This window comes from Brevibacillus sp. LEMMJ03 (assembly GCF_007197875.1).
Lineage (GTDB): Bacteria > Bacillota > Bacilli > Brevibacillales > Brevibacillaceae > Brevibacillus > Brevibacillus thermoruber.
Genome location: NZ_VKJN01000010.1, coordinates 1 through 112,272, shown reverse-complemented (window position 1 = coordinate 112,272; position 112,272 = coordinate 1). Strand labels below are relative to the sequence as shown.

The 112,272-nt window shown below is 57.5% G+C and carries 120 protein-coding genes, 4 tRNA genes, 5 pseudogenes and 2 riboswitches (1 of these 131 only partly in view); of the genes and pseudogenes, 99 read left to right on the top strand and 30 right to left on the bottom strand.

The window, feature by feature from the left end; all coding sequences use genetic code 11:
* From FOI68_RS14270 to FOI68_RS14195, 16 genes are all read left to right on the top strand, one after another.
* On the top strand, positions 1-465 hold the 3' portion of the coding sequence (locus tag FOI68_RS14270; protein ID WP_143863556.1) for an ATP-binding protein. It extends 1,155 nt beyond the left edge of the window; 465 of the gene's 1,620 nt are visible here — the last part of the coding sequence; its start codon lies beyond the left edge, outside the window; its stop codon occupies positions 463-465.
* Positions 452-1,138, top strand: a complete 687-nt coding sequence (locus tag FOI68_RS14265) for a response regulator (protein WP_035297501.1) — start codon at positions 452-454, stop codon at positions 1,136-1,138. The genes FOI68_RS14270 and FOI68_RS14265 overlap by 14 nt, the downstream gene beginning before the upstream one ends.
* Positions 1,139-1,305: 167 nt before the next feature.
* Positions 1,306-2,340, top strand: coding sequence for a tripartite tricarboxylate transporter substrate binding protein (locus FOI68_RS14260; RefSeq protein WP_044898078.1), 1,035 nt, complete (start codon positions 1,306-1,308; stop codon positions 2,338-2,340).
* A 63-nt stretch (positions 2,341-2,403) separates the two neighbouring features.
* A complete protein-coding gene (locus FOI68_RS14255) occupies positions 2,404-2,862 on the top strand; it encodes a tripartite tricarboxylate transporter TctB family protein (protein WP_029099126.1) in 459 nt (152 codons plus the stop codon).
* A 12-nt stretch (positions 2,863-2,874) separates the two neighbouring features.
* Positions 2,875-4,401 (top strand): tripartite tricarboxylate transporter permease, encoded by a 1,527-nt coding sequence (locus FOI68_RS14250; RefSeq protein WP_044898079.1) that lies wholly within the window; start codon positions 2,875-2,877, stop codon positions 4,399-4,401.
* 132 nt (positions 4,402-4,533) lie between these two features.
* Entirely contained in the window at positions 4,534-5,124 is a 591-nt protein-coding gene (locus FOI68_RS14245) for a GNAT family N-acetyltransferase (protein WP_029099128.1), read from the top strand.
* Between the two features lie 80 nt (positions 5,125-5,204).
* Positions 5,205-5,615 carry a DUF3054 domain-containing protein gene (locus FOI68_RS14240; protein ID WP_143863555.1) on the top strand — a complete coding sequence of 137 codons (411 nt, stop codon included), beginning with the start codon at positions 5,205-5,207 and terminating at the stop codon, positions 5,613-5,615.
* A 353-nt stretch (positions 5,616-5,968) separates the two neighbouring features.
* Positions 5,969-6,331 (top strand): hypothetical protein, encoded by a 363-nt coding sequence (locus FOI68_RS14235; protein WP_143863554.1) that lies wholly within the window; start codon positions 5,969-5,971, stop codon positions 6,329-6,331.
* Positions 6,312-6,944, top strand: a complete 633-nt coding sequence (gene thiE, locus FOI68_RS14230) for a thiamine phosphate synthase (protein ID WP_035297509.1) — start codon at positions 6,312-6,314, stop codon at positions 6,942-6,944. The genes FOI68_RS14235 and thiE (FOI68_RS14230) overlap by 20 nt, the downstream gene beginning before the upstream one ends.
* Positions 6,941-7,621, top strand: coding sequence for a thiamine phosphate synthase (gene thiE, locus FOI68_RS14225; protein ID WP_044898082.1), 681 nt, complete (start codon positions 6,941-6,943; stop codon positions 7,619-7,621). Before thiE (FOI68_RS14230) ends, thiE (FOI68_RS14225) begins: the two co-directional genes overlap by 4 nt.
* A 62-nt stretch (positions 7,622-7,683) precedes the next feature.
* Positions 7,684-8,592, top strand: coding sequence for a hypothetical protein (locus FOI68_RS14220; RefSeq protein ID WP_029099133.1), 909 nt, complete (start codon positions 7,684-7,686; stop codon positions 8,590-8,592).
* A 75-nt stretch (positions 8,593-8,667) separates the two neighbouring features.
* Positions 8,668-8,958: an antibiotic biosynthesis monooxygenase family protein gene (locus FOI68_RS14215; protein WP_143863553.1), complete on the top strand. Its 291-nt coding sequence runs from the start codon at positions 8,668-8,670 to the stop codon at positions 8,956-8,958.
* Between the two features lie 218 nt (positions 8,959-9,176).
* The gene (locus FOI68_RS14210) at positions 9,177-10,940 is read left to right on the top strand and encodes an aromatic amino acid hydroxylase (RefSeq protein WP_143863552.1); all 1,764 of its coding nucleotides are present in this window, start codon (positions 9,177-9,179) and stop codon (positions 10,938-10,940) included.
* Positions 10,941-11,076: 136 nt separating this feature from the next.
* Positions 11,077-12,594 carry a two-component system sensor histidine kinase NtrB gene (locus FOI68_RS14205; protein WP_255433486.1) on the top strand — a complete coding sequence of 506 codons (1,518 nt, stop codon included), beginning with the start codon at positions 11,077-11,079 and terminating at the stop codon, positions 12,592-12,594.
* A 256-nt stretch (positions 12,595-12,850) separates the two neighbouring features.
* The gene (locus FOI68_RS14200; RefSeq protein WP_029099137.1) at positions 12,851-13,561 is read left to right on the top strand and encodes a cytochrome c biogenesis CcdA family protein; all 711 of its coding nucleotides are present in this window, start codon (positions 12,851-12,853) and stop codon (positions 13,559-13,561) included.
* A 13-nt stretch (positions 13,562-13,574) separates the two neighbouring features.
* On the top strand, positions 13,575-14,117 hold the full coding sequence (locus FOI68_RS14195; RefSeq protein WP_143863551.1) for a TlpA family protein disulfide reductase: 543 nt from the start codon (positions 13,575-13,577) through the stop codon (positions 14,115-14,117).
* Between the two features lie 154 nt (positions 14,118-14,271).
* Here FOI68_RS14195 and FOI68_RS14190 read toward each other — a convergent pair whose 3' ends face one another.
* Positions 14,272-15,018 (bottom strand): YwaF family protein, encoded by a 747-nt coding sequence (locus FOI68_RS14190; RefSeq protein ID WP_143863550.1) that lies wholly within the window; start codon positions 15,016-15,018, stop codon positions 14,272-14,274.
* A 130-nt stretch (positions 15,019-15,148) separates the two neighbouring features.
* Here FOI68_RS14190 and FOI68_RS14185 point away from each other — a divergent pair.
* Both FOI68_RS14185 and FOI68_RS14180 read left to right on the top strand, forming a co-directional pair.
* Positions 15,149-15,406, top strand: a pseudogene (locus tag FOI68_RS14185) (PadR family transcriptional regulator); the annotation flags it as partial.
* Positions 15,403-16,251 (top strand): permease prefix domain 1-containing protein, encoded by an 849-nt coding sequence (locus FOI68_RS14180; protein WP_143863549.1) that lies wholly within the window; start codon positions 15,403-15,405, stop codon positions 16,249-16,251. The pseudogene FOI68_RS14185 and the gene FOI68_RS14180, both read left to right, overlap by 4 nt.
* A gap of 221 nt (positions 16,252-16,472) precedes the next feature.
* Here FOI68_RS14180 and FOI68_RS14175 read toward each other — a convergent pair whose 3' ends face one another.
* Complete coding sequence (locus FOI68_RS14175) at positions 16,473-17,651, bottom strand: CapA family protein (RefSeq protein WP_143863548.1); 1,179 nt, start codon at positions 17,649-17,651, stop codon at positions 16,473-16,475.
* A gap of 314 nt (positions 17,652-17,965) precedes the next feature.
* Here FOI68_RS14175 and FOI68_RS14170 point away from each other — a divergent pair, with 314 nt between their 5' ends.
* The 8 genes from FOI68_RS14170 to FOI68_RS14135 all read left to right on the top strand — a co-directional run bounded on the left by FOI68_RS14170 (position 17,966) and on the right by FOI68_RS14135 (position 20,747).
* On the top strand, positions 17,966-18,259 hold the full coding sequence (locus tag FOI68_RS14170) for an Mpo1-like protein (protein WP_029099143.1): 294 nt from the start codon (positions 17,966-17,968) through the stop codon (positions 18,257-18,259).
* 272 nt (positions 18,260-18,531) lie between these two features.
* Positions 18,532-18,732, top strand: coding sequence for a hypothetical protein (locus FOI68_RS14165; protein ID WP_029099144.1), 201 nt, complete (start codon positions 18,532-18,534; stop codon positions 18,730-18,732).
* Between the two features lie 337 nt (positions 18,733-19,069).
* Positions 19,070-19,636, top strand: a complete 567-nt coding sequence (locus FOI68_RS14160; protein ID WP_143863547.1) for a thioredoxin family protein — start codon at positions 19,070-19,072, stop codon at positions 19,634-19,636.
* A gap of 286 nt (positions 19,637-19,922) precedes the next feature.
* Positions 19,923-20,231 (top strand): hypothetical protein, encoded by a 309-nt coding sequence (locus tag FOI68_RS14155; protein ID WP_029099146.1) that lies wholly within the window; start codon positions 19,923-19,925, stop codon positions 20,229-20,231.
* A 113-nt stretch (positions 20,232-20,344) separates the two neighbouring features.
* Positions 20,345-20,420, top strand: a tRNA-Thr gene (locus FOI68_RS14150).
* Positions 20,421-20,433: 13 nt separating this feature from the next.
* Positions 20,434-20,518, top strand: a tRNA-Tyr gene (locus FOI68_RS14145).
* A 42-nt stretch (positions 20,519-20,560) separates the two neighbouring features.
* Positions 20,561-20,646: transfer RNA gene (locus FOI68_RS14140), tRNA-Leu, on the top strand.
* Between the two features lie 27 nt (positions 20,647-20,673).
* Positions 20,674-20,747: transfer RNA gene (locus FOI68_RS14135), tRNA-Gly, on the top strand.
* 89 nt (positions 20,748-20,836) lie between these two features.
* Here the strand turns inward: FOI68_RS14135 and FOI68_RS24260 are convergent.
* On the bottom strand, positions 20,837-21,022 hold the full coding sequence (locus FOI68_RS24260; protein ID WP_035289444.1) for a DUF6199 family natural product biosynthesis protein: 186 nt from the start codon (positions 21,020-21,022) through the stop codon (positions 20,837-20,839).
* 184 nt (positions 21,023-21,206) lie between these two features.
* On the bottom strand, positions 21,207-21,473 hold the full coding sequence (locus FOI68_RS14130; protein ID WP_143863546.1) for a hypothetical protein: 267 nt from the start codon (positions 21,471-21,473) through the stop codon (positions 21,207-21,209).
* A gap of 112 nt (positions 21,474-21,585) precedes the next feature.
* Between FOI68_RS14130 and FOI68_RS23990 the strand changes: the two genes are divergently transcribed.
* The 4 genes from FOI68_RS23990 (at position 21,586) to FOI68_RS14115 (ending at position 24,601) form a co-directional block, all read left to right on the top strand.
* Positions 21,586-21,708, top strand: coding sequence for a hypothetical protein (locus FOI68_RS23990; protein WP_255433485.1), 123 nt, complete (start codon positions 21,586-21,588; stop codon positions 21,706-21,708).
* Between the two features lie 623 nt (positions 21,709-22,331).
* Complete coding sequence (locus tag FOI68_RS14125; protein WP_143863545.1) at positions 22,332-22,619, top strand: hypothetical protein; 288 nt, start codon at positions 22,332-22,334, stop codon at positions 22,617-22,619.
* Entirely contained in the window at positions 22,616-23,410 is a 795-nt protein-coding gene (locus FOI68_RS14120; protein ID WP_143863544.1) for a DUF817 domain-containing protein, read from the top strand. The genes FOI68_RS14125 and FOI68_RS14120 overlap by 4 nt, the downstream gene beginning before the upstream one ends.
* Positions 23,411-23,614: 204 nt before the next feature.
* Positions 23,615-24,601 (top strand): NADPH:quinone oxidoreductase family protein, encoded by a 987-nt coding sequence (locus FOI68_RS14115; protein WP_035297541.1) that lies wholly within the window; start codon positions 23,615-23,617, stop codon positions 24,599-24,601.
* Between the two features lie 112 nt (positions 24,602-24,713).
* Here FOI68_RS14115 and FOI68_RS14110 read toward each other — a convergent pair whose 3' ends face one another.
* Positions 24,714-25,160, bottom strand: coding sequence for a hypothetical protein (locus tag FOI68_RS14110; protein WP_143863543.1), 447 nt, complete (start codon positions 25,158-25,160; stop codon positions 24,714-24,716).
* A gap of 398 nt (positions 25,161-25,558) precedes the next feature.
* Between FOI68_RS14110 and FOI68_RS14105 the strand changes: the two genes are divergently transcribed.
* From FOI68_RS14105 to FOI68_RS14090, 4 genes are all read left to right on the top strand, one after another.
* Positions 25,559-26,719, top strand: a complete 1,161-nt coding sequence (locus FOI68_RS14105) for an iron-containing alcohol dehydrogenase (RefSeq protein ID WP_143863542.1) — start codon at positions 25,559-25,561, stop codon at positions 26,717-26,719.
* A gap of 218 nt (positions 26,720-26,937) precedes the next feature.
* On the top strand, positions 26,938-27,222 hold the full coding sequence (locus FOI68_RS24360) for a WYL domain-containing protein (protein WP_483296170.1): 285 nt from the start codon (positions 26,938-26,940) through the stop codon (positions 27,220-27,222).
* A complete protein-coding gene (locus tag FOI68_RS14095) occupies positions 27,206-27,448 on the top strand; it encodes a LexA family transcriptional regulator (RefSeq protein ID WP_143863541.1) in 243 nt (80 codons plus the stop codon). The genes FOI68_RS24360 and FOI68_RS14095 overlap by 17 nt, the downstream gene beginning before the upstream one ends.
* Positions 27,433-27,786: a YolD-like family protein gene (locus FOI68_RS14090; RefSeq protein WP_029099154.1), complete on the top strand. Its 354-nt coding sequence runs from the start codon at positions 27,433-27,435 to the stop codon at positions 27,784-27,786. Before FOI68_RS14095 ends, FOI68_RS14090 begins: the two co-directional genes overlap by 16 nt.
* A gap of 93 nt (positions 27,787-27,879) precedes the next feature.
* Here FOI68_RS14090 and FOI68_RS23520 read toward each other — a convergent pair whose 3' ends face one another.
* Both FOI68_RS23520 and FOI68_RS14085 read right to left on the bottom strand, forming a co-directional pair.
* The gene (locus FOI68_RS23520; RefSeq protein ID WP_162836722.1) at positions 27,880-28,050 is read right to left on the bottom strand and encodes a hypothetical protein; all 171 of its coding nucleotides are present in this window, start codon (positions 28,048-28,050) and stop codon (positions 27,880-27,882) included.
* 469 nt (positions 28,051-28,519) lie between these two features.
* Complete coding sequence (locus tag FOI68_RS14085; RefSeq protein ID WP_143863540.1) at positions 28,520-29,311, bottom strand: DUF2935 domain-containing protein; 792 nt, start codon at positions 29,309-29,311, stop codon at positions 28,520-28,522.
* Between the two features lie 452 nt (positions 29,312-29,763).
* Between FOI68_RS14085 and desA the strand changes: the two genes are divergently transcribed.
* The gene (gene desA / locus FOI68_RS14080; RefSeq protein WP_143863539.1) at positions 29,764-30,786 is read left to right on the top strand and encodes a Delta(5) desaturase DesA; all 1,023 of its coding nucleotides are present in this window, start codon (positions 29,764-29,766) and stop codon (positions 30,784-30,786) included.
* Between the two features lie 267 nt (positions 30,787-31,053).
* On the opposite strand, the gene FOI68_RS14075 is transcribed toward desA, so the two are convergent.
* A complete protein-coding gene (locus tag FOI68_RS14075; protein WP_035297550.1) occupies positions 31,054-31,278 on the bottom strand; it encodes a hypothetical protein in 225 nt (74 codons plus the stop codon).
* Between the two features lie 202 nt (positions 31,279-31,480).
* Here FOI68_RS14075 and FOI68_RS14070 point away from each other — a divergent pair, with 202 nt between their 5' ends.
* The 5 genes from FOI68_RS14070 to FOI68_RS14045 all read left to right on the top strand — a co-directional run bounded on the left by FOI68_RS14070 (position 31,481) and on the right by FOI68_RS14045 (position 36,146).
* Positions 31,481-31,693: a hypothetical protein gene (locus FOI68_RS14070; RefSeq protein WP_143863538.1), complete on the top strand. Its 213-nt coding sequence runs from the start codon at positions 31,481-31,483 to the stop codon at positions 31,691-31,693.
* A 120-nt stretch (positions 31,694-31,813) separates the two neighbouring features.
* A complete protein-coding gene (locus FOI68_RS14065; RefSeq protein ID WP_143863537.1) occupies positions 31,814-33,511 on the top strand; it encodes a WG repeat-containing protein in 1,698 nt (565 codons plus the stop codon).
* Positions 33,512-34,084: 573 nt separating this feature from the next.
* Positions 34,085-34,330 carry a hypothetical protein gene (locus tag FOI68_RS14055; protein ID WP_143863536.1) on the top strand — a complete coding sequence of 82 codons (246 nt, stop codon included), beginning with the start codon at positions 34,085-34,087 and terminating at the stop codon, positions 34,328-34,330.
* Positions 34,331-34,404: 74 nt separating this feature from the next.
* Positions 34,405-35,772: an FAD-binding oxidoreductase gene (locus FOI68_RS14050; protein ID WP_143863535.1), complete on the top strand. Its 1,368-nt coding sequence runs from the start codon at positions 34,405-34,407 to the stop codon at positions 35,770-35,772.
* 23 nt (positions 35,773-35,795) lie between these two features.
* Entirely contained in the window at positions 35,796-36,146 is a 351-nt protein-coding gene (locus FOI68_RS14045) for a DUF952 domain-containing protein (RefSeq protein ID WP_035297558.1), read from the top strand.
* Here the strand turns inward: FOI68_RS14045 and FOI68_RS14040 are convergent.
* Complete coding sequence (locus FOI68_RS14040) at positions 36,143-36,355, bottom strand: hypothetical protein (RefSeq protein ID WP_143863534.1); 213 nt, start codon at positions 36,353-36,355, stop codon at positions 36,143-36,145. The genes FOI68_RS14045 and FOI68_RS14040 overlap by 4 nt on opposite strands.
* A 161-nt stretch (positions 36,356-36,516) precedes the next feature.
* Between FOI68_RS14040 and tlp the strand changes: the two genes are divergently transcribed.
* From tlp to FOI68_RS14010, 6 genes are all read left to right on the top strand, one after another.
* Entirely contained in the window at positions 36,517-36,738 is a 222-nt protein-coding gene (gene tlp / locus FOI68_RS14035; protein WP_029099163.1) for a small acid-soluble spore protein Tlp, read from the top strand.
* A 127-nt stretch (positions 36,739-36,865) separates the two neighbouring features.
* On the top strand, positions 36,866-37,978 hold the full coding sequence (gene mnmA, locus FOI68_RS14030) for a tRNA 2-thiouridine(34) synthase MnmA (protein WP_035297560.1): 1,113 nt from the start codon (positions 36,866-36,868) through the stop codon (positions 37,976-37,978).
* Between the two features lie 21 nt (positions 37,979-37,999).
* A complete protein-coding gene (locus tag FOI68_RS14025; protein ID WP_029099165.1) occupies positions 38,000-38,326 on the top strand; it encodes a hypothetical protein in 327 nt (108 codons plus the stop codon).
* Between the two features lie 39 nt (positions 38,327-38,365).
* Positions 38,366-38,878, top strand: a complete 513-nt coding sequence (locus tag FOI68_RS14020; protein WP_035298325.1) for an ACT domain-containing protein — start codon at positions 38,366-38,368, stop codon at positions 38,876-38,878.
* Between the two features lie 209 nt (positions 38,879-39,087).
* Positions 39,088-40,608, top strand: a complete 1,521-nt coding sequence (gene adh / locus FOI68_RS14015) for an aldehyde dehydrogenase (protein WP_035297561.1) — start codon at positions 39,088-39,090, stop codon at positions 40,606-40,608.
* 33 nt (positions 40,609-40,641) lie between these two features.
* Complete coding sequence (locus tag FOI68_RS14010; protein WP_143863533.1) at positions 40,642-41,016, top strand: DUF779 domain-containing protein; 375 nt, start codon at positions 40,642-40,644, stop codon at positions 41,014-41,016.
* A gap of 88 nt (positions 41,017-41,104) precedes the next feature.
* Here FOI68_RS14010 and FOI68_RS14005 read toward each other — a convergent pair whose 3' ends face one another.
* Positions 41,105-41,602 (bottom strand): GNAT family N-acetyltransferase, encoded by a 498-nt coding sequence (locus FOI68_RS14005; RefSeq protein WP_143863532.1) that lies wholly within the window; start codon positions 41,600-41,602, stop codon positions 41,105-41,107.
* Between the two features lie 175 nt (positions 41,603-41,777).
* On the opposite strand from FOI68_RS14005, the gene FOI68_RS14000 reads away from it, so the two are divergent.
* From FOI68_RS14000 to FOI68_RS13990, 3 genes are all read left to right on the top strand, one after another.
* The gene (locus FOI68_RS14000) at positions 41,778-42,116 is read left to right on the top strand and encodes a thioredoxin family protein (RefSeq protein ID WP_255433482.1); all 339 of its coding nucleotides are present in this window, start codon (positions 41,778-41,780) and stop codon (positions 42,114-42,116) included.
* Positions 42,117-42,182: 66 nt separating this feature from the next.
* Positions 42,183-43,466, top strand: a complete 1,284-nt coding sequence (locus FOI68_RS13995) for a glycoside hydrolase family 18 protein (RefSeq protein WP_143863531.1) — start codon at positions 42,183-42,185, stop codon at positions 43,464-43,466.
* Between the two features lie 104 nt (positions 43,467-43,570).
* Complete coding sequence (locus FOI68_RS13990) at positions 43,571-43,798, top strand: hypothetical protein (protein ID WP_044898111.1); 228 nt, start codon at positions 43,571-43,573, stop codon at positions 43,796-43,798.
* Between the two features lie 42 nt (positions 43,799-43,840).
* Here FOI68_RS13990 and FOI68_RS13985 read toward each other — a convergent pair whose 3' ends face one another.
* Positions 43,841-44,230 carry a DUF2203 domain-containing protein gene (locus tag FOI68_RS13985; protein ID WP_044898112.1) on the bottom strand — a complete coding sequence of 130 codons (390 nt, stop codon included), beginning with the start codon at positions 44,228-44,230 and terminating at the stop codon, positions 43,841-43,843.
* A gap of 97 nt (positions 44,231-44,327) precedes the next feature.
* Here FOI68_RS13985 and FOI68_RS13980 point away from each other — a divergent pair, with 97 nt between their 5' ends.
* From FOI68_RS13980 to FOI68_RS13940, 9 genes are all read left to right on the top strand, one after another.
* Entirely contained in the window at positions 44,328-45,548 is a 1,221-nt protein-coding gene (locus FOI68_RS13980) for an alanyl-tRNA editing protein (protein WP_143863530.1), read from the top strand.
* A gap of 27 nt (positions 45,549-45,575) precedes the next feature.
* Entirely contained in the window at positions 45,576-45,962 is a 387-nt protein-coding gene (gene kapB / locus FOI68_RS13975; protein ID WP_143863529.1) for a kinase-associated lipoprotein KapB, read from the top strand.
* A 39-nt stretch (positions 45,963-46,001) separates the two neighbouring features.
* Positions 46,002-46,112, top strand: a riboswitch (TPP riboswitch).
* 231 nt (positions 46,113-46,343) lie between these two features.
* Positions 46,344-46,547, top strand: coding sequence for a sulfur carrier protein ThiS (gene thiS / locus FOI68_RS13970; protein WP_029099176.1), 204 nt, complete (start codon positions 46,344-46,346; stop codon positions 46,545-46,547).
* A gap of 1 nt (position 46,548) precedes the next feature.
* On the top strand, positions 46,549-47,322 hold the full coding sequence (locus FOI68_RS13965; protein WP_029099177.1) for a thiazole synthase: 774 nt from the start codon (positions 46,549-46,551) through the stop codon (positions 47,320-47,322).
* Position 47,323: 1 nt separating this feature from the next.
* Positions 47,324-48,592, top strand: coding sequence for an acetylornithine deacetylase (locus tag FOI68_RS13960; protein ID WP_370512131.1), 1,269 nt, complete (start codon positions 47,324-47,326; stop codon positions 48,590-48,592).
* An 8-nt stretch (positions 48,593-48,600) separates the two neighbouring features.
* A complete protein-coding gene (tenA, locus tag FOI68_RS13955) occupies positions 48,601-49,281 on the top strand; it encodes a thiaminase II (RefSeq protein ID WP_035297577.1) in 681 nt (226 codons plus the stop codon).
* Entirely contained in the window at positions 49,266-50,042 is a 777-nt protein-coding gene (locus tag FOI68_RS13950) for an ABC transporter ATP-binding protein (protein WP_035298328.1), read from the top strand. The genes tenA and FOI68_RS13950 overlap by 16 nt, the downstream gene beginning before the upstream one ends.
* Entirely contained in the window at positions 50,042-50,821 is a 780-nt protein-coding gene (locus FOI68_RS13945; protein WP_143863527.1) for an ABC transporter permease, read from the top strand. Before FOI68_RS13950 ends, FOI68_RS13945 begins: the two co-directional genes overlap by 1 nt.
* 15 nt (positions 50,822-50,836) lie before the next feature.
* Positions 50,837-51,871: an ABC transporter substrate-binding protein gene (locus FOI68_RS13940; protein WP_143863526.1), complete on the top strand. Its 1,035-nt coding sequence runs from the start codon at positions 50,837-50,839 to the stop codon at positions 51,869-51,871.
* A gap of 56 nt (positions 51,872-51,927) precedes the next feature.
* On the opposite strand, the gene FOI68_RS13935 is transcribed toward FOI68_RS13940, so the two are convergent.
* Positions 51,928-52,377, bottom strand: coding sequence for a MarR family winged helix-turn-helix transcriptional regulator (locus FOI68_RS13935; RefSeq protein WP_255433480.1), 450 nt, complete (start codon positions 52,375-52,377; stop codon positions 51,928-51,930).
* 290 nt (positions 52,378-52,667) lie between these two features.
* On the opposite strand from FOI68_RS13935, the pseudogene FOI68_RS13930 reads away from it, so the two are divergent.
* Positions 52,668-52,805: pseudogene (locus FOI68_RS13930) on the top strand (UDP-glucosyltransferase); the annotation flags it as partial.
* Positions 52,806-53,227: 422 nt separating this feature from the next.
* Here FOI68_RS13930 and FOI68_RS13925 read toward each other — a convergent pair.
* Positions 53,228-54,364 carry a glycosyltransferase family 4 protein gene (locus tag FOI68_RS13925; RefSeq protein WP_143863524.1) on the bottom strand — a complete coding sequence of 379 codons (1,137 nt, stop codon included), beginning with the start codon at positions 54,362-54,364 and terminating at the stop codon, positions 53,228-53,230.
* A 139-nt stretch (positions 54,365-54,503) separates the two neighbouring features.
* Positions 54,504-55,046, bottom strand: a complete 543-nt coding sequence (locus tag FOI68_RS13920) for a hypothetical protein (protein WP_029099184.1) — start codon at positions 55,044-55,046, stop codon at positions 54,504-54,506.
* A 199-nt stretch (positions 55,047-55,245) separates the two neighbouring features.
* On the opposite strand from FOI68_RS13920, the gene dacB reads away from it, so the two are divergent.
* The 14 genes from dacB (at position 55,246) to FOI68_RS13855 (ending at position 70,858) form a co-directional block, all read left to right on the top strand.
* Positions 55,246-58,140 carry a D-alanyl-D-alanine carboxypeptidase/D-alanyl-D-alanine endopeptidase gene (dacB, locus tag FOI68_RS13915; protein WP_143863523.1) on the top strand — a complete coding sequence of 965 codons (2,895 nt, stop codon included), beginning with the start codon at positions 55,246-55,248 and terminating at the stop codon, positions 58,138-58,140.
* Positions 58,141-58,311: 171 nt separating this feature from the next.
* Complete coding sequence (locus tag FOI68_RS23515) at positions 58,312-58,476, top strand: hypothetical protein (RefSeq protein WP_185973952.1); 165 nt, start codon at positions 58,312-58,314, stop codon at positions 58,474-58,476.
* Positions 58,473-59,216, top strand: coding sequence for a 5-oxoprolinase subunit PxpB (gene pxpB, locus FOI68_RS13910; RefSeq protein WP_143863522.1), 744 nt, complete (start codon positions 58,473-58,475; stop codon positions 59,214-59,216). Before FOI68_RS23515 ends, pxpB begins: the two co-directional genes overlap by 4 nt.
* Positions 59,213-60,217, top strand: a complete 1,005-nt coding sequence (locus tag FOI68_RS13905) for a 5-oxoprolinase subunit C family protein (RefSeq protein WP_143863521.1) — start codon at positions 59,213-59,215, stop codon at positions 60,215-60,217. The genes pxpB and FOI68_RS13905 overlap by 4 nt, the downstream gene beginning before the upstream one ends.
* 11 nt (positions 60,218-60,228) lie before the next feature.
* Positions 60,229-60,996, top strand: a complete 768-nt coding sequence (locus FOI68_RS13900; RefSeq protein ID WP_044898126.1) for a LamB/YcsF family protein — start codon at positions 60,229-60,231, stop codon at positions 60,994-60,996.
* A gap of 21 nt (positions 60,997-61,017) precedes the next feature.
* Complete coding sequence (locus FOI68_RS13895) at positions 61,018-62,205, top strand: NRAMP family divalent metal transporter (RefSeq protein WP_065066404.1); 1,188 nt, start codon at positions 61,018-61,020, stop codon at positions 62,203-62,205.
* A gap of 87 nt (positions 62,206-62,292) precedes the next feature.
* Entirely contained in the window at positions 62,293-63,084 is a 792-nt protein-coding gene (locus tag FOI68_RS13890; protein WP_044898127.1) for a putative hydro-lyase, read from the top strand.
* A gap of 1 nt (position 63,085) precedes the next feature.
* Entirely contained in the window at positions 63,086-64,366 is a 1,281-nt protein-coding gene (locus tag FOI68_RS13885) for a purine/pyrimidine permease (RefSeq protein ID WP_143863520.1), read from the top strand.
* 71 nt (positions 64,367-64,437) lie between these two features.
* Positions 64,438-65,274, top strand: a complete 837-nt coding sequence (locus FOI68_RS13880) for an alpha/beta fold hydrolase (protein ID WP_044898129.1) — start codon at positions 64,438-64,440, stop codon at positions 65,272-65,274.
* 282 nt (positions 65,275-65,556) lie between these two features.
* Positions 65,557-66,867, top strand: a complete 1,311-nt coding sequence (gene brnQ, locus FOI68_RS13875; RefSeq protein WP_255433497.1) for a branched-chain amino acid transport system II carrier protein — start codon at positions 65,557-65,559, stop codon at positions 66,865-66,867.
* 214 nt (positions 66,868-67,081) lie between these two features.
* Positions 67,082-68,275: a DUF418 domain-containing protein gene (locus FOI68_RS13870; protein WP_255433479.1), complete on the top strand. Its 1,194-nt coding sequence runs from the start codon at positions 67,082-67,084 to the stop codon at positions 68,273-68,275.
* A 112-nt stretch (positions 68,276-68,387) separates the two neighbouring features.
* Positions 68,388-69,566, top strand: a complete 1,179-nt coding sequence (locus FOI68_RS13865; RefSeq protein ID WP_143863517.1) for an acyltransferase — start codon at positions 68,388-68,390, stop codon at positions 69,564-69,566.
* Positions 69,567-69,702: 136 nt separating this feature from the next.
* Positions 69,703-70,107, top strand: a complete 405-nt coding sequence (locus FOI68_RS13860) for a MarR family winged helix-turn-helix transcriptional regulator (RefSeq protein ID WP_255433478.1) — start codon at positions 69,703-69,705, stop codon at positions 70,105-70,107.
* A 46-nt stretch (positions 70,108-70,153) separates the two neighbouring features.
* On the top strand, positions 70,154-70,858 hold the full coding sequence (locus tag FOI68_RS13855) for a YczE/YyaS/YitT family protein (RefSeq protein ID WP_185973951.1): 705 nt from the start codon (positions 70,154-70,156) through the stop codon (positions 70,856-70,858).
* A 77-nt stretch (positions 70,859-70,935) separates the two neighbouring features.
* On the opposite strand, the gene FOI68_RS13850 is transcribed toward FOI68_RS13855, so the two are convergent.
* Positions 70,936-72,237 (bottom strand): aminotransferase class I/II-fold pyridoxal phosphate-dependent enzyme, encoded by a 1,302-nt coding sequence (locus FOI68_RS13850; protein ID WP_143863515.1) that lies wholly within the window; start codon positions 72,235-72,237, stop codon positions 70,936-70,938.
* Between the two features lie 173 nt (positions 72,238-72,410).
* Here FOI68_RS13850 and def point away from each other — a divergent pair, with 173 nt between their 5' ends.
* The 3 genes and pseudogenes from def to FOI68_RS13835 all read left to right on the top strand — a co-directional run bounded on the left by def (position 72,411) and on the right by FOI68_RS13835 (position 74,883).
* Positions 72,411-72,935, top strand: coding sequence for a peptide deformylase (gene def, locus FOI68_RS13845; RefSeq protein WP_035297612.1), 525 nt, complete (start codon positions 72,411-72,413; stop codon positions 72,933-72,935).
* Positions 72,936-72,989: 54 nt separating this feature from the next.
* Positions 72,990-74,006: a homoserine dehydrogenase gene (locus tag FOI68_RS13840; RefSeq protein ID WP_143863514.1), complete on the top strand. Its 1,017-nt coding sequence runs from the start codon at positions 72,990-72,992 to the stop codon at positions 74,004-74,006.
* A 143-nt stretch (positions 74,007-74,149) separates the two neighbouring features.
* Positions 74,150-74,883, top strand: a pseudogene (locus tag FOI68_RS13835) (PhzF family phenazine biosynthesis isomerase).
* Positions 74,884-74,949: 66 nt separating this feature from the next.
* On the opposite strand, the gene FOI68_RS13830 reads toward FOI68_RS13835, so the two are convergent.
* Positions 74,950-75,648 (bottom strand): CAP domain-containing protein, encoded by a 699-nt coding sequence (locus tag FOI68_RS13830; protein WP_035297616.1) that lies wholly within the window; start codon positions 75,646-75,648, stop codon positions 74,950-74,952.
* Between the two features lie 7 nt (positions 75,649-75,655).
* Positions 75,656-75,806: riboswitch (cyclic di-AMP (ydaO/yuaA leader) on the bottom strand.
* A gap of 178 nt (positions 75,807-75,984) precedes the next feature.
* Here FOI68_RS13830 and FOI68_RS23510 point away from each other — a divergent pair.
* From FOI68_RS23510 to FOI68_RS23505, 4 genes are all read left to right on the top strand, one after another.
* Positions 75,985-76,140, top strand: coding sequence for a hypothetical protein (locus FOI68_RS23510; protein ID WP_162836723.1), 156 nt, complete (start codon positions 75,985-75,987; stop codon positions 76,138-76,140).
* A gap of 237 nt (positions 76,141-76,377) precedes the next feature.
* Positions 76,378-77,343: an aminoglycoside phosphotransferase family protein gene (locus FOI68_RS13825; protein WP_143863513.1), complete on the top strand. Its 966-nt coding sequence runs from the start codon at positions 76,378-76,380 to the stop codon at positions 77,341-77,343.
* 37 nt (positions 77,344-77,380) lie between these two features.
* Positions 77,381-78,115, top strand: a complete 735-nt coding sequence (locus FOI68_RS13820; protein ID WP_143863512.1) for a 2-phosphosulfolactate phosphatase — start codon at positions 77,381-77,383, stop codon at positions 78,113-78,115.
* Between the two features lie 14 nt (positions 78,116-78,129).
* The gene (locus FOI68_RS23505; RefSeq protein ID WP_185973950.1) at positions 78,130-78,303 is read left to right on the top strand and encodes a hypothetical protein; all 174 of its coding nucleotides are present in this window, start codon (positions 78,130-78,132) and stop codon (positions 78,301-78,303) included.
* On the opposite strand, the pseudogene FOI68_RS23985 reads toward FOI68_RS23505, so the two are convergent.
* Positions 78,296-78,475, bottom strand: a pseudogene (locus tag FOI68_RS23985) (TrmB family transcriptional regulator); the annotation flags it as partial. The gene FOI68_RS23505 and the pseudogene FOI68_RS23985 overlap by 8 nt on opposite strands.
* 401 nt (positions 78,476-78,876) lie before the next feature.
* On the opposite strand from FOI68_RS23985, the gene FOI68_RS13810 reads away from it, so the two are divergent.
* The 4 genes from FOI68_RS13810 (at position 78,877) to FOI68_RS13795 (ending at position 85,920) form a co-directional block, all read left to right on the top strand.
* Entirely contained in the window at positions 78,877-81,168 is a 2,292-nt protein-coding gene (locus FOI68_RS13810; RefSeq protein WP_143863511.1) for a bacteriocin-associated integral membrane family protein, read from the top strand.
* A 5-nt stretch (positions 81,169-81,173) separates the two neighbouring features.
* Positions 81,174-81,815 (top strand): ABC transporter ATP-binding protein, encoded by a 642-nt coding sequence (locus tag FOI68_RS13805; RefSeq protein WP_143863510.1) that lies wholly within the window; start codon positions 81,174-81,176, stop codon positions 81,813-81,815.
* Positions 81,816-82,253: 438 nt separating this feature from the next.
* A complete protein-coding gene (locus tag FOI68_RS13800) occupies positions 82,254-83,657 on the top strand; it encodes an amino acid permease (RefSeq protein WP_143863600.1) in 1,404 nt (467 codons plus the stop codon).
* 184 nt (positions 83,658-83,841) lie between these two features.
* Entirely contained in the window at positions 83,842-85,920 is a 2,079-nt protein-coding gene (locus FOI68_RS13795) for a thioredoxin domain-containing protein (protein WP_143863509.1), read from the top strand.
* Between the two features lie 10 nt (positions 85,921-85,930).
* Here FOI68_RS13795 and FOI68_RS13790 read toward each other — a convergent pair whose 3' ends face one another.
* A complete protein-coding gene (locus FOI68_RS13790; protein WP_143863508.1) occupies positions 85,931-86,965 on the bottom strand; it encodes a YkvI family membrane protein in 1,035 nt (344 codons plus the stop codon).
* A gap of 147 nt (positions 86,966-87,112) precedes the next feature.
* On the opposite strand from FOI68_RS13790, the gene FOI68_RS13785 reads away from it, so the two are divergent.
* On the top strand, positions 87,113-87,994 hold the full coding sequence (locus FOI68_RS13785) for an RNA polymerase sigma-70 factor (protein WP_255433476.1): 882 nt from the start codon (positions 87,113-87,115) through the stop codon (positions 87,992-87,994).
* Between the two features lie 48 nt (positions 87,995-88,042).
* On the opposite strand, the gene FOI68_RS13780 is transcribed toward FOI68_RS13785, so the two are convergent.
* Together FOI68_RS13780 and FOI68_RS23500 are read right to left on the bottom strand one after the other, a co-directional pair.
* On the bottom strand, positions 88,043-89,440 hold the full coding sequence (locus FOI68_RS13780) for a hypothetical protein (protein WP_143863506.1): 1,398 nt from the start codon (positions 89,438-89,440) through the stop codon (positions 88,043-88,045).
* Positions 89,441-89,529: 89 nt separating this feature from the next.
* On the bottom strand, positions 89,530-89,676 hold the full coding sequence (locus FOI68_RS23500; protein ID WP_162836714.1) for a hypothetical protein: 147 nt from the start codon (positions 89,674-89,676) through the stop codon (positions 89,530-89,532).
* Between the two features lie 245 nt (positions 89,677-89,921).
* On the opposite strand from FOI68_RS23500, the gene FOI68_RS13775 reads away from it, so the two are divergent.
* Entirely contained in the window at positions 89,922-91,223 is a 1,302-nt protein-coding gene (locus FOI68_RS13775) for an AAA family ATPase (protein ID WP_143863505.1), read from the top strand.
* Positions 91,224-91,242: 19 nt separating this feature from the next.
* Positions 91,243-92,967 carry a hypothetical protein gene (locus tag FOI68_RS13770; RefSeq protein WP_143863504.1) on the top strand — a complete coding sequence of 575 codons (1,725 nt, stop codon included), beginning with the start codon at positions 91,243-91,245 and terminating at the stop codon, positions 92,965-92,967.
* Between the two features lie 156 nt (positions 92,968-93,123).
* On the opposite strand, the gene FOI68_RS13765 is transcribed toward FOI68_RS13770, so the two are convergent.
* Entirely contained in the window at positions 93,124-94,002 is an 879-nt protein-coding gene (locus tag FOI68_RS13765) for a 5'-3' exonuclease (protein ID WP_143863503.1), read from the bottom strand.
* A gap of 243 nt (positions 94,003-94,245) precedes the next feature.
* On the opposite strand from FOI68_RS13765, the gene FOI68_RS13760 reads away from it, so the two are divergent.
* The 11 genes from FOI68_RS13760 (at position 94,246) to FOI68_RS13710 (ending at position 103,920) form a co-directional block, all read left to right on the top strand.
* Complete coding sequence (locus tag FOI68_RS13760; protein ID WP_029099213.1) at positions 94,246-94,449, top strand: alpha/beta-type small acid-soluble spore protein; 204 nt, start codon at positions 94,246-94,248, stop codon at positions 94,447-94,449.
* Between the two features lie 188 nt (positions 94,450-94,637).
* Positions 94,638-94,910: a hypothetical protein gene (locus FOI68_RS13755; RefSeq protein WP_029099214.1), complete on the top strand. Its 273-nt coding sequence runs from the start codon at positions 94,638-94,640 to the stop codon at positions 94,908-94,910.
* A gap of 82 nt (positions 94,911-94,992) precedes the next feature.
* Entirely contained in the window at positions 94,993-95,865 is an 873-nt protein-coding gene (locus tag FOI68_RS13750; protein ID WP_143863599.1) for a M23 family metallopeptidase, read from the top strand.
* A 17-nt stretch (positions 95,866-95,882) separates the two neighbouring features.
* The gene (locus tag FOI68_RS13745; protein WP_029099216.1) at positions 95,883-96,698 is read left to right on the top strand and encodes a GTP pyrophosphokinase; all 816 of its coding nucleotides are present in this window, start codon (positions 95,883-95,885) and stop codon (positions 96,696-96,698) included.
* Between the two features lie 52 nt (positions 96,699-96,750).
* Positions 96,751-97,980 carry a D-alanyl-D-alanine carboxypeptidase family protein gene (locus FOI68_RS13740; protein WP_044897627.1) on the top strand — a complete coding sequence of 410 codons (1,230 nt, stop codon included), beginning with the start codon at positions 96,751-96,753 and terminating at the stop codon, positions 97,978-97,980.
* Between the two features lie 103 nt (positions 97,981-98,083).
* Positions 98,084-99,154: a pyruvate kinase gene (gene pyk / locus FOI68_RS13735; protein WP_255433475.1), complete on the top strand. Its 1,071-nt coding sequence runs from the start codon at positions 98,084-98,086 to the stop codon at positions 99,152-99,154.
* A 76-nt stretch (positions 99,155-99,230) separates the two neighbouring features.
* Positions 99,231-100,109 (top strand): glycosyltransferase family 2 protein, encoded by an 879-nt coding sequence (locus FOI68_RS13730; RefSeq protein ID WP_143863502.1) that lies wholly within the window; start codon positions 99,231-99,233, stop codon positions 100,107-100,109.
* Positions 100,110-100,161: 52 nt separating this feature from the next.
* Positions 100,162-100,923, top strand: coding sequence for a glycosyltransferase (locus tag FOI68_RS13725; RefSeq protein ID WP_185973949.1), 762 nt, complete (start codon positions 100,162-100,164; stop codon positions 100,921-100,923).
* A 186-nt stretch (positions 100,924-101,109) separates the two neighbouring features.
* Positions 101,110-101,817, top strand: coding sequence for a purine-nucleoside phosphorylase (gene deoD, locus FOI68_RS13720; RefSeq protein ID WP_029099219.1), 708 nt, complete (start codon positions 101,110-101,112; stop codon positions 101,815-101,817).
* Positions 101,818-102,685: 868 nt separating this feature from the next.
* On the top strand, positions 102,686-102,910 hold the full coding sequence (locus FOI68_RS13715) for a YuzF family protein (RefSeq protein ID WP_370512129.1): 225 nt from the start codon (positions 102,686-102,688) through the stop codon (positions 102,908-102,910).
* 116 nt (positions 102,911-103,026) lie between these two features.
* Positions 103,027-103,920 carry a manganese catalase family protein gene (locus tag FOI68_RS13710; protein ID WP_044898425.1) on the top strand — a complete coding sequence of 298 codons (894 nt, stop codon included), beginning with the start codon at positions 103,027-103,029 and terminating at the stop codon, positions 103,918-103,920.
* Positions 103,921-103,960: 40 nt separating this feature from the next.
* Here FOI68_RS13710 and FOI68_RS13705 read toward each other — a convergent pair whose 3' ends face one another.
* The 9 genes and pseudogenes from FOI68_RS13705 to hypF all read right to left on the bottom strand — a co-directional run.
* Positions 103,961-104,428, bottom strand: a complete 468-nt coding sequence (locus tag FOI68_RS13705) for a hydrogenase maturation protease (protein ID WP_143863500.1) — start codon at positions 104,426-104,428, stop codon at positions 103,961-103,963.
* Entirely contained in the window at positions 104,425-105,834 is a 1,410-nt protein-coding gene (locus FOI68_RS13700) for a nickel-dependent hydrogenase large subunit (protein WP_044898427.1), read from the bottom strand. The genes FOI68_RS13705 and FOI68_RS13700 overlap by 4 nt, the downstream gene beginning before the upstream one ends.
* Positions 105,835-105,839: 5 nt before the next feature.
* Positions 105,840-106,730 (bottom strand): hydrogenase small subunit, encoded by an 891-nt coding sequence (locus FOI68_RS13695; RefSeq protein ID WP_044898428.1) that lies wholly within the window; start codon positions 106,728-106,730, stop codon positions 105,840-105,842.
* The gene (locus tag FOI68_RS13690; protein WP_255433474.1) at positions 106,730-107,230 is read right to left on the bottom strand and encodes a cytochrome b5 domain-containing protein; all 501 of its coding nucleotides are present in this window, start codon (positions 107,228-107,230) and stop codon (positions 106,730-106,732) included. Before FOI68_RS13690 ends, FOI68_RS13695 begins: the two co-directional genes overlap by 1 nt.
* A gap of 74 nt (positions 107,231-107,304) precedes the next feature.
* A complete protein-coding gene (locus tag FOI68_RS13685; RefSeq protein WP_143863499.1) occupies positions 107,305-107,520 on the bottom strand; it encodes a hypothetical protein in 216 nt (71 codons plus the stop codon).
* Positions 107,521-107,536: 16 nt separating this feature from the next.
* Entirely contained in the window at positions 107,537-108,541 is a 1,005-nt protein-coding gene (gene hypE, locus FOI68_RS13680) for a hydrogenase expression/formation protein HypE (protein ID WP_143863498.1), read from the bottom strand.
* Positions 108,542-109,657: a hydrogenase formation protein HypD gene (gene hypD / locus FOI68_RS13675; RefSeq protein ID WP_082059621.1), complete on the bottom strand. Its 1,116-nt coding sequence runs from the start codon at positions 109,655-109,657 to the stop codon at positions 108,542-108,544.
* Entirely contained in the window at positions 109,654-109,878 is a 225-nt protein-coding gene (locus tag FOI68_RS13670) for a HypC/HybG/HupF family hydrogenase formation chaperone (protein WP_044899152.1), read from the bottom strand. The genes hypD and FOI68_RS13670 overlap by 4 nt, the downstream gene beginning before the upstream one ends.
* Positions 109,856-111,910: pseudogene (gene hypF / locus FOI68_RS13665) on the bottom strand (carbamoyltransferase HypF); the annotation flags it as partial. The gene FOI68_RS13670 and the pseudogene hypF, both read right to left, overlap by 23 nt.
* Before the next feature lie 99 nt (positions 111,911-112,009).
* Between hypF and FOI68_RS13660 the strand changes: the two are divergent.
* The coding region (locus tag FOI68_RS13660) for a transposase (RefSeq protein ID WP_185973948.1) at positions 112,010-112,272 on the top strand (263 nt) is incomplete at its 3' end.

Below are 112,272 nucleotides of genomic sequence, written 5' to 3'. Positions count from 1 at the left end.
CCGCTGATCGGGGCGCTGCTTTTGGGCATGCACAATCGGGCCAAGGAACTGAAGATTCAGTTTTCCGTCAATCGCGACAGCCGGTTGAAGGAACTGCCGGCCGACGTCAATCGGCAGCAGGTGGTCGTGATGCTGGGCAACCTGATTCAAAACGCCTTGGAAGCGGTCGGGGAGAGCAGATCCGGCCCCAAAGTGGTGGAATGCTATCTGTCGGACGCCGGCAGCGAGATTTTGTTTGAAGTGGAAGACTCCGGACCGGGCGTGGACGACTCGATTCGCGAGAAGATTTTTGAACACGGCTTTTCGACCAAACCGGGCGAGCGGCGCGGCATCGGGCTGGCCAAGGTGAAAGGCATCGTCGAAGAGATGGGCGGGTATATCCTGGTCGGAAAAAGCGAGTGGGGCGGCGCGCTGTTTACGGTGTCGCTGGCAAAAGAACGGAGGGGAACACATGAAGCCGGTTGAGGTATTGATCGTGGAAGATGACATTCGCATCATCGACATTAATCGGCGGTTTGTGGAAAAGATCGCGGGATTTCGCGTCATCGCCACCGCGACCAGCGGGGAGGAGGCCAGGGAACTGATCGCTAGTGCCAAGCCGCACCTGGTCCTCTTGGACGTCTATCTGCCGGACACGCTGGGGACCGAGCTGGTCTGGCAGATGCGGCAGCAGCACCGCGACGTGGACATCATCATGATCACCGCCGCCAAGGAAATCGAGATGGTGCAGCACGCCCTGCGCGGCGGGGTGTACGACTACATCGTCAAACCGCTGGTGTTTGAGCGCTTCCGCGAGCGGCTGGAGAGCTACCGGGAGCACTTCTGGCGCACCCGGGAAGCGGGCGAAGTGGACCAGGAGGAGATCGACCGGATGCTGACCCGGCAGCTTGCGACAGCAAAGCCGCGCGATTCGCTCATCCCCAAGGGAATCGACGCGCTCACGCTGGACAAGGTGGTCAGCGCCATCAAACGGGCGGACAGGTCGGGCCTCTCCGCCGAAGAGGTGGGCAGGGAGATCGGCACCAGCCGCACCACGGCGCGGCGCTACCTGGAATACCTGGTGGCGGAAGGGAAGGCGCAGGCCGATCTGGTGTACGGCACAGTGGGACGGCCGGAGCGAAAATACAGGCTGCTGTGAGAGGGATTCCCGAATGCGGGAAACAAGCGGTGCACATTATGAACAATATGGACGCAATATTCAAAATCTTTCTTATGAACAAAAACTGTTCAGCCTCCCCCCCGGCGTGCTACGTTTATCTCAGGTTGAATGCGCTTACAAAAAACGTTAGACAAGGGGGCTGCGGTATGAAAAAACGAATGGGTCTGATCGCGCTGTCCGTGGTGATGAGCCTGGCGCTCGCCGCGTGCGGCGGGGGGAACGGCACAGGAAGCTCCGCCTCCGGGCAGGGGAGCTCGGCCGGTTCCGGCTATCCGGACAAGCCGATCATCGTCGTCGCTCCGTCCGGCGCGGGAGGGGGCTGGGACAAGACCGCCCGCTCCGTCGCCAAGGTGCTGGGCGAGAGCAGGCTGGTCAGCCAGGCGATCACGGTGGAAAACAAGCCGGGCGGCGGGGGTGTGGTGTTCCTCGCCGAATACGTCAGCAAGGAAAAAGGAAACGCATACAAGCTGTTTGTCAGCTCGCCGCCGATCTTGATCAACCACAACAAAAAAGAGGGCAACAGTCCGTTCGGCTTCCGCGACGTCACACCGCTGGCGCAGCTGACCAAGGACTACGGAGCTCTCGTGGTCAAGGCGGACTCGCCGTATCAGGACGTAAAGAGCTTGCTTGCGGCCATCAAGGAAAACCCGTCCGCCGTCACGGTGGCGGGCGGCTCGGCACCCGGCTCGATGGACCACCTGATCGCCGTTTTGCCGGCAGCCAAATACGGCATCGATCCGAAAGCGGTCAAATACGTCTCCTACGACGGCGGCGGCGAAGCGATGGCGGCGCTGCTCGGCGGCAACGCGGACATGATCGCGACAGACGCATCCAGCGTGGGCGAGTACCTGAAAGCGGGCAAAATCCGCGTGCTGGGCGTCACGTCCCCGGAACGGCTGGGCGGTGATCTGAAGGACGTACCGACGTTGAAAGAGCAGGGGATTGACGCGGAATTTAACATCTGGCGCGGCGTCTTTGGCCCGGCCCAGATGCCGGCTGACGCCAAGGCCTATTGGGATGCCAAATTGAAGGAGCTGTCCGAGAGCGAAGCCTGGAAAAAAGAGCTGGCCGCCAACGGCTGGGAGAGCGAATACCGGGATTCCGCCAGCTTTACCGCTTTCCTCGAAGCGCAGGACAAATTGGTCAAGGAGCTGCTAACCTCTCTGGGCATGTCGAAGTAAGGGAGAGGGGCTCCCTCTCCTTCCTGTGGTCTTCCGTTTGTCATTCATCGCGAGGAGGTAACCATGAACAAGACATTTGACCGCGCAAGCAGCATCCTCTTTGCCTTGATCGGGGCGCTGTTTGTCGTGGAAAGCCGCAGCATTTCCACCAGCGCCTACGGCAGCGAAGTGGGCCCCAACCTCTTTCCGATGGGGCTGGGCATCCTTCTGATCCTGCTCGGTCTTCGCCTGTTTTGGGAGACGTTCCGCTACCGGGGGGCAGTCCCGTCCGCCGTTCCGCTCCGGCACAAGCGCTTTTTGCTGATGCTTTTGGCCACCGTTTTGTACGCCTGGTTCCTCGAAGAGATCGGATACGTCATCGGCACGTTTCTCTTTTTGCTGGCCGGGTTCCGGCTGATGGGCAGCGCCAGTTGGTGGAAGTCGGCCGCCGTCGCGCTCGCCTTTTCCGTCGGGGTCTACGCCGTCTACGTGCACATCTTGAAAGGGACGCTGCCAGGATTTCCGTCCTGGCTTGGCTTGTAGGGAGGGAGACGCATGGAGGCTTTGCAGTATCTGGCGGACGGCTTCACCATCGCCCTGCAGTGGCACAATCTCGTCTACGCCTTTGTCGGTGTGCTGATCGGGACGGCGGTCGGCGTGCTGCCCGGCATCGGCCCGATGAGCGGGGTGGCGCTGCTGCTGCCGGTCACCGCGTCGCTGACCAACGGGCTCACTCCCGAACAGGCCGCGGCGAGTGCGCTGATTCTCCTGGCGGGAGTCTACTACGGCGCGATGTACGGCGGTTCCACCACGTCGATCCTGCTCAATACGCCCGGCGAGTCGTCCTCCGTCGTCACGACGCTGGACGGCTATCAGATGGCGAGGCAGGGACGCGCGGGAGCGGCCCTGGCGATTGCGGCGATCGGCTCGTTCGTCGCCGGGCTGGTGGCGCTGGTGGCACTGGTGTTTTTGGCGCAGCCGCTGTCCGAAGTGGCCCTCACGTTCGGCCCGGCCGAATACTTTTCGCTGATGATTCTGGGGCTGTGCGCCGTCAGCGGCCTAGGCGGGAAGTCGATGACCAAGGCGCTGATCATGACCGTCTTCGGCCTGTTGCTGGCGACGATCGGGATCGACAACGTGTCCGGCGTGGCGCGGTTTACCTACGACATCCCCGACCTGTACCAGGGGTTGGAATTCCTGACGATTGCCGTCGGGCTGTTCGCGCTCGGCGAAGTGTTCAAGACCATTCTCGAGTCGGACGGAACGGAAGCCGAGATGATCAAGGTGGACCGCATCCTGCCGACCAAAGCCGATTTGAAACAGAGTGCCGCTCCGATCGCGCGGGGGTCCCTGTTGGGCTTTTTCATCGGCATCCTGCCGGGCGCGGGCGCGACGCTGGCGTCGTTTTTTTCCTACATCGTGGAGAAAAAGGTGAGCAGACAGCCGGAACGGTTCGGCAAAGGGGCGATCGAAGGCGTGGCCGCTCCGGAGTCGGCCAACAACGCGGCGTCCGGCGGAGCGATGATTCCGCTGTTGACGTTGGGGATTCCCGGCTCCGGGACGACGGCGATCCTCATGGGAGCGCTCCTGATGTACAACGTCCAGCCCGGTCCGCTGCTCTTTTCCGATCACCCGCAGGTGGCCTGGGGGCTGATCGCCAGCATGTTCATCGGCAACGTGATGCTGCTGGTGCTCAACATGCCGCTGGTCAAAGTCTTTGCCAAAATAATCGAGACGCCCCCGCAGTACCTGATCCCGCTGATCATCGCGATTTCCGTGTTCGGCGTCTACGCGGTGCAGGTCAGCACGTTTGACCTGATGCTGCTGATCGCCTGCGGGGTGGCGGGGTACGTACTGGCGAAAAACGATTTCCCGCTTGCGCCATTGGTGCTGGGCCTGGTGCTGGGGCCGATGATCGAAAACAACATGCGGCGCGCCCTCACGACATCCAACGGCGACTATCTGATTTTCCTGCAAAAGCCGCTTTCCGCCGTCTTTCTCGCCTGCGCGCTGTTGTGGCTGGTCGTGCCGATGCTGCTGAAGCTGCGCGGCCGTCAGGTAGTCGTCAACGAAGAAGCGTAACCCGCGCCGTTTCCCCCTGTTGGAAAAAACAGCTTGACAGGCGGCTCCCGGCACTCTATCCTTGGAAAAATTCCGCAGATCTGTTCTGTTTGCTGCAGCGAGCAGAACAGTTGAAGGAGGAGTGCTGCAGTCATGCTGGAGATTGATCCTGTCACGCTGGAAGGGGAGCGGGTGCGGCTGGAACCGCTCGGCCGCCATCATGTGGACGGCTTGTGGGAAGCGGGACGATACGAGCAGATTTGGACGTACATGTCGGTTGTGTTCCGGCAGCCGGCCGACGCGGAACAATTTGTGAACCAGGCGCTGCTGGCGCAGGAGGCGGGAACCGAGCTGCCGTTTGCGATCGTGGATCGCCGGGACGAAAACGTGATCGGAAGTACCCGCTTTCTCAACATCTCCCGCAAGGACCGGGGGCTGGAGATCGGCTTTACCTGGCTGACGCCGTCCGTGTGGAAGACGCCGGTCAATACGGAGTGCAAGTGGCTGCTCCTGCGCCACTGCTTTGAAACCTTGGGCTGCATCCGCGTCCAGTTGAAGACGGACGCCCGCAACCTCAACTCGCAGCGGGCGATCCAGCGCATCGGCGGCGTCCGCGAAGGCGTGCTGCGCAATCACATGATTGTCCGAGACGGGTACATCCGCGATTCCGTCTACTTCAGCATCCTCGACAGGGAGTGGCCGGCGGTGAAGAAGAACCTGCAAATGTTGCTGTTTGGTGAATAACGGGCCATCCCGATTGTGGCCGTCCCGTAAAGGTGTGTACAATAAGCGTGTGCGACACTGCAACGGGAATGAGGGTTACCATGAAACGGATACACGCTCCGGCCGGATACGCGCTGTTTGCCGGCGATCTGGCCGCCTTTCTGCTCTTTACCTACTACGGCAAACGGGCCCACGGGCTGCCAGCCGACGCCCCGGGCATTCTGGAAACGGCTGCTCCGTTTTTGCTCGGCTGGCTGGCCGCCGCGCTGCTGCTGAGGCTCTACCGCCCCAACGCGTACGAGCGGCCGGGAAGACTGATCCTGATCACCGTGGCGGCGTGGACGGTGGCAGCGCCGATCGGCCTCATCATCCGCGCGCTGTGGCTGGGCACGCCCATCACCCTGATGTTCGCGGCGGTCGCGTATGGGATCATGCTCGTTTTCCTCCTCGGCTGGCGCATCCCCTTTGGGATCGTTCACGCGCTGATTCGCCGCCGGACCGCGCCGCGCTGATAAAAGCCCGGACCTCTGGAGACGCTAGCCAGTGACGACAATCCAGGGGAGGTGGGCGCATGGGCAAGAACAACAACAGCAAGGACCTCGGGAAGAATCGCGGGAAGACGCTGGATGAGCACGATCAGAACACCAACCTGCGGCAGTCCCAACACAACGATCGGAACAAGTAGGAGAAACACGAAACCGCCGGTGAATCCGGCGGTTTTTCCTTGCGCGGATGTCTTTACTCTTTCCCACTTCACTCCTGTACGACCCGCAGCCGGGTGTCGAATGCGATTTGCGGACTTGGCGGAGCCGCATCGGCTAGTGATATAATAATGGGAGTTTCTCAACAAGTGGAGGGAGCGACCGTGACCGAACCGATGCAGGACGTACAGCCGGTGACGCTGTCGACACAGGCGTTTTTGATTTTGTGCCGGCTGTTCGACGGCTGCTACGACGATATGAAGCAGCAGGAACCGATGCGAAATCTGGTGGAATCCATTGCCGATATCCTGTTGGCCGGGGTGCAGAAGCTGGAGGGGCGAGAGACGAAGCCGAAAACGGTCACGTTTCCGCTGACGCTGCCGCAATCGTTTTTGCTCCGTCGGCTGGTTGGAGAGATGCTGGCCCGCGTGCCGGAGGGCCAGGAGGACAAAACGGCGGGCTGGCTGCGGGAGTGCTTGACGGCGCTGACAGAAGGGGCAGGGGCATATGGAACCCCGGCATCCTGAACTGCACGTCATCACCAGCGGCAGGCAGTCCCTCGATGAGGTGCTGAGGGTGGCGGAGGCCGCCTTTTTGGGCGGGATGGACTGCCTGCACATCCGCGAAAAGCAGCGGACCGCCCGGGAGTGCATGGAGTGGGTGGAAGCGCTGGCCCGGGTCATGCCCCGAGAGCGGATTCTGGTCAACGACCGGGTGGACGTGGCGGCGGCGGCCGGGTGCAGGGGGGCCCATCTCGCGTACCACAGCTTGACTCCGGCGGAAGCCCGCCGGGTGTTGAAGCCGGGGCAGCGGATCGGCAGGTCGGTTCATTCGCTGGACGAAGCGCGGCAGGCGGCTGCGGAGGGAGCGGATTACCTCTTGTACGGTCACGTTTTTCCCAGTACGTCCAAACCCGGCTTGGCGCCGCGCGGAACGGACGAACTGCGGGAGATCGCTGCACAGGTGAGGATTCCCGTCATCGGCATCGGCGGGGTCACGCCGGAGAACGCCGGTCAGGTGCTGGCGGCGGGCTGCGCGGGGGTCGCCGTGCTGTCCGGCATTACGGCGGCGAGCGACCCGGCGGCGGCGGCGCGCGCGTACCGGGAGGCGCTGGATCGATGGAAGGAGAGTCAGGTATGAGAGACCGTGAACACTTGCGGAAAAGCATGCAGGTCTATTTTGTGGTGGGCACGCAGGATTGCGGCTATTCGGCCGAGCGCACGCTGGCCATTGTCCGGGAGGCGCTGGCCGGAGGCGTCGGGACGCTGCAGCTGCGGGACAAGGGGAGCCGCCTGACGGACGAAGAGCGGTTCCGTCTGGGCCAGGAGATGAAGGCCCTGTGCCGGCAGTACGGGGCGCTGTTTGTCGTCAATGACGACGTGGAATTGGCCTTGAGGCTGGAAGCGGACGGCGTCCACGTCGGGCAGGACGACATGCCGCTCGCCCAGGTGCGGGAGCTGGTCGGCGAGCACATGTACATAGGCGTATCTGCCGGGACGGTGGAGGAAGCACTGGCTGCCCAGGCAGGCGGAGCCGACTGCCTGGGGGTCGGAGCGATGTACGCGACCGCATCCAAACCGGACGCCGGGGAGCCGATTGGACCCGCGGGACTGCGGGCCATCCGGGAGGCGGTCGGAAGCGGACTGCCGATCGTCGGCATCGGCGGCATCACGCTGGACAATGCGCGGGACGTGCTGGCGGCGGGAGCGGATGGCGTCGCCGTCATCAGCGCGATCACCCGGGCCCCATCGCCCGCGGAAGCGGCCAGAGAACTGAAGCGCATCGCGGAAGATTTGGCGAACGGGCAGCCAAGCTGACCGCATAACGTACGGTAACGAACAAAACAGTGCCCTCCGAAGTGGCGAGGGAGGTGGAGAAGATGAAACATCGCATATACCGCATCGGATACGAATGGGTCAGCAAGCGAGAGCTTTTGGAAAGGCTGCAGTTGACCGATTGCGTGTTGATCGAACACAGGAAGCTGTCCCCCGCGGCTGACGGCCTGACGGGAGAGACGGCCCCGGAGGATGAGCGGCACGCCGTGCTGATCCGCAGCCAGCGCCGTCCGGGGGAATGGATCACCTTCAACGGACTCTACGAAATCCAGTCCCGTGAGCCGATCCCCTGGATTGATTCGCCGCTGGAGTACCATCAGTTCGGCACCGAACTGATTCCGGGCAACATCCGCCGGGAAAAGGCTCCTCAGGCGCGCATTCCGGCGCGGACCAAACTGCAGATCGCGGCCATCCGTCAGGAGACGGTGTTTGTCACGGTTCCCGGCCACCCGTCCCGCCGTTACGAAATGTCGCTGGCGCACGCCCGGTTCGCCAAAGACTTTCCCACGGAGCTGGAGCTGAAACTGCAGGTGTATGCGTTTCCGCCCCGCCATGACATCTTTGTCGACTGGCTCCTGAAAGAAGGGCGAAAGACGGGGATCATCATCCGGCCCAATCAGGAACGGGTGGAGCGCTCAGCGTTTCAGGTGTGGGACGAACTGCGCCAGGAATACGGGATCAGCGTCAGCGCCGCGCTGATCGCCATCAAACAGGCCTTGATCGTGCTGGACAGGGCCGGACTGGAGAGCGACTTTCCCTATCCGGTTCAGGATTTGTCCGACCTGTCGCTGTCCAACGACGCGGAGCGGGACGCCTTTTACTCGTATCATGCCGTCCGCTGCGCCATGGCGGCAGTCTCGGCGCTGTTGACGACCGATCCCAAGGACCCACTGCAGGATTTGCTGCTGATGGACATCATGCTGGAACAGCAGATCAACCGCAGACGCGATTGAGCGTGTCTGCGGTTTTTTCGTTTCCCGCTTTTGCTGTATAATGGAAGAAAACAACAGGCAAAGGACGTGACGATCGTGTACGTATCGATGAACCGACTGAAAGTCCCGGACGATTACCGGGCCCATTTGGAAAAGGCGTTCAGCGAGAGCGGCGAACGCATGAAAAACGTGCCCGGCTTCCTGGAGTTTCTCTTCCTGGCGCCGACAGAGGGAGACGAGTACATCGTCTTTACCAAATGGACAAGCGAGCAGGACTTCCTCAACTGGATCCAGAGCGAGGCCTTCAAGCGGGCGCATGCGAACAGCAACCCGAACAGCCCGGTGCGCTCCGACCTGCGCACCTATCAAGTAAAAGCCCATTCGTAGCGCGGCAAAAGCATGACAGCAATAGCATAACAGCGGACAAGGCATTCGTCAGCCAAAACAGCAGGCGGGTGCCTTGCGTGGGTTCCTCCTTTCAACAGGTGTATATCCAGATAAGTTGAACAATAAACATTTTTTGCACAATTTTCGTCCGGATCGTGATATGATAGAGCGAGAGGAGAAAGCGTTTTCATGTATACCCTGTTGAGGAGGCAGTGAGAATGAATCGTGTGGAATCCGATTTTTCTCTGGTGCAGGTGCCCGTTCATCTCAGAGAGTTTGTTGTGGAACAGGATTACGAGCGGTACACGCCCGTCGACCATGCCGTCTGGCGTTACGTGATGCGGCAAAATCTCAGCTTTCTCAGCAAGACGGCCCACGCCGCTTACGTGGACGGGCTGCGTACGTCCGGTATCAGCGTGGAGCGCATCCCCAACATCCGGGAGATGAACGAAAGCCTGGCCCAAATCGGCTGGGGGGCCGTCACCATCAACGGCTTTATTCCGGCCGTGGCGTTTTTTGACTTCCAGGCGCACGGCATCCTGCCCATCGCCTGCGACATCCGCCAGTACGAGCACATCGCGTACACGCCGGCGCCCGACATCATCCACGAGGCGGCGGGACACGCGCCGATCATCAAAGACGAAAAGTACCGTTCTTACCTCAAATGCTTCGGTGAAATCGGCTCCCGCGCGCTTTCCTCCCGCGAGGATTACGAATTGTACGAGGCGATCCGGCTGCTGTCGATCGTCAAGGAAGATCCCCATTCCACCGAAGCGGAGATCCGGGCGGCGGAGTTGGAACTGGAGCAAAAAGCGCAGGCGGTACAGGAAGTATCCGAGGCCAACCAACTTGCCCGCCTCTACTGGTGGACGGTGGAATACGGGCTGATCGGCGACCTGGAGAATCCGCAGATTTACGGCGCCGGCCTGCTGTCATCGGTGGGGGAAAGCATGAGCTGCCTGAAAGACGACGTGCGGAAAATTCCCTTTTCCCTCCAGGCGTGCATCGAAACGGATTACGACATCACCAAACCGCAGCCGCAGTTGTTCGTCTGCAGGGATTTTGACGAGCTGATCGAAGCCGTGCAGGAATTTGCCAAAACCATGGCCATGTCCGTCGGCGGCACGGAGAGCCTGATCAAGGCGAGCAAAATGCCGCAGACGTCCACCTCGGTGTACAGTTCCGGTCTGCAGGTGAGCGGTGTGCTGAGCGAGCTGGAATTTGACGACAGGGGCGAAGCGGTCTACCTGAAGACGGCGGGACCGACTGCGCTGGCCGTGGGCGGCAAGGAACTTCCCGGTCACGGCAAGACCTGTCACGCGGAAGGCTTCGGCTCTCCGATCGGCCTGCTTGCCGGAGAACCCACCCCGCTGGAGGCGTTTACCGACGAGCAGCTTGAAGTGTACGGGATCGTTGCGGACCGGACAGCCACACTGACCTTTGCCTCCGGTGTACAGGTGGTCGGCAGGGTGGCGTACATTCGACGGGAAAACGGAAAGATCGTATTGATCGGATTTGACAACTGCACCGTCACCTACCGGGGAAAAACGCTGTTCCGGGCCGAGTGGGGGACGTACGATATGGCGGTCGGCGAAAAAATCGTCTCCGTCTTTGCGGGAGCGGCAGACCGCGAAGCGTTTGCCACCGGCACGCACAAGCCCTCAGCCGTCAACGCCAGACGCCCCGTGTACAGTCCGGAGCAAAAACGGCTGCACCGGTTGTATCAACGGGTGCGCGACATCCGCGAACAGGCCCCCGCGGCTGAGACGGCGCAGCGCGTACTGGCGGAGGTGGTGCGGGAAGCAGACGAGGCGTTTCCGGACGACTGGCTGATTCGTCTGGAAATCCTGGAAATTCTCCACGAACGCTGCCTGCTCCCGGACAAACAGGCACATCTTCGCCGCGCGTTGGAAGCGCTGCGTGAGAAAGACGGGGAACAGGCACAGTTGATCGATAACGGACTGTTGTTGATCGGAAAGTGATTCTCCGGCGGTAAAAGCGGCGTGAAACGTCCGAGCCGATCATCACGCCGCTTTACATGGCGACAAACTTTTGGCGATAATAGAAAATGAAGGACGAAATCCAAAATGGAAACAAGCATGAAGGAGCCAGTGGGAAGTGAAAAAACGTGTCTGTATGCGCGTAACCAGTCTGGCCCCTGATCTGGCGGCCAAAGCGTATTCGTTTTTGTCGAACCACGACCAAATCCCCGATCTGCTCACGGCAGACGACCCGCACACCCTGTCTCTTCTGGAACAGTTGATCAAGGGATTGGCGGATTTCCTGGAAACGGGGAACGGTTTCATGCTGGAACAGCAGATGCGGGAGTTCGCGTTGAATCGGGTCAAGCAGGGCATGCCTCTCGCCAGCGTCCTGGAAATGATCCGGCTGGGACGTGACGTGATCGTGGAGCAGTTGCAGGCGGATGCGGAGCAGTTGATTCAAACGCCCGCGGAATGGCCCACATTTTCTTCCATGCAGATGGACGTGATTCGTTTTGTCGACAAGCTGATGGACGCAGTGGTACAAACCTGTCAAATGAACGAGCGCGAGGACAAGCACCGGCCCGAGAACGCTCTCTCCGCCGGTGAACCGTTTACGGAAGTGGCGGAACAGGAACTCGTCCAGCTCGTCTTGAAGTCGACGGACATCGCCGTGCTGATGATCGACAAGGACTTGCGGATCGTGGAGGCCAACTACGCCCTGGCCGACCTGCTCCAGGTGGAGCGGGAGCAAATCATCGGCAAGCAGATCGACGAGACGTTTCGCCCGCGGGAATGCGAGCGCTTTCTGCAGTGGGTGGTGGAGCGCGGCCAGTCCGGCCATTATGTGGCGGAGTACAATGGCAAGTGGACAACGGTCAGCACCAGCCCGATCTATCACAAGGGGGAGCTGTGGGGAGCCATCGCCGTGCTGCGCAACATTACCGAGAGCAAGCGGTACGATGAGGAGCTGACCAAGCGGGAAGCGCTCGCCGCCGTGGGTCAACTGGCGGCCGGCATGGCTCATGAAATCCGCAACCCGCTGACCTCGATCAAAGGCTTTATTCAACTGCTGCGGGAACAGATGGAGACGGAGGGAAACCGATCGTATTTTTCCGTCATCCTGACCGAGATCGAGCGGATCGACGGGCTGCTGAACGACGTGCTCGTCCTGGCCCGCTACCGGGACGACAAGATCGTGGCCGAACGGTTTTTGGTGATGGAGGAAGTGCTGGGCGTGATTCGCCTGCTGGAGCCGGAGTCAAACAGACGGGGCATCCGGCTGGAACTGAACTGGTCCGGCGAACAGTGGCATGTCTACGGCTACCGCGCGCGAATTAAACAGGCGATTTTGAATATCCTGAAAAATGCACTGGAGGCACTGGCTGCCAAAGGGTCGGTCGTTCAGGTGTCGGCGTACGCGTCGATCAATCAGGTCGTCATCACCGTGGAGGATGACGGCATGGGCTTGTCCGACAGCGTCAAGCAAAATCTGTTCGTGCCGTTTTACACGACCAAACCGGATGGAACGGGGCTGGGGCTGTCCACGACGCAGCGGATCATCGTCGATCACGGCGGCGAGATCTTCGCGGACAATTCGCCGCAGTTGGGCGGGGCGCGGTTTGAGGTTCGGCTGCCGATTTCCGTGCGGTAAAACGGGCGGCAGAGAAAGCAGGCACAGACCTCGTCCTGACTGACCCGCGGTGGGACGGATACATATCAACGAGAAAAAGACGGATGACTGCTTCATTCGTCTCTTTTGCATGGGAACGATCGGTCGAGAAAAGTTACCATAATGTATGTTATGTAAATAAAAATTCCAACGTTTTTGAGGCAAAGTGTCCGAGCCACTTTTGGGACAAGGACCGCTTCCGTTACAATAGTACAAAACGCTGCCCTCGGAGGTATTTATGAGTGGAAATCTTTCCGTACTGCTGGCCTTTGGCGCGGGTTTTCTTTCCTTCATTTCCCCGTGCTGTCTGCCGCTCTACCCTTCGTTTTTGTCCTATGTGACCGGCATCACCATGGACGAGGTGAAGAAGGGGAGGGCGGTCTTTCAACGGCAGGCTTTGCTGCATACCCTGTTTTTCATTCTCGGTTTTTCCATCGTCTTTGTCGCGCTGGGACTGTCCACGTCCTGGCTGGGCAGTCTGTTCGCCGAGAAAAAAGACCTGATCCGCCAACTGGGCGGCATTCTCCTGGCGGTGATCGGCCTGATCCTGCTCGGTGTGTTCCAAATGGACTGGATGATGCGGACGTGGAAGGTTGATTTAAAATCCCGCCCGTTGGGGTATACTGGGTCCATACTGGTCGGCATCACCTATGCGGCGGGGTGGACGCCGTGTGTGGGTCCGATCCTCTCCGGCATCATCGTGCTGGGCGTGACCGATCCGACCCGTGCGCTGACCTACACGCTGGCCTACACCCTGGGGTTTGCCATCCCGTTCTTCCTCATGACGTTTTTCATCAGCAAGGTCGGAGCGATTGTCAAGTACTCGGACCGGCTGATGAAACTGGGCGGTGCAGTCATGGTCCTGTTCGGCATCTTGTTGTATACCGATAAGCTGACGGAAATCACCCGCGTCCTGATTCAACTGTACGGAGGCTTTACCGGATTCTAAACGAGGTGAAGAGATGAAAAGACTGCTGCTCGCAATGTTTGTAGCCCTCTCTGTCGGACTGGTCGTCTGGCCGCAAACGGGACAAAGCCCGACGGTCATGGCGGAACCGAAAGCGGAACAAAAGCCGGTAGAGGGTTACGAAGCCCCCCATTTCACCCTGACCGGGATGGACAAGCAGACGTACCAGCTCAACGGCAAGCGCAGCAAGCCGCTCATCCTGAATTTCTGGGCCTCCTGGTGCGGTCCGTGCCGGATGGAAGCCCCGGAACTGCGCAAGTTCTACCAGAAATTCGGACAGCAGGTGGATCTGTACGCCATCAACGTGACCAGTGACGACAGCGCGGACAGCGCGAAAACCTTTGTGCAGACGTACGAGCTGCCGTTTCCCGTGCCGATGGACATGACCGGCGAAGTCGCCAACCGCTACCGGATTCAGGCGTTTCCCACCACGTATCTGATCGATCGGCAGGGAATCGTCCGCAAAACCATCATCGGCATGATCGACGCGTCCGTTCTGGAGCAGGAAGTACGCAAACTGCTGGCCGAGAAGCCCTGACCGCTGCACATCGCGGCGGTTTTTCTTTTGGGCGACCCGGTCCTGCCGGAGCAGCCATTCACAGCCGCTCCTCCTTCCATTTGAAAGGCTGAACCTGGTGATACGTGCGGAGCCGATGGCGGTATCATGTCGGGGCGGTACGCGGCGCTTTTGTTCAGTCGGTCAGCCCGGCAGCGGCGGATGGTTTTGCCCGTCTGCCCAGGGGGAACGGGAGGTAAAGCAGGTAAAACAACACGAGAGCCACCGCTTCAAGCGAGAGGATGTACCACGGATACGGTCCCAAATAGTCAAGCAGGCTGGGGTTGGCCGGTTTTTGGGAGAGAAACATGTAGTTGCCTCCCGTCACATGGTTGACTACCACAACGACGGGCAGGAGCAGGTTGAGAAAGCCCATCGCTTTCCACAGGGAGCGGTGGGTGGGCCGATACTGTTCCACCCAGGTCATGTGAAGACACGCCAGGATGATGGCCGCATGGGCGATAAAAAAGTGGAAAAAGCGAAAATGGGGAAAGGGATAAAACAGGTCGGGAGTAAGAAGCGCCTGCCCGGCTCCGCCCAGCCCCGTGAAATAGGTGATTTCGTACAGCCGGTAACTCTTTCTCACGAGCATCAGCACCGACAGCAGCAGCGACACGCTGCACAACTGCAGCGGCAGGGTATAGGCAGCCGACCAGCTCCCGGTCAGCACGTGCCACCACTGAAAGGAAAGTTCCGTCGCCAGGAGAAGGGCCGCGAGCGACAAACGGAGAACGCGGTTCGCCGCGCGTTTCCTCCACCTGGCTCGGGAAAGGTACAGGATCAGCGCGGCACAGCACAAGAGTCCCAGTGCGGCCAGATGGGGAACGGAAAACAGGCGAAACGGTTCCCCGGTAATGGTGTAGGAAAGAAAAGGTGAAGTCATCGCGCATCCTCCCTGAAGGTGCCGGTTGGCCAATGTGACGGTCGGGTTCCTTTCATGGTGTCGGCTAACCAGATTGTAAAACATTCCGATTCATTCGACAAATCGGAGTGCCGGAGCCGTAACGATTCCCGAACAGGCGAAATGCGTTCGGGAAAAAAGCGGCGGACAATTCGAGATAAAGGAGGGAACACTGTATCTGTCGTTGAAGCGGCTGGAAAAACATAAATGGATTGAATCGTACTGGGGAGACGAGCAAGGTCCAGGCGGAAGACGAAAATATTATACCCTTACGTCGCTTGGGAAAGAGGCGTTCGAAGAAAAACGTGCGGAGTGGCAGTTTGTGAAAACCATGATGGATTCGTTTTTGGGAGGGGGAGAAAACAAATGAAGCAAATTGAAGCATTTGTCGATTCGGTGTATCAACATGTAGGGGGGAATGAACAGGAAATACAAGAATTAAAGGATGAAATGAAAAGTCATTTGTTGGAAGCCGTTGACGAATTAAAACGAGAGGGAAAATCAGAGCAGGAAGCCATTGCGATTGCCATTGACCGATTTGGCGTGGAGAAAGAAATGCGTGCTGTAGTTGGCCAATTGTTTACCACACAGAAAATATTTGCAAAACGGGTGCTTTCGATCGCAGTCACCATCTTTGTCCTTACTTCCATTGCATGTGGAGTGTTATGGGCAGTTGACGACGGACATCGGAAGGAAAACCTCGCTGTCGCGGAACAAATAGTCGGAATGTTAGGAAAGAAAGAAGCGATTTCCGACGACATGAAACAGGACATAAAAACTTTGGTACATGAGAAAGAACAGATTGTCCACGTTCAAATCTATCACATGGATGATGTGAAAAGGGAAACCGAAACGGGCATCCACTCCTACCATCGAAATGAAGCGATACCCGCCTACCAGTACGAAAAATCGGTATCGGCTCCTGATTGGATGCTGATGGACCTGGGGTATGATATAGGCGGTGCCGACTGGTACGTGCATATGGAATCAAAGCGGATTTTTCCGGTGATCCCCTTTGTGTTCTTCGTAGGTGCTGCGATTTACGCGACATTGTTCACGATTTGGGCATCGATCAATGCGTATCATCATGGCCGGTTGCACATGGGGTGGATCCTTGTCTTTGCCTTCTGTAACGTGTTGGGGTATTCGGTTTACGAGTGGATGGGGAAACGGGCAGCCAGAAACGAATGGAGATGGCGTCCCCTGCATGAATGAAAGGTGCTTCGATACGTACATGAAAAGGAGCCTGGATTCCCGGCTCCTTTTTTGTGATCCATACGTCGGCGCGGGGCGTAAACGGGGCCGCCCCGAACGCGCGCCTTGGCTTGTGTCCGGTGGGGAAAGACCGAGCGGATGCCGGAAACCCGCTGCACGATTCGGGGATGCTTGCGTTCCGGAGAGGTTTGCGTGCGGGCGGGGGGTTTCCTGCCGCGTGTTCATTGCGCCGTCTGGGCAGTCCCGTCATGCACGCTGCCGTCCGGGTCGATCCTGACATGGGTCGAGATGGATTCGATCCGCTTGAGCAGGTGGGCGCCATCCGCCTCGTTCATCGGCACCGCCTGTCCCAACTCCGCGTGGTACGGCAGCATCTTCAGGGTGCAGGCTCCCTGTTTCGTGCACGTCGCCTGCAGCACCATGGTCTCCCAGGTTTTCGGCTCCGCGGCACGCGTAAAAATGAAATTGCCCAAACTGTACGCAATCCACTTGTCGCGGTACGATTCGAACCCCTGCAGCACGTGCGGATGACCGCCGACGACAAGATCGGCGCCGGCGTCGATGTAGGCGCGGGCCAGCTCCTTTTGGTGATCGACGGGGACATCCACTTTCTCCTTGCCCCAATGAGCGATCACGACGACGAGGTCGGCCTCGGGTCGTGCCGTGCGAATCGCCTCCACAGCGCGGGTCGGGTCGTACGAGACGGCGAGCCCCGGCTTGTTTTTGCCGGCGTACCAACTGACTTCCGGAACAACCCGGCTGAAGCCGAAGAACGCGATGGTGATGCCGTTTCGTTCGACAAACACCGGAGCGTACGCGCGGGCTGCATCTGCGCCGGCACCGACATAGGCGATCCCGTTTTCATCCAGTACGCGAAACGTGTCAAGCAGGCCTTGTACGCCCTGGTCCATGGAATGGTTGTTCGCCAGATTGACCAGGTCAATCCCGGCCGCTTTCATCGCCGGAACCGCTTCCGGCGGCGACTTGTACACAAAGGTCTTGGCAGCGGGCGTACCGCGCGTGGTCACGGGTGTTTCCAAATTGGCGACGGTAAAATCATCCTGCTGAAACAGCGATGTTACGTGCACAAACGGAAAATCGAAGCCGTTCTCCCTCAACCTCGTTTCCACGCGGCCGGACATCATGGTGTCTCCCGCAAAGCTGAGCGTGACGGTCGGCTCGCCGCCGCTGTTGTCTCCTGTCGGCGCCTCGCCGGCTTGTTCCGATTGACCGCTTCCGCTCTGTTGGGGAGTCTCCCTCTGCGGATTCTCCATCCGATACAACCCGAAGAACAGAAGGAACAGCACGCCGAGCATGACGCCGTTGAGCATCATGTACAAGCGTCTGCGCCGTCTTTTCCTCTGTTCGGCCTTGACCCGTTCCGTTCTGGTCCGATCCATCGCTCTCCCACCTGTAACATCACGGTTTTTCTCTGACAGCACACGCTTCCTCATTATACCATCCTTTGCCGGGATCCCCAATGAAAAGCGGCCCATGACGGCCAATATGATGCGCAAGTCCTCCGTTCACGAGCGACCCTATGGTTCCACCCGGCCGTCTTTCCCGTTACCAAAGAATCGTCCATCCGGTCATGAGGCCCAGATGGAGACGAATGGGCGATCCGTCGTGGGAAAGCAGCGAAAATACGGCAGTGAACGGCTTCCAAGGCAGCACTCCAAAGTATTAGAATATTGTAAAAAAGGAGGTCTTTCACATGGAGGAAAAGGTGTCCTTTTTGGAACGGTACAAGCGCGACCACCAGCATCCCGTCAACAAGCTGACCCACGCGTTCGGCATTCCCATGATCGTCATTTCCCTGCCGCTCTTTTTCTGGAGCTGGAAGTGGGCGCTCGGCCTGTTCATCGTCGGGTGGATCTTCCAATTTGTCGGCCACTACGTTGAGGGGAATCCTCCCTCCTTTCTGAAAAATCCCGTCTTTCTGCTGATCGGACCGTGGTGGATACTGAAGCGGCTGTGGGGGTTTCTCACCGGCCAGCCGTACCGGTGAGGAGGTAATCCACAGCGGACCGGGGCCATGACGAACGGCCGGAGGCGCTTGCTGCGCGCCGGCTGTTTTGTGCCGACACCGTCATGGCGAGACACCGGGCGAACCAAAACCGTGCCGCATCTATTCCGCTCCGGGCGAACCGAAACCGGGCGCATCTTTTCCGCTCCCGGCCCAATTTCCGGCGGGTCTCTCCGTTTTGTGTCCTTGCCTAAAGAACAGGGTTGTTCTCCTTCATACAATAAACCGATCCAGGGGTGGAGGGGGGAGAACGGATGGCAAAACCGAAAAAGGCAAAGACGAATCGGGAATCCCGGCAGCATCCCAACCAGTTGAATCTGAAAATCGTCACGTCCGAGACCTGTAAAGTGTGCAAGCAGCCGTGCGCTCGAGGCATGGCGTACGTCGACAAGATGTCGCGCCCGGGGGCGATCGGCTGCGGTGTGCCCTGCATTCTTACGGCTCCCCGGTCTTGATGGAAACGACAGCGCTAGCCCGCGCTGTTTGTTTTTTTGGGGGATGGTCTGGAATGAAGGCGACGGCAGGAAAACCTCGCACGGGACGAGCCCTGGTGCCGGTGCCGCCATCCGCGCAGGCGAAAGGCCGATGCAATCGGGGGCGAACAGTTGCAGACGGAGAGCGATGGTCCCTGCGCTGGCTCTGCAGGCCGGGGCAGGACTTGTTTTGGGGAGATGAGAGCTTTCCTGGCCGCAAAAGCCGCGGGGATCTTCGCTGCGTGCGGGGAGAAAGAGGATTTTCGTTCGGCCGCGTGGAAAGCTAGAATGGTACAGTGGAAATCGAGGAGGGGAACCCATGTCGGTCAATGTGGCCCACAAGTTTGGAAACGGATTGAAGCCCCAGGCGTTCATGGACACCATGAGCAAAAACAAGGAAGCCTTTGCGGGGTGGTATCAGGCATTTTCCTGGCCGAGTGAAGAGGAGCGGCAGTTTTTCGCCTCGCTGCGCCACCGTGACGACCTGCGCTGTCTGATTTTGGCCGCCGATTGGTGCGGAGACGTCGTGCGCAATGTGCCCGTCTTGTTCCGCGCGTTGGAAGAGACGGAAATGCCTGTGGAAGTACTGGTGATGGAAGAACATCTCGATCTGATGGACCAGTTTCTCACCATGGGCGGCAGAGCGATTCCCATCGCCATCTTTGCCGACACGGGCGGCCATGTGCTGGGGAAATGGGGACCGCGCCCGCAGCACGTCCAAGCCGTAATGGTTGCCTTCAAACAGCAAAATCCGGACCGCAGCGCGCCGGATTACGAGGAAAAGATCAAGGCTGCCCGCGCAGAGATGCTGGAGAAGTACGGCGAGGGAACGGGGTACCAGGCGGTGATTGTCAAAGAACTGAAAGAACTGCTTTCCTCGATCTAGGTGAAAGATGGGCTTCCGGCCGCAACGTGGGGAGGTTCTCTTTCTCTTGCAAGTCCGGTATCGGAACGTATCTGATTTGCGTGCCGGCTGCCCGATGCAGCAAAGAACAACTTCCCCCAAGCCCCGGTCGTTCATCTGGGGACAATAGAGCGACAGAGGGGTTCTTGCGACGGAAGAGCAAAACGGGACGGGAGACGCGGCGATCCCGTCTTTCTTTGCGGAAATGAAAGGGCACAGGCGCGAAACGCGAAACACGACCGGAGGTGCAGCAGAAGGGATGACGATCATGCATTACTACGGAAATGAGACGATTATGTCCCTGGAACAAGTGCTCCGCCTGAAACCAGGGGAAATTCGCATTCTGGAATGGGTGCGTACCTATGAGTTCGTGGAGAATCAATGGGGCGTGGACGAGCCGGTCCCGCACTTTCTGGAGATCAAGTGCGAATCGGACGGCGTCCGCATCCGCAAGAACCGCATCACCGATTTTCCCGACTTCGTCTGCGAAGCAGAGCAGGTGTTCCCCGACGTGGAGCAGGCGCTGCCGGTTTTTCACGAGTGGGCGGGACGCATTCTCGAAGAACAGGGGAAGTGAAATTTTCTCGGAAATTTTCTATTGACATGCGATAGTTTAATATGATAGATTTAAAAGCGTCTCCTCCTTTTTCACTGAGGATAAAAATGGGAAATGGGAGAGGACGCTTACCTGCCGGTGTAGCTCAATTGGTAGAGCACCTGACTTGTAATCAGGGGGTTGTGGGTTCGATTCCTATCGCCGGCACCACGGGCATTCATACGGGGAGATAGCGAAGTGGCTAAACGCGGCAGACTGTAAATCTGCTCCCTCTGGGTTCGGCGGTTCGAATCCGTCTCTCCCCACCATTGACTATTTCTCACCAATCTGCTATAACAATATACAGACGTGCCGGTGTGGCGGAATGGCAGACGCGACGGACTCAAAATCCGTTTCCAGCAATGGAGTGGGGGTTCAAGTCCCTTCACCGGCACCATCTTCCCAGCCCAATCCTCTCGCCGATGCGGGTGTAGTTCAATGGTAGAACTCCAGCTTCCCAAGCTGGCGGCGTGGGTTCGATTCCCATCACCCGCTCCATACGAAAAGCCTTGAGAAATCAAGGCTGTTTCTTATTTTCTAGGGGGGCTTTCGAGGGTGGATAAACGGGCGCAATGCTCAACGTGTAATCAACGGGAGACGAGGTATATTCCAACAACAAGAGTAAATACCCCGAAGATTCTGCCAAATATGGTGACGGCATCTGACGGCTCTGCATCTTTGAATGTCCATCCTTCCGTTAGAAACCACAAGATTTGCGGTGAGATTATGGACAACAGGCCATGCAGAATGAGAAGTACACCAAAAAGGAACATGTTGGCCTCCTTTGGATCATGATAACTACTTTCATGTTACGTTTTTTGGCATAAAACGTTTCGATAGGTTTCGGGTTCTGCTACTTCCAAATACACAGAGGAATGCAAAGAGCCGGACTAACCAGTATAGTCCGGCATTCCTTTCTAAATCTGCTCCATTACTGGAAGGAAGAACATGATTGCGTTATGCTTTCTTTTTAAACGCTCGTATAACAGAACGAATTGCAGTATAGAAAAGCAGGACCCAGCCGATCAATATGCCGTAACCGATAATCAATATCAGGATTGGCACGTATTTTGGAGTACTTGGCGAATCAGTAGAAAAACCTGCCATTAGCAGCGGAATGGCAAAAAGCGCCCACGCTGAAGAACCAAGTAGAATCAGGCATCCCCCTGTTAAAACAATCACGATCCAAGCCCATATGGGTTGTTTTGTCTTATGTTTATTCATGTTGAAACCTCTCTCCACCTGCGTATTAAAAAATTGGTAGTGCATGTAAAAGATAGTGTAAATGATCAAGTTACGTAACACAACACACGATAGGATGGATGGAGGTACGAGAATGGGGATGAAAGTCGGAACGTACGATTCGGACAGTCAGGAGAAGCGGATCAAAGCCGTCCATATCCCGATTTCTCAACAGACCAAGAAGGTGCAAAAAGGCGGTGTGCCATCGCAATCATGAAGCGTTGAGCCAAGCGGGAGGACGAACCGGATGCATTTCACTGGACCATCAAGAACGCGGGCTGATTTCCCACAACAGTACCTGAGGCCATCAGAAGATTGTTTCGACAACGACGCTGCTCCAAATGTCTGCAAGGCAATGGCCGTCAATCCTCCCATGTTCAAGCAGCTCGTTATACGTGGTGAACGTTTGATATGATCCCTGGAATTCGGACAAAACCCAACCCGTTTGAGCCTGCGTAATGGAAAATCTACGGCTCTTGTACACAAACTCGATCTCATGGCCGATCTGCACATCACGTCTCAGGTCATCATACGAATCATCCACAATCATCACCTCGTGTTTGAAGATACCATGGTTCACAAGGTTTCACCATTCATTCCGGGGACGTTTATTTCCTGCCTGCGGTGTGAGCTGGCTCAGATCGGCAGCATCATATCCAATGACAATCACGGTTCCGGCAAGAAATGAGCCGGCCATGATCCTGGGGGACACGGGAAATATGGGAAAGTCGGGAAAGAACGTTCGCGCCACTGGTACCACACGGCGAAACCATGGTAAAATCAACTTGGAAAAATAGAAACCATCTGCTATGAGGAAGAAAACAGAAAAGAGGAAAAAGGATGCAAGCACTCGAATCGCCGCAATGGTTGCATGAATACTTGCCAGACGACCTGCCGGTTAGCGAAAGCCGTTTCGCCGTCAATCATGCTGTTCACGGGGTGGAACAGAATTGCAAGGAGCAAATCCCCAAGGCGCAGGATCTTCCTTTGCAACGGGATCTGTCCAATGAAACAAACGTACACGCCGGTTCCCCCGATGCCCGACTGTACGCCGGATGTGGGAGAGTCGGGTACCCCGATGACCTTCCGGCAGCAGCACACACATCTGCGGGTGAGGTTATCACATGAGACGGTTTGTTCGGCTTCTTCTGCACTTTACCTATCAGGAGGCGATGTCCTGCCTCTTTCCGGTTTTCATTTTTGCTGCCCTGGCATTGTCCAAGCTCGTCGCCATACCGGGTCTTCCCCGATACGACCTGCTGCTCCTGCTTTGCCTGGCATTTCAGGTGCTGATGGTGAAAAGCGGGTTGGAAACAAAGGACGAGCTCAAGGTCATTACCGTGTTTCACTTGATCGGCCTGATACTGGAGATGTTCAAGGTGCACATGGGGTCCTGGTCGTATCCGGAAGAGGCCTACACGAAGATATTTGGCGTGCCTCTCTACAGCGGTTTTATGTACGCAAGCGTGGCCAGCTATCTGTGCCAGGCGTGGCGCCGTCTGGAGGTCGATATCATGGGCTGGCCGCATCATTTGTTCGTCGTGACGCTCGGGGCTGCCATCTATCTAAACTTTTTTACCCATCATTATGTTTGGGACATGCGCTGGGTGCTGACCGCCGCCATCTTCGTGGTGTTCTGGCGTACCCGCGTCACCTTTCGCGTGGCCGAAGAACGCCTGTGGATGCCGCTGCCCCTGTCGTTTGTCTTGATCGGCTTTTTTATCTGGATTGCCGAAAACATCGCGACGTTTTTCGGTGCCTGGCGTTATCCGCATCAGCGGGAAGGATGGGAGCTGGTGCACCTGAGCAAGATCAGCTCCTGGTTTTTGCTTGTGATCGTCAGCTTTATCATCGTGGCTGAACTAAAGTACGTCAAGCAGCAGCTCGTGCAGCACTCCTCTCAGGACAAGCCGGTGTAGACTCCCCGGTAAAACCTCCAGCCGGTAACGAAATGGACGATGATCAAGGCGTGCGCAACCGGTGCTGTCGGCACAAATGTGTTGCCGAACCAGACATGCTGCAATGCGCACGCCTTTCCGTCCACATTTCATTTCATGAAGGGAACTGTTTCGTTTGGTAGAATAAGACCATCGTAGACGATATGTTCTGGCGGGGTGAGACCATTGACGACTCATTTTCGTGCATTGGTGGTTGAAAAGACGGAAGATTCATTATCCTTGAACGTAAAAGAATTGACCTTCGACGATTTGCCGCACGGTGACGTCACCATTCGGGTCGCGTATTCAAGCGTCAACTATAAAGACGGTCTTGCGTGCACTCCGAATGGCCGGATCGTCAAATCATACCCGTTTGTTCCGGGCATCGATTTGGCCGGCACGGTTGCGGCATCGCGCGATCCCCGTTTCCGCGAAGGGGACGACGTGATTGTCACGGGTTACGAACTGGGGGTGTCCCATTTTGGCGGATTCAGTGAATACGCCCGCGTGCCGGCCGACTGGGTTGTGAAACTGCCGCAGGGGCTGACCTTGAAAGAAGCGATGGCACTCGGTACGGCGGGCTTTACGGCGGGACTGTCCATCCAACGGTTGGAAGAACACGGGGTGAATCCGGATCGGGGACCTGTTCTTGTAACGGGTGCGACTGGCGGGGTTGGCAGCACAGCAGTGGCGATGCTGGCCAAGAACGGCTATCATGTGGCAGCAAGCACGGGAAAAGCGTCTGAACATGAGTATTTACATAAGATTGGGGCAGCGGAAATCCTCAGTCGTGACGAGCTGACCGACACCCGTCCATTGCAAAAAGAGCGGTGGGCGGCTGCTGTGGATCCGGTTGGCGGAAAGACCCTGGCCTCTGTCGTAAGCTCCATCAAATACGGGGGATCTGTCGCGCTCAGCGGACTGGCAGGCGGATCGGAATTTGCCGGTACGGTATTTCCCTTTATCCTGAGGGGCGTCAATCTGCTGGGAATCGATTCGGTCTACTGCCCGATGGACGTCCGTGTGAAGCTGTGGGAGCGATTGGCGGGGGATCTCAAGCCGGAGAACCTGTTGGACAGCATCGGATACGAAATCGCACTGGATGAGATTCCCTTGGCCGTCTCCGCCATCCTAAAAGGGGACGTGCGCGGAAGAACCATTGTTCGCTTGTAAGCGAATCACATGCCTTGACACCTAACGCTGTCGGGCAGTTCGTCAGGAAAACCTGCCTCCTGCGCGGAGGCGGGTTTTTTTGCCAACACATCCGTTCCGTTTGAAGCATCGTTTATTCCTTCGATCCGGTTCGGACATGGATGCACGCTGCTGCCGCAACACTTACCAGAACAGACAAGGGGAATGTCAAAAGGTACGCATTTGTAAAATAGGGAACGGCTTCGGTGCTGACGAACATCATGACATTTTCCCACGTGACACGGTTCCCTTCCACCACGACAAAGCAGGTGCCAATCAGAAAAATCAGAACCTTTTCCGAGATGGCGGGGACCATACTGATCCACACGGCTGCTCTTGCTGCTCCTCGTTTATGAGAGATCCCTGCGTAAAGACCACCAACAAGATACGGGATGACCACCATAACAGAGCCTAAGACCAGTCCCGAAATGTCTCGATACCGGTCAATCGGCAGCTTCGTGATAGCGGTGTACATCCATGACGTAAGGAATAGGGTAACAAAATAGGAACCTGTAATGACATACCAGCCATTTTTTATCACCGCGAGCCCCCCTTGGAACTGGAGTTCATACCGTATGACGAACGGATCGTCTATTTGGTTACGTGAACAACGAGGCGGTTCGGGAGAGAAATGGAAGGGATACGCTTGACGAAAGGAAAAGGTGCATCTACGGAAACCTCATCCCCCGCGAAGAAAGAAGTCCATGCGAAAAACCTTTCGAACGCCTGAAGCAAGAGAACGAGACGTTTCCAAACATTTGTTACGAATAGGGAACGAGTGTTTTCCCAAGGAAAGGAGTTTTCGTATGGCGTTTTCTGTTCGTTTCACATTTTTGTTCCCTTCAATAAGTGGAATATTTCAAATTTTTTATGGAAACCCTCTTTCCCAGCCTGTATGATGGTACTGACACGAGCTTGTAGAAATCGGGAGGAAACCGGATGAATGCCTTTCACTACTATTGCTCCACGCGTATTGAAATGGGGATGGGCAGGGCTCTCCACCTGCCGGAACTGCTGCATTCCCTGCAGGTCGGCTCGTCCATTTTGCTGGTCAGCGACCCCGGCGTGATCCGCGCGGGCCTGGTCGAACCGATCCAGACAGCTTTGGAGGAAGCGGGCTTTGCCGTGTCGCTGTTTGCGTCGCTCAGCCAAAATCCGCGGGATACGGAATGCTTGGCGGGAGCGGAACAATTCCGTGACAGCGGCGCCGACATGGTTGTGGCCATCGGCGGGGGAAGCGCCATGGACACGGGGAAAACGATCGCGCTGTGCGGACCAAATGGCGGAGCGCCAGCCGATTACGCGGACGGACGGCTTCCCTACGCGAACATTGCCCCGATCATTTGCGTCCCCACCACAGCCGGGACGGGATCGGAAGTGACCCGCTCCGCAGTCATCACCGAGTCGTCCACCCACCGGAAAATGACGCTCAAACACGCTGCCTTGCGCCCAACGCTCGCCGTGCTTGATCCCGCCCTGACGCTCAGCGTTCCGCCCGCCGTCACCGCTGCCACCGGCGTCGACGCCTTGGTTCACGCCATCGAGGGGTATACCTGCAAAGTGACCAATCCGATCTCGCAAGCCCTCGGCGCCCGCGCGATGCAGACGATTGTCTCCGCACTGCCGGCTGCTTATGCCGATGGTCGGAACGAAGAGGCCCGTGCCGCCATGCTGGAGGGCAGTCTGCTGGCGGGGCTCTGTTTTGGCTCGGCGGATGTCGCGGCTGTGCACTGTCTGGCGGAAGCGCTCGGCGGGCTATACGACACGCCCCACGGCGTCGCGAATGCGGTATTTTTGCCTCATGTGCTTCGGTTCAACGCTGCGGAAAACAAGCCGATGCACGCCAGACTGGCGCGTTACATGGGGTTTGCCGCCGATGCCGACGCGGACGAGCTCGCCGTCGAAAAGCTGATTGACGGCATCGAGGCCTTTACGCACGGCCTGGGCATTCCAAAGCTGAAGGACTTGCCGGGTGTCCGCAAAGAGGACTTCCCGCGGATCGTGGAGCTGTCGGTGCAAAACGGCTCCACGCCAAGCAATGTGCGGACGATTACGGCGAATGATTACCTGCGCATTCTGGAGGAGGCGTATCGGTCGTAAGAAGGACGGAAACTATTTCCGGTAAAAGTCCCCGGGTGCTTCAAAAATACAGTACCGCGGAAAAAGGGGAAGGGGAGTTCCTCGAGGGAATACCGGAGCCCCAATGGTTCCAGGCCAACAGCGATTCTAAAGCGCTGCATATCTGACGCAATCAACACGATCGGCCGAAGATTGTTTTCCATCACTTGCTCCACTGGTAGTGGGGCATTTTTTCTTGCATGTTCGCCTCATGTTCGCATATAATACAAACAAACGTTCGCATTCACGAGGGGGGAACGACTATGCTCGGGAACTTGCAGCGCTATATGAACAGCGGTCAGCTTGTCGAGATCATCTATGTGGATCGCCACGGGCGAACGTCGAAGCGAACCGTCCGGATCCATGAGATCAGCAGGGGGAATGTGAAAGCCTACTGTTTTGCGCGTCGGGCGTTTCGCGTATTTTCCGTTGACAACATCCTTGCCGCTGTGCCAGTGGTGAAACATCGTGCTGCAGGATATTGAACGGAAGGTGCTCCGCATCATCGCCAACTTTTCCGTTGGTCGTCGGCGCACCCCGACGGTGGATGAACTGTGCGTGAAAACCAGCCGCAGCCGCGGCGGCGTCATGGAAGTACTGGCCGCGTTGGCACGGGAAGCGTACATCGAATGGGATCGATCACGCCCGGACGACATCAAGCTGCTGGAAGCGTGGGAACGAAAGGAGACATCAAGATGGAGCGGAAGATAGAGGATTGGTTCGGATCCATGCGGATGGTACAGCCGGAACAGAAAACAGAAAGCCGGCGTGTGAACGCGGATGAGGGGCTCGCAGGGAGACCGGTTGTCGATGAGATCGACTATGATGAGAACTGTTTTCGTATCTATGACTCAACGCAGTACGATTACGCGATCAACGTTACATGGTTCCGGGAAATGTACGGAGGACGCGGCGTGTTTGAAACGGCATGGGGGATCGTAAAGCAGATTGACCCGGACGAACGTCGGTTCCTGCTGGTCAGTGATTGGGATTCTGTGTGGATTCGGGTAGAGGATGTCGTGCGCGTGACGAAATCGTTCACCGGTTAAGCTGGCCGCATCATGGAAGAAAGCCGCGGAGGCGGCGCAGATCGTCCGGACGATTCGGTTTTGTCCGTCTCTTCGCAGACCGGGTGATTTCGATCAATGTTCATCTTTCGGAACCTTCACCAAAACAACAATCATAAAGGTTGCGATGGGGCCGAGTAACAGGGAGAGGAAAAACCATAAAAGGCCGCTTTGATTTTTTGTCTGGGCCAATCCGGCATTGATCAGTGCCAAGGTTCCCCAGCCAACCGCATACTCTTTCGCCATAAAAGCACACACCTTTTTTTGATCATTCCCATTCACCTTACAACAAATCTCTCAATTGGTCAAATGTTGCAAATTGTGGAAGGGAACGAAGTGATAAACGTCCGAATATAACTATCCGGACGTTAGGTGATCAGAAGCAGCGGCGGCGGCGACGTCTGAAACAGAATGACATAATACCACCTCTTTCGTGTTTGATACTTTATTGTATGAATAATCGCTAGAAATGATTGGACGGACCATGAAGACAAAATGTCCATTTTGTTGTTGAAGGAACTTTCCCCTCAACCTAATCTGGTTTTCACGCTGGAACGAAACCGACTTTTTCCATAATGTGTAATCGGAGAGGGCAAAAATTGCAGCAAGAAAGTGGAAAGGAGGATCATCAAGGCTGCCCTTTTTGAAAAAGTAAAACCCCCAATGTGGGGGCATATCGTGAATGTTTACAGACGGATAAGACGAGACGATCTATTTATTTCGAGGAGGACAAAGCCAACTCAAATGAATCCAATATTTCGAGGAAGTGTGATGCTTCTCTGAATACATGATCAGCGAGCAGCGGCGGGATAATGCTTTTTATTCTGCATGCCTCAATCAGATCACGAGCTGTCTTCTTGAAGTCACGTAATTGACGAACAGAAACCCGATTTTGATCTACAAATTGATCAAGGAGAGGAAGGGTTTGGGACTGAGGTCGCATGGAGTTGAGGTCAATCGCTTGAAAAAGGAGTTGATCAAAGTCGTGGCTAAACTCACGAGCCTGTTCTACAAGTTTTCTTTCGGAAGGATCAAGTAAGTGGTTGATAAATTTGGCGTGGTCGGCCATGATTCTTAGGAAGAATACATTTTCATTAATGATGGCATCGGGTAAGGGATCAAGGGTTCCCGTATTTAATTGCTCTAATCGCTTCATGAAATATGCAGCTTCCCTGCTTACATGATCGACCAACAACGGAAAATTGTTCCCTCCAATCCTGCAGCGAATAATCAAGTCAAGTACTTTTCGTTTGAACTTCCAAATGTGACAAACCGCATTGTGAACGATATTGTTAAAATCGAAAATTCTTTGCGGGTCTACATCCGGTGAGAGGGAAAGGGCCTGATTTTCAATGTCTTCAAAAATGGTGTAAAACCGGTTTGCTTCGTCGATTAATTTGGTATCGTCACAATGAAACCCTAATTTAAGGAAAAGAGAATGTTCTTTCATGATTCTCGACCAAAATCTGATTTCATCTAACGACCTACCAACAAATGCATCTGCCATACGGCGCCTCCCCCATGCATTTTTGTGTCGCATAGCGCAAACGCGGCACACTAAGAATGGACAGACTTTCCAAACCTCGATTTCGCATCTGCAGACGACTCCTCCTGTATTTGTAAGTACGATGTATCTCTATGTATGTACCCAGATCATGGATTGGGCTCACGCCTACATCAACGTAAGGGATATAAGCCCAATTCGTAAAAGAAAGCCCCAGGAAATGGCTGCGGATGATGAGACGGTTTGGCGGTACGAACTGCCTTCGATAAGTGGAAAAAGCTGTGTTTTTAAGGAATTCTATGATATGATTCAAACATGCTTTGAGAAGGGTACAGGTTGGTTCATTGGGGATGCGTAACAGACATCGTGGAAATTTCAGGACGTGATGGAAACTTGAACGATTTTCAGCATACGATACCTACAGAATGGATTCGGAGAGGGGAAGATCTATACGAATGTCTCATGAGGAACAAGCCGGATGGCGAAAAGACATCGCACCTTACGAAAGACCATGTGTGAAGTACAGTGTGTGGCAGATCATCAATACCCTGTTGCCTTTTTTTCTGCTCTGGTACGCCGCCTATCTGAGTCTGTCGGTTTCCTATTGGCTTACCCTTGCACTGGCCATTCTTGCCGGTGGATTTCTGATACGGATTTTCATCATTTTTCATGATTGCTGTCATCAATCGTACTTCAAAAATCGGGCGGCAAATAAGATTGTCGGGACGTTCACCGGCATTCTGACCTGCTGCCCTTATTCCCAATGGCAGCACAGCCACGCCGTTCATCACGCCACCAACGGCAACTTGGATCGGCGGGGGACGGGGGATATTTGGACGCTTACGGTAGAGGAATATGTGTCGTCGCCTCTGCTGCGACGCTTGGCATACCGGCTATACCGTAATCCGCTCATCATGTTTGGCGTAGGCCCGATCTACATTTTTCTGATCGCTTATCGGTTTAACCGAAAACGAGCCGGGTTGAAGGAACGCATCAACACCTACGTGACAAACCTTGGCATCGCTGCGGTGGCTGGATTGCTTTGCTGGACAGTAGGATGGCAAGCGTTTCTCCTGGTTCAGGGCCCGATTTTTTTCCTTTCCGGTATGGCCGGCATCTGGCTCTTTTACGTCCAGCACCAGTTTGAGCAGTCGTATTTTGAAGAGGAAGAAAATTGGGACTACGTGAAGGCAGCCCTGCAGGGGAGTTCTTTCTACAAGCTGCCGAAGGTCCTGCGCTGGTTCACCGGAAATATCGGCTTTCACCATATTCACCACTTGAGCGCGCGGATCCCCAACTATTACCTGGAAGCGGTTCACAGGAATCACCCGCGTTTTCAGGAAGTACATACCCTGACGCTGCTGTCCAGCCTGCGATCGCTCCGTTTCCGATTATGGAACGAGTGCAGCAAGACATTTGTGGGATTCAAGGATTTGAAGCAAATTTCGGCCAAGCGCAACGAATCGGATTCCATTTGAAAAAGCAGCACATGAGTAACGGCCGTCTCGTCACATTATCCCTTCGATGCAGACCGTACGGGAAAAGCCCCTTTATCGTTTGACGCGGCCCCTGTTAAGCAGGCATGCCCCCTGGAGTTATCCGTTTCCGCTGTGGAAAGGGCTCCGTTCGATCCCCGGCCTGACAAAGACAAGTCTTGCCGCCGGTCCATTTTTCGTCCATGCGAGGCTTTGGATGGGACCCGGCAGACGGCAGGTTGCCAAAACATGGTTGGCAAGGGGGCCGCGCTAATCCGGATACCGTTCTCCGTCACCGCCAAAGAGGGTCCGCACCTTCGCGTACGTTCTCATGGTCAGGTGGGGAAACACAATGGCCAGTTCCCCCTCGTTCAGGTGGAGGGGAGAGCCCGGCGATTCGACGACGTACGGGATGTTCATCGCCTCCAGTGCCCGCGTATACTCCCACGCGTCGTCCCAGTTTGTAACGTAGTACGTCGATTTGTTATCCAACATGGTCCACGCTCCTTTACGCGTTAGTATGCCCCAACGGGGATGGAAGCAAGCAGAAAGAGCCCTTCTGATGAAACGGAGAGGATCGTGATTTCCCGGAAATAATTCTCGTGCTGACCGCGCATAGTAAGAGTGTGTCTGTCCGATCCATCCCCGGCTGCGGACGACCGCCTTCCCCTCAATTCTGACCACAAGGAGCATGATCATGGAGACGGATGCCAGGAACAACATCCCGAACATCAACCTGTTTACCACGAAACAAAACATGGACACCCCGCTGATCACCGAACAGGCGGAGGACACGTCGGCAATCAACGGTGGAGAGCTTGAGGTTGACAGCGACGCAAATGAGGATCCGAACCGGGAAAAGCTGTTGGACGACGCTGCGGAGTCCTTTTTGGATTCCCTCTCTCGATAAGGTTGTGCCACTTTCTTAAGCGCAGGCTGGCAGTCTCATACCTTACTGGTATTCGGAACTTTTCCTTCCCTTTCGCGTCTTTACAATTGCAGCACATTTCACGAAAGAGGGAAAAGTCACATGAAGAAGTACAGGAAGAACTGCTTGAACATGGTGGCCGCCGGCGTTTTGGCGTGGAGCAGCGTCGGTTTGACGGCCGCGGCGGAATCCGTTTCGTTTCAGGACGTCTCCCCGGCCTACTGGGGATACGATACGATCAGATGGGGTGTGGAGCAGCGTTTGATTTCCGGTTTCCCGGACCACACCTTCAAGCCGGATCAGTTCGTCAAGGAAAGCGAGTTTTTGGCGATGCTGCTCCGTTATTACGCAAACCGCGGAAACGCGCTGACGCTTCAGCCTGCGGGTACATACTGGGCTGACGTTTATTACCGGCAGGCCGAAGCGTATCATTGGCCGGTGTCCCGGGAGCAGTCGGACCGTCCGATCAAACGGGGTAGCGTAGCCAAACTGATTGCTGCCTCGCAGGGCTTCCGTTACGACACGAACAACGCGGTCCAGTATTTGTACAACCAGGGGCTGGTAAAAGGGCGGGGGGAAACGGCCAGCTTGACCGGCTTCGCCAAGGAATCGTACCTCACCCGGACGGAAGCGGTTCAATTCATCAAGAATTTGGCGGACAAATCCATCGTCCAGGCCAAACAGGCGCCCGATCAGCCGTCTGCTCCGCTCATTCCGCCGAGTGCGAAATTGTACCCGTTTACCCAAAACGGCAAATGGGGATACATGGATGCGGCGGGCCGGGTCCTGGTCGATCCGCAGTACAGCAATGCCAGACCGTTTCGGGAAGGATTGGGGGCTGTATACCTCAACGGCAAATGGGGATTTGTCGGAGCCAATGGCGAACTGGCGATTCCCCTGCAGTTTGATGATGTGAAAGATTTCAGTGAGGGACTGGCTGCCGTGCGGGTCGGTTACAAGTACGGGTACATCAATCAAAAAGGGCAGTGGGTCATCAACCCCATCTATCCACTGGGGTCCCTCTACGAGTATGACAGAGGCGTCAATTTTCAAGAGGGGTTTGCCGTCGTCGCACAAGGGAACAAATATGCCTTCATCAACAAAAGCGGAAAGGTCGTCTCGGCAGCGTATGACGAGGTCATGCCGTTTCGGGAAGGACTGGCCGCCGTGCGGGTCGGCAACCTGTGGGGATATATCGACAAGACCGGAAAACTGGCCGTCAAACCGCAATTCGACATCGCCAACGACTTTCATGAAGGCCTGGCCGCGGTAGCGCGAAACGGTCGGTACGGCTACATCGGCAAAACCGGTGCCTACGTCATCAAGCCTCAATTTTCGGTGGAGGGGCTCAATTACAATTACAGCGGCGCGCCGCGGTTGTTTGACTTTCACGAGGGACTGGCCCTGGTCATGATCAACGGGAAGTACGGGTATATCGATAAAACCGGAAAGACCGTCATTCCGCCCGCTTTTGACACCCGTAACCAAACGGGCGATTATGCCACCGATTTTTCTGACGGCCTGGCTTTGGTGAGGGTCGGCTACCGATTCGGCTATATCGACAAGACGGGAAAATTGGTGATCCCCGCGCAATTTGATGCAGCAGACCCATTCTCCGAGGGGCTCGCGCGCGTCCGGATCAAGGGAAAAGACGGATTTATCGACAAAACCGGAACATTCGTGATTCCGCCGCAATTTTCGAATGCGCGCAGTTTTCTAGACGGATTGGCGCTGGTGACGGCGGACGGGTCGAACGATCAAATCTATATCGATAAAAGAGGGAACCGCGTAACGGAATAAGCGGATGGATCCGGCCCGATCGCATCGACGCGAGGGACGAATGACAGGTGGACAACCGGTTTCGCGATCCCAGGCGGGTGTTACGTTTCGCTTAGCGCTTGGGGTCGCAGATGCTGTTGCGAAAATACAGATACATTAGATAGGCTTTTCTCCCCTTCTCCGTCGTGCGATCAATGTGCTTTTTCAGGCACTTCACTAGCTTTTTGTCGCAGCTGCAGGCAAAATAGCCGCGTTTTCGGTAGCACTTGTCGTGCATCATGCAGCACCGGTCTATCTCGTCAATGGGCGGTTCCGGCCCCGAGCAGCCGGGACCGCACCAGTTGCCGTGAAAACAGGGAATCGATCCAAAACGCCGCTTGCGGCTTGGCATCTCGCATCACCGCCGTGGATGGTGTTACTACTACCATATCGGGTTTCGCCAAAAGTGATTGGACGCATACCTGATCGACTGACGCAACTTTCTCACCATCACCCGTTCGGGGATTGGCAGCCGGCGTCAAGACTGGCAGAATGAAAAAGGACAAGCCGGGTCCCCTGTACAGGGCCGAAGCGTTTCACGAAGGAGAGAGTTCCATGAAGACGGCATTATACCAGATCGCCTATCAAATCGGCATCCATCCCACGAAAATGGCCAAGCTGGTGCGGGAAGGCGAAATCACCGGCGAGGTGCCGGGAGACAACCCGCAGTCCAAGGAGGCTTGGGTCGACCTCCTTTCCCTGCGCAATTACATCGAGTGGCAGCGTGAGCAGGGGCGGCTGGACGAAGCGGCCTATTGGAAGGCGATCCGCCACATTGAACGAACGCTTACCAGCCGGTAACCCGTAGACAGGGCTGCCAAAAGCGGATAAAATTGGGCGAAAAAGCAGCGAGTCATGTTGGGGGAGGGAAGCACATGAATCTGACGGAAGCGCTTCGTCAACTGGTCGGCCACGAGCAGGTGAGCGTCAATCCGACCATGCTGGAACAGCACAGCCGCGATGAATCCTATCATCGGCCGCACACGCCCGACGTCGTCGTTTTTCCGCGAAACGCCGCCGAGGTCAGCGAAGTTGTCAAGTTTGCGAACAGCCACCGCATTCCTGTCGTGCCGTTTGGCATGGGCACAAGCCTGGAGGGACACGTCATCCCCTACCAGGGCGGGATTACGCTCGATTTTCAACGGATGAACCAGATTGTGGAGATTCGCCCGGAGGACCAACTGGTGCGGGTGCAGCCAGGGGTGACGCGTTTCCAGCTCAACAAGGAGCTGAAAAAATACGGCCTCTTCTTCTCGGTCGATCCGGGAGCCGATGCCACCCTGGGCGGAATGGCGGCCACCAACGCCAGCGGCACGACGGCCGTCCGCTACGGCGTGATGCGGGACCAGGTACGGGATCTGGAAGTGGTGCTCGCCAACGGTCAGATCATCCGTACGGGCGGATTGGCGGTCAAGTCGTCTGCCGGCTACAACCTGACCGGCCTGTTTGTCGGCTCGGAAGGGACGTTGGGAATCTTTACGGAGCTGACGCTCAGGGTCTACGGCATTCCCGAGTCCATCCTGGCGGCGCGGGCCAGCTTTCCCAGCGTCGAAAGCGCGGTCCGCACGGCGGTTTCCCTCTTGGCCGTGGGCATTCCGATCGCGCGGGTGGAACTGGTCGACCGGGTGTCGATGGAAAAGCTGAACCGGCACAGCGGTACGCATTATGAGGAAGCGCCGACGCTTTTTCTGGAGTTTCACGGCAATGAAGCCGGGCTGCAGCAGGACGTGCAGTTCGCCAAGGACCTCGCTGCCGATCACGGGTGCAGCGGCTTCGCGTTTGAAACGGATGCCAAAGGGAGGAACACCCTCTGGGAAGCGCGGCACAACCTCGCCTACGCGTTTGTCCACGGCTCGAAAGGCAAGAAGATCATGGTCACCGACGTCTGCGTGCCGCTGAGCGAACTGGCCGGGGCCATCACCTACGCCCGCGAGCAGATCGAGGCGGCCGGAGTGGAGGGCGGCCTGCTTGGCCATGTCGGCGACGGGAACTTCCACGCCCTGCTGTTGGTCGATCCGACCAACCGGGACGATCTGGACAAAGCGGAGCGGGTCAATGCCAATCTCGTCGACTACGCCTTGCGCTGCGGCGGCACCTGCACCGGCGAGCACGGGGTCGGGGTCGGCAAGCTGAAATACCTCCGCCGCGAACACGGAGAGGCGCTCGATCTGATGAGACAAGTAAAACAGTTGTTTGATCCCCACAACATCCTCAACCCGGGGAAAAAGCTGCCGCTCGATTGACACCAAAGGAGACAAGCAGGCACATGCACATCATCTACTGTCTGGTACCGAAGGCGTATTGGGAGCAGTGGGCGGAACGGGACGTCTATCTGCCCCGCGATTACGAGGAAGAAGGCTTTATTCACGCGACAAAAGGGGAGGAGCTGCTGGGCCGGGTGGCCGATCGGGTCTATGCCGATTTTACCGGCGACCTGCTGGTGCTGGTGGTGGATGAGGAGCGCGTCACGTCACCGGTCACATACGAACAGGCGAAGGACGGGCGGCTGTACCCGCACATCTACGGTCCGCTCAACCAGGACGCCATCGTCGAGGTGCGGCGGATGGAAAAACGGGAAGGGCACTGGGGCATCGGCGCCTCCTGCCCGTCCCGTTAACCGTTGTACCATTTCAAAAGCGCCCTCACTTCCTGCCGCTTGGCTTCCGGCAGCGAGTCCAGACGGCGCAGGAGCAGGCTGATCCGCTGCCGCTGCTCTTCTTCCGAAACGGGCGCACCGCTTTGAATCCAGCGCCGTTTCAGCCGGACCGGCTCCGTCTCTGCCAGGATGCGCAGGAGTTTTCGTTCCAGCAAATCCAACGAAGACATGTCATTCCCTCCGGTTCTCACACTCTCCTGTTTGCATTATACCACAGCCGTTTTGGTGTCCTCGCCGGTTTGTCGGCTGATTCCGGCGTACATAATCCCGCCGCCGCGGGCGCAAAATGGTAAGGTACGTCCAAACTTACCCATGCAAAGGAGTGTCCCCGATGGCGAAGCCGGATGATCGTTCGGACAACGTGGAGAAACTGCAGGAGATGATCCAGAACACGATGGAAAACATCCGCGAATCGCGCGATTACGTGAAGGCGCACGCGGACGAGCTGACGCCCGAAGAACGGGCGAACATCGAACAGAAAAACCAGCGCCGCGAAGAGAGCATCGAGGGGTTCCGCTCGGAGATCCAGGACGAGAACGCTCGGCTGCAATGACGGCGAGAAGCGCCTGCCGGACCAACGGCAGGTGCTTTTTTCGCACTCCACAGCATATCCACACATGAATTGTCGACCGAAACGTGGTATGCTGATAGGGAACCTTAGTGAAAAGAGGAGAAAGACCATGAAGCGACCAGAAGACACACGCGTCGTCGTCGGCATGTCCGGAGGGGTCGACTCCTCCGTGACGGCTTACCTGCTGAAACAACAGGGATACGACGTCATCGGCATCTTTATGAAAAACTGGGACGATACCGATGAATTCGGCCACTGCACGGCGGAAGACGACTTCCAGGACGTCCGGCGCGTCTGCGAACAAATTGGCATCCCGTACTACACGGTAAACTTTGAAAAAGAATACATGGAGAAAGTGTTCCAGTATTTTTTGGATGAATATAAACGGGGGCGCACGCCCAATCCGGATGTCATGTGCAACCGGGAAATCAAGTTTGGCGAACTGCTGGACAAGGTGATGGACCTCGGCGCCGATTACATCGCGACCGGCCACTATGCCCGGGTGGAGTTCCGGGACGGCGCGTACCGGCTGCTCCGCGGTGTCGACTCCAACAAGGATCAGTCCTACTTTCTCAACGCCCTCGATCAGCACCAACTGTCCAAAACGATGTTCCCGCTTGGTTCCCTGACCAAGCCGCAGGTGCGGGAGATCGCGGAAAAAGCAGGTCTGGCTACCGCTAAAAAGAAGGACAGCACCGGGATCTGCTTCATCGGGGAACGCAACTTCCGCGAGTTTCTGCAAAACTACCTGCCCGCCAAGCCGGGGGACATCGAAACGGTGGACGGTGAAGTGATCGGCCGCCACGACGGCTTGATGTATTACACCCTGGGGCAGCGGCAGGGTCTGGGCATCGGCGGCGGACACGGAAAGACCGGTGAGCCGTGGTTCGTGGTCGACAAGGATTTGGAGCGCAACGTGCTGATCGTCGCCGAAGGGGCCGGCCATCCCCGCCTTTACTCCACCCGTCTGATCGCCACCGATGTGAACTGGATCAGCGGCAAGGAGCCGGCGTCTTCCTTTACCTGTACAGCCAAGTTTCGGTACCGGCAGCCGGATCAGGGCGTGACGGTGCATCTGCGCGAAGGCAACACGGTGGAGGTCGTCTTCGATCAGCCGCAAAAAGCGGTTACGCCGGGACAAGCCGTTGTCTTCTACAACGGGGAGGAGTGCCTCGGCGGCGGAATCATCGACCGGGTGACGCTGCTGGATGCCGAGAAATAGCGCGGATGGGAGAATCGGAGCGTGGAAGCGACACAGAAATCAAAGCTGATTATCGTTTTGTTTTTGCTGGGGGCGCTTCTCGTCGGGGGACTGGCCTACATGGGCATGTACGCCACGGGGCAGGAGCACGTGTCGATCATTAACGAGAAGATCGCCAGCCAAGGGGGAAGGGTCACAACCATTACCGTCGTCCCCGTGGATGAGAGCCCGTTTGAGAAGAGCGGCAAGGGAAACACGATCTACAAAATCACGTACGAAAAGGACGGGAAAACCTTGACGGCGTGGTATCGCTCCATCAATCATTCCTCGATCATCAAGGAGGAAGAAGCGTGGATTCTCCCCAGGTAAAACCCGAAACAAAGAGACAGGGGACGTGAGTGCATGACCATGACCAATGCGGAAAAACTGCGCGACCTGGCACGCCTGATCCGCAGGCTGGAGCCGAATCTGGCGGGAGCGTCGCTGACGATCCTGGCATACGATCAGCGCGATGACATTGCCAAGGCGTTGGTGGAAGGGCTGGGTGCGGACGTACCGGTACAGACCAGCTCGGGAGAGTACGCCAACCACCTGGCCGTTTTCCGGGTGGGCGGCAGCAAGTACACGATCGCCCAGGACTGGCGGGAGGTGTACATCGCCGAGATCAATTACTGTCCGTGCCGGATTCCGCCGCAATCGCACGGACTGCTCGTCTATCACATCGATTATCCCGGCGTGATTTACGACGTGTCCCGCATTTTGGCCGATAATCGAATCAACATCTCCAAACTGAATGTCTCCCGAGAGCAAAAAGGGAAAAACGCGCTGCTCGTTTCCATTACCGACGAAGCCATCACGCCGGACGTGATCGCCGCCATCGAGAAGCTGCCGCAGATCACCCGCGTGTTTTCCCTGCAATGAAGACACGGCCGTCCGCAACCGCGGGCGGCTGTTTTGCGTGCATGGGCAGAGGGGTGAGGGGGAATTTCGCTGTATTTGGCCTGATGGCCGGAATCGGGCGGCCCAAATATTGTACGAGACCCGGGCAGAGAAACGCTTCTGATTTGTCCGCCGACCTCATATGAATGGAAAGGTGTGGAAAACAATTCGATGAGGAGGCATGTCCGTCGATGATCTACGCGCAGCCGGGACAATCAGGTGCAAAGGTTTCGTTCAAAAAGCGGTACGAAAATTTTATCGGGGGAAAATGGGTTCCGCCGGTGAAAGGGGAGTACTTTGAAAATGTCACACCCGTGACGGGACGGGCATTTTGCGAAGTGCCCCGCTCCACGGCGGATGACATCGAGCTGGCGCTGGATGCGGCTTACGAGGCAAAAGAGGCGTGGGGGCGCACATCGCCGGCGGAGCGGGCGGCCCTCTTGAACAAAATCGCCGACCGCATGGAAGCCAATCTGGAAATGCTGGCTGTAGCGGAAACGTGGGACAACGGCAAGCCGATTCGCGAGGCGCTGGCAGCCGATCTGCCGCTGGCGATCGACCATTTCCGCTACTTTGCCGGCTGCATCCGGGCCCAGGAGGGAAGCATCAGCCAGATCGACGACCACACGGTGGCCTACCATTTCCACGAGCCGCTCGGCGTCGTCGGCCAAATCATCCCGTGGAACTTCCCGCTGCTGATGGCCGTATGGAAACTGGCTCCGGCGCTCGCGGCGGGCAACTGCGTCGTGTTGAAGCCGGCCGAACAGACGCCCGCGTCCGTCCTGGTCTTCCTCGAACTGGTGCAGGACCTCATCCCGCCCGGTGTCGTCAACGTGGTCAACGGATTTGGACTGGAAGCCGGCAAACCGCTGGCCACCAGCAGCCGGATCGCCAAAATCGCCTTTACGGGTGAGACGACAACCGGCCGCCTGATCATGCAGTACGCGTCGCAAAACATCATCCCGGTGACGCTGGAGTTGGGCGGCAAGTCGCCGAACATCTTCTTCGAGGACGTCTGCGCCAAGGATGACGCGTTTTTCAACAAGGCGGTGGAAGGGTTCGTCATGTTTGCGCTCAACCAGGGCGAGGTCTGCACCTGCCCGTCTCGCGCCTTCATCCAGGAATCGGTGTACGACCAGTTCATGGAAAAAGCGCTGGCCCGCGTCGCTGCGATCAAGCAGGGCAACCCGCTCGACACGGAGACGATGATCGGCGCCCAGGCGTCGGCGGAACAGTTGGAAAAGATCCTCTCCTACCTCGACATCGGCAGACAGGAAGGGGCTCAGTGCCTGATTGGCGGTGAACGCAACATCCTCTCCGGCGACCTGAAAGACGGATATTACGTCAAGCCGACCGTGTTCAAAGGACAAAACAAGATGCGCATCTTCCAGGAAGAGATCTTCGGCCCGGTCGTCTCCGTGGCCACCTTCCGGAACCAGGCGGAAGCGCTGGAACTGGCCAATGACACGCTGTACGGCCTCGGCGCGGGCGTCTGGACCCGCGACGTGAATCTGGCCTACCGGATGGGGCGCGAGATCCAGGCCGGCCGCGTCTGGACCAACTGCTACCACGCCTATCCGGCGCACGCCGCGTTTGGCGGGTACAAGGTATCCGGCATCGGCCGCGAGACGCACAAGATGATGCTCGATCACTATCAGCAGACGAAAAACCTGCTGGTCAGCTACAGCCCGGATGCGCTCGGTTTCTTCTGATCGGGACAAAGCCCCGGCGAAAGGAGGAAGCGCATGGGCACAGTGCCGAAAGTGCTGGCTACGGAAGCGGCGCTGCGGTTGATCGAGCGGCTGAAGGGCAGGTACGGGCCGCTGTTGTTCCACCAGTCGGGTGGATGCTGCGACGGCAGCTCGCCGATGTGCTATCCGCGCGGAGAATTCCTCATCGGCGAGAACGACGTCCTGCTGGGCGAAATCGGCGAGACGCCCTTTTACATGAGCGCCGCCCAGTACGCCTACTGGAAGCACACGCAGCTCATCATCGACGTGGTGCCAGGGAGAGGGGGCATGTTTTCCCTGGAAGGGCCGGAGGGCGTCCGGTTCCTCACCCGCTCGCGGGTGTTTACCGACGAGGAGTACCGCACCTTGAAAGAAACCGGCGCGCTGTGACAAGCGTCGGCGCGGCGCCATTCCATCAGGAAACGGGGCATCCCGGAGGATCATCTTCGGGATGCCTCTGTTTTTACGACGAAAACACTCAGCGCAGAAAGAGCTGGTAGAAAGTGACGTCGTGATAGCGGCCAAATTTGAAGCCGACTTCGCGAAAAACGCCGATCGGCTGAAATCCGAGCTGTACGTGGAGGTTCACGCTGGCTTCGTTGCCGCTGGTAATGCCGGCCACGATGGTATGATACCCCAGCGTTTGTGCCAGACCGATGAGTTCGGTCATCAACCGTTTGCCGATTCCTTTCCCTTGATGATCCTGGTGCACATAGACGGATGATTCCGCTGTTTGGCGATAGGCAGGCCTGTCGCGAAATTTGCTCAAACAAGCGTAGCCAACAACGGTCCCATCCTCATCGGCGACGAGCAAAGGGTATTGGTCATCAAATTTCGCAAACCATTTCCGCCGCTGCTCCAAGGTCTGCTCCTCCAGGTCAAACGTGGCAGCGGAAGTGCGCACAACGTAATTGTAGATGTCCAAAAGGGCGGGAAGGTCACATTCGGCTGCCTTTCGTACACGAATCCTTGACATATGGTTCACCACCTGCACATTTGAGGTAATTATATGTGAGGTTTTCTTACATGATCAAGGGGTCGCTTCCATTTTTTTGTGATCACAAGCACAGGGCCGTTTTCCGTGAACCATTCGTGAAGACGACGTCCTTGACACCGGCTCCCCCTGCGGCTAGCATGAGAAGACGATTGACTTGACTGTAGAAACGGAGAGAACACCTGTGCGGGAATGGACGAAGACGGAAATGGAATCGCTCGCCAGCCAAACGGACAAACCGGCAGCCGTGTTCGTTTACACGCCGCTGTGCGGCACCTGCAAGCTGGCCGAGCGCATGCTGACGGTGGTGCAGGAGGCGCTGCCCGGCTTGACGCTGTACCGGGCCAATCTGAACCTCCTGCCCGAACTGGCGGAGATGTGGCGGGTGACCAGCGTGCCGGCGCTCCTCATCCTCGAGCGGGGGGCCGTCGCCGAACGGCACTACGCGCTTCGCTCGGTCGATTTTTTGTATCATGTGCTCAAGCGTTTTGCCTAGACAAACACCTATCTCCCGCGCGTTGAATACATGGAAGAGAGAGACAAAACGCGAAGGAGGAGGCGCATGCAAATTCATGTGGTACAGCAGGGGCAGACACTGTCAGGCATCGCCCAGGCGTACGACTCATCGGTCGAGGCGATTGCGCGGGCAAACGAGCTCCCCGAGTCCGGCAGGCTTGTCATCGGACAGGCGCTGGTGATCCCCATTCGGGGCAGCTATTACTGGGTGAGGCAGGGGGATACGCTCTACACCATCGGCCGGCGTTTCGGGATCAGTGCCGCGGAGCTGGCCCGGGTCAACCAAATCTCACAATTCCGTCCTCTACAGGTGGGGATGCGGCTGTACATTCCGCCGCGCCCGAGACCGGCAGCCGACTTCAATGCCTATGCCGAGCCGCGCCGGACGGTGCCGCCGGCGTTGGAGGCGGACGTTCGCCGAGCGTCGCCGCATCTCACGTACCTGGCTCCGTTCAGCTTTCGGATCAGGCGGGACGGCACATTGTCTACCCCGCCGCTGAACGACTTTCCGGAGATTGCCCGGGCGAATCGGAACGTCCTGATGCTGGTGGTCACCAATCTGGAGGGGGAACGGTTCAGCTCGGAACTGGGCAGCCTGGTGCTGAACGACATGACGGTGCAAAACCGCCTGCTGGACAACATCATCAGCACGTCACAGCGGCTTGGTTTTGGAGACATTCACTTCGACATGGAAGCCCTGCCCGCCACCGACCGGGATGCCTATGTCCGCTTTTTGCGACGCGCCCGCCAGCGGGCGAGCGAAGTGGGGAAAATGGTCTCCGCCGCCCTGGCGCCCAAGACCAGAGCCGATCAGCCGGGGCTGTGGTACCCCGCCCACGACTACCGGGCGATCGGAGAGATCGTCGACTTTGTCGTGATCATGACGTACGAATGGGGATACAGCGGCGGTCCGCCCATGCCGGTTTCGCCCATCGGTCCCGTTCGCCGGGTTCTGCAGTACGCCTTGACGGAAATGCCCGCCAACAAGATCTTGATGGGCCAAAACTTGTACGGGTACGACTGGAGGCTGCCCTTCCGGCCCGGTACGACGGCCCGCTCCCTCAGTCCGCAGGCGGCGGTCGCGCTGGCGCTGGAGAGGAATGTCAACATCCAGTACGATTATCGGGCGCAGGCGCCGTTTTTCGAGTATTCGGACGACGAGCAGAACCGCCATCGCGTCTGGTTCGAAGACGCCCGTTCGATCCAGGCCAAATTCAACCTGGTCAAGGAACTGGGACTGCGCGGCGTCAGCTACTGGAAGCTGGGGCTGCCGTTTCCGCAGAACTGGCTGTTGATCGAAGACAATTTTCGCGTGCGCAAGCGGGCGTGAACGAAGCGGCGAAACAAAAGGCGTACCTCCGAACGGGGTGTACGCCTTTTTCTCCGCCTGCCAATCATGGTATGATGGTGCAAAACGGAAGAAGGAGAGAGCCTATGGGAGAATGCAGATTGAATCACAGCGCGGAAGACGTGCGGGCGAAGCTGGCGGAGCAGACGCCCTACCTGCCCGGAGCGCTGGTGGACCGCCTGGAAGGGCTGCTCGCAACGCCGCTGTCCCAGGAGACGTTGAACGAACTGTTCCATCTGTTGAAAAAATACGATCTCGCTTCGCCGGAGGAACGGGCGGAACGGGAGCAAAAGCTGGCACGTCTGGCCGGCTGAAAGCAGTCCATCCATGAGCGCCGCTTGTCCGCGACCGGCCCGCTATTCGCCGATCGGCCTGCGGCCGGCGTACCCTTCGTGAATGCCGTGGTAATGGCTGACTGTCGGCTCGCCCTGACGCCAGCAGAGCAGCACCTCCTGCCCGTTCAGCACCGCAGGAAAGTCGAACAGGCCGATATCGATATCCTTTACCTGAACGCCTTGTTCGTGGAGCCGGTTGATGCGCATCTGCGCCTCCAGTTCCATGAATTCCAGGCGGCATTCCAGCGTAAAGACCGTGCCGTCGTCCGGGGGCTGCTGTTTCTTTGCCTGCTGCAGCTCCTGATAGGTTGCAGCGAATTGGCGCTTGGCCTCCTGCAAAAAGGAAAGCTCTTGGCGTACATACGGCAGCATCCGGTTGGCTTCTTCCACCGTGAAATACTTTTTTGCCAAGCATCCCACCTCCTGGTTCTATTATAGGGAGAACCGCGAGCGGAGGAAATGGACAGAACGCCGGCAGGAAGACAGGAACCGGCAGTAAGGAGTGGCTATGAACAACCGATTGTACTATGACGATCCGTATTTGCACACGTTTGAAGCGTGCGTGCTGAAACAGGGGACGGAACCCGACGGGACCCCGTACGTGGTGCTGGACCGCACCGCCTTTTACCCGACAGGGGGAGGGCAGCCCTGCGACTGGGGCGAACTGGACGGCATCCGCGTCATCGACGTGGAGGAAGTGGACGGTGACATCCGCCATCGGCTGGAAGCTCCGCTGTCTCAGGAGCGGCAGCGGATCACGGGACAGATCGATTGGCCCAGGCGGTTTGACCACATGCAGCAGCACGCCGGGCAGCACATTCTCTCGGCGTCGTTCGTCGAGGCGCTGGGGGCGGAGACCGTCGCCTTTCACCTCGGCAGGGATCACGTCACCATCGACGTCCGGCTGGACGAACTGTCCGTCGAGCAGGCGGAGCGGGTAGAGGCCCTGGCCAACCGCATCGTGCTGGAAAACCGGCCCATCGAGGCCCGGTTTGTCACGGAAGCCGAACTGGCCGTCATGCCTCTCCGCAAGCAGCCGACCGTCAGCGAGAACATCCGTGTGGTGATCATCCCCGACTTTGACTACAACCCCTGCGGCGGCACCCATCCGGCCCGGACCGGCGAAGTGGGGCCAATCAAAATCACGGGCTGGGAGCGCCACCGCGGCAATATCCGGGTAACGTTCCTCTGCGGCTGGCGGGCGCTCTCCGACTATTCCCGCAAGCATCTGCTGCTGCGCGAGTTGACCCGCACGCTGAACGCCGGCGAGGCGGAGCTGGCCGAGCAGGCGCAGCGGCTCGTGGCGGAACGGGAGCAGTTGAAAGAGACGCTGGAGGAGAAAGAAAAACGTTTGCTCGAAGGCGAGGCGCAGTCCCTGCTGGCGCAGGCGGCCCGTCTGTCCGACATGCGGCTGGTCCAGGCCGTTTTGGCCGGTCGAAGCATGCAGCAATTGCAGCAGCTCGCCAGACTGGTAACGACACAGGCAGCGGACGCGGTCTGTCTGTTCGCAGCGGAGGGAGAAAAGCTGCAGCTCGTGTTCGCCCGCGGCGAGCAGGTGGCGCTGCCGATGAACCAACTGCTGAAGGATACGCTGCCCTTGATCGACGGCAAGGGGGGCGGCAATCCGGCGATGGCCCAGGGAGGGGGCGCGCCGGTCCGTCCTGCGGAAGCGGTGCTGGCCCACGCCCGCCGGCTGCTGGAGGAATCGATCAGGGTCCAACAGGACTGACGCTTTTTCAGGAAAGGAGAGAAAGGCATGTCGATCTGGAAAACGGGAGACCTGGTCCGCGTCTCCTACAAGACGGGTGAATACGTAACGGAAGTGCTGGAAGATCACGGGGACAAACTGCTGGTCAAGGTGCTTGCGGTGCTGAAATACCCGACGCAGGGGGACCTGCACAACCCGTACGAGGTGGATGTGCCGCTGTTTCATCAGCGTCCCGCCCTGTCCTATCAGGAAAAGATCATGGTGCCCAGTCAGACCGTGATCCGTTACGGCGGAGCGGTGCCCGACTACAAGGAATCGGTCCAGACCGCATTGGAGCGGGAGATGGACAAACTGCGCAAGATGGTCACGTGGGCCCAGCGCTGTCTCGACGAGCTGGAGGCACTGCGCAAGGAGACCTTTACAAACAACGGATAGCGTGCTACTGTAGTAGTCAAGCAAGCAAAACAGCATAGCGCAATACCAAACGGGAGCCGAGCATAGTCGGCTGAGATTGTAACGAATGTGTTACTGACCGTTGAACCTGACCTGGGTCATGCCAGCGGAGGAAGAGGTATCGGCTGCATCAACGCACTGTCGTGATTCCGTGCCGCGTCACGCGCGCCGGAGTGCGACCACTGCACATGCGCAACCAAAACCATCCGTGGCGGATGGTTTTTTTGTTTGCCGTCCGCCCGATATCCGTGCGAACGGCTTCTTCTGTCTGGGGTTCGGTCAGGCAGGGAAGCCGTTTTTTTACGGCAGGAAGGCGACAGGCGGCCGGCCATTCCCGACGGCGCTGACAAAAGGAGGGGGAACATGCTGGTACAGTTGAACGGCAAACGCGTGGAGCTGGACGACGAGGTCAATACCGTCCGGGCCCTGCTTCTGTCCTACCAACTGCAGGAGAAAATCGTGGTCGTCGAGCGCAACGGCGAGATTGTCGACCGCGCCCGTTACGAATCCACGCCGGTCGCGGACGGCGATCGGATCGAAATCGTTCACTTTGTCGGAGGAGGCTGACATGATGGATACATTAAAAATTGGACCGTATGAGTTTCGTTCCCGCCTCTTGCTGGGAACCGGCAAATTTCCCGATCTGGACACGCAGAGCCAGGCGGTGGCCGTATCGGAAGCGGAGATTCTCACCTTTGCCGTGCGCCGGCTCAATTTGGAAAATCCGCACGAGCCCAATTTTTTGGAACGTTTGGATTTGAAAAAATTCACCCTGCTGCCCAACACGGCCGGCGCTTACACGGCCGAGGAGGCGGTGCGGATCGCCCGGCTGGCCAAGGCGTCGGGGCTGTGCGACATGATCAAGGTGGAAGTGATCGGCGATCCCAAGACGCTTCTGCCCGATCCAATCGGCACGTTGGAGGCCTCCCGCATCCTGGTGGAAGAAGGCTTTATCGTGCTGACCTACACCAACGACGACCCGATTCTCGCCAAACGGCTGCAGGAAGTGGGCGTGCACGCGGTCATGCCGGGGGCGTCGCCGATCGGTTCCGGCCAAGGGATACTCAATGAGCACAACCTGCGCTTCATCATCGAAGACGCCAAGGTTCCAGTGATCGTGGACGCGGGCATCGGGTCACCGGCCGACTGCGCTAAGGCGATGGAGTTGGGCGCGGACGGCGTCCTGCTGAACACGGCGGTGGCGCTGGCGGACAACCCGGTGCTGATGGCCGAAGCGATGAAACTGGCCGTGGAAGCGGGGCGCAAGGGCTTCCTCGCCGGGCGCATCCCGAAAAAGCGCTACGCCTCGGCCAGCAGTCCGACAGAAGGGATGATTGAATAACGTGGAACGCGTCACGGCAGCCATTGCCGAGCGGAGAGAAGAGCTGTTCGCCCTGCTGGCCGAGCTCATCGCCCATCCCACGGTCAGCCCGCCCGCCCGCAACAGCGGCGGCGCGCAGAGCCTGATCGCCCGAAAGCTGCGCGAGCTGGGCTTTGACGTGGACCGCTGGACGGTCTTTCCCGGCGATGACAACGTGGTGGGCCGCCTGAGGGGCACCGCACCGGAGCGGGCGAACAGCCTGATTGTCAACGGACATATCGACGTGGCGGAAGTGGGCGACGACAGCGGCTGGACGTATCCGCCGTTCGCCCTCACCCGCGGCCGGGACGGACGCCTGTACGGACGCGGCGTCGCCGACATGAAAGGCGGCCTGGCAGCCAGCCTGTTTGCCATTCAGATGCTGCGCGAGCACGGAATCGAGCTGAAAGGCGACCTGATCTTCCAGTCCGTGATCGGCGAAGAAGCGGGCGAAGCAGGCACGCTCGCCGCCATCGAACGGGGCTATACCGCCGATTACGCCGTCGTCGTGGACACCAGCCACCTGCACATGCAGGGACAGGGCGGCGTGATTACCGGCTGGATCACGGTAGAGAGCCCCGTCACCCTGCACGACGGGATGCGGGCCAGAACCATCCACGCCGGCGGACGGGTGCACGGCGCCTCCGCGATCGAGAAGATGATGAAGATCATCGCGTCGCTGCAGGAACTGGAACGCCACTGGGCGGTGATGAAGACGTACCCCGGATTTCCGCCGGGCAGCAACACGATCAATCCCGCGGTCATCGAAGGCGGCCGGCATGCGGCGTTTATCGCCGACCGCTGCGCGCTGTGGATTACCGTCCATTTTTACCCGAACGAATCGCATGAAGCGATCATTCGCGAGATCGAAGACCATGTGTTGGCGGCGGCCGCGGCCGACCCGTGGCTGCGGGACCACCCGCCCGCATTCCGCTGGGGAGGCCGGTCGATGATCGAAGAGCGGGGCGAGATTTTCCCCTCGCTGGAACTGGATCTCGGCCATCCGGCGCTGTCCAGGCTGAAGCGGGCCTATGAGGCAGAGATGCAGTGTCCGCCTGTGGTGGACATGTCCGGAACCGTGACGGATGCGGGCTGGTTTGCCCACGCCGGAATTCCGGCGGTGATATTCGGTCCCGGCGAGCTGTCCCAGGCCCATGCCGTCGACGAGTCGATCGATCCGGACGAACTGGTCCGCTTTGCGCAAATCATGGCCCGGTTTCTCGCAGACTGGTGCAACACGGAGAAGGAGTGAATATCGTCGTGGCGACTTTTACACAGCGCCTGTTGAACAGCGTGGCCCCGATCTGGGAGCGCACGCATCGCCATCCGTTCGTAACCGGCTTGGGCGACGGCAGTTTACCGGTTGAATCGTTCAAGTTTTACCTGAAGCAGGATTACGTCTACCTGATCGACTACGCCAAACTCTTCGCGATCGCCAGCACCAAGGCGGACGATCTGGCCACCAGCGCCAAGTTTGCCGCCCTGCAGGAGGCGACGCTCCATCACGAGATGGAACTGCACCGGCAGTACGCCGCCCGCTTCGGGATTTCCCGCGAAGAACTGGAGGCGACCCAGCCGTCGTTTGTAATGCTGGCCTACACCAGCTACATGCTGAAAGTGGCCCACCAAGGCACGCTCGCCGAACTGGTCAGCGCCGTTCTGCCCTGCATGTGGAGCTATTGGGAGATCGGCAAACAACTGGCGCAGGTGGACGGCGCGCTGGATCACGAGCTCTACGGCGAGTGGGTGCGCACCTACAGCTCGGACGAGTTCGGCCAACTGGCGCAGTGGCTGATCGGGTTGATGGATCAACTGGCGGAAGGCAAAAGCGAGCGGGAGCTGGCCCGTCTGGAAGAGCATTTTCTCAATACGTCGCGCATGGAGTACCTGTTCTGGGAGATGGCGTACCGGAGGGAAATGTGGCCGTGCGAGAAAAACTAGCCTTCGCGGGCGTCCGTTTCTCCTACGGGGAGAAAGCCATTCTCGACGGTTTTCAGCTCGCGGTTGGGCGCGGCGAACTGGTCAGCCTGATCGGACCGAGCGGGATTGGCAAAAGCACGCTGTTTCAGTTGGCGGCGGGCCTGCTGCAGCCGCAGGACGGGGAGATCAGGCTGGACGGCGAACCGGCGGCCCGTCGGCTGGGTCAGGTCGCCTATATGCCGCAGCGCGATCTGCTGATGCCGTGGCGGACGGTGGTGGAAAACGCGGCGCTGCCGCTGGAGATCCAGGGAATGCCGCGCAAAGAAGCGCAGGCCCGGGTGCGGCAGGAGCTGCCCCGCTTCGGTCTGGGCGGCTGGGCGGACGCTTATCCCGCGCAGCTCTCCGGCGGCATGCGGCAGCGCGTCTCGTTTTTGCGCGCGCTGATGACGGGCAGCGACCTCCTGCTCCTGGATGAACCGTTCAGCGCCTTGGACGGCATTACCCGGATGGAGATGCAGGAGTGGCTGCTTGCGATGTGGCAGCAGACGGGCAGCACGATGCTGTTGATCACCCACGACATCGACGAGGCGATCCTTCTGGCGGACCGGATCGTCGTGCTGCTCGGCAGCCCGATCAGCCGCCCGGTGGAACTGGCCGTCCCGGTGCCGCGGCCGCGCTCGCTGTCGAGCCGCAGTCACCCGGCGTTTCAGGCGCTGCGTGAGCAGATTTGGGAGCTGCTGCGCCAATCGGCGGCGGCACAGCCGGTCGGGAGGTATGCGTGATGAGGACGGTTCACCGGGGAATCTGGTTTGGCGTCTCGCTCGTGCTGCTCCTGGCCGGCTGGGAGGCGGTCTGCCGCCTGTTTGCCATCCCGCCGTTTATTCTCCCGCCGCCAAGCGCCGTGCTGCTGGCCGTATGGGATTTGCGCGAGCAGCTATTCGGCCTGCACCTGTGGGCGACGCTGCGGGAAGTGCTGATGGGATTGGCGGCGTCGATCGTGTTCGGCATTGCGCTCGCCCTGGCGATGAATCTCAGCCGCACCGTGGAACGGCTGGTCTATCCCTATATCGTTATTTCGCAGACGATTCCCATCATCGCCCTGTCGCCCGTCTTCATTCTCTGGTTCGGCTACGAGCTGTCGGGAAAAATCGCCGTGACGATCTTGTTCACGTTTTTTCCCATCGTCGTCAGTACCTATGACGGCCTGCGCGCGGCCGACCCCGAGATGGTCAACCTGCTGAGGACGATGGGTGCGACGCGCTGGCAGATTTTCGCCAAACTGCAGCTTCCGGCCAGCCTGCCGCATTTTTTCAGCGGCCTGAAGGTGGCGGCCACGTACAGCGTGGGGGGGGCGACCATCGGGGAGTGGCTGGGCGCGAGCGAGGGATTGGGCTATTTCGGCCGGCGGGCATCGGGCAATTTCCAGGCGCCCGCCCTGTTTGCCTCCGTGCTGCTGCTCTCCGTCCTCGGCATGCTGCTCTTCTGGCTGGCCGGCACGATCGAGCGGCGGTTCGCACCGCATACGCGCACGAACACACCGAAACAGATGAAATCACAGTAAGGAGACTGTTGAACCATGAAACGTTTTTCCAGATGGGCCAAGACACTGATGACCCTGTCGCTGGCGGCAGGGCTGGCGGCGTGCGGCAGCCAGACGGGAAGCGAAACGGCACCGCAGGGCAGACAGCCTGCGGCGGGCGGCGGCGAGCCGACCGAACTGACCATCGCGCTCGACTGGTATCCGAACGCCGTGCACTCGTTCCTCTACGCGGCGGAAGAACAAGGCTATTTTCGCGAGGAAAACCTGAACGTCCACCTGCAAATGCCGTCGGACACCAACGACCCGCTGAAAATGGTGGCGGTCGGCAAGGTGGACATGGCCATCAGCTACCAGCCGCAGGTGGTGCAGGCGCGTTCCGAAGGCATTCCGGTCGTCTCCATCGCGGCGCTCGTGCGCCAGCCGCTGAACGTGATCATGACGCGCAAGGACAGCGGTCTGGACACGCCGGAAAAGCTGGCCGGCAAGAACATCGGCTACCCGTCCATTCCGCTGGACGAGTCGATCGTCCGCACTGTGCTGAAGCATGCGGGCGCGGATGATTCCGGCCTTAGCTTTACCAACATCGGCTTTGACATCATCCCGGCGCTCACGGCGAAACAAGTGGATGCGGTCGTGGGCGGCTACATCAACCACGAACAGTTGATTCTGGAGAAAAACGGCGTGCCCGTCAACGTGATCAAGCCCAGCGACTTTGGCGTGCCTTCCTACTACGAGCTGGTCATCGCCACCAGCGACGAGACCCTGGGCAAAAAGCAGCAGGCGCTGGAGGCGTTCCTGCGCGCGGCCGCCAAAGGGCAGGAATACGTGGCGAAACACAAGGAAACAGCGCTCCAGCTCCTCTTGGACAAACAGGCCAAAGAGTTCCCGCTGGATAAAGACGTGGAGACGAAGAGCCTGGACATCCTGCTGCCGCTGATGGACGCGGGCGACCAGCCGTTCGGCAGCCAGACGGCCGAATCCTGGCAGAAGCTGATCGACTGGATGAAACAGGAGAAGCTGATCACAAAAGACGTCAACGTGGACGAAGTCATGCGCAATCTGGTGAAGTAAACGCGAAGCCCAAACACGGACCAACGTGTTTGGGCTTTGTTGTCTGCCGCTGGTTGTCACAGCTTTCCCAGGATCCGAATGATTTTATGGATGGCGTAGTCCAGGTCAAACAGATCATCCTCGCCGAGCTGGCTGATCCGGTCGCAGAACAAGCGATAAAATTCCTCCCAGCGCTGATAAACCGTGCGTTTTCCCTTTTCGGTCAGCATCAGCTTGACGAACCGTCGATCATTCGCGTCCTGTACTTTTTTCACGTACTCCTTTTCCTCCAATTTTTTGATCAGAGGAGTCAACTGCTGTTTGGAGATGCTGATGCTTTGGGCCAGGTGGGTCATGGCGATTCCTTCCTGGGCGTGGAACAGTTCCTCCAGGATATGAAACTGCAGATGGGTCAGGTCAGATGGTTTGGGTACAGGTGTATGCTTCGTGACGGGCTTGTTCATCTTGTTGTACACCAGCGGAAGCAGACGGATAAAGTTTTCGGCAATTTGCTTCGTTTGCGGCATCAATCCCATTCATCCTTTACCAATTTCTGGAATCGAATTGACATGAAGTAAACAATTATTTATTATTAAACCGTTCAATCGTTGATATGTCAACTAATTTACCTGGATTTATACATGAATGAATGAAAGAATGGTAAATAAAAATGAACCAATGTGTACATGGTCGTACATGGTTTTACTCCGCTGCCGGGTCGATTTCATGAAGCGCCCTTTTGGGGTTCACGAGTAAGAACGAACGCACCTGATGGACATGTTCCCGAACTCCCTTGTTGAAACTGGAGGAAAATAGGATGAAGAAGCATATTGCAGTCATAAATATTCCCGCCTACGGTCACGTAAACCCGACTCTTGCTGTGGTAAGGGAACTCGTCAATCGAGGACACCGGGTAACGTATGTAACGACAGAAGAATTTGTGCCGGCGATCGAAACGTTGCGGGAAGCGGTTCAGCACGCTGCGCATGACGAGGAGTTGTTCACCCGCGTAACAGACATGCAGCAAAAAGTGCGCGAAGCAGGCGGCGCCGTTACAGCCGCCCGGGCGATTGAAGCATGCTTGCGGGACAGCTAAAGCTAAGGATTTCGGCGTTTTTGTGGTTGCCCCCCACAAACGCTTTTCTTTTTGCCGGCAGCCGTCTTATAATGGAAAGGGGAATTCAAGACAAGGAGACGTTTTGATGAACGACAATCGCGAAGATCGCTACAACAAGCTGATTATCTGGACGTTTGTCGGCAGCGTGTTGATTTGTACGTTGTCCGTCGCCATTTACATGTACCTGATCTTGTTTTGAATAAGCGGGAACAACGATGAAGCCACTGACGCCGGTCAGTGGCTTTTTTTGGCCGGTTGGCCTATGATCGGACAGCCCGGTAATGCGTCTTTAGTCTGCGGACCGTGCCGTGCCAGTTGAAGGCGGAGCGGACCCTTGCCCTGCCGTTGGCGACCAGCCGTCTCCGCAGCGCTGGATTGCTGCGGATGCGGGCGATGGCGCGGGCAAAAGCGGCCGGGCTGCCGGCCTGGTTGACCAGCAAGCCGCTGCGTCCGTGTACGACCACTTCCCGTATCCCGCCGCGATTGGAGGCGACAACGGGGATGCCGGACGCCATCGCCTCGGAGTTGACGGTGGCCAGGCCTTCGCGAAACAGGGTAGGGCAGACGAAGACGTCCCCGAGCTGAAACATCTGGTGCACGCGGGAAGGCGGCACGTAGCCCGTGAAGCGGACGGGGACGCGCAAGCGCTTGGACAGACTGCGGACGTACCGCATGTACGCCGTCTGCCGCCTCACACCAGGCCAGGAGGCGCCGACGGCCACCAAGCGGATGTTGGGAATGCGCCGTTTCAACAGGGCGACGGAGCGGATCAGGGTATGCAGCCCCTTGCCTCTGACCATTCGTCCGACGAACAGGACGTTGAAACTCCCGGCCAATCCCATGCGTCTCCGCAGACGCAGTTTCGACGCGGCCGACCAAGGGCGGAATTTTGCCGCATCCACCCCGGGGATGGCGGTGCGGAATTTGCGGGCGTGGGCGGGATAGCGCCGTCTCATCGTGTTGGTGACAAACGAAGAGACGGAAGTGACGCCGTTCACCTGACGGAGAATGGCATTGGCCCGCGGTTGGGACAGGCGGGACATGAAGGTGAGCGAGTGGAGCGACAGCATGATCGGCGTCCGGGGGAACACCTTTCGCACGTACGGAACAAATCGCGGCCGATTCTCAATCTGGATGATGTGAAACGACCGTCCCGCCACTTTGCCCAATGCGGAGCGCAGGTAGGCGAACGGCTTGCGGCTGGGGACGCGGATCACCAGCAAGTTGCCGCCGACGTACCGGCTGACGCGCGGCAAGCGGGGATGGCTGCGGCTGAGCAGCACGACCTTCTCGCTTTGCGCCATGCGCTTGAAAATGTTGTACGTGACGGATTCGACGGAGCCGCCTTTGATCGGGGGGACCGGCAGCTGCTCTGGACAGATAACCAGGATGCGCACCTCTTCACCCCTCCACGTGTACGAGTGTTGAGCTTATGCCCGTATATCCTATGTAGGGAAGGGGTGCGATCTCCTAGACGACTACCTGTTTTCGCAAAATAGGCCGCCCGTGCGGGGACACAAACGGCCTTGCGGGGCCCTAGCGGCCGGCCGCCCTCAGTTTCCGTTCCAATTCGGCGACGGTCAGGTTGTGCAGCTCCGCAAAGCCCGCCCCCCGCAGCGCGATTGTTCGCCCCTGGATGAGCGGATAAACGCCCTGCCAGATCCCGACGGCGCTTTTTACATCCGTGCCGGGAAGAGCCCGCAAAAACAGGACGTACCTGCCTTCGCCGAGCGGACCCGGGTAGATCAGGTTGATCGGATCGGGAGGAGGGGGCAGAGGCTGGACGCCGGTGCTGAGCAGCTTGACCGTCCGGGAACCCGATCCTTTCAGGAATCGTTCAATCTTCACCATCTGCACGAAATTGACCAGTCTCCCGGCGGCCACTCGTCTGCTTGTCGGGTATGACCGGTAGGTGGCGTCGGTCGTCCCGACGACGATCAGCGTGCTCTGGCGCACCAACTCCCGCACGTCTTTGACCGGAGTGGTGTCCACCCGCAGGTTGGCAATGCCCGGCTGGGCCGACGCCGGGACGGCTACCAGCAGCAGTACGATCAGAACGAGCAGTCCTTTTTTGCACACATTCAATCCCTCCCGCTAGACGGCACATTCCGTTTTAGTATGAACGCTGCCGCAAGCGATATACGATCCGGCACGATATACAGGAGAAACTGTCCTTTTTGTTGTAACAATATTTCGAAAAATGCCGCAAAATGGTATCATGGAACGTAGGGCTGCTAGATTTTTCAATCTGGCACAACACTAGGAGAAGGAGGGTATTATGAATCATTTACTCAAACGCACCGGGGTGTGGCTGCTGACGCTGCTGCTGCTGCTGAATGCGGCGGCGGTGCCGGCCTTCGCCCAAAACGCGGCGGCCGCAGCCGACCCGCTGACGGCCAACATCGACAAGCGGCTGGCCGACCTGGCACGGGACGAGAACAGCGTCGGTCTTCACGCCGGCATCGCCGTCTACGATTTGAACGAAAAGGCGTTTCTGTACCGGCACAACGCCCAGCGAACGTACGTACCCGCATCCAACCTGAAGCTGTTCACCACGATTGCGGCGCTGGACAAACTGGGCCCCGATTACCAATGGAAGACGGAGGTGTACGCGTCCGGCAGGCTGCTGCCGAGCGGCGTGCTCAACGGCGACCTGATCGTGAAAGGATACGGGGACCCCGGACTGTCCGTCGAAGACCTGCAGGGTATCGCCGCCGCCCTGAAAGAGAAGGGGCTGACCCAGGTGAACGGCAATCTGCTGGTGGACGACAGCTATTTCGATGACGTCCGCCTCGGCTCCGGCTGGATGTGGGATGACGAGCCATACGGCTACAGTGCCCAACTGAGCGCACTGGCGGTACATAAGAACAGCATCACCGTAACGGTCACGCCGGCAAAACAAGCGGGAGAGGCGCCGACGCTGACGATGGAGCCGGACACGTCCTACATCCGGCTGGTGAACAACCTGAAAACCGTCGAGGGCACCACAAGCGAGGTCAGTGTCGAGCGGCCGCGCGGCACAAATACGGTCGTCTTTTCCGGAACAATCGGCATCCAGGCCCAACCCTACCAGGAAGACGTGACGATGGAAGACCCCGCCCTGTTTGCGGCCGAAGTGTGGAAGCGGCAGTTGGCCGCCGCCGGGATCACGCTGCGTCCCCAGGCGAAAACGGCCAAAACCACGGTCACCACGGGCGTCCCGCTCCATACGCACCTGTCCAAACCGCTGTCCGAACTGCTCGTGGAGCTGAACAAGGAGAGCGACAACTTCTACGCCGAGATGTTGTTGAAGACGCTCGGGGCCACGCAAAAAGGGGAAGGCAGCGCCAAAGCGGGCAGCGAAGTGGTCGCCGACGTGCTGAAGCGGGCCGGCGTAGACGCCGGTTATCAGCAGGTGGACGGTTCCGGCCTGTCCCGCTTCAACTGGATCACCGCCGAGCAGATGGTCAAACTGCTCGCCTTCGTGCAGGAGCAGGAGTACCGGGATGCGCTGGAAACATCCCTGCCGATCGCCGGTGTGGACGGCACCTTGAAAAGCCGTCTGCAGGGAACGCCGGCGGAGCGGAACGTCATCGCCAAGACCGGCTCGATGGGAGGCGTGAACAGCCTGTCCGGGTACGTCACCGCCAAGAACGGCCACAAGCTGGCGTTTTCCATCCTGATCAACGGCATCTACAAATCGAAGTACGCCCGCGATCTGCAGGACCAGATCGCGATCCTGCTGGCCCAGTACCCGGAGCTGAGCGCACCGGACGGATACGAGGCGCAGGAGCCCGCCACCTACAAGCTCTCGGCGCTGTTGGACCCGATCCTCGACGGTGCCGATCAGTCCGGAATTACGGCGGGCGTGATCGTCAAGGCGCTGGACGAAACGGGGGACGATGCCGTCTGGTACGAGCGAAACGCCGACACGCTGATGACGCCGGCCTCCAACCTGAAGCTGCTGACTTCGGCTGCGAGTCTCATCCAGTTGGGGAGCGAGTATACATTCAAAACGGAGCTGTACGGGTCGGCGCCCCTGCCGAAAAACGGCGTGCTGAACGGCGATCTGTACGTCAAGGGCTACGGCGATCCCACCCTGCACACGGAGGACAGCCTGAAAGTGCAGGAAGGCGTTTCCGTCGAAGAGATCGCCGGCTGGCTGAAAGCGCAGGGCATCAAGCGGATCAACGGCAATCTCGTGCTGGACGACAGCTATTTTGATGACCAGCGGCTCGGCCTCGGCTGGGCCTGGGACGACGAGAGCTACTACTACAATCCGCTGATCGGCGCGCTGGCCCTCAACCGCGGCACAGTAATGGTAGAGTACCAGCCGGGCGCGAAAGCGGGAGCGGCGGTCCAGGTAAATCTGCTGCCCAAGACCGCGTACGTCAAGGTCATCAACGAAGCGAAAACGGTCGCGGCCGGTGAGGAAAACACCTTTGCCATCACGCGCGACCGAGGGACGAACACGATCCGCGTCACCGGAAACCTGCCGCTGGGAACGAAAGGCGACTACGAACGGGTACCGGTGGAAGAGCCCGCCTTGTACTTCGGCACGGTCCTGCGGGAGAAGCTGGAAAAGGAAGGGATCACCTTCGCCGGCAGCGGCAAGGTATCGGTCGGAACCGTTCCCGCCCAGGCGGTCAAGTGGACGGAGTTTGCGTCGCAGCCGCTTCGGGAGATCGTTTCCTACCTCAACAAGAAAAGCGACAATTTCTACGCCGAGATGCTGCTGAAAACGCTGGGCGCGGTCAAAGGCGAGGAAGGCAGCGCCGCCGCCGGAGCAACAATCGTGCGGGACACGGTCCAATCGCTCGGGGGCCCAACCAATTTCGACATGGTGGACGGCTCCGGTCTGACCCGCTACAACCTCATCTCCGCCCGCCACATCCTGTCGGTGCTGGAGGGAATGAGCAGGCAGGAGACCTTTGAGGCGTACTACGCCTCCCTGCCGGTGGCCGGCGTGGACGGCACGCTGCAAAACCGGATGAAGGGAACGGCGGCCGAACAGAACGTGCGCGCCAAGACAGGCTCCATGACGGGCGTAAACAGCCTGTCCGGCTACGTGACCACCTCGGACGGCAAGAAGCTGGCGTTCTCCATCCTGCTGAACGGGTATGCGAAAGACGGCAAAACCTTTACCGACATTCAGGACCAGATCGCCATCGCGCTCGCCTCTTTTCAAGACTGACAGAAAAAGGTGAACCCGCAAGCCGCTTGTCGGAAAGACGGCAAGTGGACTGCGGGTGTTTTCTATTAACGGAAAATTCGCGATTGTATACGGATTGAAAATTGTCGTATAATGAAAAACAAAAATAGAAAACGGAACAAAAATTCCGAATATCGGAACGGAGGGTGTGGTTTGTCGGAGATCAACAAAACGGTCCGCACGGCGGCGGATCTGCTTCATCTGTTTCTCGACCGCCGGCAGCTGCCGCTGTCGGAAACGGTCGAACATTCCGGTCACCCGAACACGTCCGTTCACGGTCTGGGATGGAGAAAACCGACAGGAGGGTATCGGCGATGAAGGTACATGTGGAACCGCTGGGCGATCATGCCGTGGTCGTCCGGTTCGGGACAAGCATTGACCCGCACATCCACGGGCAGGTGAAGCAATTTTCCGCATCCCTGGAGCAGGATCCGCTGCCCGGCATGGTGGAATACATCCCCGCTTATGCCACCGTCACGATTTTCTATGACCCCGTCGCGGTATACGAGCGGAACAAAGGCTGGCAGCGGACGGACGGGGGAAGCCGGCCGCCGTTTTCTCCCTACGAATGGTACTGCGGGCAGATCCGCGAAAGGCTGAACAGCCTGGGAGAAGTGGCCCCCGCCAGCGGTCGGGTGGTGAAGATCCCCGTTCTCTACGGGGGCGAAATGGGGCCCGACCTCGGAGAAGTGGCCCGCCACAACAACCTGACGGAGCAGGAAGTGATCGAAACGCATGCCTCAGGCGACTACCAGGTGTACATGATCGGGTTCGCGCCCGGATTTCCCTATATCGGGGGGATGCCGGAGAAAATCGCCACTCCCCGGAGACAGTCGCCCCGGCTGTCCATCCCCGCAGGTTCCGTCGGCATCGCCGGCAAGCAGACCGGCATCTATCCGCTGGAGACACCCGGAGGCTGGCAGATTATCGGCCGAACGCCGCTGAGGCTGTTCCGTCCGGAAGCGGATCCGCCCAGCCTGCTGCAGGCGGGGGACCGCGTCCGGTTTGTTCCCGTAACCGAAGAGGAATTTCGCGCATACGAGGAGGGATCGGCATGACGATGCGCGTCATCCGCCCCGGACTGCTGACGACGGTCCAGGATGCAGGGCGCTACGGCTATCAAAAACACGGCGTCATCGTGAGCGGGGCCATGGACCCGTTTGCCCACCGGGCCGCCAATCTGCTGGTGGGCAACCGCGATTCGGACGCCACGCTGGAAATGACGCTGATCGGGGCCGCCCTCGAATTCACGGAGGACGCGCTGATCGCCATCTGCGGCGCCGATTTGTCGCCCACGATCGATGGCGTTCCCGTGCCGCTGTGGAAACCGGTGTGGGTAAAAAAGGGCACCGTCCTGGAGTCGGGCGGCTGCCGTTTTGGGGCTCGCAGCTACCTGGCCGTGGCTGGGGGGATACAGGTGCCGGTGGTGATGAACAGCCGATCCACCTACCTGCGGGCCGGAATCGGCGGTCATGAGGGGCGGCCGCTTCGTGCCGGAGACGTTTTGAAATCCGGTCCGCTGCCGGAGCAGTCGGTTTTGATGATCCGCCACCTGCGCACGCACGCGGAGAATGGCGCGTTTGTCCCGGCGGAGTGGGGAATCGGCCCGGAACTGCTGCCGATGTACGATTCCCAACCGGTGATTCGGGCCATCCGCGGCAGTCAGTGGGATTGGTTTGCGGCAGACAGCCAGGAGGCGTTTTTTTCGCAGCCGTTTCGGGTCACGCCGCAATCGGACCGGATGGGCTACAGGCTGGAGGGACCTGTCTTGTCGCTTGTCCGGCAGACGGAGCTGATCTCCGAAGCCGTGTCGTTCGGCACGGTGCAGGTCCCGGCCGAGGGCAAGCCCATCGTGCTGCTGGCCGACCGACAGACGACGGGCGGCTACCCGAAAATCGCCCAGATTGCCAGTGTCGATCTGCCGCTCATCGCCCAGACCAAGCCGGGGGATGTGATCCGGTTCGTCGAAATCAGCCGGGCCGAAGCGGAGGCGCTGCTGCTGGACAGGGAGTGCAGCATTCGCCAGGCCAAGCTGGGCATTCAGTTCAAACTCGCATAGGAGGGATTTGCATGTACCGCGTGGATTTGAATTGCGACATGGGAGAGAGCTTCGGCGCCTACCGGATCGGGAACGATGAAGCGATCCTGCCGTACATCACGTCGGCCAACATCGCCTGCGGCTTTCACGCCGGCGATCCGGGCACGATGCGCCGGACGGTGAAGCTGGCGCTGGAACACGGCGTCATGATCGGCGCCCATCCGGGCCTGCCCGATCTGCAGGGCTTCGGCCGGCGCAACATGGCCATTTCCCCGCAGGAGGCGTACGATCTGGTCGTTTATCAAGTGGGAGCGCTGCAGGGGTTTGTGCAGGCGGAAGGCGGCGCGATGCAGCACGTGAAACCGCACGGCGCCCTGTACAACATGGCGGCCGCCAACCCGGAGCTGGCCCGGGCGATTGCCGAAGCCGTCTACCGGGTCAATCCGGAGCTCTACCTGGTTGGCCTCGCGGGCAGTCAGCTTGTTGCGCAGGGAGAAAAAATCGGCCTGCGGGTAAAGAGCGAGGTCTTTGCCGACCGCACCTATCAGCAGGACGGGTCGCTGACGCCGCGCAGCCAACCGGATGCGCTGATTGCCGATGACGAACAGGCGGTCTCCCAGGTGATCCGCATGGTCAAGGAAGGAAAGGTGACCACACGGCAGGGGACGGACATCGAGATTGCGGCGGAAACCGTCTGCATCCACGGCGACGGTCCGCACGCGCTGACGTTCGCCCGCAACATTCGCGCGGCGCTGGAAGCGTCAGGCATCGCGGTCAAGGCGATGAATCATCCAGCGTAGAGACAAACGGGGGGATATTTCATGAAAGCATCGAGAATCAGCTTGCTGTTGGGCGCCGCGTTTTTGATGGCTACGTCCGCCATCGGACCGGGCTTTCTGACGCAGACGACCGTTTTTACGCAAAAGTTGGCCGCCAGTTTTGGCTTTGTCATCCTGATGTCGATCCTGCTTGACATCGGGGCGCAGATGAACGTGTGGCGCATCATCGCGGTCTCGGAAAGGCGGGCCCAGGACGTCGCCAACCTGGTCCTGCCCGGCTTGGGGTACCTTGTCGCCCTACTGGTCGTCCTGGGCGGCCTGGCGTTCAACATCGGGAACGTCGCCGGAGCGGGTCTGGGATTGAACGTGCTGTTTGGCATGTCCGCAGAGACGGGGGCTTTGGTAAGTGCAATCATCGCCATCGGGATTTTCCTCGTGCGCGAGGCAGGCAAACTGATGGACCGATTTGCCCAGCTCATGGGCGTTGTCATGATTGCCCTGACCCTGTACGTCGCGGTCACCTCGTCGCCGCCTGTGGGTGAAGCGGTCATCAAAACCTTTGTTCCCGACACCATCGACGTGCTGGCGATCGTCACCCTGGTGGGCGGCACGGTCGGGGGATACATCACGTTTGCCGGCGGCCATCGTCTCCTGGACGCGGGCATCAAGGGGGTTTCCTCCTTGCCGGAAGTGACGAAAAGCTCCGTCTCCGGCATCGTCATCGCGTCTGTCATGCGCATCATCCTGTTTCTCGCGGCGCTGGGCATTGTAGCCCAGGGGCTGCAGTTGGACCCGTCCAATCCGCCCGCGTCCGTCTTTCAGTTGGCGGCAGGGCAGGTGGGGTACAAGATCTTCGGCGTCGTCATGTGGGCCGCGGCCATCACCTCGGTCATCGGCAGCGCCTACACATCAGTCTCGTTTATTCGTACGTTCCATGAAAAGATCGACCGTTTCCACAACTGGATCATCGTCGGCTTCATCGCCGTTTCCACGCTGGTCTTTGTGCTGGTCGGCCGTCCGGTGAAAATCCTCGTCCTGGTGGGGGCCCTGAACGGCTTGATCCTCCCGCTCACGCTCGGGGTCATGCTGATCGCCGCCTACCGCAAAAAAATCGTCGGGGATTACAAGCACCCGCTGTGGATGACCATCTTCGGCCTGATCGTCACCGTCACCATGGCGGTCATGGGCGTGTACACCATGGTGAACGAGCTGCCAAAACTGTTCCAATAATCGGAAAATGGTAGAGGCCGCAGGACGCTCGCCGCGCCGCCTGCGGTGTTTTCCGTGCGATTCACGACCGAATGGGAGGGATTGAGAATGAACGAGTTTACGTCGATGCATCCGAAAGAGGCCCGTCTGTTGATGCGGGAGGGGCGTTGGGACAAGCCGACGGCAGGAATGGCCGCCGGATATGCGCAGGCCAACCTGGTGATTTTGCCAAAGGCGCTCGCCTTCGACTTTTTGCTGTTCTGTCAGCGCAATCCGAAGCCGTGTCCCGTGCTGGATGTGACCGAACCCGGATCACCCGTTCCGGCACTGGTGGCTCCGGACGCCGACCTGCGCACCGATCTTCCCCGATACCGCGTGTACCGGAACGGTGAACTGACGGAGGAAGTCACCCGGATTGACCATTTGTGGCGGGAGGACATGGTCGCCTTTTTGCTGGGCTGCAGCTTTACCTTTGAGCAGGCGCTCCTGGACAGCGGCATTCCGGTTCGCCACATCGAACAAAACAGCAACGTGCCCATGTACGTGACCAATCTGGACTGTGCAAAGGCGGGCCGATTCTCCGGCCCGATGGTGGTCAGCATGCGGCCCATCCCGCACGATCAGGTGGTGCGGGCGGTACAGGTCACCTCCCGCTTTCCGGCGGTGCACGGGGCTCCCGTCCACATCGGCGACCCGCGGCAGATCGGGATTGCCGATGTAAACACCCCAGACTTTGGCGACCCCGTCCCGATTTATCCGGGCGAAGTGCCCGTCTTCTGGGCCTGCGGCGTGACGCCGCAAGCCGTGGCGATGCGCTGCAAGCCGGAGTTGATGATCACCCACGCTCCGGGGCACATGTTTATCACCGACCAACGGGACGCGCAGTACGGGGTCCTGTAACATGCGGCAGGCGCTGTCGACCATTCAGTGGGCCATGTTTATCCTCGCCGGCAGCGTGGTGGCTCCGCTTGCCATCGGGCAGGCGTACGGCATGACGCCGGCGGAAATCGCCGACTTTGTGCAGCGCTCGCTGTTTGTCCTGGGGGTCGTATCGGTCCTGCAGGCCCTCTGGGGACACCGTCTGCCCATCGCCGAAGGGCCCGCGGCGTTGTGGTGGGGCGTGTTTCTCCTGTTTGCTTCCCTGGCTCCCGCGATGGGACTCCATCCGCGCGAGGTGCTCCCCGCCCTGGAACTGGGTCTGATCGCAAGCGGCCTTATTTTCCTCGCCGTGAGCGCGTGCGGCTGGATGGACGCGATTCGCCGGCTGTTTTCGCCGACGGTGGTCGGCACTTATTTCCTCCTGCTGGTGGCGCAGATGAGCGGACCGTTTGTCACCGGCATCCTGGGCGCAAAATCGGGCGCGATTGACGGGAAAGCGGCGACGATTTCGCTCGCCACGCTCGCCGTGTCGCTGGTCCTTGCAAGGAGCCGGCACCAACTGCTGCGCAGCTATTCGGTGCTGATCGCCATCGCGTTTGGCTGGTCCTTGTTCGTCCTGGCGGGTCTGTACCACAAAATCGAAGCCCCGGCGGAGAACTGGGTAGCCCTGCCTCATTTGCTGTCGTGGGGATGGCCGCACGTTGACGGCGGAATCATGCTGACCTCGCTTATCGTCACCGTCCTTTTGTTGAGCAACCTGATCGCCAGCATGGAAGCGGTGGAACGGGTGGTCCACCCTGCCGAGCCCGTCAGCGCCAACCGGTCCGGCCTGATCATGGGCATCAGCCAACTGCTGTCCGCCGCGTTTTCCACGATCGGCTTCGTGCCGGTTTCCTACACGGCCGGCTTTATCCTGACCACGCGGATGAAGGAAAAATGGCCGTTTCTGATGGGCAGTCTGCTGCTGGTGGCGGTCAGTTTCGTTCCGGCGGTCACGCTGTGGTTTGCCTCGATTCCCGTCTCGGTAGGGTACGCCAGCGTGTTTCTCTCGTTTGCCAACATGATTGGCATGGGCATCCGGGAGATCGCCAAAAGCGGGCTGGATGAACGGCAGGGATATATCGTCGGCGTTGCGCTGATGGCCGGTGTCGGCTGCATGTTTTTGCCCGCCTCATTCCTGGCGCAGCTTCCGCCCTACATCAGTCCGCTCGTCAGCAACGGGCTGCTGATGGGCGTGCTGATCTGCATGGCGCTGGAGTGGCTGGTCCGCTCGCAGCCTGCATTCAGCCGGGAAAGCGAATGATTCTTTCCATTTTTCTGCAAACGTGGTATGATAACAGACGGAACAAATGTTCGAGTCAGGGGGAAGGGCGAATGGAATGCGTGCTGGACGACGTGACGGTTCATTATGTAGAGTACGGTGAGGGATTCCCTGTAGTGATGCTGCACGGATTCTCACCCGATCATCGGCTGATGACGGGCTGCATGGAGCCTGTCTTCGCCGACCGCCCGGGCTGGCGGCGGATCTATCTGGACCTCCCCGGGATGGGACGGACCAAAGGAGCGGACTGGATCACAGGATCGGACGACATGCTGGCGGTCGTCGAGCGGGTGGTGGAGCGGCTGATACCGCCCGGGGCGCCGTTTTTGGTCGCGGGTGAATCCTACGGAGGCTATCTCGCCAGGGGGTTGCTCACCCGGCAGGCGCATCGAATGGCCGGGATGCTGCTGATCTGTGCGGCCATTCACGCGGAAAAGGAAAAACGGGACCTGCCCCCCTTTACCGTGCTGGCTCGGGATGAGAAACTGCTGGCCGAGCTGACGCCGGAAGAGCGAGAGGAGTTTGCCTCCATTGCCGTCGTGCAGGACCGCTACAACTGGGAGCGCTTTGAGCGGGAAATCCTCTCCGGCGTGCGGATGGCCGACATGCGCTTTCTGGAAAAGCTGAAGCGGCGGTACGCGTTTTCATTTGACGTGGAACCGCTGGTCGGGCGGTATGACAAACCGGTGCTGATCCTGACCGGACGGCAGGATGACCGCACGGGGTACCGGGACGCGTGGACGATCCTGGAGCATTTTCCGCGGGCCAGCTTCGTCGTGTTGGATCGCGCGGGCCACAACCTGCAGATCGAGCAAAGCCGGCTGTTTACCGCTCTCGTTCACGAATGGCTGGACCGCGTGGAGGAGGAGCTGCGCAGGGAAAACCGGTAGTCTGCGTCGCACAGACTGCCGGTTTTTTTCCGCCAACATCTGCAGCACCTGCCGCCCCCGTCCGTCGTCAGCACGAGTATCAATTCCAGCGTGCAGGCCACAGGACACGACGTACCATCCTGTACAGGAGCTGATTTTTTTAAAATAAATTGAAATCATTCACTTTCTTGAACATTACGAATATCGCGTTACTACTGGATTCGCGACGGAAAAGTTGATAGAATCCCTCTCGATATGGGAGGAGGGAACTGCACCGTGAAACATACGCTGTCCAAAAAGGACATGGTCCTGATCAGTTTTATGCTGTTTTCCATGTTTTTTGGGGCGGGAAATCTCATTTTTCCGCCGTTTCTCGGCCAATCGGCCGGCGAGCAGGTGTGGCTTTCCCTCGCAGGCTTTCTGCTGTCGGCGGTTGGGCTGCCGATTCTCGGGGTGGTGGCCATCGCCAAGGCGGGCAGCTTTTCCGCGTTGGCCAAACGCGTGCATCCGGTCTTTGCCTGGCTGTTCCCGCTCTTGATCTACGTCTCGATCGGTCCGGGTCTGGCGATTCCGCGCGCGGGAAGCCTGGCGTTCGAGATGGGAATGGCGCCGTTTCTGCCGGCTACCTGGTCCGCGCAGCCGTGGGGGCTGGCCGTTTACTCCGCCGTCTTTTTCGCGGTGGTCTTCTGGCTGAGCCTGTCCCCGTCCAAGCTGGTGGATCGCTTCGGCAAGCTGTTGACCCCGACGCTGTTGGCGATCATTGTGCTCATCTTTGCCAAAAGCCTGCTGTCTCCGATGGGGCCGTCGGCGCAGCCTGTCGGGCCGTACGCAGAACATCCCGCGTTTCAGGGGTTTTTGGACGGGTACCTGACCATGGACGCGCTGGCCGCTTTGGTCTTCGGCATTGTCGTGGCCAACACGCTGCGCGCCAAGGGCATCGAAGACAAAGGCCGCCTGTCCGTCTACATGATCGGCGCCGGTCTGGGGGCGGGCGTGCTGTTGGGCGTCATTTACGTGATGCTGGGGATGATCGGTTCCGCCAGTTCGTTTTTGGGAAAAGCGGACAACGGGGCGCAGATTCTGACCAGCGTGATGGGCTACCTGTTCGGCCCCAGCGGGAAAGTTCTCCTGGGCGTCGTGTTTACGGTGGCTTGTCTCTGCGTTTCCATCGGCCTGGTCACCTCGTGCAGCCAGTACTTCAACAGCCTGCTGCCGCGCCTCTCGTACCGGGCCTGGGTGAGCGTCCTCTGTCTCGTAAGCATGGCGATTGCCAACCTCGGGCTGACGCAAATTCTCGCGGTCTCCGTACCGATCCTGGGAGCGATCTATCCGGTCGCCATCGTCCTCATCCTGCTGGCGCTGGCCGACCGCGTCATCTCCGCCCGCTCGTTCGTCTACGTGACCACGGTCAGTCTGGTGGCGCTGTTTGGCGTGATCGATCTGATCAATGCGACGGCGGGGGATCACCGCTGGGACACCTGGCTGAACGCGCTGCCGCTGTACGCGCAGGGAGCCGGCTGGGTGATGCCAGCGCTGCTCGGGGGCTGCGCCGGAATGCTGCTTGATTTCGGCAGACGCAGTCGGGGCGAAAGAAGAGAAGAGCAGCCGTCCTAAGACGGCCGTGCAGGGGGGAGGAAGCAGACGATTCTGCTTTTTCCGCCCTTTTTGTTTGCCCCGCATCTCACTCAGGAAGCGCGGGATTCACCGTGGCGAAACCTCGTGCATGTGCCCTTGTTTTTGCGGGCGGCCGTGACTTTTCGCCCGTACGTTCGTAGTAACCAAGGGAACGCCACATGGAGAGACACGGGAGAGACGAAAGCGAGAAAGGATGACGCGAGTGAAAGCATCACCCGTTTCGGCCGAAGAGAGGATTGCCGAACTGGATGTTCTGCGCGGCTTTGCCCTGTTTGGCATCTTTTTGGTCAACATGCCCACTTTCCTGCAGCCGGACCTGTTCCTGCCGGAAGACCGTCTGCCGCTGTCGCACACGGCCCTGGACGAATGGATCCGCCTGCTGTTTGACATGTTTGTCCAGGCCAAGTTTTACACCATTTTTTCGTTTTTGTTCGGAGCCGGATTTTACTTGTTCATGAGCCGGGCGGAGCAGAAGGGACATCCGGCCACACGGCTTTACCTGCGCCGCTTGACGGTGCTGATGCTGTTCGGGGTGGTCCACCTGCTGTTCTTCTGGTACGGGGACATTCTCCACACCTATGCGCTGGCGGGCCTGTGTTTGCTCTGGTTTTACAAGAGACAGGAAGCGTCCATACGCCGCGCGGCGCTCCTTCTGCTCATCGGGTGGAACCTGCTGATGGCGCTGACGCTGCTGGTTCCCGGGGAATCCTCGTACAGCGCCGAAACATGGCAGCGGGCACGGGAAGCGATCACGGTGTACAACCAGGGGGGACCGGCAGAATGGCTGCAGTTCCGCTGGACCCATGAAATGCCGATCGTTTTGGAGTACGAGTGGATGAACGTACTGTCCGTCCTGCCGCTGTTTTTGATGGGACTGTACGCAGCCAAAAAAGGCGTCTTTCATCGTCCCGAACAGCATGCTGCCGCCATCAAGCGCGTCTGGTTGCTGGCGCTGGCCGCGAGCGTTCCGCTGGTGGCGATGATTCCGCCTGTTCAATCCGGCGCCGTGGACCTGCCCGCACCGCCCGAGCTGGCCGTGCTGGTCTTTATCGAGTGGAGCGGCCTGTCGCTGTGCGCGTTGTACATCACGTCGCTGCTTCTGCTGCTGCGGACGGGGCGGGGACGGAAGCTGCTGGCACCGCTTGCGCCCGTGGGGCGAATGGCCCTGACCAACTACCTGGCTCAAACCGTCCTGTCGCTGGGGATTGCGCGGCTCTTCCACCTTTACGGGCAGCCGGAGATGTGGCTCGGACTTGTGCTGTGCCTTGTGATTTTTCCGCTGCAGACGGCGTGGAGCCGCTGGTGGCTTTCCCGCTATCGTTTCGGACCGCTGGAATGGCTGTGGCGCTGTTTGACATATGGTTTTGTCCCACCGATGAAAAGATGAGGCGGAGCAGCATCGGTCATCCGCCCGCGCAGGACTTGCGGCAGCCGCGGTGGAGCGGTAAGATGGGATTGTCTGTTTTGCACGAAAGGTAGAAAGGTTTGGTAACGAGTCAATGGCCCGAAAAGAACGAATTGTCGAACTGGACGCGGTTCGCGCTTTTGCCTTTTTGGCAGTGGTGTATCAGCACGTGATCGGCGTCTACATGCGAAAGCCCGGAGTGGACGAGATGACGGCGTTTCTTTACGGGAAGCTGTTCCATCTGCTCAAGTTTGCCGTCCCGGCTTTCGTCTTTATTACCGGCCTGGTCCTGTTTTACAACTACTACGAACGGGTGAACTACCCCGGCTTTATCCGCAAGCGGTTCACCGAGATCGTCGTGCCTTACGCGATCTGGTCGCTGATCTACATGGTGTGGCATCGGGACGTGACCGGGTGGGACGTCTCGACGCTCGTCGGCGTGGTCCAAAAGTTGATCACGGGCAGCGCCTCGTACCACCTGTGGTTTGTTGTCATGATCTTCCAGTTTTACCTGCTGTACCCGCTGCTTTTGAAAGGCTTCAAGGCGGCAAAACAACGCTTGTCCGGCCGCGCGGGAAAGGTGGCCGCCGTCGGTGCGGCGGCGTTGCTGTACGCGGGACTGATGTGGGTGTCGGCCCGCTATCTGCCGGCTCATCCGTTCCGTTTTGACGCGGCTTGGCTGGACGCATACCTGATCACGTACAGGGACCGCAACTTCCTGTTTTACTCCTTTTATTTCCTGCTGGGCGGGATGGTCGCGCTGGCGCTGCCCGCGTTCCGCTCGCTGCTGCAGCGCCGCTGGCCCTACCTGCTGGCTGTGTTTGCCGCCGCCTACGCGTACATCGGCTATGAGCTGGTCAGGGATTCGGGCGGCTTTTTGGTCAACCTCAACGTGGCCACGTCGCTGAAGCCGTCCATGTTTTTCTATACGGTGGCCCAACTGCTGCTGGTCTACCTGCTGGCCGTCCTGCTGACAAAGCGGGACTCGCGCTGGACTGCCTGGTTCTCCATGATCGGCCGGAATTCGTACGGGGCGTATCTGGTTCACGCCCTCGTGCTCACGTACGTGATGAAGGGATTGAACGTCTGGGAGGTCACCGGCAGCACCATGCTTGGCAGCGTGTTCGCGTTTCTGCTCTGTTCGGCGGCTTCGATCGCCCTCTCGTACGGACTGGCCAAACTGCCGTTCGGCGCATGGCTGGTCGGAGCGGCAGAAAAAAAGCGGGCCACCGCGCCGGGGCAATCGGAACGGCAGTGGAAGCAGGCGATGTAAGAGGTTGAAACGAAAAGGCTTCTCTCATCCGCGGATGGGGGAAGCCTTTTTTGGCATTTGGCCAGTCGGATTGACAATTTCCACGCAGCATGCATATACTTAGCTAGGTAAATAATTGGCGGGGGAAGGTGTCACCGTGTACGGACACAAGGTCAATCAACTGGGCAGGCGTTTTTCCAAGACGCTGAACGAACGGCTGACCCCGCTCGGGCTGTTCACGGCGCAGTGGGCCGTCGTCGTGCGGCTGCTGGAAGGGCCGGCCACTCAGACGGAGTTGTGCCAATACCTGTGCGTGGAAGCGCCGACCATGACCCGCACGCTGGCCCGGATGGAGCAGGCGGGATGGATCGAGCGGCACTGCGGTGCGGACAAACGGGAGCGGCGGGTGGCTCTTACGGAGAAAGCCCGGGCGATGGCGGACGAGTGGATGCGCGCATCGGACTTCGTCGAAGCGAAAGCGGTGCGGGGGATTTCCGCTGACGAGCTGGCTGTGTTTTCCAGCGTGATTGATCGCATGATGAACAATCTGAGTGAATCGTAGAGAGAGCCGCAGCAGGCGGCAGGATAGGAGAGGAGCAGAGATCGCAATGAAGCGAAAACAAGAAAGGATGAGGCGTGCGGGGGTTATCGGCGCCAAGCTGGTGCTGTTTGTCGCCGGTTTGATGGTGCTGGCGCTGGGCGCCGTGTTGTTGATGCGTGCCGCGGTGGGCGCGGCCACCTGGGACGTGCTGCACATCGGACTGGCCGGGCTGACGGGCTGGTCGATCGGCTCGTGGGTGCAGATCGTCGGCATCGCGATGATCGGCATGGCGTGTGTGCTGGACCGCCAGTGGCCGCGTATCGGCAGCGTCGCCAACATCCTCTTGATCGGCTATTTTGTCAACGGGTTTCTCGACGCCGGGATCGTGCCGACGTTTTCATCCTTGTGGGCCCGGTTTGCGCTGCTTTTTGCGGGCATTGTGCTGATGGGGATCGGGTCCGGCATGTACGTGGCTTCCGGCATCGGGGCGGGTCCACGAGACGGGCTGACGCTTTCCCTGGCCCGGCTGACCGGCCGGTCGATCCGGCTTGTCCGCACCTTTCTGGAAGGGATCGCGCTCTTGTGCGGCTGGCTGGCGGGCGGTCCCGTCTCCGTGGGAACGTTTGTCTCCGTGTTCCTGATTGGTCCGGTCATGCAGGCCTCGCTCGGCTTTTGGCGCAGCCAGGTACAGCGCTGGGAACGCTGGGGCGGGGAACAGGCGGGACCGCAGGCGATCCCGCCCGTTCAAGGCCAGGCGGAGCACGCCTCCTGACCGGGAAGCGAAAAAGAAAAAGCGTTTTGGCGCTGATGCCAAAACGCTTTTTTGGTGGGCAGTGCTGCTGTCATCGGCTATTTTTGTCCCTGCAGGTCTTTTACCCCGCTGTACACCAGGTTGAACAGGTCCTCGATGTTCTCCTCTTCGATGCAGGAAAAGGCGATGCGCAGATCGGTGTCTCCGAGGGCGATCGTGCCGACGCCGTATTTCTCCAGCAAATGGGTGCGGAGTTCTTCCGCGTTGACGGTTTTCAGCTTGAGGCACATGAAGTAGCCGGAGTTGAACGGATAGTAGGTCCAGGCGTCGTCAAACCGGCCGCTGTCGAGCAGCTCTTTGACGCGGTTGGCCCGGCGCTTCATGATCTCGAATTTTTCCCGCTTTTGCGCCTGGAACTCCGGCGCGTTCAGCGCACGCAGGACAAAGGTCTGCGACGGATGCGGACCGCTGGAGATGGTCGCGCGGATGATGCCGAGCGTTTTCTGTTCCAGCGCGGCGAGCACCGCTTCGCTGGATGCGCCGTAAGTGATGAAGCCGACGCGGAATCCCCAGACGTATTCCTCCTTGGTGGCGCCGTCCACTTTTACCGGCAGCACGCGCGGATGCAGGCCGCACAGGTCGGCAAACAGGGATTCGCGCAGCGAGTCTTCGAAGAACAGGCTGAAGTACGCGTCATCCGTAACGGCCACGATGTTGATGCCGGCCTCGGCCGCTTCCTTCAGCGCGGCAACGATCTGCCTGCCTTCCTCGATGCCCGGCGTGTAGCCCGTCGGGTTGTTGGGGAAGTTGAGCACGACGATGGCCTTGCCTTTTTCCTTTTGCGCCAGGACGGCATCACGCAGGCCGGCTGCGTTAAACTTCATGTCCGCGTCGTAGAGCGGGTAGTAGACCAGTTCCGCTCCGCGGCGGACGGAGAAGGTGAGCTCGTAGTTTTCCCAGTTTTTGTCCGGCAGAATTACGGCGTCTCCGGGGCCTGCGAACAGATCGGCGACCACGCTCAGGCCGTGGGTCAGCGCGTTGGTGACGATCGGATTGCCAAAGGTTTTATCCGCGAGCGACGGCTGTTCCTCGATCAACTTTTTCCGCCATGCCGCGCGCAGTTCCGGTTTTCCCGCGGGCGGCGCGTACTCGTACAGATCCTTGGGATCGTAGGCGGACAAGGTGCTTTGAATCACGTCCAGATGCATCGGCTGGCCGTTTTCCAACGCGATTCCGATCGTGGCGTTGTATTTGCGCCCTTTTGCTTTTGCTTCGGCAGACTGGCTGAGAATGCCTTCCTTGGGAAAGTAGATGAGTTTGCCCAGATCGGACAGCATGGCATAGACGTGCGGATTTTCGCGCTGAAGCGTTTCGTTGAGCTTTGCTGCCAATGAATGCATGGTTTCCTCCCTCTTCGTTTCCATCAACATCTTGTTTACCATTAAAGATAGCGCATATAAGTGTGTTTGTCGATTGGAAAAACGGGCGGCAGCGGGATCTGATCAATTGACGGACGGGAGACGCATTTGATACGGTGAATACACGACAGTTTTCAAACGAGAGGAGAACAGGCATGGCAGAACGGCTCATCGTGAAATTGGGCGATCCGGTGCTGCGGGAAATCTCGAAGCCGGTGACCGCCGTCACGAAAAACGTGGAAAAAATCCTGAACGACATGGCGGACACCATCTACGCCGACGAGGGCAGGGCGGGGTTGTCCGCGATCCAGATCGGCATACCGAAACGGCTGGTCGTGATGGACTGCGGTACCGGCCTGGTGGAGCTGATCAACCCGTACATCGTGGAAAGAAAAGGGGAAGAGACGGGGACCGAAGGGTGCTTGTCCATTCCCGGCGTGGTCGGCCGGGTGAAACGGGCCTCGTACGTGAAGGTAAAAACGCTGAACCGGGCGGGTGAAGAAGTGGTCCTCGAAGCGGACGGTTATTTGGCCCGCTGCATCCAGCACGAAATCGACCATCTGAATGGAATCCTGTACATCGACTACGTCAACGTCCTGTATGACGCCAACACCGGCAAGCGGCTGAAACCGGAAGCCGCCAATCCGATCCTCGCGCACAAACGCGCATGGGTCCGGTAAACCGGTCTGCCCAGCGATGACGAAACGAGCGAAGCTGCTGAGGGGGAGTCGGGCGTGAAGGACGTGAACGTGATCATTACCGGATTTGGCACGGTGGGCAGAGAAGCGGCCCGCCTGCTGGATGAGCGGCGGGAACGCTACCGGACGCGGTACGGCGTGGAGGTGAGGCTTGTCGGCGTCGCCCGTTCCCGAACCGGCTGCTACGATGATCAGGGTTTGGCCGCGGAGGTTTGGGAGGCGTTTGCGCGCGGCGAACTGGCCGGCGATCCGGCGTGTACGGGAGCCGATTTTCTCACCCGCACCCGCCCTGATGTACTGATCGAAACCGGTCCCTCCGACTACGTCACGGGCGGGGCTGGTTCCGTTTACATGAAAACCGCGCTGGCACAGGGAACGCACGTGATTGCGGTCTCCAAAGGGGCGCTCGTCGCCGACTACCCGGGACTGGCCGCGCTGGCGAAGAAAACCGGCGCCGTCCTGAAAATCAGCGGCGCCACAGCGGCCGCACTGCCAACCGTCGATCTTCTCGAATACAATCTGGCGGGATGCGAAGCGGCCGTCGTGGAAGGCATTTTGACCGGGACGGCCAATTTTGTGCTGAGCAGCATGATGGAAGCGGACATCCCGTACGAGGAAGCGATCCGCCGGGCACAGGAACTGGGGATCGCCGAGCCCGACCCGCGCTTTGACGTGGAGGGATGGGACACCGCCTGCAAGCTGACGATTATCGCCAACGCCGCGTTCGGGGCGGGCCTGCGCCTGGACGACGTGAAGCGGACGGGAATTGCGCATCTGACGCGCGCGCAGATGGACGCGTGGCGGCAGGTCGGACGCGTGCCCAAGCTCGTCGGCAGCATTCGGCGGACGGCGGAAGGGGTGAAAGCGGCCGTGGAACTTCGCCTGTACGAGCGTGACCATCCCTTCGCCCGCGTTCACGGCACGACCAAGGCCATCCGGGTCGAAACGGACGCGATGGGCGAACTGCTGGTCATCGGCGGTAAGTCCGATCCGCGCGCTGCTGCGGCGGCTGCGTTGAAAGATTTGGAGCACATCCTCCAGGCATTCGACTAGAACCGGCTGCCTTCCTGAAATCAAAGAGGGGCGGCCGGCGGGAAGGATGCGGCGCGAAATTGTCCGGTTCCGCCGCAAAGTGACGCACTGTTTCGAAAAAAAACACCGGCGCGATTCTATAGGGGAAAAAGGGGGAAGCGCGAATGGCGGAAGTCAACGTGTATCATTACAATGCGTTTGGCACCGCACCCGACAAGGGCAATCCGGCGGGGGTCGTGCTTGACGCCAGCGATCTTGACGACGAGCACATGCTGGCGGTCGCCCGTCAGGTGGGTTACAACGAAACGGCATTTGTTCTGCCGGCCGAGACGGCTGATCTGCGCATTCGGTTTTTCACGCCCGGCCATGAGGTGAATCTCTGTTCGAGGGTTCCCTGGACGATTTGGCCGGGGCGATCGGGCTGACCAGAGCCGACCTGGACGAGGAACTTCCGGTCATGTACGGCAGCACCGGCATCTGGACCCTTCTGGTTCCGGTGAAGCGGCTGGAATCCTTTCGCCGCATGTCCCCCCGCAATGGGGCGTTTCCGGCCGTGCTCACGACCATGCCCCGTGCGTCCGTCCACCCGTTCTGTCTGGAAACCTACGACCCGTCCGCCCAGATGCACGGACGCCATTTTTCTTCACCGTATTCGGGAACGGTGGAGGATCCGGTGACCGGCACCGCTTCCGGGGTGATGGGCGCCTATTACGCCAGCTACATTCGCACGCCGGACGCGTGGCCGCTGTCGCTTGTCGTGGAGCAGGGGCACGAGATGGGACGGGAAGGGAACGTGCACGTCGAAGTACACCAGGCCGGTGATCAGTTGGATGTCACCATCGCGGGAACGGGCGTCTATGTACGGGAGTCGCTGGTCCGCGTCGAAAGCGGCCGATGACGCCGCCAGCAAAAAAGCCGTGCCTCTCACGCGAGAAGCACGGCTTGCTGATTCTCTGTTCGCTGGTTATCCGGTAAATTCCTGCACCCAGTACCCGTTGTGGTAGGCCACGCCAATTTTCGTGAAGTTCGGATTCAAAATATTGGCACGATGGCCTTGGCTGTTCATCCATTGCTGCATAACTTCCTGCGGGCTGCGCTGACCCATGGCGATATTTTCGCCGGCGGTTCTGAAGGTGATGCCGTATCGTTTCATCATGTCAAACGGAGAACCGTAGGTCGGGCTGGTGTGGCTGAAGTAATGGTTTTGGTACATGTCGACCGCTTTGTCCATGGCCACTTTGGACAGGGCGCTGTCCAGCGTCAGCGGCTTCAGCCCGGCTTTGGCGCGCTCCTGGTTCACCAGGTCGGCCACCTGCTTGGCAAATTGGGAAACGGACGGTGCCGCTTGTTGGGCCGGAGCTTTCGGCTGGGCAACGACCTTGTCACCGGTCGGAGCGGCAGGCTTCTGTACCGGGTACTGTACCGGCAGTTGAACCGGTTTTTGAACCGGCTGTTTCACCGGTACCGGCATGTACACTTTCCATACGGGGCTTACGCTCGGTGCTTGTTGGAAAGAACCGAAGTATTGAACGTAGGGGAACCACTGTTTTTGGCCGGCGATCGATTTGTACGGGCAAGTCGTCGCGGCAAATGCGGACGTGGAAATGCTGGTGACGGCCAATCCCATAGCGATGGCGATGATCGGCTTGGCAAATCGTTTCATGTGCACATCGTCTCCTATTCTTCGCCTACGAGGTTAGTTGTCGGGTTGGGATTGAGGAGACAACCCTTCGCCATTCGGCGATTCACCCCATGCAGACCGTGGTCTGCAAAAAAAGTCCCCCGCACTTCCGCTGTCGGAAGTTTCGGCTTGTTTTTGGCTCGGTTACGAGGATAACAAAGATACCGGCAAAAGGAAACCTTCAAAATATGGAAACGATGGTTGCTCAGCGTGACGACCGGCGGAATGACGCCAGCCGCGCCCGCTGTCATCGGCGGTATAGCAATCTCGGAAATGGAACCATACTAAACGGGAAACCAAAACGGGAGGCGATGAGGGATGGACAAACAGACGGATGTCAATGTGGAACTGCAGCAGGTGGGCGCGTATCCGACAAAGCAGAAAATGCACCAGCAAAACGTGCCGCTGCTGGATGAGGAGGCGCACGAGACGCCCCCGGCGAAGCAGCCTTCCGCCGAAGATACGCAGGGTTGACCAGGCTGTCAGTCCGGCGGAACGATTACCGACAGGGAGTAGAGGAACAAAAAGGTTATCCTGCCCAGGCGGGATAACCTTTTTTCATGACGTTCGTGACGGCCGGCGCTGGCAAATCGACGTGCTCCCATCCATTCCGCCATACATGAAGAAAAAGTTTTGAATAACAAGAATGCTTCTTGTCGTCAGAAGCATGGATGATATAATGAAAAAGCTGCCATTTCTGGGAGGTGTAACATGACCGGACAAATCGAATGGTTGCGAAGCAAAAGTCCCGCCTTTTGTTCAGCAGTCAGCATCGAGCCGATTCACAAAGGATTTTCGTCCGACAGAAAATACCTGGTCCGCATGGAGTCGGGAGAACGGCGAGTCCTGCGCATTGCGGACCAGAGCCGCTGGGAACGAAAGCGGTCTGAGTTTCACACCCTCCATGCCCTGCAGCCGTTCGGGGCGAGCATTCCGCAGCCGATTGAATGCGGGATCGCAGAGGACCTGCAGATTTGCTACATCCTGCTGTCCCATATCGACGGAGAGGACGCCAGGGACATCCTGCCTCTCTGTACGGAAGAAGAACAGTTCTGCATCGGATGGCAGGCGGGTCAAGACCTGAAGAAATTGCACCAGCTTCACGCTCCGTCCGACATCCCCGCCTGGCATTCGCGAGCCGTCCAAAAACACGCGAGATACCTCGAAGCGTATCGCACCGCTGGTCTGGCCATCCCGCACGACGAGAAAATCATGGTGTTTGTGGAAGAAAACAAAGCGTATCTGCGCAAGCGGCCAAACCGGTTCCAGCACGATGACTTCCACGTGGGCAATCTGATCGCAAAGGACAAGCAGTACGCCGGGGCCATCGATTTCGACCGGTACGATTGGGGAGACCCCATCCACGACTTTTGCAAGCTGGCCTTGTTCAGCAGGGAGGTAAGCGTTCCCTTTTGCTTCGGCCAGATCTGCGGATATTTTTATCCGAACGAGATCCCGCCGGCGTTTTGGACGCTGTACGCGGTCTACGTGGCGATGAGCCTGTTCTCCGCCGTGGTCTGGACCGCCCGCGTGGTTCCGGACCAGCTTCAGGAGATGCTCAGCCGAGTGCGGCTCATTGCGGAAGATCACCTGTATTTTGAACGCGTGGAACCGGCGTGGTTTTCGGCAGACCGCGACAAGTGGGAATCGGTTGCGCGGTCGCTGTGCCAACATTGATGGTGAACACGCAATCCTGGAAAGGTAGGGGAAGAAAATGGCGGATGTGGCGGTGTTTCAGCAAAACGGGTTTCACGCCCGGTTTGATTGGGGGTATGAAGGGGTAAAGGCCTTGGCACCCGTTTCCGACATCGTCGTGATCGTCGATGTGCTCTCGTTTACCACCTGCGTCGATGTCGTCCTCGCTCGGGGCGGAGTGGTATATCCGTATCGCTTTCGGGACGCGTCCGCCTCGGAATACGCGGCCAGGGTCCATGCCGTTTTGGCCGGTAAACGCGGCGAACCCATCTCGCTGTCTCCCGCTTCGCTCTCCGCGATTCACGAGGGGTGCCGGATCGTACTGCCGTCGCCCAACGGGGCCACGTGCGCCTTTTTGGCAAAGGACAGCGGCGCGGTCGTGGTGGCCGGCAGTTTGCGAAATGCCTCGGCGGTGGCCCGGTTCATCCGACAAACAGGGGGCGTCGTCACGGTGATCGCCAGCGGGGAGCGGTGGCCGGACGGCAGCCTCCGTCCCGCTTTCGAGGACATGGTTGCGGCGGGGGCGATCCTCGGCGAGCTTCGCGGATACTGGCTTTCTCCGGAGGCCCGCCTGGCTGTCGCTGCCTTTGACGCCACCAAGCCGGAGCTGTACCCGCTGCTGTGTGAGTCCGCCTCGGGACGGGAGCTGATCGCGGCGGGATTTGCCGAGGATGTGGCGATCGCTTCCGCTTGGAATGCCAGTCAGACGGTTCCTGTGCTCAATCGGGAAGGGGCGTTTGTTCCCGGACGATAGTGGGGGATGAAGCCATGCAGATGTTTTTTCATCCCCCTGCCGCCAAGCCGACGCGCAGGCAGCCGAGAACCGTCGGCAAGCAATCTTTGATGCTCTTCAAGAAACTCTCCTCTGAATTAAACAGTCGTTTAAAAGAACTCTTTCGTCTTCATTTTAAAGGTGAGATGGTTCTGCCCCCGCTTACCTGAACCGTTTTCCCGTCACAACGTGAATCAGATCAGGCCGGGTTCGCCAAAGCGCATTCAATTTGGCAGGGCCCAATTCTCGCGTAATCTCCTCAATCATAATGTCATGTCTGATATACTCGGTCGCGACGAGCACGAGCGCAGGGTCTCTCGTCTTGACCGCCCAAGCGGAAGACGTGTCACCTCCAACGATAGTGGTTATGCAGCTACCTACCCGTAAAGTTGCTGCACACTTGATTGTCAATCAACAACCGTATGTGCCTGATGGCAAAAGGTACCTCGTACTGGCTCCGTACCTGGAATGACGAGAAACTCAGATAACAAAAAGCGGTGTTTACAGGGACACGAATCGGGCCATGTGATTCTTTTGCCAAGGGTAACGTCCATACGAGATGGACTTGATCCATGCAGGTAGGTGTACTATAATTACAAACAATTTGATTGGTTAATAATAACAAAACATAAAAATTGATCCAAAAACGACCTGTTTTCAATTGGGAGAAATGAACAGCAAGCGGCAAACAAACTCAGACACACGGTGAGGGTGAATGGTCATCCAATGGAGGAGAGGGTACATTGAAAAAGATACTATCGAGTTTGCTGCTCTTTCTATTCGCGGTGTCTTTTCTGTTGGCTTACCATCAAGCCTATCGGGATGAACTCGATCAACTGGAAAAGGCAGGAGAGGAGATTTCAAAGCCGTTTACGATTCCCAACTATGCCAATTTTGCTTCACCGGATGAGATGTACCCGATTTTACTCGAAGCGGCGCTGGAAACAAAGGTCAATCTCTTCCGTACACACATCGATTACAGTGTGGATGACGAGGTCCGGATTCACAAATACGTGCTCCTGACAGACAACACCCGGTTGTTTGATTCCTTTCGATTGAAAAGCGGCAGATTTCTGACTGCGGAAGACACCCAACAGGGCAATTCGTTTCTATCCACGGCAGACTCCGGAGACGAGGATCAGGTGGGGAGGATCAAGAGTTTCGGAAACCATACCCTGTTCGAAATGAAACCGCTCCGGTTTGCTTATAAACACCTTCCCGTAGAAGGCCGGTATTTTGTGGAGGCATCTGAGGCACAATACAAGGAGTTTGTGGAACGGGTCATCAACAAGATCATGGCTGCTAAACTGGTTGACCAGGGGACTCTGCTTACTCCTGAAGATTTCAAGGGTCAATCTAACAATTCTGGAGAAATGGAAATCGAGGATGATTTCTTCGCATATATCAGGTACGTGATTTTTATCATCACGATCTTTATGCTCATTTACTATATGTTTAACGAATCCAAGCGGATCGGCGTGTTGAAAATGCACGGCCTGTCCAACGTGCGCCTGTGGTACGTCGTTGTCGGGAGATGGATTACCGTTGTTTTTGCGCTGGCCGCGGTGATCTCTATACTAGCGTCCTTGGTAATAAAAGATACGACTGGTCAGTTCATGGGAAGCGTCTTCCTCTCTCAATTGACGAGTTATGTCATTGTCACGTTGATTTCACTCATCGCGTATATCTTTCTTTCTCGAATAAAGATTGTCGACGTGATCAAAAACCGCAAGGAAACGAATGGCATCTTTGCATTGAACACGCTGCTCAAGACCGGATGCTCCCTCTTTCTCATCCTGGTCATCCTTTCCATCTGGAGCCAGTATCATGATTTGCGCATCAAACAGGAAAATCTGAAAAGCTGGGAGCGCAGCAAGGATTACGGTGTGTTCTATCCCCTAAAGGTCGGGAACGATTTGGAGGATATAGAGAAAGGTGCGCACAAAATGACGGTAACGCAAGTCACGGCCCTTTATCCTCTACTCAACCGCATGGGAGCCGTATTCATCGATGCGGGGGACTATGAGCAAACAGCGCTTCGTTTGAACAGTGGGTTTGACGGTATACGTACTATATCGGTAAATCCTAATTATCTGCGGGAGTTTCCCGTCTATAATGCACAAAATCATCCTGTGATGATTTCCGAGGATACGAGCGATTTGATTTTGCTTGTACCTGCAAAATATCGCAGCAATGAAAAAGATATTTTGGATTACATCAAGAAATCCAGAAAAAGTCGTGCGGAAGGGGATGAAAACCTGTTTCACGTGGAGATTCCCGATCGCGTACGGAATCAACCGTTGAAAATCATCTGGATCGCAAACGGGCAGAAAATATTCAGCTTTAATCCGGAAGTATTTCGCATGGAAAACAACATGATTGTCGATCCGATCATCCAGGTGGTCACCGAGAAAAACAGTCTCGTTGCAGACAAGGCAAACATGATGAGTGGTGGCGGGGGCAGCGATCCGTTGAAAGTGAAACTGATCAACAGAGACACCGAGCAGACGTTACAGGCGCTTGAACCTGAATTAAAAAGGCTGAAACTGGATGACAACCTGCCAAGCCTGATCACCGTCGAACAGTACGTGTTGGGGCAGATATACGAGCTGCAAAAGCAGAGGAACCAGCTATTGTTCATCAGCCTCGGACTGGCAGCGGGATTGTTGGTGCTTGTTGTGCAGAATTTGAGCATCTTTTTCAGCAAATACCAGCAAAGAATTATTGTTCGTCGATTGTTTGGGACGGGTTTCTTCCGAACGTACAAGGAGTATCTGTGGCTGTTGACAGCGACCTGGGTGATTCAGATTGGCATTTGTTTCCTGATGAACAACGGGCTGGCATCCCTTCTGTTGCAGGAGGCGGCGAGGGTTTTTGCCGTGGCGACATCCATCCACGAGGCCATGGGTTCCTCTGACATCAACGTGCTTGCAGCAGGCGTCGGGGTGGTGGCGGTGGAATTTGCAGCGTCTGTTCTAGCACTTTTCATCATCGAGCAACGGAACAAAGTGAACATTCTGAAAGGGGAGGGATAAACGGCATGAACACGGTATGCGAACTGGTGGATGTCAGCAAGCGCTATCAAGACCACGTGGTTCTTGACCAGATACATTTGCAGGTCTGCGAGGGGGAGATGCTCGCCATTACCGGGAAAAGCGGTTCCGGCAAGACAACCGTTCTCAATATCATGGGATTGCTGGAAAAGCCGAGCAGCGGTACTGTCAAACTGTTTGGCGAGAACAGCCCACGGATTGGTTCGGCTCAGGCAAACAGGCTTCTCCGGACCAGAATCGCTTATCTGTTCCAGAATAACGCATTGATTGATGATGCGACGGTGGACGAAAATCTTGAAATCCCGCTACTCTATTCAAAGGCAGCGAGAAAGGAAAAGCAAAAACGAAAGCTGGATGCACTGGAGAAGGTGGGGCTGGATATACCGCTCAAGCAGAAAATATATGGCCTTTCAGGCGGGGAGCAGCAGAGGGTGGCAATCGCGAGAATCCTGTTAAAACCCTGCGAGCTCATCCTTGCCGATGAACCCACGGGCTCATTGGATGCCGACAACCGGAACGAAATCGTAAAGCTGCTGCAGGGACTCAATCAGGAAGGCAAAACCATCGTCATCGTTACGCACGATCAGTACGTTGCGGAAGCGTGTGACAGAATCGTTAAACTGTCGTGAGGGTGCCTGCCCCCTTTGCAGGGACAGGATCAACAAGCCTTCGCGAATGAATCAGCCAGTTGCCGACATGCGAATCGGCCGCTGGCTGATTCGTTTGAGGTGCAACCGTCCCTGATTGTTCTTGCCCTGTGCTCCACAAATGATTGAACAATCACATATTTTTTACTTTTGATTTACGTCAAGCATATTGATTTACCAAATGTTTTTTTAGCTGATACAATTGTCTTCATGACAAAAACATATTACAATACAAGTACTTCAGCAGCGAAGCAGAAAGGAAATGGTGAACAATTTTTCTCACTATTAGGAATGCTGAATAAAAAATGTGCAGTCAAGAAAAAACGGGTACCTGCCGCATCATCGCGGATGAAACGGAGGGTGTCCAGCAGCATTCCTGAAATGACAGCCGGTATTGGCAGAAAGGAAGAGGGAGCCGGAGTGGCAAACAAGGAATTGAAGCGGGGCCTGCAAGCGCGTCATATTCAGATGATCGCGTTGGGCGGAACAATTGGTGTTGGTTTATTCATGGGATCGGCGAGCACGATCAAATGGACAGGTCCGTCCGTGATGCTCGCGTATGCAATCGTCGGGCTTTTTATCTTTTTCATCATGCGCGCGATGGGGGAAATGTTGTACCTGGAACCCAGCACAGGTTCATTTGCGACCTTTGGCCACAAGTACATTCACCCCCTGGCAGGTTATGTGACGGCCTGGAGCAACTGGTTTCAGTGGGTCGTCGTCGGGATGTCGGAAATTATTGCCGTCGGGACTTACATGAAGTACTGGTTCCCGGATTTGCCCGCCTGGATACCGGGGTTGATCGCGATGCTGATTCTCGGAGCGGCGAACTTGTTCTCCGTGAAATCGTTTGGTGAATTTGAGTATTGGTTTGCCATGATCAAGATCGTCACCATCGTCTTGATGATCGTTGCCGGGTTTGGGCTGATCTTCTTCGGAATCGGCAACGGCGGAAACGCCATCGGGTTATCGAATCTGTGGGAACACGGCGGCTTTTTTACGGGCGGCTGGACGGGCTTTTTCTTTGCGCTCTCGCTGGTGATTGGGGCTTATCAAGGTGTCGAGCTCATCGGGATTACGGCGGGTGAGGCAAAAGACCCCCGAAAAACGCTGACGAGCGCGATTCAAAGTATCATTTGGCGGATTCTGATCTTCTACATCGGCGCGATCTTTGTGATTGTAACCGTTTACCCGTGGGATCAACTGCAAACCATCGGCAGCCCGTTCGTGGCAACCTTCGCGAAAATCGGGATCACGGCCGCAGCGGGGTTCATTAACTTTGTCGTCATCACTGCCGCCATGTCTGGCTGCAACAGCGGCATTTACAGTGCGGGACGCATGCTGTACACGCTGGGAGTAAATGGACAGGCGCCGAAAATCTTTACGAAGCTGTCTCACAACGGCGTGCCGCTGCTCGGAACGATCGGCGTTCTTGTGGGGCTGGGCGTAGGCGTTGTCTTGAACTATCTGGCACCGGAAAATCTGTTTGTGTATGTATACAGTGCCAGTGTGCTTCCCGGCATGGTTCCGTGGTTTGTGATTCTGATCAGTCAAATCCGATTCCGAAAAGCAAAAGGAGCTGAAATGGCTCATCATCCGTTCAAAATGCCTTTTGCGCCCGTGTCGAACTATGTTACGATTGCTTTTCTGATCATGGTGTTGGTCGGCATGTGGGTGAATGAAGAGACGCGCATCTCCCTTGTGGCGGGAATGGTCTTCCTGGGTATCGTCGTGATCAGTTATTTCGCATTTGGAGTGGGCAAGGCCAATTCGACGGAGAAGGGAACCAATAAGGAAATCGCGCATCAACGGATGAGCGGGTAAACGAGAAACAGAAATCGATCCACAAAGAGGGACATTGAGAAACGATGTCCCTATTTTTTATGTTCGAAATCATCATTTCCTTGAAACGGCTGCGCACCGGGGGCAGTCACATTGCGCACCTGTTTTTTCTATCGACGCCGAGTATGCTAAGATGGAAGGAAACAGGTAATTGGAGGACATTTGCGTGGAAAGCAAGGACGAGCGAAAGCCGAACCGATTGAGAAACGAGAAGTCTCCTTATTTGCTTCAGCATGCCTACAACCCCGTTGATTGGTATCCGTGGGGAGAAGAAGCGTTCAACAAAGCCAAACAGGAAGACAAACCCATCTTCCTCAGCATCGGCTACAGCACCTGCCACTGGTGTCACGTCATGGAACGCGAATCGTTTGAAGCCGAAGAAGTGGCTGCGCTGCTGAACGAAAAATTCGTCGCCATCAAGGTGGACCGGGAAGAGCGGCCGGATGTGGACCACATCTACATGACCGTCTGCCAGGCCATGACCGGACAGGGCGGATGGCCGCTGACGATTGTGATGACGCCGGAGAAAAAGCCGTTTTTTGCCGGGACGTATTTTCCCAAGTCGGCCAAGTGGGGACGGCCGGGCGTGATGGACATTCTGCGGCAGCTCTCCGAGATCTGGGAGAACGACCGGGGACGGATCGACCGCAGTGTGGACCACATTTACAACACGCTGGCGCCGCAGATGGCCCGGACCGATCCGGGGACGCTGAGCCGGGAGACCTTTGTGGAAGCGTTGGAGCTTTACAAACGGCAGTTTGACGACGTCTACGGGGGATTTGGCGACGCGCCCAAGTTTCCCACGCCGCACAACCTCATTTTCCTGCTGCGCCACGCCCAGGCGGCCGGTGAGGCGGACGCGCTGCACATGGCGGAAACCACGCTGGAGTGCATGCGCCGCGGCGGCATTTACGACCACGTGGGATTCGGATTCGCCCGCTACTCGGTGGATCGGGAGTGGCTGGTGCCGCACTTTGAAAAGATGCTCTACGACAACGCGCTTCTGGCCTACGCGTATCTGGAGGCGTACCAGGCCACCGGCAAGCACGACTACGCCCGCGTCGCCCGCGACATTTTCACCTACATCCTGCGCGACATGACCGACCCGGACGGGGGGTTTTATTCGGCGGAAGACGCCGATTCGGAAGGAGAAGAAGGTAAATTTTACATCTGGACGCCGTGGGAAGTCCGCGATGTGCTGGGGGATGAGCTGGGGCAGCTTTACTGCGACGCGTACGACATCACGGAGAGCGGCAATTTTGAAGGGCGCAGCATCCCCAATCTGATCCGGACCGATCTGGACTCGCTTGCCCGCCGCCGGGGGATGGCCGCCGAGGAATTGACACGGTTGCTGGAACAAGCCCGCCAGAAGCTGTTCGCTCGACGGGAACAGCGGGTGCATCCGGGGAAGGACGACAAGATTCTGACGTCCTGGAACGGCTTGATGATCGCGGCGCTGGCCAAAGGAGGGCTGGTGCTGGAGGAGCCCGAATATCTGCGGGCGGCGGAACGGGCTGTCGGGTTTATCGAGAGCAGGCTGCGCGACGCCAACGGCCGCCTGCTGGCCCGCTACCGCGACGGCGAGGCGGCGTATCTCGGCTATGTGGACGACTACGCCTTTCTCATCTGGGGGCTCACGGAACTGTTTGAGGCCGGACAGGATCCGCGGCACCTGCAGCGGGCGCTGGAGCTGGCCGATGATCTGCTCCGCCTGTTCTGGGATGAACAAAACGGCGGGCTGTTCTTCTACGGCAGCGACGGCGAACAGCTCATCGCCCGTCCCAAGGAAATTTACGACGGCGCGACCCCTTCCAGCAACGGCGTCGCCGCCTACACCTTCCTCCGGCTGTTCTACCTGACGGGCCGAAGCGATTTGCGCGACAAGGCGGAACGTCTGCTGACGTCGTTTGCGGGGAGCATCAACCACTATCCGATCGGGTACAGCTTTTCCCTCTTGGCGATGCAGCAGCTCCTGCATCCGGTGCGGCAGGTGGTGATCGCGGGCCCGAGAGGCGATGAGCGGACGCAGGCGTTTTTCAAGGAGACGCGCCGCGGCTACGCCCCCTTCACGTTGACCGTGCTGCACGATCCGACGGAAGGGCTGGGCGGCATTGCCGAGGCGGTCCGGGACAAACAGATGCAGGGGGGCGAAGTGACGGCCTACATCTGCGAAAACTTTGCCTGCCGCGCGCCGCTCACCGATTGGGAACAGTTCCGGGCGGAGCTGGAGCAGACGCGCGCGTGAGGGATTGCTCCTAGAAAACACGGCGGCCGCTGCCGCTGCCCGGCAGGCACAGGCGGGCCAGCGTGGCCAACCCCAGGTAGCCGAACAGCGGATACAGCACCATCAGCAGCTCGGAGTAGCCGATCAGACAGAGCGAGAAGCTGAAGCCGAACAGGAGCAGATAAAGACGGGATTCGGGGACGTCAAACAGTTCCCGAAGCTGCTGGCCGATGCCGAACACGTTGGAGATCAGCGTGGTGAAAATTTCGGAGTACAGGACGAAGACGAAAAAGTGCTGCAGCCAATCGTTCCACTGCTCCGTGATGTAGATGATCGGGATGTCCATCAGGCGGACGTCATCCCAGTTGGCCAGCATGGCCGCGTGAACGATCATCAGCATGAGACCCAGCCCGATGCCGCCGAGAATTGCCGCCCGCTTGAGCACGATCGTTTCCCGGATCGCATACCCGATGGGGATGAGGACGGATTGGGCCATGGCCAGATTAAACGACACGTACAGCACCGACTTCCACATGAAGCCGAGCGTGTTGGGAGGCGTGAGCGGGAGCGGCGATTCCGCGTGTCCGCTTGCCAGAATCAGCAGGGAAAAGAGCAGCATCGACGGAACGATGAGCGAGTTTACCGCCAGCAGCCGGTCCAGTCCGTGGCGGATGATGACAAACGCCAGGACCGCCGTTCCCGACGTCCCCAGGAGGTACGGGAGGTGAAACTGTTCTTCCAGGACGGAACCGGCTCCCGCCAGCATGACCGTGGTTACGCCCAGCAGGGTGAGGAACACGAGCAGATTGATCGCCCGGCCGAGGACAGGACCAAACAGCTTCTGATTGAACGAATCGTACGAGGGCGTCTGCATGCGCTGGGCCAGCCGCATCATGTTGTACCCCAGCCAGACGAACAGGGCGGTGGCGAGCAGGATGCCCAATGTGCCCCAATGGCCGTACGACGTAAAAAAGGCGAGGATTTCCTGACCGCTGGCAAAGCCGGCCCCGACAACCGTTCCGATGTAGGTGGCGGCCACCTGTACGCTTTTTCCCCACAGCTTCATACGCGTGCTGTCCATTCCTTTCGTAGAAAACGTGCTAGTACCAGTGTATGAGGCATGGCCCAAAACAGAAGAGCGAGATCGCCGCGATGTCACAAAAGCGATCCGCCGGACGTCATATTTACGGTACGGCCAGAAAGGAGGGAGGGCGTGACAGACGTTGCCCAGTTGTACACCACCTATAAACCGCTGCTGTTTTCCCTGGCTTACCGGATGGTGGGCACCATCACGGACGCGGAAGACATGGTGCAGGACACGTTTCTGTCGCTGGAGCGAACGCGGACGGACGAGATTCACAACATCAAGGCGTTTTTATGCAGAACCCTCACCAACAAATGCATCGACTTTCTGCGCAGGGCACGCAAACAGCGGGAAGTTTACGTGGGGCCGTGGCTCCCGGAGCCGCTTGTCCTCACAAGCGAGGAGGGGGACCCGGTTCATGAAGTGATGACGCATGACCGGCTGTCCATCGCGTGCCTGATGCTGATGGAATCGCTGTCGCCGACAGAGAGAGCGGTGTTTGTGCTGCGGGAGGTCCTGGCCTGCGACTACCGGGAAATCGCCGAGCTGGTGGGCAAGACGGAAGCCAACTGCCGCAAGATCTTCAGCCGGGTCAGACAAAAACTGTCCCACCGACTGCCGGATGAACCCATCGATTACGCGCAGCACGAACAGCTTGTGGAGCGATTTCTCGCGGCGATGCGCGACGGCGATGCCGACACGCTGCTGGCTCTGCTCGCCGAAGAGGTGACGCTTTATTCGGACGGCGGCGGCAAAGTCCGGGCCGCGATTTTTCCGATATGCACCCGGGAGCGGGTGCTGGCGTTCCTTTTGGGGGTCGCCAAAAAAACGTCCGCCTTCCGGGCGGGCCGCATGGCCAATGTGAACGGCATGCCGGGTCTGCTGTGCGTTCGGGACAACCGCCTCTTTGCCGTCATGAGCTGCTCCGTTCGCTGCGGGAGGGTGGAAGCGATCTACCTGATCCTCAATCCGGAGAAGCTCCGGCACGTTCCCGCGATGGAGACGACATAAACAGAAGCCTCGCCGACCGGCTGAGGCTTCTTTCCGTTTTGCACGTATTCAGATCAGAAACATGGCCACCAGCGTGGTAACCAGCAGTCCGATCGCGACCGGGTAGAGGTTGCGCCGCGCCAATTCGAACGGATCGACGCCGCAGATGGCGGCAGCCGGGAGCAGCGCCCACGGGATGATCGTGCCGCCGCCCACCCAGATGGCAGCGATTTGCCCGAGCGCGGTCAGCGTCGCCGCTCCGCTTCCCAGCGCGGTCGCAAACAGTTGGGCCAGGGAGCCGGCCAGCGTGATGCCGGAGAATCCCGATCCGTCCAGTCCGGTAATGACGCCGATCGCCGTCAGGGCGAGAGCGGCCACCTCCTTGCCGATCGGGATGGTGTGGGCGAGTGCAACGCCCAGATCGTTGACGATCCCATGGGAACCGTTCGGCAGCGTCTCGCCAAACACCTTGACGAATCCGCTGTCACCCATGTAGAAAAACGCGGCGATCGGTATGACGGGGCCAAACACCCGAAATCCGAACTGAAATCCCTGGATCAGGTGAGCGGTTACTTGTTCCAGACCGGCCTGTCTGTGGGCCAACAGAGTGACCGCGAGCAGGATCAAAAGAGCGGTGCCGCCGAACAAGGCGGTGGCGTCGCCTCCTTTCAGATCCAGCGCGAACATGGCCGCGACATCCAGCAGAAACAGCAGGGGAACCAGAGCCGCCAGCCCGTTTCGCAGCACGGGGGAGAGCCGGACGGATGCGGCGTCGCGGGGCGCGGACGGAACGGCCGTTACTTCCGGATCGACGCGGAGCGCTCCGCTTTTCATGTCTTTGTACAGGTACCAAAACGCGGTCAAGGTGGTGACCGTCCCCATCACGATGACCAGCGGCACGCTGGCGGCCATCACCTCGGCGACGGGAAGGCCGGCCGCCTTGGCGGTGAGCGTGGGCGCGCCCTGAATGACAAAGTCACCGGACAAGGCGATGCCGTGGCCGAACAGGTTCATCGCAACGGCTGCGCCGACGGCGGGCAGCCCCACACGGAGAGCGACAGGCAGCATCACCGCGCCGATCAGCGCCACGGCCGGCGAAGGCCAAAAGAACCAGGACATGATCATCATGACGATACCGATCACCCAGTACGCCAGCGCCGGCGTACGCACCAGCGAGGCCATCGGCCGGATCATCGTTTCGTTGATGCCGGTCTCGGTCAGCACGCGGCTCATCGCGACGATGATGCAGATGACCAGAATCGTCGGCAGCAGTTCCGTCATCGCGTACATGAAGCTGCCGAACACGCCCCCCACCGCCGCCGCAACCGAACCGGTAGCCGTTAGGCCGAGCGCGGCGATCCCCGTGATGCAGATGAGACTGGTATCGCGTCGGAGCACCATGGTGGCGACGATGCCGATCACGAACAGGACGTACACCCCGTGGAGCCAGGACAGTTCAACACCCATGCCCATCCCTCCTTCTAGTGTGTCGGGCAAACCTCTCTTGTTCACACACTATGCGAGGGCACAGACATGGGTGAAAGCGGATCGTACGCTTACAATTTGCTGTAGTACAGCACGCGCCACACTTCCCACATCCAGTGATGGGTGACGTGGTCCAGCTCTTCCGTTCGGCTCAGGATTTTAAAAATCCGTTCCATCAGATGATCGTATTCTTCATCAGACAGTTGAAGCTGGGGCATGACTATCCTCCTTTTTGCATGTATTTCTCTTGTTGGTTATTGTTGCCAACGCGCACCTTTCATCATACGCGGGTGCCGCCGCCTTCATGATCGGCCGCCGGACCCGGGAGAGCACATTGGCTTGTGTGCGCGGATCAGGATGTATACACTACAGGTAGAGAGTGCCAACCCATGACAATCGAATCTTGCACGAGGGGGGAACGGCGCAGCACGTCTGCCGTGACAGCACGATTGCGCCAGAGATAATGAACAGGACGATGCCATTGACACACAAGTTGGAACAAGCGGTCGAACTACTGGAGCGCCGTTTTCTCGAACGAAGCGAGCTGATCCGCCTGCTGCTCCTGGGCATCATGAGCGGAGAGAACGCCCTGCTGATCGGGCCGCCGGGTACGGCCAAATCGCAGATGGCCCGGGCCGTCGCCCAACTGTTCGGCTCCGAGCACTGGTTTGAATACCTGCTGACGCGGTTTACCACGCCCGACGAAATTTTCGGCCCCGTGTCGCTGCAGCAGTTGAAGCAGGACCAGTACGTGCGCAAGACGGCCGGCTACCTGCCGTCTGCCCAGTTCGCGTTTCTCGACGAGATCTTTAAAGCCAACAGCGCGATCCTCAACTCCCTGCTCTCCATTCTGAACGAGCGGGTCTATTTCAACGGGAGGGAAAAAGAGGCGGTGCCGCTGCTGTTTCTGATGGCCGCGTCCAACGAGCTGCCGTACGAGGACGAACAGTTGACGGCGCTGTACGACCGCTTTCTCATCCGCTACGAGGTGAGCTACCTGCAGCACGCCTCCAGCTACGAAAAAATGTTTTCGCTGCCGAGCGAGCCGCTGCCGGTTGTCTTTTCCCTCCACGATGTGAAGGACATCCAGCGCGAAGCATCCCGGGTCAGCATCCCGGAATCGCTGATCTATTTCCTCTACCGCTTGAAGCAGGACATGGAGGAAAAGGAGTTCGTCCTCTCCGACCGGCGGTGGAGCAAGATCGCCCACGTCTGGAAAACGTCGGCCGCTCTTCACGGCCGCGAAAGCGTCTCGATCTGGGATACGGTGTTTACGCCGCACATGCTCTGGGACGTGCCGGAAGATCTGCCCGTATTGCGGGAGCTGTTTGACCAGCGCTTCACCGAACAGTTGAAAGCGGACATGGAGCACGACTTGCCGCTTCGCCGCTGCAGGCAGACCGCCGAAAAGTGGATGGAAAAGGAAGCGGACCTGCACGCGTTTCAGTTCAAGAAAGAGATTGGGGCCAAACTGGGAAAAGAAGCCGCCGAGCGCTACCGCTCGCTCCTCGACGAATGCCGGCTGGAGCTGGAAGAGACAGGCCGCGACCTGCGCAACCGCCTGCTTCAGTGGCAGCAGCGGGAGCAGGACCTGACCGCGTACGTGCGGGAGAAAAACCGACTGCTGCCCAACCCGGAGAAATACACGGTCAAATACGCCCATTTGCGCATCGAGGGTGAGCGGATCCTGCAGATGCTGCAGGGCGTCTACCGAACGGTATTTGACCGGGAACTTCCCGGTACCGATTACGACTACACGCTGTAGGAAGGCAGGATGCAACCGCATGATCATTCGTGCCAGTCGGGTCGACCGCTACTTGTTTGATGCGTACCAGTACTCGTCGCGCACGGCGCGCGAATGGATGGAAGAAGCCAAAGCGCGGGCGCCGTGGTTCGACCGCGAACTGTTGGCCGATTTTTTCCTGGCGTTTTATCTCGTCCATCCCGAAATTGACCAGACACAGGCGGCGCCGCCGTTCCACCGCTGGATGGTGCAGACGCTGATGAAACAGTATTTTTACCGGATGATCCACCCGCGGACGGCAGGCCAGGAGAGCGCCGCCTTCAAGACGGCCATCAAGGCGCTCATGTGGCTGACGGCGTCGTTCGCGGAGGAGGTCAAACGCCGGGAGCGGGAACAGCGGCTGACTCCCTTGGTCGCCGGGCTTCAGCAGAAGCAGGGACACGAGGGCAGGGAACAGGCCCAATTGTCCGAACTGTTGACGGAAAAACAGGCGGCCAGGCTTCAGTTGATCGGCTACACGCTGCAGCAGGGCAAGCGCGTGGTGGAGGACAAACAGGAGGCGATGGACACCCGGCCGCTGGTGGAAGCGGAGATCCGCTCCCTCAAAGCGCGCATTCAGGAACTGCGGGAAGAGATGCGGGTGAATGTTACCAAGCGCCCCAAGCTGCAGCAAAAAGTCAAAAAGCTGGAGGACGAGCTGGCCCAGCGGGAAAAACAGCACGAGCGGCTGTCCAGGCAGGAACGGGAGGCCGTGGCCCAATTGGAACAGGAGCTGGGGCAGTGGCTGGACCGCTCGCTGAAAGAGACGCTGTCGCTGGAATCGGACGACACGTTGTTCGTCCATGAGCTGCTTACGGCCAGCCAGCGCTTCGCCAACCGCCGCTGGGGGCACGAGTTGGGCAAGCTCCGGCGCCAGAGCTTGGAACAATATATGAAGTGGCTGGAAAAGTTGAAACGGCATCCGGACCTGGTTGACTTCCTTAAAGAGGTGGGGCGCAACGTCCATCACGTCCGGGTGAAAAAGAAGCAGATGCGCTCGCGGCGGCTGCCGGAAGAATACTACGACCTGAGGCAGTCGGGCGACATCGCCCACATGCTGCCGAGCGAAGCCGGCCTTTTGGCCGATCCGGATTACGAGACGTATTTTCTGCTCAAGTGGGTGGAGCAGAAGCTGATGACGTACGACACCGTCGGATGGCTGGAGGAACCGCCCAAAGGTCCCGTGATCTGCATGCTGGACACCTCGCATTCGATGCGGGGGAGCAAACTGCGCTTGGCCCAGCTCTTTGTGATGACGTTCTCCGCGCTCAGTCTCCTGGAAAAACGAGACTTTCTGCTGCTGCTGTTCGGCGCAAAAGGGGAGCTTCGCGAACAGGCCCTGTACCACCGGCGGCCGGACTGGCCCGCGTTTTACGCGCTGGCGCAGATGGCCTTCGGAGGCGGGACGCACTTCGACGCGCCGATGAAGCGGGCCATCCAAATCGTGGAAGAGAACCGGCAGTTTCGCGGGGCTGACTTCGTCATGGTGACGGATGGGGTAGGCGGCCTTTCCCTGTACGTGCGGGAGATGCTGGCCGATCTGGCCAAGCGCAAACAGGTGCGGCTGCACAGTCTCATCGTCGGCTCGGCCCGCCAGCACCTGGTCCAGAAGTACGACATCCTGGGCGTCTCCCACCAGGTCCGCTTTGCCGCGACATGGGACTGCCAGGAAGAGGAGAACACCCGTTTGCTTCTCGATGTGTTTGAGGAACGGAATCGTTCGTGAAGAACTGCCGCTCCTGCACGCGCAAAAAAAAATCCCGGACGCCTTGTCAAAAGGGCCGGGATTTTTTGTGTTCACGTTGGCGCTGCGATCGCTCAGGGAGTTTTCTTGCTTTGTCCCAACCGCTCCACCATCCTGGCAGACCGGTTCTGCCGTGACTCAGCTTACCCTGCTGACCAGCGTGCGTCCAAACTCCAGTTCGGCAAACTTATCCCGAACCCGCTCCCGATCGTATTCCCATCTTGCTGCTTCCAGCGAAAAGTCGATCGGCGCGTCACGGAAAATCGTCGCCAGTTTTTTGCTCAGATAGACCTGTTCGCGGTGTTCCTCCAGTTTGGCGCGCAGCTTGGGCGTGCACGCGTCCAGACTGGCATACAGTCCGTCCAGGGAGCCGTGGGCGGCTATCAGCCTGACCGCCGTCTTTTCGCCGATCCCCGGACAACCGGGAATGCAGTCGGAGGCGTCGCCCATCAGCGCCTTCACGTCGACGACCTGTTCCGGCCTGATCCCGCGGACGGCCAGCAGGCTGGCGGGCGTGTAGTGTTCGTGCTTGCCGCCGTTTTTCAGGATTTTCACGCTGACCTGTTCGGACAAAAGCTGCAGGCTGTCGTAATCGCCGGTCGCGATGACCACCTGATGTCCCTCGGCCGCGAGACGCGCGCTGACCGTGCCGAGAATGTCGTCTCCTTCATAGCCCGGGCAGCCCAGATTCGGGACGGAAAAGGCGTCGGTCACCTCCTTGACCAGCTCAAACTGGGGAACCAGCTCCTCAGGCGGCGCCACCCGGTTGGACTTGTACCCGTCGTACCACTGGCTGCGGATCAGGGTTTCCCGCGCAGCCACATCCCAGCCGATGGCGACATGGGTGGGGCGCACCAGGTCGGCGTAGTCCAGCATCATTTTCGTAAACCCGTAGACAGCGTTTGTATAAACGCCTTGCGAGGTCTGCCGATACCCGCCCGCCCAGGCGGAGGCGTAAAAGGCGCGAAACAAAAAACTCATGCCGTCAATGAGCAGTACTTTGCAGGGTTGATTCACAAAAACGCGACTCCTCTCGTGTCCAACTGTCACGACCCATTATAGCACAAAGCGGCCGGCCGACCTTGACAGATTTTACATCGCCGGACACTGCATGGATGCGTTCGGCGGAGGGATGATAGTAACACGAGAGAGCCGGAGATGCTTTCTTCCCAACGCCTCTCGGTCTCATTGGAGAGAAGCGGCTTCGCTGACGGTTCAACCCCGTCCCGGGAGAAAACACGCTTAAAGGAGGAATCACACGTGGCAAACAACACTGGTGGATCCAACAACCTGGTAGTTCCTCAAGCAAACGCGGCGCTTGACCAACTGAAGTACGAGATCGCTGCTGAATTCGGCGTAAACCTGGGCGCTGACACCACCTCCCGTCAAAACGGTTCCGTAGGTGGAGAAATCACCAAGCGTCTGGTAAGCTTTGCTGAACAACAACTGGCCGGCCGCGGCTAACACCCGGCAAAAAGGGAATAACTGGATGAAAAAGGCCCCGGACAGGGGCCTTTTCTTTTTGTGCGTTTGGTGCACACGCCCTTTCTTTGCCTCCCGGTGTAAACACACAATCACATTCGGGGACTAGTCATATGGTGTAGGGAACAGGCAAATAAACCATGGCTGACGGAAAGGAGTGACGTCCGGGGATGAAAAAGAAAGAAGTAAAGCGCCTGCTGCGGGAAAATCCCGATTTCGAGGCGTGGCTGATGCAGGACGCTTCCCGCATCTCCAGTATCCGCGCCAATCCGGACACGGCAGGTGAGCTGTTCAGGCGCTGGAACGACCGAAAAAAAGGGAAGATTGACTTTGGCACCATCTCGCAGAAGACAAAACGGGCCAGCGAGATGCTGACGAACATGACGTCCATCATGGAGATGATGGCCGATTACAACAAAAAACAGGTGGAGCAGGAACCCTAGGAAGGCTGGTTGGCTAGCCTTCTTTTTTCTTTTTCCTTTCCCGTATTCTTTTGGTATACTGGAAAATGGGAGGGAATGCGTGATGATTCAAGCGCTCGCCAATCTGCTGGTCGTTGCCGCTCTGGTTGCTGCCGCGGGGACAAGCTCCTTCGGCAAGGAAGCGGCGACCGCCGTTCAAGCTGCGGTTCAACATCCCTACCTGTCCGTAGCGCCCGCGAAGACACACCCGGGCGACGCCGTGCTGATCCGGAGCAGCCGTGTGCAATCAGTCACGGTGTTGGGAAAAACCTACCGGCTGATTCCTTCCCATGGAGCGTATGTCCGGTTTATTCCCATTCCCTTTGACGCGAAGCCGGGCACGTACGCGGTGCTGTCGGCGGACAAGCAGCGTCTCGCCAGCCTGACGATCGCACCCAAAACCTTTGCCGTCGACAAGCTTACCGTCAGCAAACAGCTGAACCAGATGCGGCAAAACACGGAACGGATCGACGCCGACCAGAAAAAGATCAACGCGGCCCGCTCCCGCTCCGCCCAGACGCCGTATTTTACCGATACGTTTCTCATGCCTGCCCAAGGCCGTTTGACGACACCGTTCGGCTATCAGCGCGTCGTCAACGGAAAAGCGGCGAACCGCCATGCCGCCATTGACATCGCCAACAAAACGGGAACGCCCATCGCGGCCAGCAACAACGGCAAGGTGGTGCTGGCAGAATCCCTCTATTTGACAGGAAACACGATTATCATCGACCACGGCCTCAACGTGTTCTCGATCTACGCCCACCTGTCCAGGCTGGACGTGAAAACAGGGGACATGGTCAAACGCGGCCAGATCATCGGCCGCATGGGGAGCACCGGTTTTTCCACCGGTCCCCATCTGCACTACGGCATGCTGATCGGCAACACGTATGTCAACCCGCAGCCGTTTTTTGAGGCATCGCCTTTCCTCTGGGAGTGACATGGAGGTGAATTTGCATGAACACAGCGCACGTCCCCAACAAAGTGCTGAACAACCTCGTTCATTTTCTGGCGCCGTACGAACAGGCTGTCGATGAACTCAAGCTGAAATTGAAAGGCATCAAGTACGGCTTTTTGAAAAGCGGCCGCTATTCACCCATCGAGTTCGTCGTCGGGCGGGTGAAAAAGGTGGACAGCCTGATCAAGAAAGCCCAGGAAAGAGGCATCGATTTTCATCAGGACACCTGGCAGGAGAGAGTGGCCAGGGAGATCACCGATATCGCCGGACTGCGCGTCGTCTGCCGGTACATCGACGACGTGCGTGAAGTCCAGCAGCTTTTGCAGGAGAGGGAAGACATCGAAGTCCACGACATCAAGGACTACATCGCGACGCCCAAGGAATCCGGATACCGCAGCATCCACATGATCGTTTCCTACACGGTGTACCACGGAAGCGAGAAAATTACCCTGTTCTGCGAAATTCAGATTCGTACGTTAGGCATGAACTTTTGGGCGACGAACGAACACGAGCTGCGTTACAAATACGCCGGGAACATCCCGGAAAACGTGCTGCAGCAGCTCCACGAGGCGTCCGTGATCACGCACCAGTTGGACGTCTTGATGAACAGCCTGCGCCAGGAGATTTTGACGCCACCTGAAGTGGACACGTCGCTGGAGGAGAAACTGGAAGAAATCTTCTCGCTGTACGTGAAGCAGGATTACGAATCGGCGGCGGCGTTGTACCGCGAACATGTGAGCGGATTTGAACAGGCGTTTCAGGACAATCCGAAATTTAAAATGATCCATGATCTGCTGGGCAAGCGTTTGGGCTAGCCGAGCAAGGGCGTGCTGATGCCCGCAAGTACCAAGAAAGGAACCGACAACCATGCGTCTACTGCTTACGTACCTGCTCGTTGCGGCCTGCGTCCTGTGCAATCTCGGCGTTCGGCCCGCATCCGCCCGTGGGGAGGACAATCTGACACCCAGCGGCATTTACGGGGAGTCTGCCATCCTGATCGACGCAGCAACGGGTCAGGTACTGTTTGAAAAAAATCCGCATCTTCGCCTGTATCCGGCGAGCATCACCAAAATCGCCACCGGTATCTACGCGATTGAGAACGGCAATCCGGACGATCTTGTAACCGTCTCCAAAAACGCGCGCAACGAAGAAGGCACCCGCGTGTACCTGGGGGAAGGGGAGCAGGTGACCCTGCGCAAGCTGGAGTACGGATTGCTGATGAATTCCGGCAACGACGCGGCGACCGCCATCGCGGAGCATTTGGGCGGCAGCGTCCAGCATTTCGCCGACCAACTGAACACATACCTACAGGAAAAGGTGGGCGTCACCGAGACCCATTTTACGAACGCCCACGGCCTGCACGATCCCAATCACTACACGACCGCGGCCGACATGGCCAAAATCGCCCAATATGCGATGAAAAACCCGACCTTCCGCGAGATCGTGGCCACCGTCCGCCTGCCGTGGGACGGCCGCGAGTGGAAGACGGTGCTGATCAATCACAACAAACTGCTCCGCAATTACGAAGGAGCGACAGGGATCAAGAACGGTTTTACCGACCAGGCCATGCACACGCTGGTGGGTTCGGCCAAGCGCGGAGAAACGGAACTGATCGCCGTGACGATGAAAGCGGGGTCCAGCGCGTATGCGTACAAGGACGTGACCGCCATGCTGGACTACGGGTTTGCCCACTTTGAGACCAGGCAGGTGGCTTCTGCCGGCCAGACATTTGGACAGGCTGTTGCGGCCAACGGCGGTACACCGGCGGTCACCTACCAGGCGGAAACCGATCTGTACGCCACAGTCCCCAAAGGGACGGAGCCGCAAACGGAGCTGACTGCCGACGGCCAGCTTCTGGTCAGGGCGGGGGAGCTGACCCAGACACTGCCGTTACTGCGAAAAGAACCCCCCCGCGCCGCCGCCCTTTCTGCTCCCGCAAAAAAGGAGACGGCAGCGGCTTCCGCAGCGCCGCGATACGCGATTTTCTTTGCCTGGCTGCTGTTAAACCTGTTTTTGTTCGGCCTGACCGTCGCGCGATCCCGCCGGCGCCGCCGGGAGAGACTCCGGCATCTGCCGCGCCGCGCGCATTGGTCCTGATGATGGACGTCCCGACCGGGGCGTCCTCTTTTTTGTATGGAATGCCGCTTCCCGACAAACACTGAGCGTGATGGTATGTTGGGAAGAAAAGAGGGAACTCGTCATGATTGACATCATTTGCACGATCGGACCGGCCAGCCGGGATGTGGAGATGCTGAAGCGGCTGGCGGCCAGCGGCATGACGATCGCCCGGTTGAACATGTCTCACGGAGATCACCGTTCTCACCAAGCCGCGATCCGCAACATCCGTCAGGCGGGAAGCGAGCTCGGGCGGAAAATCAGGCTGTTGGGCGACCTGCAGGGACCGAAGATCAGGCTGGGAGAAGTAAACGGCGAGGTCGTGCTGAACGCGGGTGAACCCTTCATCCTGCACATGCAGCCGACGGTCGGCAGCCAGCACGAGGCCAGCGTCGATTACCCCGGTCTGGTCGACGACGTCAAGCCGGGGGCGCGGATTCACATCAACGACGGGGAGGTCAAGCTGCTCGTGCAGCAGGTGACCAAAGATTCGCTGCTGACCCGGGTGATCGTCGGCGGTCCCATCTCCAGCCACAAGGGCATCAACGTGCCGGGGACCCCTCTCCGCCTGCCGCCGCTGACCGGGAAGGACAAGGACGACCTGCGCTTTTTGCTGATGGAAAAAGTGGATTACGTCGCCTGTTCGTTCATACGCGACGGAAGGCAGATGGACGAGATTCGCGCCTTTGCGGGAGTGGCGCGCGGACACGCGCCGTCGTTTGTGGCCAAGCTGGAAACGATAGACGCCCTGCGTCACTTCAACGCCATCGCGGACGCGGCAGACGGGGTGATGATCGCCCGCGGCGACCTGGGCGTGGAGGTTCCGTTCGAGTGGGTGCCGCTGCTGCAAAAAGCGATCATCCGGGAATGCCGGCGCAAGGGCATTTACTGCATCACGGCTACCCACATGCTGCAGTCGATGACGGAGCATCCCGTGCCCACCCGAGCGGAGGTCACCGACATTTTTCAAGCCGTGCTGGACGGCACCAACGCCGTGATGCTTTCCGCGGAGAGCGCAAGCGGCGCCTATCCGGCGGAAAGTACGGACACGCTGGCAACAGTGGCCGCCTTTGCCGAAAGGGTGGCGGCCGATCAACCGTTTGACTGGGACGACATCCTGCACCTTCTTTCCGCGCAGGGACAAACGGGGCTGTGACAACAGCCGTGTCCATCAGCGTTTCCCCGGCGTATCGTAGGAAGAGATCCTATTTTCCTGCAAAGGGGGAAACGCGATGGACAGCGCGACATGCCCTGCACCTGAAGTGTCCGTGATTATCCCGGCCCGAAACGAAGCCAAGCGAATCGTCCGCGTCATCCAAGAGGCACGGCGGGTGTCCCCCTTGACGGAAGTCATTGTCGTCTGCAACGGTGTGACGGATCACACAACCAAACTGGCGCTGGAAAACGGAGCCAGGGTGATCGAAGCGGCTCCCTCTCTCGGTCACGACGTCGGTCGTGCCGTTGGAGCCTTTTTTGCCAGAGGGGACGTGATGTTGTTCATCGACGCGGATTTTCTGGTGCCGGCTTTCAAACTTCGCCGGTACGTGGACGAAGTGAAAAAGGGATGGGATGTGGTGCTCAATGCCTATTCCGGCTATCAATCCAAGCGGAGCATCAACCCCACGTCTCTCGCCAAACGGCTGTTGAATCACATCGTGGGGCGGCCCGATCTGGTCGGCAGCTCCCTGACCACCGTCCCGCACGCCATGAGCCGGCTGGCGGCCGAGCGGATCGGCTTCGAGGAGCTGGCCGTCCCGCCCAAGGCACAGGTCAAGGCCGTGCTGCAGGGACTGACCATCACAAGAGTCTGCCCGATCAACACTGCGCGGCTGAACGATCCGCGCATCGGGCGAAAAGATAGAGTCGTTGATCTCGAGTTGGGCGATCACGCGGAAGCCATCGCCGCCTATCTGAGCGAAAAGGGGGAGCGGGCAGGCTTTTTCGATCAGGAACGAAACCGGGATCTGCTGCTGTTTCCTCCGCAACAGCACCTGCGGACCGTGTACAGGCAGGAAACGATTCGGGCGACAGGGGGGAGTTGGCGTGATGGTGGAAAAGCCAAGCAAAAGACTCTGCACAAAACCGGGCCCAAAACGCGTCGTCCGCGCTAGACCATGTGCCGGGCAGCGGCTAACTCCCCAACAGTTGGCGAGGAACAGCCGGATGCTGTCGGTGATCATCCCGGTCAGCAACGAGGAAAAGACAATCGGAGCGGTGCTGCGGCAGGTGGAACGCCTGCGGCCCAAGGAAATCATCGTGATCGTCAACGGCTGCCGCGACCATACGCTGGAGGTGGTCCGCAGCCATCCGGTCACCTGTGTGGTCTATCCGTTTGTGTTGGGACACGACGTCGGGAGGGCCGTCGGCGCAGGGGAAGCCAGCGGAGAGGTCCTGCTGTTTGCAGACGGCGACATCGTCGTGCCCGCAGAGACGCTGCAGGCGTTTGCAAACGCCTGCTATCGGGGGGCGGACATCGCGCTGAACAACGCCAAACCGTTCTTCCGCCAGTCAGCCAAGCTGGACGCGGTCGCGATGGCGACATCCTATCTCAACCAGATGCTGTCCCGCCCCGACCTGCGCTGCTCGTCCCTGAGCGCCGTACCGCATGCGATGAAACAGAGCGCCGCTGCGGCGCTTGGCTACGAGAGCCTGATGGTTCCGCCGAAAGCGCTGGCGATGGCCATCACCAACGGTCTGGTCGTCGTTCAGGCGGAGAGCGTCAACGTGTTTCGCCGGAAACCTTCCCCCCGCATTCAGGAGCTGATCCTGGGCGATCACCTCGAAGCGATCCAGTACGTGCAGCGCGTGAAGAAGTCAGACCGGATGTACTTTGCCGACCAGTTCCGGCGGCGGGACGTGTTTCCGCACGTGGAGAAGGCGCGGTTCGTCAGCGACCGGCATGTCATACTTCCGTTCGGACCGTAAGGAAAACGGTTCGTGTGCCGAAAACACCGTTGTCATCTCACCAGGGTGGCAGCGGTGTTTTTCGCGCGAAACGGCCGGCGTCAGGCTTGGATGGGGTAGAGCGGTCGGACAAGCTTTGCTATTCGGTTCGTTTGTAGTACGATTACTTCGTAGGACATTATGGAGAAGAAAAGGGGCAGATGTTTCATGAGCATTCATATCGGAGCAAAGGCGAACGAGATTGCGGAAACCATCCTGTTGCCCGGCGACCCGCTGCGGGCCAAATACATCGCGGAAACGTTCCTCGAAGATGCAGTGTGCTACAACAACGTCCGCGGCATGCTGGGCTTTACCGGTACATATAAAGGAAAGCGGGTGTCCGTACAGGGGACCGGCATGGGCGTGCCGTCCATCTCCATCTACATCCACGAGCTGATGGAGGAGTACGGCGTGCAAAACCTGATCCGCGTCGGGACCTGCGGCGCCATCCAGGAAGACATCAAGGTGCGCGACGTGATTATCGCCATGGCGGCGTCCACCGATTCGCAGGCGAACCGGCTGCGCTTCCAGCAGATCGATTTTGCGCCGACGGCCAATTTTGACCTGCTGCACAAGGCGTACCAGGCCGCCGTTGACCGCAACCTGCCCGTGAAAGTAGGCAATGTGTTCACCAGCGACACGTTCTATCAGGAAAGCCTGGACCTGTACAAAAAACTGGCCAGCTATCAGGTGCTGGCGGTGGAAATGGAGACGGCCGCCCTCTACACGCTGGCCGCCAAATTCAACCGCAACGCCCTGTCCATCCTGACCGTCAGCGACCACATCCTCACCGGCGAAGCGACCTCCGCCGAAGAACGGCAGACCACGTTCAACGCGATGATCGAAGTGGCTCTGGACGCGGCGCTGCTGCGGTAACGATCGGGAGAAAACCTACATCCGCAGGCACATTTGTCTGCGGATTCTTTTTTGGGAAAACGCCGTTCGGATTGGCTTGTGCGATGGCCTTGCAGATGGAGATGTTATTCCAGACATCTGACCCTCGGCGTGCACCGAATCGTGCACCGAATACCGGGGGTTGAGGATCGGTTTTCTTTGAGTCCGATAATATATATTATGTAAACTAATTAAAAATCCAAGCGCATCCATCATGTGATGGTTCGACAGTTTTGTCTAATGACACAAACATGTATACCAACGCCGCAAGCACCTATTGTGACACAAACAAGTAAACCAAAACTGTAGATTTGGTATACTTGTTTGTGTCACACCTGTTTGATTTTATAATGGTGTATACAAAAACGTTAACCAAAAATCCTAATGACAAGAACTTGGGTAGAAACATCCGATTCTGAAGTTGTCTGGCGACACAAATATACCGCCATAACAACGTTTATCATGTGTTTCATTGTTCAATCACGAAAAATCATAAAAGACCATATGACTCATCGAATAGAGAATAGCTGATACCTTACTTATAGTCTTAATGGTTATTCTTTATTTCAGTTCATGAAATTTCATTTTTATGAACTAATATTAAAATTCTTCATCAAAGCCTCTTGTTTTTTACTTATTTTTATTTATAGTGTCTCGTGTCCGTCGAGATTCCTCATGCGGAACCAAATAAGCGGTTACCTGATTCCCTTTTCCTTTTCATGACTTGTTCACTTTTATAAGTAGGTTTACAGGGATTTTACGTGGTCATTTTGCGTTTACGGACAAATACCCAACTCCCCTGCTCACTCATATACTACAGCGTTACGAATTCAAAAAGGAGTTGGGAGACATGCAAATGTACAGCGAAGCACCATATATGCTAAGTTTCGTCGATCCGTACCTGTATCCAACCCTGCAAAGTGTGGTTGGCAGGCAGGTTGCAGTCCAGACGGCAACAGGTAGTGTTCGGGGTGTGTTGCGTCACGTGATGCCCGACCATGTCGTTGTGCAGGTACACAACACACCATTTTTCATCCGTACGCAGCAAATCGTGTGGGTAATGCCTTCTTCCTGACCAGGATGGTGCATCCTTCTCATCAGGCTTTTCATCATCAATAATTGGCATGAAACAAACTGTCCTCCACATAATCGTGTACAGAGTAACTAACAGCGATTATGGAGGCGGTACTCATGTTTAAGCGTATGAACAGATTGGTGATCGAACTCCCGATCCCAGAGCATGGGGATGCGAATGCCGCGGCTGCGGTGCAGGAACTTCTCGGCGGACGTTTCGGAGAGATGTCGACATTAAACAATTATTTGTACCAATCATTTAATTTCCGAAACAAGAAGAAACTCAAGCCGTTTTACGATCTGGTGGCCAGCATTACGGCGGAAGAAGTGGGTCATGTAGAGCTTGTCTCCAATACGATTAACTTGTTGACCACCGGCACTACCTTTCCGGGAGATCCGGATATCACCCCTCTGCAAAACGGTTTGAACAAGAGAAATACCTACCATTTTATCGCGACCGCGCAAACGGCGCTTCCCGGAGATTCGATGGGAAAATCATGGAATGGGGATTATGTATTTAACAGTGGTAATCTGGTGCTCGATCTTTTGCATAACTTTTTTCTTGAAATCGGTGCCCGGACCCATAAGATGCGTGTCTACGAAATGACGGATCATCCGGTTGCGCGTGAAATGATCGGCTATTTGCTCGTGCGCGGAGGCGCTCACATTCTTGCCTATGCGAAAGCAATCGAAATCATCACCGGTGCCGATCTGACCAAGATGCTTCCAATCCCCAATCTGGATAACACACAGTTTGATTACGCGCGCAAGTATGAAGCACGAGGCATCGGGAACATCCTGTATACGTGGAGTGACACGGACTACAAGGATATCGGACTGATATGGAAAGGAACCAATCCGCTTAGCGGTGCGCAGCTTCAGGTGGTCGTCGGTACGCCGGAGGGAGCTCCCATCCCCAATCTGGATGATTTGCCGGAGGAGTTTGCTCCGGGGATTTCAGCCGAACAGTTTATTGAGATTGCCAAGCGGTTGTCTGGAGCGGGTTTTTAAAGGAGATCAAACAGATTGTATGGTAAGATCGCTCCAAGTCTTACTTTGGAGCGATCATTTGATTTGAAGCAATCGTCTGTATGATTTCATTTACCTTTCGCATGGTCTCAAGATACTTTTCTTGCAATATCGGGCTTAGCCCAAGATGATGGCCCATTGACTCAGCTTCCACGCCAATAATGATCCCTTCCCAAGATCGTTGCACACGTAATGCCTCTTCCAAGAAGTGAAGATTGTGCATAGATATTCCTTTCTCAAATCCTTGTTCTTTTTTACACGGAAAGACAGTGACTTGTCCCGGCTTCTTACCGGTCAAAACGGCATCGACGATAATCAACAGGTCAGCATGACGAGTCATTTCCAGAGAAAAGGGAACATCCGTCTCACCCACAATGTATTCCACATGCTTGATTGGATCACGTTTGGACAAGTCCTCTACCAGATAGACTCCGATTCCGTCATCCTCCAATAAGATATTTCCTAGTCCTAAGACCACGATTCGCTTCATCCGAACACCTGAATGGTCTTTGGCTCTTTTCCCGGCAAATAAACATGTGTCGCGCAAGACATGCAAGGATCAAAAGAACGAAGGATGCGGCCAAGCTCGACGGGTTGATCGGGATTGGCAATAGGCGTTCCAATCAATGCCTCCTCAGCAGTTCCGGGAATGTTTTGGCTGTCCCTGCTGGAAAAATCCCATGCAGAAGGAGTAATAATTTGATAGAACGACAAAACCTTGTTGTCAATCTTAAGCCAATGCCCTAGTGCACCTCTTGTCGTGTCCACAAGTCCAATACCGATGGCGGCTTCCGGCAGCTTCCATTCTTTTTGCACAGGAACATCAGGAACAACTTGCCTTAACAACGCTCCTATGATGCCCGCAATTTTATCAGCCTCCAGAACTCTTGCAATCGTACGATCCATAGCAGAAATCCCCTTGCGATATTCTCCGCTTAACCACAGCCTGGCGAGAGGACCTACTTCAAAAGGCAGCTTATTATATCGGGGCGCTTTTACCCAAGAATAGGCGCTCTTCTTTTCTTGATCAGGTTCCGCCATGATTTCTAAAGGTTTGTATTGTGTCTTACCTTCATACCAGGAGCAGCCAATATCCTCTGTAATCAAATCAGACTGAAACGGGGCAAATGTCCCTTCTGCATAGACGCTCGGTTCTACATACAGCGTTCCTAAGGTGGCATATCCGTAAAATGCACCATAGCTGAGAAAATTGCCCGGCCCTCTCCCCAACTTGTAGTAATCCTGATAGTAACGGGCGATGTCATAAACATCAGGGATCGCATTATCCTTGATAAAGACAGATATTTTGTTCAAAATGGACATCATGGCAATGATTTTGTCCGTCGTCGGCGGGGTAGATATGCCCCCCACGAAAATGCCATGATTATGGGGAGCCTTTCCTCCCAATACGGCAAGCATTTGATGTGCCAAACGACTGTATTCCAGTGAGAGAAAGTAATTCCTTGCGATCCTGTCATTCACTTCTCGGGGAAGACGATAATCTTGATGGTCGGATTGGTAAATGGAGCTTACCTCAGGCAGCTTCACAAAATCAGGGATGGTATACTGATAAAAATGGCGGAGGTGATTCTGCAAAAACTCGCAGCCATGGATAATATCCCTCCAGTACCGGCCCAACTCCGTCACCTGTACGTTCAGCGCATGTTCCAACGCAACGGAAGAAGCGGTAGAATGAGCTGTCGAACATATTCCACAGATCCGTTGGGTCAGATAAATGGCATCAAAGGGGTTTCTCCCCACCATCATTTGCTCAAACCCGCGAAAAAAATTCCCCTTTGTCTTGGCATCGACCACGGTGCCATTCTCCACCATTACATCAATCTCCATGAAACCACTGATGCGCGTGACAGGATTGATTACAATCCGCTTGGTCATCTGAATTACTCCCTTGTGGTGTCATATGTGACAAAAGGTGCCATCGCATCCGGGAAGCCGAATTGCGTGCATCCGATGCAGGTGCTTGCTCCAATCGGCCAATTGACATAGCCGTTCCATTTTCGAGTCGGACAGTCTATTCGCGTAACCGGCCCTCGACACCCTAATTTGAACAGACATGTCGGTTCACCCAATGTCTTGGCAAAAATGCCCTTATGAAAATAGTCGAGTCGTGGGCATCGATCGTGGAGCAAGGTACTGTAAAACATGAGCGGCCGATCCCTGTTATCCAGGGCGGGCTCGCCGTACAACAGCAGGTGCGCAAGCGTACCCAAAAACCAATCCGGATGACAAGGGCACCCTGGTAGCTTGATGACTTTGCGATTCAAAACGCTTGGCAGCCCGACACATTGAGCCGGATTCGGTTTGGCGGCGGAAGGACCTCCATGTGTGGCACACGCGCCCACGGCTATGACGTGTGAAGCCTTCGCTCCCAGCATTTGGGCAGCTTGCAGTGCGGTTACCGGCTCTCCATTCCGGGTGCCAATCACGTGATACATGCCGTTGTTTCGCAGTGCAACAGCCCCTTCTACCGCCAGGATGAACTCTTCCTCCAGAACATCCTGCAAGATCTGCATCGCCTTTTCACCCTCAGCGACCATCAAGCTGTTGCTATACCGTAAATTGACCATGGATGTAATCAGATATTGGAGGTCAGGATTGGTGCCGTTCATCATCGAGATGATGTTCCCCGAGCATCCCGTTAACTCCAGCCAGACCAGATTCCTTTTTTGCAAACGGCCCGCACGAATCTCTTCGATCGCTGTGGAGGTCAATCTTTTCGCTATAGCTTCGTTGGAAACATCTTCAGGCGGCAATACATAATCCTGCTCCATCAGACCAACCTCCCCACTGGTTTCAACGTACGAAGGATCCATTGCTGACCGGCATGGCAGGAAGCAAACTCTTTAGTCAAATCTTTCCCGGCAGTTAATCCAAAATGGGTTGCGGCTGACCACGCCGCGTTATTGGTCACGTCATACACAACCCCATTTACTGCTACATAAGCCGGGTTACCGTTTCTTCCAGTGAATCGGGCCAACTGATCCCGAGTAACCACATTTTGTGGAACACTTTGTGATATCGGGCTTTGCGGACTTGGAATGGGTTGTGAGGGTTGAATTTGCGGACTGGGTTGCAGCGGTGTTACCTGGTAGTGAGGTGAATAATAGAGGAGATGGCAGATAAATTGCAGTTGGGAAATATGGTTCCATAGTTGGTTTACCATCAGGTTTCTCTGATAGTAGTCCTCCGTTACGTAAAGAAGTCGAATCAAATAATTCAATTCAGAGAAAATGATATCAGCCTGCCAGATGAGATAGTCATGTTGATTCACGTGCGATGTTCCCCTTTCCAGCAAAGATCTCTGGGCATCTTATTCGGGAATGGAACCACATGTGAGTGCCATTTTCATGTAAATTTTGTAATTGTCACCCTCTCTGTCTTTCTCTTTTCATCTTCATCCAGCATCAGGAGCAGTTTTTGTAATCCTTCCGCTATCGCTGATATCTGGTCTGCCAGCTGCACCGATTCGATCGGAATCTGCTGTTCAAGCACTTCCAACGATACCCTAAGCTCCAGCACGAGATTCCGCATCCTGCTTAGATCAGATACATCACGGCACATGCCTTTCCCTCCTTTTTTAACAGATCCTCGGGAGCGGTGTTCCCGCCATTCTTTTCAAATTTCTCGTCCCGCCGTAGGGTGTTTGCAGCAGTACATTCCCTGTTCCTTCCGTTACATACCCGATCTCGCAAGCCATTCGCTGTCCCTGAGCATCCCGGAGAAACGTCACGACTTCCTCTGCTTCCTCCGGAGACACGATGATGATCACCTTTCCTTCATTGGCCATGTAATACGGTTCCATGCCGAGGATCTCCAGAGCGCCTTGCACTTCCGGCTTTATCGGAATTTGTTCCTCGGCTATGGTGATGTTTACTTTTGCGAGTTCCGCAATCTCCTTCAATGTCGTGGCAATTCCCCCGCGTGTCGGGTCGCGCATGAATCGGATGGTCTGAAAGCGATGAAGAAGTCCCTGTATGATTTTGTTTAAAGCCTGGCAGTCGCTGAGAAGCCCGGTCGAAGAATGGATTCCTGCTCGCATCGCCAATACGGCTACCGCATGCTCCGCCACTCCGCCGTTAATGATGACGCGATCGCCCGGGCAGATCGATGTCACATGCAAACGCTCAACATCTTCCTGAAATCCAATCCCGCAGGTATTGATATAGATGCCGTCACATCTGCCCTTCTCCACCACCTTGGTATCTCCTGCTACGATGCGTACCCCCGCTTCCCTAGCTGTTTCCGCCATCGATTGAACGATCCGTTTCAACAAGGAGAGTTCCAAGCCCTCTTCCAAAACGAATCCCACACTAAGATAGCGAGGCTCAGCTCCTGTAACAGCCAAGTCATTGACAGTTCCCGTTACGGCAAGCTTTCCGATATCACCTCCCGGGAACTCGAGAGGGTGAATGACAAATGTGTCGGTGCTCATGCGTACATGTTTGGACGGCGCATCCAGCAAAGCGGCATCTTCCTCAGCCTCCAGTGCCGGATCGTTGAACGCTGCTCTGAATACTTCCCTCACAAGCTGATGCGTCAGGCTTCCCCCATCTCCATGTGCCAGTAAAATCTTTTCAGTCATTTACGTATTCACCAACTCCTTATCCTTTTCAAAATAATAGTAGGTGGAACAAGCACCTTCCGATGAAACCATACAAGGACCCAACGGTTTTTCCGGCGTACACGCTCTCCCGAACAGCTTGCATTGAAATGGCTTTTCCTTTCCCTTGACAATTTCCCCACAGCGACAACCTTTCGCCGTTTTGGTTTTCGGCTTTTGGATGGGGATCATCCTGGCCGCATCATAGCTGTTGTAAGACGATCCAATGGCAAGTCCGCTATTGTCAATCTCTCCAAATCCCCTCCACTGGACGGGAATGATCTGAAAGGTTTTTTTCAGAATGTCCAGCGCTTTGGGATTCCCCTCCTCTCTTACGAAGCGTGAATAGAGATTCATAATGTCTGTTTTCCCCGAAATCACATTTCTTGCCAGAAAATAGATGGATGTCAAAAGGTCGATTGGTTCAAATCCGCCGATAACCGCCGGGTGCTTATCCGCTAAAAACATCCATCCCTTCCTGCCAATCATGACCGATACATGCCCGGGAAGAAGAAACCCGTCAATTTGGTGTTCGGCATCCTGAATCAATGTTTGTACGGCAGGCGGCGTTAGTTTATGGGCCGAATAGACAAAGAAATTCCTGCACCTCTCCCTGGAGGCTTTTTGGATGGCAAGGGCAATACCCGGTGCAGTCGTTTCAAACCCTACCCCTAAAAATACAACCTGCCTGTTGCAGTTTTGCTTGGCGATTTCAACTGCATCGTCCGCCGAATAGACAATACGCACATCCGCCCCGTCTGCCCTTTCCCGAGATAATGTGGAAACGGATCCGGGTACTTTCATCATGTCTCCAAAGGTAGTCACAATGACGTCCTTTTCTCTCGCGTAGGCAATCATGTGATCCATGTCGGATTGATCCGTCACACAGACAGGACACCCAGGTCCGCTGATCAGCTCAACGTAAGGTGCGAGCAGCTCCCTTATCCCTGTTTTCGAGAAGGAAACGGTATGCGTCCCGCACACTTCCATGAATCTGAATTTTCTCCCGAGTCGTTCGATGCTTGACGCCAGGAAGGGAATGATTTTTTCGCTGAGCTGCTGAAACATCTTGCCATCCCGATAAGAAAAAACATTCATGCCTTGTCGATCATCTCCTTCCATAACTCTATCGCATCGAGGGCAGCATCCCGATCCATCACCTGAATCGCTTCCCCCGCATGTACCAGAACGTATTGCCCTGGCTCAACCTCCTCAAGCAGTCCAATTCCGACAACCATTTCACTGCCCAGATACTCAACTCTTGCCCTCCAGCCTGATGGTTCAACAAGGAGCACCTTAGCGGGTACTGACAGACACATGTTGAGCCCACCTCCAAAGCGCAACAACCGCCTGCCCGAGTGAGATTCCCCCATCTCCAGGAGGTACTTTTCGATGGGTATAGACGTTCATACCCGCTCGACGCAATTTTTCAACGGCAAGAGACAACAGCATTCTGTTGCCCCACACGCCTCCGCTAAGCACAACATCGGTAATCTCTGTCTGGCGGGAAACAATCATGACGCTTGCGGCTATCATCTCTGCAACCGTTTGGTGAAATTTCCATGCCACCCGTTCAGGGGGAGAGTGATCCAGGATATCGGCAAGCAGTTCCTTCAGCATTGCCTTCACTCTTATTTCTCCTTTATCAATCGCAAATGAATAACGTTCATCCTGGCAAAAGGAAGAAGCGTGTTCTCTATACCATTCAGCCTTCTCTCCCAAAAGTATGGCTGCTTCTCCCTCATAGGAGCTTTCCAAACAGAATCCGAGCATGGCAGAAACCCCGTCAAACAATCTTCCTGCACTGGTCACTGTAGGAGACGGCAGATGTCCGTTTATTTGAGCCGAGAGCCATGAAATCCAGGCTTTATAAGATGGGAATAGTTCCTGACACACCTTCTCCCATGTGTCCGATTCATCTTTCATGGCATGGGCCAATAAGGACATCCCCATCATCCAAGGTTTTTTGATGGCCGCCTCTCCCCCAGGCAGCACCAACGGCTCCATATGGATCGCGCGCTCAAAACCAAGGAAATCGCCTGTTAGAATTTCAAATCCCCACAAGCTGTCGTCAGGTCCGTACCCCGTCCCATCCAAAATACACCCGATCACCGGTGCAGCAAGCTGATGTTCAGCCATACAGGATGCCAGATGAGCGTGGTGATGATACACCGGTATTTTCCAGGATATGGACATCCGGTGCAGAATTTCCTCCGTAATCAGATAGGCTGGATGAGGATCAAACCCTACAACGGTCGGATTCCCATCCATGAATCCTGTAAGGTGCGCAACCGCTTCTCTCCAGACCGCCAACTGCTGCTCGGAATCCACATCACCGATATGTTGGCTGATCACGGCACCATTGGCGTTCAGCAGACAAAACGTATTTTTCCATTCCGCACCAGCCCCCATGACAATCGGGACAGAAGACAAACCATTCGGCAGCGGATATGGAAACGATTCCGGCACATAGCCACGGGAGCGTCGCAATAACTGCAAATGCTCATCCACAATCTGTCCCACCGAATCCTCCACCCTGATGCAAATCTCCCGATCATGAGTGACAAATGCATCCGCAATGTCAAGTAATTGTGTGCGAGCCTCCACATTCGTCCTCGCGATGCTTTGACCGCTCCGATTTCCACTTGTGGCAACCAAAAAGCACCGATCCTGGTCAAACAATAGATGATGCAAAGGAGAATAAGGAAGCATCACTCCCAACCTCGTGTGGCAGGGAGCCAGCTCATGGACAGGCAAGAGCTCTCTTCCCTTTCGATTGGGCTTGATCAATAAAATCAAGCCTTGTCTGCCCAAAAGAGCCTCGCGCTCGCTTGGATTCAGGTCAAAGCAGGATTCCACCGTTTCGATGTCCTTGATCATGATCGCAAGAGGCTTGCGTATTCTGCGTTTTCTCTTGCGCAACTCTGCAATGACGGATGATTGGGTCGCATCACACATCAGATGAAATCCGCCGATCCCCTTCACAGCAAGAATCATTCCACTGCGCAATGCATGATCAACATGTTGTAACCAGTGTTTTGAGCTGGCATCCCGTTCATTTGACAGATAAAAGATTTGCGGTCCACAATCGGGGCAAGCGATGGTTTGCGCGTGAAATCTGCGAGCGAGGGGATTATGGAACTCTTCTTCACATCGTTGGCAAAGGGAAAAATCAGACATGGTGGTATGTTTTCGATCATAGGGCAAGGAGTGGATAATGGAGTAACGGGGACCGCAGGTTGTACAACTGGTAAAGGGATATGTATAAAAGCGGCTGGCAGGATCGTGTATCTCCTCAAGACACTGGCTGCAAACCACCAGATCGGCAGGAAAGACCGATATTTTTTGTCCGTTATTCCTGCTTGGTTGGAGAGTCTATAAACTATTTTGTGTAAACTCCTAACCTTCAAAATAGGGTACAATGAATTCAAAGAAAGGTTGGGAGAGCCCATGAGCCTGATGTCCAAAGAGCAACTCAAGCAGTGGATCAAGGAAAAGAACATGCAATCGGTGGAAGACATCCAGTCGGCCTTGAAGGAGTTGTTTGCCGAGACTCTTCAGGAGATGCTGGAAGCGGAACTGGAGACGTCTCTTGGCTACGCCAAGCACGACACGAAAAACAAGAAAACCACCAATAGCCGGAACGGCTACAGCAAGAAAAAGGTGCGTTCCGAGTACGGCGATGTGGACATTCAGGTTCCGCGTGACCGGGC

Excerpts from the sequence above, each read along its gene's own strand:
- FOI68_RS14265 (WP_035297501.1), top strand. The coding sequence starts at position 452 with ATGAAGCCGGTTGAGGTATTGATCGTGGAAGATGACATTCGCATCATC.
- FOI68_RS14260 (WP_044898078.1), top strand. The coding sequence starts at position 1,306 with ATGAAAAAACGAATGGGTCTGATCGCGCTGTCCGTGGTGATGAGCCTG.
- FOI68_RS14255 (WP_029099126.1), top strand. The coding sequence starts at position 2,404 with ATGAACAAGACATTTGACCGCGCAAGCAGCATCCTCTTTGCCTTGATC.
- FOI68_RS14250 (WP_044898079.1), top strand. The coding sequence starts at position 2,875 with ATGGAGGCTTTGCAGTATCTGGCGGACGGCTTCACCATCGCCCTGCAG.
- FOI68_RS14245 (WP_029099128.1), top strand. The coding sequence starts at position 4,534 with ATGCTGGAGATTGATCCTGTCACGCTGGAAGGGGAGCGGGTGCGGCTG.
- FOI68_RS14240 (WP_143863555.1), top strand. The coding sequence starts at position 5,205 with ATGAAACGGATACACGCTCCGGCCGGATACGCGCTGTTTGCCGGCGAT.
- thiE (WP_035297509.1), top strand. The coding sequence starts at position 6,312 with ATGGAACCCCGGCATCCTGAACTGCACGTCATCACCAGCGGCAGGCAG.
- thiE (WP_044898082.1), top strand. The coding sequence starts at position 6,941 with ATGAGAGACCGTGAACACTTGCGGAAAAGCATGCAGGTCTATTTTGTG.
- FOI68_RS14220 (WP_029099133.1), top strand. The coding sequence starts at position 7,684 with ATGAAACATCGCATATACCGCATCGGATACGAATGGGTCAGCAAGCGA.
- FOI68_RS14210 (WP_143863552.1), top strand. The coding sequence starts at position 9,177 with ATGAATCGTGTGGAATCCGATTTTTCTCTGGTGCAGGTGCCCGTTCAT.
- FOI68_RS14200 (WP_029099137.1), top strand. The coding sequence starts at position 12,851 with ATGAGTGGAAATCTTTCCGTACTGCTGGCCTTTGGCGCGGGTTTTCTT.
- FOI68_RS14195 (WP_143863551.1), top strand. The coding sequence starts at position 13,575 with ATGAAAAGACTGCTGCTCGCAATGTTTGTAGCCCTCTCTGTCGGACTG.
- FOI68_RS14190 (WP_143863550.1), bottom strand. The coding sequence starts at position 15,018 with ATGACTTCACCTTTTCTTTCCTACACCATTACCGGGGAACCGTTTCGC.
- FOI68_RS14180 (WP_143863549.1), top strand. The coding sequence starts at position 15,403 with ATGAAGCAAATTGAAGCATTTGTCGATTCGGTGTATCAACATGTAGGG.
- FOI68_RS14175 (WP_143863548.1), bottom strand. The coding sequence starts at position 17,651 with ATGGATCGGACCAGAACGGAACGGGTCAAGGCCGAACAGAGGAAAAGA.
- FOI68_RS14170 (WP_029099143.1), top strand. The coding sequence starts at position 17,966 with ATGGAGGAAAAGGTGTCCTTTTTGGAACGGTACAAGCGCGACCACCAG.
- FOI68_RS14165 (WP_029099144.1), top strand. The coding sequence starts at position 18,532 with ATGGCAAAACCGAAAAAGGCAAAGACGAATCGGGAATCCCGGCAGCAT.
- FOI68_RS14160 (WP_143863547.1), top strand. The coding sequence starts at position 19,070 with ATGTCGGTCAATGTGGCCCACAAGTTTGGAAACGGATTGAAGCCCCAG.
- FOI68_RS14155 (WP_029099146.1), top strand. The coding sequence starts at position 19,923 with ATGCATTACTACGGAAATGAGACGATTATGTCCCTGGAACAAGTGCTC.
- FOI68_RS24260 (WP_035289444.1), bottom strand. The coding sequence starts at position 21,022 with ATGTTCCTTTTTGGTGTACTTCTCATTCTGCATGGCCTGTTGTCCATA.
- FOI68_RS14130 (WP_143863546.1), bottom strand. The coding sequence starts at position 21,473 with ATGAATAAACATAAGACAAAACAACCCATATGGGCTTGGATCGTGATT.
- FOI68_RS23990 (WP_255433485.1), top strand. The coding sequence starts at position 21,586 with ATGGGGATGAAAGTCGGAACGTACGATTCGGACAGTCAGGAGAAGCGG.
- FOI68_RS14125 (WP_143863545.1), top strand. The coding sequence starts at position 22,332 with ATGCAAGCACTCGAATCGCCGCAATGGTTGCATGAATACTTGCCAGAC.
- FOI68_RS14120 (WP_143863544.1), top strand. The coding sequence starts at position 22,616 with ATGAGACGGTTTGTTCGGCTTCTTCTGCACTTTACCTATCAGGAGGCG.
- FOI68_RS14105 (WP_143863542.1), top strand. The coding sequence starts at position 25,559 with ATGAATGCCTTTCACTACTATTGCTCCACGCGTATTGAAATGGGGATG.
- FOI68_RS24360 (WP_483296170.1), top strand. The coding sequence starts at position 26,938 with ATGTTCGCCTCATGTTCGCATATAATACAAACAAACGTTCGCATTCAC.
- FOI68_RS14090 (WP_029099154.1), top strand. The coding sequence starts at position 27,433 with ATGGAGCGGAAGATAGAGGATTGGTTCGGATCCATGCGGATGGTACAG.
- FOI68_RS23520 (WP_162836722.1), bottom strand. The coding sequence starts at position 28,050 with ATGGCGAAAGAGTATGCGGTTGGCTGGGGAACCTTGGCACTGATCAAT.
- FOI68_RS14085 (WP_143863540.1), bottom strand. The coding sequence starts at position 29,311 with ATGGCAGATGCATTTGTTGGTAGGTCGTTAGATGAAATCAGATTTTGG.
- desA (WP_143863539.1), top strand. The coding sequence starts at position 29,764 with ATGTCTCATGAGGAACAAGCCGGATGGCGAAAAGACATCGCACCTTAC.
- FOI68_RS14075 (WP_035297550.1), bottom strand. The coding sequence starts at position 31,278 with ATGTTGGATAACAAATCGACGTACTACGTTACAAACTGGGACGACGCG.
- FOI68_RS14070 (WP_143863538.1), top strand. The coding sequence starts at position 31,481 with ATGGAGACGGATGCCAGGAACAACATCCCGAACATCAACCTGTTTACC.
- FOI68_RS14065 (WP_143863537.1), top strand. The coding sequence starts at position 31,814 with ATGAAGAAGTACAGGAAGAACTGCTTGAACATGGTGGCCGCCGGCGTT.
- FOI68_RS14055 (WP_143863536.1), top strand. The coding sequence starts at position 34,085 with ATGAAGACGGCATTATACCAGATCGCCTATCAAATCGGCATCCATCCC.
- FOI68_RS14050 (WP_143863535.1), top strand. The coding sequence starts at position 34,405 with ATGAATCTGACGGAAGCGCTTCGTCAACTGGTCGGCCACGAGCAGGTG.
- FOI68_RS14045 (WP_035297558.1), top strand. The coding sequence starts at position 35,796 with ATGCACATCATCTACTGTCTGGTACCGAAGGCGTATTGGGAGCAGTGG.
- FOI68_RS14040 (WP_143863534.1), bottom strand. The coding sequence starts at position 36,355 with ATGTCTTCGTTGGATTTGCTGGAACGAAAACTCCTGCGCATCCTGGCA.
- tlp (WP_029099163.1), top strand. The coding sequence starts at position 36,517 with ATGGCGAAGCCGGATGATCGTTCGGACAACGTGGAGAAACTGCAGGAG.
- mnmA (WP_035297560.1), top strand. The coding sequence starts at position 36,866 with ATGAAGCGACCAGAAGACACACGCGTCGTCGTCGGCATGTCCGGAGGG.
- FOI68_RS14020 (WP_035298325.1), top strand. The coding sequence starts at position 38,366 with ATGACCAATGCGGAAAAACTGCGCGACCTGGCACGCCTGATCCGCAGG.
- adh (WP_035297561.1), top strand. The coding sequence starts at position 39,088 with ATGATCTACGCGCAGCCGGGACAATCAGGTGCAAAGGTTTCGTTCAAA.
- FOI68_RS14010 (WP_143863533.1), top strand. The coding sequence starts at position 40,642 with ATGGGCACAGTGCCGAAAGTGCTGGCTACGGAAGCGGCGCTGCGGTTG.
- FOI68_RS14005 (WP_143863532.1), bottom strand. The coding sequence starts at position 41,602 with ATGTCAAGGATTCGTGTACGAAAGGCAGCCGAATGTGACCTTCCCGCC.
- FOI68_RS13995 (WP_143863531.1), top strand. The coding sequence starts at position 42,183 with ATGCAAATTCATGTGGTACAGCAGGGGCAGACACTGTCAGGCATCGCC.
- FOI68_RS13990 (WP_044898111.1), top strand. The coding sequence starts at position 43,571 with ATGGGAGAATGCAGATTGAATCACAGCGCGGAAGACGTGCGGGCGAAG.
- FOI68_RS13980 (WP_143863530.1), top strand. The coding sequence starts at position 44,328 with ATGAACAACCGATTGTACTATGACGATCCGTATTTGCACACGTTTGAA.
- kapB (WP_143863529.1), top strand. The coding sequence starts at position 45,576 with ATGTCGATCTGGAAAACGGGAGACCTGGTCCGCGTCTCCTACAAGACG.
- thiS (WP_029099176.1), top strand. The coding sequence starts at position 46,344 with ATGCTGGTACAGTTGAACGGCAAACGCGTGGAGCTGGACGACGAGGTC.
- FOI68_RS13965 (WP_029099177.1), top strand. The coding sequence starts at position 46,549 with ATGATGGATACATTAAAAATTGGACCGTATGAGTTTCGTTCCCGCCTC.
- FOI68_RS13945 (WP_143863527.1), top strand. The coding sequence starts at position 50,042 with ATGAGGACGGTTCACCGGGGAATCTGGTTTGGCGTCTCGCTCGTGCTG.
- FOI68_RS13940 (WP_143863526.1), top strand. The coding sequence starts at position 50,837 with ATGAAACGTTTTTCCAGATGGGCCAAGACACTGATGACCCTGTCGCTG.
- FOI68_RS13935 (WP_255433480.1), bottom strand. The coding sequence starts at position 52,377 with ATGCCGCAAACGAAGCAAATTGCCGAAAACTTTATCCGTCTGCTTCCG.
- dacB (WP_143863523.1), top strand. The coding sequence starts at position 55,246 with ATGAATCATTTACTCAAACGCACCGGGGTGTGGCTGCTGACGCTGCTG.
- pxpB (WP_143863522.1), top strand. The coding sequence starts at position 58,473 with ATGAAGGTACATGTGGAACCGCTGGGCGATCATGCCGTGGTCGTCCGG.
- FOI68_RS13905 (WP_143863521.1), top strand. The coding sequence starts at position 59,213 with ATGACGATGCGCGTCATCCGCCCCGGACTGCTGACGACGGTCCAGGAT.
- FOI68_RS13900 (WP_044898126.1), top strand. The coding sequence starts at position 60,229 with ATGTACCGCGTGGATTTGAATTGCGACATGGGAGAGAGCTTCGGCGCC.
- FOI68_RS13895 (WP_065066404.1), top strand. The coding sequence starts at position 61,018 with ATGAAAGCATCGAGAATCAGCTTGCTGTTGGGCGCCGCGTTTTTGATG.
- FOI68_RS13890 (WP_044898127.1), top strand. The coding sequence starts at position 62,293 with ATGAACGAGTTTACGTCGATGCATCCGAAAGAGGCCCGTCTGTTGATG.
- FOI68_RS13885 (WP_143863520.1), top strand. The coding sequence starts at position 63,086 with ATGCGGCAGGCGCTGTCGACCATTCAGTGGGCCATGTTTATCCTCGCC.
- FOI68_RS13880 (WP_044898129.1), top strand. The coding sequence starts at position 64,438 with ATGGAATGCGTGCTGGACGACGTGACGGTTCATTATGTAGAGTACGGT.
- brnQ (WP_255433497.1), top strand. The coding sequence starts at position 65,557 with ATGGTCCTGATCAGTTTTATGCTGTTTTCCATGTTTTTTGGGGCGGGA.
- FOI68_RS13870 (WP_255433479.1), top strand. The coding sequence starts at position 67,082 with ATGACGCGAGTGAAAGCATCACCCGTTTCGGCCGAAGAGAGGATTGCC.
- FOI68_RS13865 (WP_143863517.1), top strand. The coding sequence starts at position 68,388 with ATGGCCCGAAAAGAACGAATTGTCGAACTGGACGCGGTTCGCGCTTTT.
- FOI68_RS13855 (WP_185973951.1), top strand. The coding sequence starts at position 70,154 with ATGAAGCGAAAACAAGAAAGGATGAGGCGTGCGGGGGTTATCGGCGCC.
- FOI68_RS13850 (WP_143863515.1), bottom strand. The coding sequence starts at position 72,237 with ATGCATTCATTGGCAGCAAAGCTCAACGAAACGCTTCAGCGCGAAAAT.
- def (WP_035297612.1), top strand. The coding sequence starts at position 72,411 with ATGGCAGAACGGCTCATCGTGAAATTGGGCGATCCGGTGCTGCGGGAA.
- FOI68_RS13830 (WP_035297616.1), bottom strand. The coding sequence starts at position 75,648 with ATGAAACGATTTGCCAAGCCGATCATCGCCATCGCTATGGGATTGGCC.
- FOI68_RS23510 (WP_162836723.1), top strand. The coding sequence starts at position 75,985 with ATGGACAAACAGACGGATGTCAATGTGGAACTGCAGCAGGTGGGCGCG.
- FOI68_RS13825 (WP_143863513.1), top strand. The coding sequence starts at position 76,378 with ATGACCGGACAAATCGAATGGTTGCGAAGCAAAAGTCCCGCCTTTTGT.
- FOI68_RS13820 (WP_143863512.1), top strand. The coding sequence starts at position 77,381 with ATGGCGGATGTGGCGGTGTTTCAGCAAAACGGGTTTCACGCCCGGTTT.
- FOI68_RS23505 (WP_185973950.1), top strand. The coding sequence starts at position 78,130 with ATGCAGATGTTTTTTCATCCCCCTGCCGCCAAGCCGACGCGCAGGCAG.
- FOI68_RS13805 (WP_143863510.1), top strand. The coding sequence starts at position 81,174 with ATGAACACGGTATGCGAACTGGTGGATGTCAGCAAGCGCTATCAAGAC.
- FOI68_RS13790 (WP_143863508.1), bottom strand. The coding sequence starts at position 86,965 with ATGAAGCTGTGGGGAAAAAGCGTACAGGTGGCCGCCACCTACATCGGA.
- FOI68_RS13780 (WP_143863506.1), bottom strand. The coding sequence starts at position 89,440 with ATGGGTGTTGAACTGTCCTGGCTCCACGGGGTGTACGTCCTGTTCGTG.
- FOI68_RS23500 (WP_162836714.1), bottom strand. The coding sequence starts at position 89,676 with ATGCCCCAGCTTCAACTGTCTGATGAAGAATACGATCATCTGATGGAA.
- FOI68_RS13775 (WP_143863505.1), top strand. The coding sequence starts at position 89,922 with ATGAACAGGACGATGCCATTGACACACAAGTTGGAACAAGCGGTCGAA.
- FOI68_RS13770 (WP_143863504.1), top strand. The coding sequence starts at position 91,243 with ATGATCATTCGTGCCAGTCGGGTCGACCGCTACTTGTTTGATGCGTAC.
- FOI68_RS13755 (WP_029099214.1), top strand. The coding sequence starts at position 94,638 with ATGAAAAAGAAAGAAGTAAAGCGCCTGCTGCGGGAAAATCCCGATTTC.
- FOI68_RS13750 (WP_143863599.1), top strand. The coding sequence starts at position 94,993 with ATGATTCAAGCGCTCGCCAATCTGCTGGTCGTTGCCGCTCTGGTTGCT.
- FOI68_RS13745 (WP_029099216.1), top strand. The coding sequence starts at position 95,883 with ATGAACACAGCGCACGTCCCCAACAAAGTGCTGAACAACCTCGTTCAT.
- FOI68_RS13740 (WP_044897627.1), top strand. The coding sequence starts at position 96,751 with ATGCGTCTACTGCTTACGTACCTGCTCGTTGCGGCCTGCGTCCTGTGC.
- pyk (WP_255433475.1), top strand. The coding sequence starts at position 98,084 with ATGATTGACATCATTTGCACGATCGGACCGGCCAGCCGGGATGTGGAG.
- FOI68_RS13730 (WP_143863502.1), top strand. The coding sequence starts at position 99,231 with ATGGACAGCGCGACATGCCCTGCACCTGAAGTGTCCGTGATTATCCCG.
- FOI68_RS13725 (WP_185973949.1), top strand. The coding sequence starts at position 100,162 with ATGCTGTCGGTGATCATCCCGGTCAGCAACGAGGAAAAGACAATCGGA.
- deoD (WP_029099219.1), top strand. The coding sequence starts at position 101,110 with ATGAGCATTCATATCGGAGCAAAGGCGAACGAGATTGCGGAAACCATC.
- FOI68_RS13715 (WP_370512129.1), top strand. The coding sequence starts at position 102,686 with ATGCAAATGTACAGCGAAGCACCATATATGCTAAGTTTCGTCGATCCG.
- FOI68_RS13710 (WP_044898425.1), top strand. The coding sequence starts at position 103,027 with ATGTTTAAGCGTATGAACAGATTGGTGATCGAACTCCCGATCCCAGAG.
- FOI68_RS13705 (WP_143863500.1), bottom strand. The coding sequence starts at position 104,428 with ATGAAGCGAATCGTGGTCTTAGGACTAGGAAATATCTTATTGGAGGAT.
- FOI68_RS13700 (WP_044898427.1), bottom strand. The coding sequence starts at position 105,834 with ATGACCAAGCGGATTGTAATCAATCCTGTCACGCGCATCAGTGGTTTC.
- FOI68_RS13695 (WP_044898428.1), bottom strand. The coding sequence starts at position 106,730 with ATGGAGCAGGATTATGTATTGCCGCCTGAAGATGTTTCCAACGAAGCT.
- FOI68_RS13685 (WP_143863499.1), bottom strand. The coding sequence starts at position 107,520 with ATGTGCCGTGATGTATCTGATCTAAGCAGGATGCGGAATCTCGTGCTG.
- hypE (WP_143863498.1), bottom strand. The coding sequence starts at position 108,541 with ATGACTGAAAAGATTTTACTGGCACATGGAGATGGGGGAAGCCTGACG.
- hypD (WP_082059621.1), bottom strand. The coding sequence starts at position 109,657 with ATGAATGTTTTTTCTTATCGGGATGGCAAGATGTTTCAGCAGCTCAGC.
- FOI68_RS13670 (WP_044899152.1), bottom strand. The coding sequence starts at position 109,878 with ATGTGTCTGTCAGTACCCGCTAAGGTGCTCCTTGTTGAACCATCAGGC.